Below are 111,275 nucleotides of genomic sequence, written 5' to 3'. Positions count from 1 at the left end.
GACATACATGCTGCGCAGGTACTTCACGGGGCGCCCTTGCTCCGTGGAGTCCTGACTCTTCTGGATGGCGGCCTGCTGTGCGCCGGCCAGCTGATCCATCGTGATTCCCGGAAGATTGCGGTCGGCCATGAACACTTTCATATGCCCTCCTTCTCGGGTCGGTCTCACCAGTGGCTCCATCCGCTTCAGGTGACCGTATGCAGAGTTGTGGTGTTGCGAGGCAAAGCGGACTTCAGCGCCTCCCGATTCAGCTTGAGAGTACCATTCCTCGTGCCCGACAGGTGTAGGGCGTGTTTCAGATCGTTGAGCGGCCACGAGGGGTCCTGACAATCTGAAACACGTCAAATTGTTTCGGGTAGACGTGTCGCTTTCTGCCGTGTCTTTCTTGCTAGGCTGGGGCACGGTGCCGCGCACCGTGCTTTTTTTTGACTTGGCCAAGCGCCCGGTCAAGGCACCGTTTCCAGGAGCCCGCAGGCTGGCTGGATCACCGCGCGGCGACGGAGGGACACACATGCCGGGAATCGCGATTATTGGCGCGCAGTGGGGCGATGAGGGAAAAGGGAAGATCACGGATTTTCTCGCGCCGAAAGCAGATTTCGTGGTGCGCTACCAGGGGGGTGCCAACGCCGGGCACACGGTCAACGCCCGCGGAAAGACCTTCAAGCTGAACCTGCTGCCCAGCGGTGTGCTGCACGAGGGCGTGGTGAGCGTGCTGGGTGACGGCATGGTCATCGATCCCTGGAAGTTTCTGGAAGAGCGTGACAGCCTGCTGGCCGCGGGCCTCAGTCCCGATCTGCGGATCAGCGACCGGGCGCACCTGGTGCTGCCACACCACAAGTACGTGGACGGACGCAAGGATTTCGTGGGCACCACGGGACGCGGTATCGGCCCGGCCTACGCGGACCGCGCCCGGCGTGTGGGCCTGCGCTTCGGTGACCTGCAGGACGAAGCGACACTCCTCGGGTGTCTGGAGCGCCTGATGGAAGCCAAGCCCAACAGCACCCGTGATGCCGGCTGGAGCGATCCGCAGGCAGCGCTCGCCAGCCTCGCCCAGATGCGTGAAAAGCTGCTGCCCTTTGTGGCCGACACCGGCGCGCAGCTGCGCGCTGCCATCAAGGAGGGCCGCAACGTGCTGTTCGAGGGCGCGCAGGCCACGCTGCTCGACCTGAACTACGGCACCTACCCCTTCGTGACTTCCAGTCATCCGACGGTGGGTGGAGTGCTCGTGGGTGCGGGTGTCAGCCACAAGGCGCTGGGCAAGGTCTACGGCGTCGCCAAGGCCTTCAACACCCGCGTCGGGCACGGCCCGTTTGCGACCGAAGTGTTCGGCGACATGGAGCTGCGTCTGCGCGGTGACGGTTCGCAGCCCTGGGACGAGTACGGCACGACCACCGGTCGGGCACGCCGGGTCGGCTGGCTGGACCTCGAACTGCTGCGCTACGCGGTCGACGTCAACGGTTTTGACGGTCTGGTCATCAACAAGATGGACGTGCTGGCCGGTTTGGAAACGGTCAAGGTCTGCGTGCGCTACAACGCGGCGGGCGAGCCCGAGTTCCGCGAGATGCCCGGCTGGAGCAGCACGGAGGGCGTGACCTCACGAGATGGCCTGCCGAAAGAAGCCCAGGCCTACCTTGACCTGATCGAGCAGGAGACCGGTTGCCCGGTGGTAATTTTCTCATGCGGTCCGGAGCGCGAGAAAACCTTCGGTGCGGTCGACTGGGCCTGAGACGACAGAGCTCGACGCGGAGGTCAGACTCGCGCTGTTCGCCGCGACGCGCCGACCTGCGCCAGCTGAGGTTCTCCCTCTGGCATAACGGTGACAGTTCCCCCTGCCGGGCCCGCCTAGACTTTCCCTTAATAAAGACGCCGCCCAACGCTGGGCGCCACGGGAGGGCGCATGCCAACGGACAACGCTCAGCTGATAGGACAAACCGAAGTGGACGACCTGGAACAGCTTCAAGACAGCGACACCTTGCCCGAGGAGCTCATCAAGACGCCCGGGCTGGCGCAGCTGACGCACGAGTGGCTGGGCCTCATCGGGGAAGACCCCCAGCGCGAGGGTCTGCTGAAAACACCGCAACGGGTCGAAAAGGCCTGGCATTACCTGACTGCCGGTTACCGCATGGAGCTGGCGGACGTCTCGAATGGGGCCGTCTTCGAGGCCGAAGGAAGTGAGATGGTCGTGGTGAAGGACATCGAGTTCTACTCGATGTGCGAGCACCACATGCTGCCCTTTTTCGGGCGGGCGCACATCGGCTACATCCCAGAGCGCAAGATTCTGGGCCTCAGCAAGTTCGCCCGCATCACCGACATGTTCGCCCGGCGCCTGCAGGTGCAAGAGCGCATCACCACCCAGATCGCCCAGGCAGTGCAGGAGCTGCTCGAACCGAAGGGGGTGGCCGTGGTGCTGGAAGGCGTTCACCTGTGCATGGCCATGCGTGGCGTCGAGAAGCAGCACTCTTCGACCACCACTTCTGCCATGCGCGGCGCATTCCGTGAAGACGCCCGTACGCGGGCCGAATTCATGCAGGCCATTCAGAAGCGGGCCGTGTCCCTGTAACGGCGACTTACGTAATTTGTCAAGCGGCGCAGCGGTATGCTGCGCCGCTTCGTTTGCCACGGAAATATGGATATCCCTATTTATGCAGGCGGCGCCGGGCTTTGGGAACATGCCTGTGCTGTGGGAGAGCTCGTTGGAGCCACGGCGCCCGGTACGCGATGGTGGTTGGTGGTTTGGTTAAGCCAACATCAATGGACACGACACGGCACGGCTGGGTACTGTTGGCCAAGTTCGAAAGAAAAGAAAATATAGAAAAAATCACAAGGGGGTCATCCGTCTGCCGAACGGGGGTGTGCTGCGCCCGTTGCTGATTCCGTGCGTCGCCTGACGCTGGTGTTGTACGTCGCCTGAGCGTGACCGAAGGAGAGTTATGAACGTACGTCAGTCTGTGCTGGGCCTGATTCTGGGCGCGACCTTTGTTTCCTGTGCGCAGGATCAACAGCTCGCGGTCACTCCACCACCGAGTCTGCTGGGCGGGCACGAACAGCTTTTGCGGCCTCTGGGACAGCTCAGCATCAAGAATGCCGATCCCAGCGTCATCCGCGTGGGCAGCACCTACGTGTCGACCGAGGTGAGTGGAGGACGACTCTACGTGCGTCAGGCCAGCTCGATCGGCGGTCTGGCGAGCGCCACGGCGAGGCAGGTCTGGGGCAACCCGAACGGGTGGGCCGAAGTGTGGGCTCCCGACATCGTCCTTGACCACGGGGTGTACTACATCTACTTCACGGCGGGGGCGGGCAGCGCACACCGCATGTATGTGATCAGCTCGGGCAGTGCCGATTCGGGCTACTCGTCGGCGCAGCTGCTTGCGTTGCCGGACAACAAGTGGGCCATCGACGGCGTCTCGTTTCTCTGGAACGGCGGGCGCTACTTCGTGTGGTCGGGCTGGCAGGGCGACACCAACGTCGAGCAGAACATCTACATGGCCCGGATGTCCAGCCCGACCTCGGTGAGCGGGGCGCGTTACATCATCTCGCAGCCGCGTGAATGGTGGGAGCGCAACGACTCGCCCTACATCAACGAGGGTCCGCAGCCCATCAAGGATCCGAACGGACAGCTGCATATCGTGTACTCCGCCAACGGCAGCTGGGGTGAGAACTACTGTCTGGCCGACCTGCGCCTGCGCGCCGGCGGTGACCTGACCTACGTCTGGGACTACTACAAGTCCAACGGCTGCCTGTTCGGCTTCAAGCAGAACCTGATGATGAATGGCTGGGACTCGACGCTGTACGCCAAGGGCGTCGGGCACCACTCGTTCGGGTTGCTCTATGGGGACATCGCCTACAGCCCGGCGGCGGGCACACGCGCACCCTTTGCCTATCACGGCGTGCCGAAAAACGATTACCCCAATCCTTTCTGGAACGGCCGCTACTGGTACGAGGGCAGCTACATGTGGTGGGGCAACACCACCTACACCCGCGGAACGGCCAGCAACACCGGCTACAGCCTCAAGTTCTTCGAGTGACCGTTCTTCCAGCAACAGTTTCCCAGTGATGGGCGCGCCGTCTGACGGATAGACTGCCGCATGGAAAACCGCACCCTTACCGCCATTTCCGGCTTTCAGGTGGGCCACTGGACCGACGGGGTTGGCAAGACCGGCTGCACCGTCATTCTCTGCCCACCGGAGGGCGCGGTCGCATCGGCGTCCTTTCTGGGACCGTCGCCGGGAACGCGTGAAGGGGTGCTGCTTTCGCCCGAAAAGAAAGTCGAGCGTATTCACGCGCTGCTGCTCACGGGCGGCAGCGCCTTTGGCCTGAGTGCCGCAAGCGGCGTCGTGCGCTTTCTGGAAGAGCGCGGCGTCGGTCATCCCACGCCCGCGGCCAACGTGCCGATCGTGCCCGCCGCGGTGATCTACGACCTTTTGGTGGGTGATCCCAGGGCCCGCCCGAATGACCAGAGCGGCTACGCCGCTGCCCAGCAGGCAAGCGGCGCTCCCGTGCCCGTCGGCGTGGTCGGTGCGGGCACGGGCGCTACTGCCGGCAAGTATCTGGGGCCGGCTGATCTGGCGCCCGGAGGTTTGGGCAGTTCCCTCGTTTCGCGCGCGGGCGTAGAGGTCGGCTGCATTGCCGTGGTGAACCCCATCGGCGACGTGGTCGGCCCGCAGGGCGAGCTGCTCGCCGGGCCGGGCGTCGGAATTGGGCCGCACTCAAGTGACCACACCCCTGAGGTCGCCAATACCACCCTGCTGGCCCTGGCCACGGCGCACACGGTCAGCAAGGCCGAAGCACGTCGTCTCGCGGACGCGGCCCAGGCGGCGCTGGCGCGGGTCATTCGCCCGTCGCACACGCCCTTCGACGGGGACAGCGCTTTTGTGATGTCTTCGTGCACACGCGCCGCGACCGACCCCCTTCTGCTCGCTTCACTGGTGCAGGACGCCGTGGCAGAGGCTGTCTGGAGCGCCGTGCGGGCCAGCCGGGCAGGCTGACTTACCCGTCGCGCGGAAGTTTCGGCAGGCGCTGCACCTCGGGGTACAGGATGTGATTGGCCGCCTGGGCGGCCTGCGCGCCCTCGTGCGCAGCCGAGATCACCTGGTGGGCATGGCGGTTGGTCACGTCCCCGGCCGCGAAGAACCCTGGCAGGTTGGTCTGGTTCTTGGCATTGATGCGGATGTGCCCGTTGCGGGCGAGCTCCAGATCGAGGTCGCCCAGGGCTTCGGTGTTGGGGGAACTGCCATACAGGCTGAACAGCAGGTCGGTTTCGAGCAGGCTGCCGTCGCGCAGCTGCACGCCCTCAACCGTTTCGCCCTGCAGCGTCACATGGTCGATCTTGCCGTGCACCAGCTTGACGCCGTCGTCGCGCAGACGTTTTCGGACGCGGCTGCTGAGGCGGTCCTGCTCGGGGTCGACCAGCACGGTGAGATCGCGCGAGTAGGTCAGGAACTGTAACACCGTGCTGGCAGCCTTGTCGTCGTCACCCAGCAGCAGCAGACGTTTGTCCAGGGTGCGCCAGCCGTCGCAGACAATGCACCAGAAGAGCTGCCGCCCGACCAGGCTGCGCACCCCCACGAAGGTCGGCCACTTGTCGCGCACGCCCGCGGCCCAGATGACGCTGCGGGCACGCAACTCGCCGGGGTTCTGCGTCAGCACGTACTCGTCGCCTTCCCGGTACACGCGGGTGACGCTGCCCGTCTGAAACTCGACGCCAAAGCGTTCGGCCTGTCGGTGACCCAGATCGTGCAGTTCCTGCGCGCCGACGCCTTCGGGAAAGCCCAGGTAATTTTCATTCCACTGTCCATAAGACCAGCGTCCCTCGCCGCTGTCGATGACGAGCGTCTTGCGCCGAAAACGGCCCATATACACGGCAGCCGACAGTCCGGCGGGCCCTGCACCGACAATCACACACTCCCAAACCATGCAGGAAGTACACCACTGCTTTCCCGAAACAACCGCAAAAAAGACCCTCTTCGAAGGTTTCGTCAAGGTGTCCTGGGGAAGCTTGCGAAGCAGATGCTGGCATATTTGGCTCAGGGTCCTCCTCGCCGGATGGCGGATGACGCCCTGACGATCGCGGTGCACACTGAAGAAGCAATCCGGCAGTGCCGGAAAAGAACGCCGGGCCCACCCCGGACGCTCTTCAGGAGGAACGAATGACGACGAATCTGTTGTGGCGCATTGAATCCGCCGATCCGAGCACCGCACCCGAAGCGGTGCTGCGCGCGGTGGCGGCACACCGCGAAGTCATTCGCGCCGAGCGCCTGCCGCAGGACCCCACGTGGCCGCTCGAAACGCTCATCACCGAAATGCGCCACGTGCAAAGCGATGAGCGCGTCACGCAGTTCAATGCCTGGGAAGGCGAGCGCGTCATCGGGCACGCCACGGTATTTTTGCCGCTGCGCGAAAACACCCACCTGGCCTTTGTGGACCTCAGCGTCGAGGCCGCCGCGCGCCGCCAGGGACTTGCTGCGGCCCTGCTGCGCGAGGTGGTGACGCACGCCGAAGCGCAAGGCCGCAGCAAACTGGTCGGCAAGACCAGCGACCGCATTGCGGCAGGTGAGGCGTTCACGCGGCGCCTGGGTGCGCAGGCGGCCTTGCCAATGCACACCAACCAGCTTGACCTGGCCGAGCTCCGTCCCGTATTGCTCGACGAGTGGAGTGAGCAGGGCGAAGCGCGCGCTCCCGAGTACCGGGTGTGGCTGAACGCCGGCGCTTATCCCGAAGAGCGCCTGAGCGAGATCGCCGACCTGTGGAACGTCATGAATACCGCGCCCATCGGTGACCTCGACATGGAAGACTGGCAGATGACGCCCGAACGCCTGCGCGAATGGCAGCTTCAGATGGGCGCCACGGGCGAACAGCGCCTGACGACCTTTGCCGAGCACCACACGAGCGGTCAGCTGGTGGGCTTCAGCGAACTGTTCTGGCAGCCTGGACGCGACATCCTGCTGTTTCAGGGCGCGACCGCGGTTCGCCCCGAGCATCGCCGGCACGGTCTGGGACGCTGGATCAAGGCGGCCAATCTGCGCGAGGCGCTCGCGCGCAATGCGCAGGCCCGCTTTGTCCGCACCGGCAACGCCGACAGCAACCAGGGCATGCTGGCCATCAACTACGCGCTGGGCTTCCGGCCCTTTATCGCCCAGACTGACTGGCAGGTCGAAACGGCGCGTGTGCGCGAATACCTGGGCGCCCGGCCCGGCTTGAGCTGAGCGTCGCAGGCCTCTCGCAAGAATGCCGAGCGCAGTAGGCTTGTGTCATGAACTCTCCTGACCGTTTCCCCGCTCTTCCCGAGCGGGGAAACGTGTATTCCTGCTCGCGCTGTAAACGCAGCTACCGTTTTCGGGCGCATCCGCAGGGTCATCTGGTCTACATCCACGAGAAAAGGCACTTTTGGAGCCGCACCCTCGAATGGCGCGCCCTGCCCACGTCTGGCCATCGACGCTCACCAAGTTTCGCTGCCGCTGTGGTGCGCCGCTGATGGTTCGCTGACTGCCTGGACGGTCAGGTAGGCTGACTTTGTGAGCCAGACCCTCCACCTCACTTCCCGAGTCGTCCACGAAGCAGCGCTGACCACGGCGCAGCATGAGGCAATCCGGCGGCTCTTGAACGCCGCCTTTCCGGAGTTTCGTGCGGCGTGGGCCAAGTCGACCTTCTGGGGCAGTTTGCCCGAGCAGCGCATCTGGCTTGAGGACAGTACAGGGCGCGTCCTGGCGCACCTGGTATTTTCGCGCCGCCGGATCGGGGTGGGCGAGCGCGAAGTGCATATTGCCGGGGTCGGGGGCGTGTGTACCGATCCTGAGCTTCAGGGCCAGGGGCTGGGCCGGCAGCTGATGCAGGAGCTGCGCCGGGTGCTGCAGGGCGCCTGCCCGGCGGACTTCGCCTTTCTGGGCTGCCGTATGGAGGTGGTCGGGTTTTACGAACGCTGCGGCTTTTCGCGGGTGCCGCAGGTGGTGCGCTACCTCGATCCCGACGACGTGGTCTGGGTGCACAACCGCGGTCCGGCCATGGTGCTGCCCGCACGGGCGGCGCTGTCGCACTGGCCGAAAAGCGGCCTGATCGATCTGCGCGGGCTGCCGTGGTAGCGCAGCATGCTACAGCGCGACTTCGATGACCCGGTACCCATAGGCGTTCACCACCCGGGTGCCGCGCTCGGTGTACTCGTGCTTTTTGCCCTCGTACTCGTGAATGTGACCGTGAACTACCAGGCGCGGTTTGTGCCTGTCGATAAAACGCGTGAGCCCTTTGCAGCCCCGGTGCGCGAAGTCGCTTCCGGCATGCGGTCCTTCGGGCGGAGCGTGCGTCAGCAGGATGTCGAGCGGCTTGCCCAGCAGGCGCCATCCGAGTTTGGTGAGGCCCCAGCTGCCCTCGAAATCACCATACTGTCCACTGCCCCCTTCGCGGTAGCGCGGCACGCCACCCCAGCCCGCGATGCGCAGCCCGGCCACTTCCATCACGCGCCCGTGCATGTTGACCACCCCACGGGGCGGCTGGGCGGGACCGTCACCGTCCTTGACGAGCTCGTTGGCGTGGTTGCCATGCACGTACAGCACCGGCACCGGCAGTTTGGTCGCGATGAATTCCAGGTAGTAGCCTGGAACGTCGCCGGCAACCAGCACCACATCCACCTCCGGCACGCCTTCAGGAAAGCTTTCCCGGTACACGAAAGGATGCGCGTAGTCGGCGAGCAGCAGCAGTTTACGGGTCCCCAGGCCCTGAGAGGAGGCCAGGACCGACCGGTTCTGCGCAGGTGGCGCGGGCCGCTGCTGGTCAGTGTGCGAGTTCAACGAAGGCACACTAGCAACAGGGCGCGGCGGCGTTGGAAAGTTAACCCACCTTTTTTCTCGATCTGTCTAAAGCGGCGCCGGGCAGTTCGAAAGCAGCCTCGGGCGAGGAGGCACGCTGGGCTGCATCGAGGCATCGCACTCTACCGGCGCGTCCGTTGACGTGCCGATGCACTGGTTCTTCGGCCCATTCACCGCCGTCGGCGTCGACTGCCCGTTCGCGCGCCCAGGCGCGCAGGGCCTGCAGGTCCTCGGCGCGGGTCAGGGCCAGCGGGCGTGTAGGGCGCAACTCGCGCCGCAGCAGTTCGGTGTTGAGCGGCGCTTGACCCGCAAAGGCCGTGTACAGGGCGGCGACCGCAGCCTCCAGTTCGGCGCCACTGAAGTGCTCATTCTCGCGGGCGAGCGCGTTCGCCTCTCGGCATACAGGCCGCGCGTCAGGCACCAGCTGAACGGGGGCAGCCCCTCCTCGGCAGCCAACGACGACAGCAGGCTGAAGGTTCGTTCGGCCTGCTGGGCGTCGAAAAAAATCATACCGTAGCGGGAGCGGACGAGCAGCTGGAGTTCACGAAGGGTTGAATGGAGCGGCCTGCGGTGTTTCAAGGGTTGCCGCGTCTCGGTGCCCGGCCCGGCAACCCTGTGCGTCGTTCTCATGCTGGCCGTTCATGAACGGCTGCCGCTTTCGTACCGTTGCTGATGCTCGGCTTTCAGGCGCTGGTATTGGGGGTGATCCCTGGCCTGAAACCACTTCTCCCTGAAGATGGCCGCCGAGGCCGCCTTGACCGGGTCCTCGATTTGGCGGGGCAGCTCTGATCGGCCGTGGGCGCCGCTTTGCCCTTTCTTGTCGGGTGGAACCGGACCGGCGTACTTTCTGCCACCCGCATGGTTGGCGTAGCGGCGGGCGCGTGTGTAGCCCATCTGCAAAAACTTGCGTGCCATGTCAGCGCCCACGAAGTCGCCCTGCTCCAGGTAGGCGAGAAACATGGCATAGATCATCTCGCTGCTTTCGCGGGCCAGGTCGGGGGTGGCAAAACGCCAGTGGGGGAGCAGCTCGCTTTTGTAAGGCTCGACCAGCAGCACGCCCTGCTCACTCACGCCGACGCGGTAAAGTTCGGGGTGTTCACGCAGGTTCAGCGTGCGGTAGTCCAGAGAATAATCAAAGCCTCCTGCCCGGCGCGGGGGCTTTGACTTCTCGGGGCTATCTGAGTGGGCCACCGTGCAGCTCGGTTCAGCGCAGGTCAGTTCAGGCGGTCGTCGTCCAGAATGGCCTGCAGCATCCAGCGGTGCTCATCGTGGGTGTGCAGCAGCCCGTTGTAGATGTCGGCAGTCGCCGGGTCGTCAGCCTCGTCGGCGCGCTTGGAATCATCGCGCAGGCTGCGGGTCAGCAGCGTGTGGTCATGCACCAGCTGCGACAGCTGTTCACGGGCGTCACGAACGGTTTCGGTGGGCACGCGGATGGTGGTGAAGCGGTCGATGTCCACGGGCGCCGCGACAGGAGAGCCGCCCAGCATTACCAGACGCTCGGCCAGCACGTCGATGCTGGCGAACACTTCCTCGGCCATCTCGTCGTAAGCGAGGTGCAGGTCGCGAAACATCCGCCCGCGAATGTCCCAGTGGAACTTCTTGAACTTCAGGTACAGCGAGATGCTGGTAGCGAGGTTGCGCTGCAAGGTTTCGGCGACCTGGCTGAACTCCTGCTCGCTCAGGTAGTTGTGGTCCACCAGCTGGTTGAACTCGTTGTCCTGCGCTCGGCCCAGGTCACCGTGCGCGGCGTCGGTGTGGTCTGCGACCAGCACCGGGGCGCTCAGGGTGGCCTGCTGGTCGTCGTGGTGTTCATCCTTGTTTTTTTTGTGTTTCTTCGACATGCCCCACGCTAAGCGCTCGCCTTCTCAGGGGCCGTGAGGTCCCTCTGAGCGTCCCTTTACCCTTGGGTGCGCGGGCCTTTTCATGGTGCGCGCCGCCACATCCAGCGGTTGCCCTCGACCGTCTGCTGGGCGCGGCCACCTTCGAGCAGCTCCACCAGGTGCGCGCTCACCACACTGCGGTTGAGGACCACCGCCGCCGGGATGGTCATGGTGACCTTCAGTGCGTCGCACACCCGCGCCAGCAGGTCGTCGATGCTGCCTTCCGGAGCCAGGGCCTGCCACACGGCCTCTGTCGTACGCTCGAAGGACGTCAGGTTGGCCGACACCAGTGCGTTCAGGTCGGTGGTGGGCTCTCCATGGCCGGGCAGCACGACCCGGATACCCTGCTGCTCTTGCAGCGTGCGGGCGCTCTGCTTCTGCCGGGTGCTGTCGACGCAGAAGGTGAGCGGGTGTTTTTCCAGCGTGTCGGGGCCAAACAGCGCGTCGGACGCAAACAGCACGTCACCGCAGCGCACTGCGAACATCGTGCAGGCGTGACCGCCGACCTCGATCAGCTCCAGCGCCACGCCCCCGACCGTCGCCCGCCCGGGCTGAAGAACGCCGTGAACCTCGCTGGCCTGGCCCATCAGAAATTTGCCCTGCAGGGAGGCCGGAGGGCGCGCACCGAACAGGTAGAGCCCTTCGAGCAGCGGATGCCGGATGATCGCTTCTTCCAGGGGGGGCGCGAATACTTCCAGACCGGGAACACGCGCCCGCAGCAGTGCGTTGCCGCCGTAATGGTCAGCATGGCTGTGCGTATTGAGTAGCGCCACCGGCTGCAGACCGCGCGCGGTGAGTGCGCGTAGCAGCTTTTTGGCACGGTCATCGTCGAGGCCGCTGTCAATGATCAGCGCGCCGCCTCGTCCATCCTCAAGCACCAGCTGATTGATTGGGCCGGGAAAATACAGCACGCCCGGCGCCAGTTCCGCGAGTTCTCCACGCGCCATAGCGAAGCTTAGCTCCGAATGACCGGAAGCGCTCACCCTAGCCGGGCCGTCACGGCGCGCCCCCTTTCATTTCCGCCGAGGAAGCAGGCGTAGACTCCTGATCGTGCCTGTCTCGCCCGCCCCCGCCGCTCCCCCGAACATCCGGGCCATCGCGGCCCTGATAGCCTCGAATTTCCTGATGTGGGGCGGATTTTTCCTGATCGTGCCGCTGCTCAGCGTGCACTACGTCGCCAACCTGGGCTGGGCGGCCGCCTTGATCGGCGCGGTGTTGGCCGTGCGGCAGATCATTCAGCAGGGCCTGACCGTTTTCGGAGGAGCGCTCGCCGACCGCATGGGCGCCCGCAACCTGATTCTGGCGGGCCTGGTGGTTCGCGCACTGGGGTTCGCGGCCATGGGCTGGGCGGACACCTTCTGGACCCTGATGGCCGCCTCGGTGCTGGCGGGCCTGGGCGGCGCGCTGTTCGACGCGCCCAAGAACGCCGCGGTGACAGCACTGACGAACAGCACCAACCGTTCACGGGTCTTTTCGCTGATGGGTGTATTCGGCAACCTGGGCATGGTGGTCGGTCCCCTGATCGGTGCGCTGCTGCTGAGCATCGACTTTCGGACGCTGGCGCTGGTGTCGGGGTCGGTATATCTGGTGGCCTTTGTGGTGGTTGCCCTGAGCCTGCCGCGGCTGGGGGCCGCTCCTGGCAAGGCCGCCGGACTTTCGGGCCTGGGGGTGGTGGCCCGCGACCGCCGCTTCGTGCTGTTCACGACGCTGGTGAGCGGTTACTTCCTGCTGTCCAGCCAGCTCAACGTGGCGGTGGCCCTGCGCGCGACGGCGCTGCACGGCGAGGGGGCGGTGGGCTGGGTGTACGGAGTCAGCGCCGGCCTGGCGGTGGCGCTGCAGTACCCGCTGCTGCGCCTCGCCGAGCGCCGCTTTTCGCCCCGGCGCATTCTGGTGGGCGGCGTGATGCTCAGTGCGCTCGGCCTGGGGGCCATGGCGACGACCCAGACGTTCGCGGGCCTGCTGGCCTGCGTGGCACTGTTCAGCCTCGGTGGGATGCTGGTCTTTCCGACCCAGCAGGCCCTGACGGCCAGCCTCGCGAAAAAAGGGCTGTATGGAGCCTATTTCGGCTTCGGCGCCCTGTCCCTTGGCGTGGGCGGCGGCGTCGGGAACGCCATCGGCGGCGCGCTGTACGACTGGGGACAGGCAACCGGCCTGCCCGCCCTGCCGTGGCTCAGTTTCGGGCTGATCGGCCTGGTCACGGCCCTGGGGCTCTACCGCACGCTGGGAGAGTCGGTCCGCACGGCGCAGGTCGGCGTGGCGGACTGAAGCAGTGGGACGTGGAAACCCTGTTTTATACCGTCTTGAAGGCCTCGAAGGGCTCCCGGCAGGCGCCACAGACGTGAATGGTCTTGCAGAGCGTGGGACCAAAGGTGTTTTTGATACGGGTATCAAACGAGCCGCACCGCGGGCAGCGCGTCGCGTCGCTTTGCAGCTGCAAAAGTGCCCCGTCGTCACTGGCGCCCGGCGGGGCAATGCCGTAGACCGACAGCTTGGTGCGCGCTTCCTCGGTGATCCAGTCGGTGGTCCAGGGCGGAAACATGACCGTGTCTACCTGCACTTGCAGTCCCAGCGACCGAACGGCACGGGCGATGTCCTCGCGGATGACGTGCAGCGCCGGACAGGCCGAGAAGGTCGGGGTCATGCGCACGGTGGCCCGCGCCCCGTCGAGCTGCACCTCGCGCACGATGCCCATCTCCACGATGTTCACGACCGGAATTTCCGGATCGGGAACCCTGGAGAGGGCCGCCCATACCTCGGCTTCCGAAGGGAGAACAGTGGGCCTCTCGATCATGTCCCCACTCACCACTCGCTGGCCGAGGGATCCCAGCGCGCGACTTCCTGCATCTCGGCCAGCATGGGCGCGAGGTGCTCGGTGTGCCGCTCTCTGGACCATTCACGCGCGCCCACCGTCGGCAGGGTCAGGCCGCAGCCCTCCAAGTGTGCGGCGACGAGCGGCTGCCACTGGCCGAACAGGGACTCGGGAGAGGGCAGCACGCCGGCCTTCACCAGCCCGTCCTCGCCAGGGAGGAGCGCAAACAGCTGTGGGCAGAGCGGCCACAGTTCGTTCAGCGCGTTCTGGGTCCGGCGCCGTGATTCCTCGGTCCCGAGCCCAAGGCGCTCAACCCAGAGCCGGGTGTGCTGGAGGTGAAAGCGTTCCTCGCGGATGATCTTCTGTACGGCCTGCGAAAGCGGCGTGTAGGTGCTTTCACGGGCCGCGCCAAGCCACACCAGCTCGTAGGCGTCGAACAGAAACTGCCGCAGCAGCGTGAAGGCCCAGTCGCCACGGGGCAATTCGACCAGCTGGGCGCAGCGGTATTCGCCTGCGCCGCGCCCGTAGGCCAGCGCGTCGGGGTCGCTGCCGTCGAGCTCTGCGCGCAGCGAGAGCCACACCTGGGCGTGGCCCAATTCGTCCTGCACGAGGTTTGCCAGGGCAATGTCCTCTTCCAGGATGGGCGCGTGGCCGACCCATTCGCTGTTGCGGTGCGAAAGGATCAGCTCGTCGTCGGCCAGGGCGGTGAGCTTCAGGATCAGCGCGGTGCGCAGTTCGCTGCCAAGCTGCAGGATGTCTGTCTGCGTCATTGCTCGCCTCCGGGCGTGCGGGGGGGCTTGTGCTTGCTGGCGTGCGAGCCGACGACCCCGTAAAAGGACTGCTGGCGGTACGTCTTGTCCCTGGCGGGGGCGAACCAGCTGTCGATGGTGTCCGGATCGTCACCACTGCGGCTGATGGCCTGTTCGGGAATAATCCACCAGACCAGTACGGGCAGCTCCTGAAACTGTTCGCGTGCCAGGCCGAGGGCCTGTGCGGGCGAGGTGGCCTGCAGTTCACCCGCATAATCCACGAAGGTCATGCTGCGCTTGTGACTGGTTTTGCGAAAGACCAGAAAGGTGCCCGCCTCGCCCGGCGTCTCTTCGGGCGCGCCGGTGTCCCGCGCCAACTCCTCGGCTGCCAGTTCCTCCGCGGTGCGCGAGAAAATGTCGTCGGCACGCACCACCCACAGTGAGACGGCGCTGGGGCGGCGCACGAAGACGGTCCGTGCGGTCACCAGCGCGTGCTGCGGATCCACGGCGTGAACGCTGCCGACCGCCTGGTGGGGTTTACCCGGGGTGTCCTGTTTGAAAACTTCCCAGCGGGGCCATTGGGTGTCCATGTCCGTCACCTCAGTCGGCGGCCTGCGCGAGCTGACGCTCGGCATACGCCTGCATGGCTTCGCGCACCCAGGCGCCCTCGTCGTGGGCCTTCTGGCGGGCACCCAGGCGCTCCTTGTTGAGGGGGCCGTTTCCCTTCACGACATTCCAGAACTCGTTCCAGTCGATGGGGCCGTGAATCCAGTTGCCGCTCTCATCCTGGTGCAGGTCGGGATCGGGAATGGTCAGGCCCGCTTCGAGCAGCTCCGGTACGTGCTCGTTGATAAACTCCTGGCGAACCTCGTCATTGCTCTTGAGCTTCACGCCCCAGCGGCTCAGCACACCGCTGTTGGGAGAGTCGGCGTCGTGCGGGCCGAGCATCATCAGGCTGGGCCACCACCAGCGGTTCAGGGCGTCCTGGGCCATCTGACGCTGTTTCTCGCTGCCGCGCGCGTACTGGATGACCATTTCCTTGCCCTGCTTGTGATGAAAGGTCTCCTCGCTGCAGATGCGGACCATGGCGCGCGAGTAGGGACCGTACGAGCAGCCTGCCAGCATGGTCTGGTTCTTGATGGCCGCGCCGTCGACCAGCCAGCCGATCATGCCGACGTCAGCCCAGGTGAGGCTGGGGTAGTTGAAGATGCTGGAATACTTGGCCCTGCCGCTCAGCAGGGCATCGTTCATTTCCTCGCGGGTGGCGCCGAGGGTTTCAGCGGCGTGATAGAGGTACTGGCCGTGCCCGGCCTCGTCCTGCACCTTGGCAATCAGGATCATCTTGCGCTTGAGGCTGGGCGCGCGGGTGATCCAGGCCCCTTCGGGCAGCATGCCGACGTACTCGCTGTGGGCGTGCTGCGAGATCATGCGGATCAGCTGGCGGCGGTACTCGTCTGGCATCCAGTCGCCGGCTTCGATCTTTTCGCCGCGCTGAATGCGGGCCTCGAAGGCTTCGAGGTGCTGCTGCTCGGTCAGGTCGGCCGTGGTCATGCGCGTTCTCCTTGCAGGTCGGGCAGGGCGTGGTAGGGTCTGCTTCCTAACATTAGTTAGGTTCAGTGTAACCCACCCGCACGTATAGCGTCAACGCGCCAGAATCACGCTGCAGCGCGTTTAGCTCACGGTTTTGTGGCGTCTTTCGAGGCGGCGCCTATTCCTCGCGCCGCTCCACCCCACGCAGCAGCAGGTCGGCAAAGGCGTCGGCCACCTCGGTGGGGCTCAGCGCGCCCTGAGGACGGTACCAGTTGGGCAGCCAGTTGGCACCTGAAAGGGCCAGCACTGTCGTCAGCTTGACGTTCAGGGAGGGGTCGAAGACCCCAGCCTGCACGCCCTGCGCCACGATCTCGCGAAAGACGCCCTCGACCGCGTCCCGCCGCAGGGCGATCGCCGCGCGGCGGTCGGCGGGCAGGTGCCGCCAGTCCTGAAACAGCACCGTCGCGAATTCCAGGTTGCGCGCCACCACCGCCGTGTAGGCCTCCAGTGCACGGCGAAGTTTGGCCGCCGGGGCGAGGGGCGCCCCGCGCACTTCGGCCAGGGCCGCGTCGAATTCGTCGGCCACGCGGCTCACGATTTCCCACAGCAGGTCTTCCTTGCCGCGAATGTGCGAGTACAGGCTGCCGGCCTTCATGTCGAGCGCGCCCGCGATGTCACGCATGGACGTCGCGCGGTAGCCTTCCTCGGAAAACAGGCGCGCGGCGGCCCGGTAGATCTGTTCTTTGCGGTCTGCAGGGACGCTCATGCGCGTTCATGCTAGCAAGCCCCAACCCTGGGCAGGTTGCCGCCCGTCCATATCCGCGCTGAAGGGAGGGGTGGCACGGCACAAGCAAACGGTTGTTATAGTGAGCCCCAAATGACTTCTCATGCCCTTTCGCGTTCAGAAGGTTCCGAAGGAACTTCTGAACGCCGAGCGAAGCGAGTGCAAAAGACGACGAGCTTGCGGGAATGGAGTTGTGGCTCGGTGCTGTTCCGAGGTGAAACGGAATGAACGCAGGCCCGTATGAAGCCGCCCTCGGTGGAGCGACGATTACTGCCGGCAAGCCCCGGGCCATCGGGGTGATCGGTGCGGGTACCATGGGCGCCGGCATCGCGGAACTGGCCCTGACGCGCGGATACCGTGTCGCCCTGTACGACCTGAACGCCGAGCAGCTCGCCCGCGCCCAGCACGCCATCGCCCGCAGCCTGGAAAAGCTGCAGGCCCGGGGCAAGCTGCAAGACAGCCCCGACACCCTGCTGGCCCACCTACTCGGGACCACCGACCTGGCCGGGCTGGGCGGCGCCGACGTGGTGATCGAGGCCGCCCCCGAACGCCTGGATCTCAAGCAGAAGCTTTTCGCCGAGCTCGAAACGCTCTGTCCGCAGGCCATCCTGGCCACGAATACCAGCACCCTGCTGGTGAGCGCCATTGCCTCCTCGGTGGGGGACCGCGCGCGGGTGGTCGGAATGCACTTTTTCAATCCGGCGCAGATTCTGCCGCTCGTGGAAGTCGTGCGGGGGCAGGACACCTCGGCCCGGACGGTCGAGGCCATCATGGAGCTCGCCCGTGACCTCGGCAAGACCCCGGTGCTGTGTGACGATACGCCCGGCTTCATCGTGAACCGCGTGGCGCGCCCGTTTTACGGCGAGGGCCTGCGGCTGGCCGCCGAGGGAGTGGCATCCTATGCAGAAATCGACGCGGTGATGCGCGGCGCGGGCTTCCGCATGGGGCCCTTCGAGCTGATGGACCTGATCGGCCTGGACATCAACTTCGCCTCGACCGTCAGCGTGTACGAGGCGTTCTTTCACGATCCGCGCTACCGCCCGCACCCGCTGCAGGCCCGCATGGTCGCCGGTGGCCGCCTGGGACGCAAGACCGGGCAGGGCTTCTATGACCACTCCGCGTCCCAGGCCGCGCCCCAGTCGGAACCGTCGTCCTCGTCTATCCCGCAGCGTCCCCAGGTCAGGCTGCACCTGAGCGGGGGAGGCCGCCTGCGTGAGGCGCTGGAGGAACTGCTCTCCGGCTACGAACGGGCTTTGGCCTCCGAAGCGGACTGGGTCATCGACTGCAGCGAGACGGTTTCTTCGGTCGCGGCCATTGTTGGCCTGACACCACGCTCCAGGGTGCTGTCGCTGGCCTACGCGGGCTCCGCCACGGCGCTGGCCGCCCGTTACCCGTTTCCCGAGCGGGTAGTGGGCTTTTCGTGCCTGTCGCCGCTGGGCGACAAAAGCGTGATCGAGATCATGCCTGCCCTGCAAAGCGAGCCGGGCCTTGCCCAGGACACCGAGACCCTCTTCGCCGCCGCCGGTCTGTCCGTTCAGATGGTGGGAGAGACGCCGGGAGGCATCGCGGCCAGAACGGTCGCGATGCTGGCGAACGAAGCATTCAGCGCCCTGGCCGAGGGCGTGGCCGACCAGACCACCATTGATACCGCCATGAAGCTTGGCACCAATTATCCACGCGGCCCCCTGGAATGGGCGCAGCTGATCGGTTTGCGCGCGGTGCTGAGCATTCTGGAAGCCCTGCAGCGCGAAACGGGCGACGACCGTTACCGTCCGCACCCCCTGCTGCGCCGCATGGTGCTGGCCGGGAAGGACACCTTCTGAACACTGTGTATCTTGTGCGGCACGGCGAGAACCGCGCCAACGTCACGCGCGAGCTGTCCTGCCGCCTGGTGGATTACCCCTTGACCGAGCGAGGTCGTCTGCAGGCCCGGCAGACGGCACAGCACTTTGCGGCCACGCCTGTGGACGCCCTGTTCGCCAGCCCGCTCAGGCGCGCGCAGGAGACTGCCCAGCCACTGGCCGAGCTGCTTGGCTTACCAGTGCAGACCCTGGAGGAGTTGCGAGAGATCGACGTTGGCGAGCTGGAAGACCCGAGCTCGCCCTACAGCTTGGAGGAGCGTCGGCGGCGTGACAACGAGGTCGTCACGGCCTGGCGGGCGGGCCGTTTTGAAACCCGCTACCCTGGCGGCGAGAATTACCTGGAGGCCGCCACGCGCTTCAAAACGGCGTTGCGGCGCGCCCTGACTGGCCGAAGCGGAGAGACCGTCATGCTGATCGGGCACAGCGGCCTTTATCAGTGTGCGCTGCCAATGCTGTGTCCGCAGGGCTACCTCCAGCACCTCTCCACCAACATTCCACTGGGCGGCTATAGCCACCTCAGCGTCCACGCCCTCTCGCCGCTGCGTGCGACCCTGCACACCTGGGCCGTGAACGACCACCTTGCGGGTGACGCACGTCTGCAGCCCGACCGTCCGGACCACCTGCGCAGTGCGCACACCATCCCACCCCTTTCCGAGGTTCCCCATGCATGAAGCCGTCATTCTCGCCGCCGCCCGCACGCCCGTCGGAAGGCACGGTGGCGCCCTTTCCAGCGTCCGTCCGGACGACCTGGCCGCTGCTGCCATCCGGGAGGCCGTTGCCCGCGCGGGTGTGAACGTTGCCGAGATCGAGGACGTGTATTTTGGCTGTGCCAACCAGGCCGGAGAGGACAACCGCAACGTGGCCCGCATGGGGCTGCTGCTGGCCGGTCTGCCCATCGAGGTGCCGGGCGCGACCATCAACCGGCTGTGCGGCTCGGGTCTGGACGCCGTGAACACCGCGGCCAAGAGCATTCTGGCCGGTGAGGGTCGCCTGTACGTCGCCGGAGGCGTCGAGAGCATGAGCCGTGCCCCCTACGCCATGCCCAAACCCGAAAAAGGCTACGCGACCGGCAACCAGACCGTGTACGACACCACCCTGGGCTGGCGCTTCGTCAATCCGCGCATGCGCGAGCTGTACGGCACCGACGCGATGGGGGAGACGGCCGAGAACCTCGCCGAGGAGTACGGCATCGGGCGCGAGGAACAGGACCGCTTTGCACTGCACTCGCACCAGAAGGCCCTGCGCGCGCAGGAAGCCGGGCATTTCGAGCGCGAGATCATTCCGATGGAGATTCAGGGCCGCAAGGGCAGCACGCTCGTGACGCGTGACGAGGGTCCGCGCAGTGACACCAGCCTGGAGACCCTCTCCGGCCTGCGCCCGGTCTTTCGCAAGGGCGGCAGCGTCACGGCGGGAAACAGCAGCTCCCTCAACGACGGCGCGAGCGCGGTGGTGCTCGCCTCGCGCGAGTACGCTCAGGCGCATGGCCTGACGCCGCGCGCGCGCGTCCGCAGCTTCGCGGTCGCCGGAGTGCCGCCGCGCATCATGGGCATCGGCCCGGTGCCCGCTTCCCGCAAGGCTTTGTCGCGGGTAGGGCTCCGTGTGGGTGATTTGCACGCCATCGAGCTCAACGAAGCTTTTGCCGCACAGAGCCTCGCGGTGCTGCGTGACCTGGAAATCGACGCGCAGGACCCTCGCCTGAACCCCAACGGCGGCGCCATCGCCCTGGGGCACGCGCTGGGCAGCTCGGGTTCGCGGCTCGTGACCAGCCTGCTGCACGAACTGGAGCGCACGAATGGGCAGTTCGGCCTCGTCACCATGTGCATCGGGGTGGGACAGGGCATCGCCACCGTCATCGAGCGCGTCTGAGGCAGGGGCGTGAAAGAGATTCCCGCGGGCTATACCCAGACCCTGACGATCACCGTCACACACGAGATGACCGTCAACTTCGACGAGCTCGGCCCCCTGCACCCGGTGTACGCCACCTACTGGATGGCCAAGCATTTCGAGGAGGCGGGCCGCAAGATCATCCTGCCCTTTCTGGAAGAAGGTGAGGGCGGGATCGGTTCCGAGGTGAGCGTGACGCACACGGCGAGCGCCTTGCCCGGCATGCAGGTCACCGTGACCGCGGTGTTCGAGCGCCGCGAAGGACGCCGCATCTACGCGCGCATGAGCGCCGTGAACGAACTGGGTGACCTCATCGGTCACGGTGCCACCACCCAGGTCGTGCTGCCGCAGTCACGTATCGACGAGAACTTCGCCCAGCTTGCCCAGCGCTTCGAGGAATACCGCGCGGGCCGCTGAACGAGGCTCATCCTCACCCTTGCCTACGCAAGTTTCGTTAAAAGGAAGCTGGTCACGCCCACCGCGGTGCCCGGCGTCCTAAGATCGTTGCTAGTCATGACGATCAACCGGGATAAGGGAAAGAAAATCAGCCGCTACTACGACGTCAAGCGTGACGCCGACGGTCAGCGCTACCTGGAAGTGGACGTGACGGGCTTTTCGATGCTGCGCCTGCCACTGCTCAACAAAAGCACGGCCTTCACGCGTGAGGAGCGGCGCCTGCTGGAACTCGACGGCCTGATTCCGCCGCACGTCAGCAGCATCGACGAGCAGAAGGAGCGCGCCTACCGCCGCTACCGCCTGCAAAGCGGTGATCTCGAGAAGCACATTTATCTGCGTAACCTGCAGGACCGCAACGAGGTGCTGTTCTTCGCCCTGCTCGAAGAGCACCTCGAAGAGATGCTGCCGATTCTCTACACGCCCACGGTGGGGGAGGCCGTGCGGGTCTTTTCGCATATCTACCGCTTTCCGCGCGGCCTGTGCGTCTCGACGGACACCATCGACACTGTCGAGGACGCCCTGGCCAACGTGCCGCTCGATGACGTGCGCATGATCGTGGCCACCGATTCGAGCGCCATTCTGGGCCTGGGTGACCAGGGCTTCGGTGGCATGGCCATCAGCATCGGCAAGCTCAGCATCTACACCGTCGCGGGCGGCGTGGGGCCCGACAAGACGCTGCCCGTCGAGCTCGATGTCGGCACCGACCGCGCCGACCTGCGTGAGGATCCCCTCTATCTGGGCGTGAACCACGCCCGGCTTTCAGGCGAGCAGTACGAGGACTTTCTCGACCGCTTCGTGGAGGCGGTCAGCCAGCGCTATCCCAAGGCGATCATTCAGTGGGAGGATTTTGCGCGTGGCACGGCCTTCCGGGTGCTGGAGCGCTACCGCAAGGTGATCCCGAGCTTCAACGATGATATTCAGGGCACAGGCGCCATGGCCCTGGCAGGGGTACTGAACGCCTGCAAGCTCAAGGGAGAACAGCTCGCCGACCAGCGCTTCGTGGTGGTCGGCGCGGGAGCGGGTGGCATCGGGGTGGCCTGGGCCATCAAGCAGGGCCTGCTGGGCGCTGGGCTGAGCGAGCACGAAGCGCACGCGCGCCTGTTCGTGGTGGACCGCCAGGGGCTCCTGGTGCACGGTCAGAACATCGAGCCCCACCAGGAGCCCTACGCGCAGTCCCCCGACGCGCTCATGGACTGGACTTTCTCGGGTGAGGCGCCCAGCCTGCTCGAAACCATCCAGAACGCCCGCGCCACCGCCCTGCTGGGCCTGTCCGGAGTAGGAGGCCTGTTTACCCAGCCCATCGTGCAGGCGGTCGCGCACAACGCCGGGCGGCCCATCGTGTTTCCGCTCTCGAACCCGACCAGCAACGTCGAGGCGCTGCCCGACGACGTGGTGCGCTGGACGGAGGGCCGGGCCATCGTGGCCACCGGCAGTCCTTTTGCGGACGTGGTCCACGACGGCGTGACCTACCCGGTGGGGCAGGGCAACAACGCCTTCATCTTTCCAGGGCTGGGGTTTGGCGCCGTCATCAGCCGGGCGCGCGAAATCACCGACGGTATGGTCCTCGAAGCCGCACGGACGCTTGCCGAGCACACCAGCACCGACACCGGGCGCGTCTATCCGCCCATCGACCGGTTGCGGGAGGTGAGCATCCAGGTCGCCACCCGCGTCGTGGCGCGCGCCATCAAAGACGGGGTGGCCGCCGAGTACCGAATTCGCAACCTCGGACACGAGGACCTCGAAGCCTTTGTGCGCCGCCGCTTCTGGTTGCCCAAGTACCTGCCCTTCCGCCAGAAAGGCGCCGCCGAGTAGCTGCAAGATCATTCAGGAGGGCGTCATTCAAGAGGGCGGCCTTCCAGGACCGCCTTTCTTCTTGAGGGAAGGGTGCGCCATTTTCACGCGCCGTTCTTTACGCTGAACGCATGAGCGACACCCCCTCACCTACCCGCTTTGCAGTGTACCTCGTGCCCAACGCCGAGGACGCTTTTTACCAGCTGGGCAGCTCCGCGCTGGGATACGACATGCGGGCCGGGCGGCGCGTGCCCCAGCTGCCCGAACTGCGCCCCGAATGGGTTGCCAAGGCCGGTCAGTACGGCTTTCACCTGACGGTGACGGAAGCCTTTGAGTGCGACCCGGCGAGCTTTGCGGCAATCGAGAAGGAAATCGTGGCGCTTTGTGCGTGTTTCTCGCCGCACTCATTGCTGCGTCTGTCAAACGGACGAATGGAAGTGTGGGACGAGGGTACCGTGATCGTGCGCCGCTTTGATCCCAACGAGGCGCTGCTGGTGCTGCACGCCCTGCTCACTGCCCGCCTCGCCCCTTTCGTGACGGGGTCGAGTTTCGAGCGAATGGTCCAGGAAAACCCGCACAAGTACCCCGCGCCTCACGAGCGTGCCCGCCTGAAGCTCTTTCACACGCCGCGCGGGTTGGATTCCTGGACACCGCACTTCACGCTGGTCGAACCGTACACGGGGCCGGACGCAGGGGCGCTGGCCGAAGATCTCGAAGCGCGCTTCGAGCCTTACCCCACATTGGAACTCGATCAGGTCACCTTGCTAAGTCAGAAAGGGGAGGCGCCGTTTGAGTTCGTGCGTGACTTCAGGATAGGGTTACGATAAAAGACGAGAGCCTTTTATACAGTCAGTTGACAGTCGTTGCGTGCATTTCGGGACATGAAATGTGAAGCGAATTGGTCAGCAAGTGCATGAAGTTGCTGGCGATTCTTTATTATCTGTTGGAAAAAAGGCCGTAATAAAGGGAACGCTGGCGTTCCCTTTATTACGGCCTTTTTGTTGACTACCGGTTACATACAAGCTTGATTGACGACGGCGTTCCAGTTAACCCAGTAGGTAACAGAAAGCAAATCGTTATTTTTTTGGCGGCTTGGGAGCCGGAGTCGGTGCCGGAGTGGGCTCAGGAGCCGGAGTCGGTTGTGGAGCCGGAGTTGGGGCCGGTTGTGGAGCCGGAGTGGGCTCAGGAGCCGGAGCAGGAGTCGGTTGTGGAGCCGGAGTTGGGGCCGGTTGTGGAGCCGGAGTGGGCTCAGGAGCCGGAGTCGGTTGTGGAGCCGGAGTGGGCTCAGGAGCAGGGGCCGGTTGTGGAGCCGGAGTGGGCTCAGGAGCAGGAGTCGGTTGTGGAGTCGGAGTGGGCTCAGGAGCAGGGGCCGGTTGTGGAGCCGGAGTGGGCTCAGGAGCAGGAGTCGGTTGTGGAGCCGGAGTGGGCTCAGGAGCAGGAGTCGGTTGTGGAGCCGGAGTTGGGGCCGGTTGTGGAGTCGGAGTGGGCTCAGGAGCAGGGGCCGGTTGTGGAGTCGGAGTGGGCTCAGGAGCAGGGGCCGGTTGTGGAGCCGGAGTTGGGGCCGGTTTGGTTGGTTTGTCCGGAGCCGGGGCCGGCTTGGTTGGTTTATCCGGAGCTGGGGTTGGAGCTGGTTTAGGTTTGACCGGTTCGGGCTTGACTGGTTTGACTGGCTCAGGTTTGACCGGTTCGGGCTTGCTTGGGGTGGAGGGTGGCTTATTCTCGTGACCACCGCCGTTATTGCCACCCTTTCCTGCTTGGCGATTCTCTGCTGCCGGTTCGGCGATACAAATTATTCTGCCGTTCGCGTTTTTAACTGCAACTTTTGTCTGCCCATTGCCCATCTCGGCACCGGTGTTCTTGCATGTTGTTGTACCGGTGGCAGATACGGTGGAAGCGCCAAGGGCCAACGCCGAGAAAACGAGGAGCGTGTGGATTCTTCTCATGATAGGCCAACACTTTCTCCAGACGTCTCACCTGCGCGCCAGCCTTTGCCGCATCGCTTCTCTGGACTCCCACTGATCTGGCGTCTGGACTTCTACTATCTCGGCCTCTCATGGGACCTTTTTCAATCCATGAAGGCGAGTGTGGACTATTGGAGTAATGGATTAGTAACCGCGAGAAGAGGGTCATTAAAAGCTGTCCTGGAGTGAAAAATTGTAATTCATTTAAACTTAATTGTATAGAAAATGTGAGAAATATCATAAAATGACGATACACCTTCATTTTGTACTGGTTCCTCGAAATCGTTGGCGCAAAAGGATGACGAGCAGAATTTTATGGGGGTATAAAGAAAAACCCTCCAGTTCAGGCGGATTCCTGAACTGGATGCGCTCAGCTGACGACGCTACTCCCACCTTCAAATCCGCCAGGAAAGAAAGGCACTACACTAAACGGAGCATGAATCTTTCCCGCGTCGTTCCCATCAAACGCGCCGCCCATGTGTACCTCGTTCAGGACGGCAAACTGCTGCTGGTGACCGAGCGTATGGATGACGGCAGCATCTTCTGGGGTCTCCCGGGCGGCAAGGCCGACGGTGGCGAGTCCCTGGCCGACGCCGCCGTTCGTCAGGTCAAGCTGGAAACCGGCCTGGATGTCAACGACCTCGAATTCGTCAGCCTGCTCGAAGGCGAGATGCTCTCCGGCAGCAAGCATCATCACTACGCCAACTTCGCGCGCTTCACCGCCCGCTGCAGTGGCGAGATCGCGCCCACCGACCCCGAGGTGCTGGGCGCTCACTGGATTGAGGTTGCTGACGTTATGAACCTGGTGCGCTACGGCCCCCCGCCCGAAGTCGAGGAGCGTCACCCCCTCATCTGGATTCCCACCCGTGACTTTCTCGAGGGGAAGGCCCGCGCCTACTATCCCATCTGAAGCGCGAAAAGCAGAGCAAAAGAGAAGGGCGGCACCACGCCGCCCTTCTTGTTTCTTCCCTTGCGGTTTTCAGGCGTTCATGGCCTGAACGTTGATCTTCTCGGCGATCTGCGTGAGTTGCTGATCGGTCATCTTCTCTTCTTCGAGGGTCTGCTCGAGCAGGCGCACGGCCTCGTCGTTCTTGAGCAGCTGCGCGTAGGTGCGCGCGGTGCCGTAGCCGGCGATCTCGTAATGCTCCATGGCCTGCTGGGCGGCAATGATGCCCGCTTCAAGCACTTCGGGGCTGGCGTCTTCCTTCAGGAGCTTCTGACCTTCCTGAATCAGGCCCTGCATGCCCTTGCACTGCTCGCCGCCGGGCTGCTGGCCCAGTTTCTGCATGATCTGCTCGAGGCGCTGCACCTGTTGCTGTGACTGCTCGATGTGCATCTGGAGGCCCTGTTTCAGTTCAGGCGTCTGGACGCGCTGAGAGAGTTGCTGCATGGCTTGCAGGCCTTGTTGCTCGGCGTCGTACAGGTCGTTGAGTTTGTGGACGAACAGATCTTGCAGGTCTTGCATTTGCATCGGCATATCGTTCTCCTCCTTCCTTATCCTTTTCGCGCTTCATGGACGAAGGTTAATAAGGCGCCCAAAAACTTCAAGAGCAAAGGTTTACGTGACCTTTTCGCTGCTGTCATGCACCCTGAATGACTTCGAACTGACGGTGCCGCCGGGAGGAGCGCAGCTCATCCGAACTCGCGTTCCAGTTCGGCGAGGCGGCGGCGTTCGTGTGCCGCCGCTTCGTTTTCGCCGCGCAGTTCGTGCACCCTGATGAGGGTCGCGCGGGCGTCAAGGTCGTACGGGTCGTCGGCCAGCAAGGCACGCAGCGCGTCACGCCGGACTTCGCTTTCCCCAGGGCTCAGGCGGGCGAGCGTCCAGCGTAATTCGCGCAGGGTGGCTTCGGCATGTGCGCGCTCGTCTTCGAACTCGTCAGGAAGTTCAGGCAGAAACGACCCTGCCGTGCGCAGCGACTCTCGCAGCAACGCAGCTCCGGCGTCCTCATGGAGCAGCAGTGCCTGCTGCCCGCTGGCTTGCAGCGCCTGCAGGTCGGTTTGCACCGGAAAGGCCAGACTGAGCAGCCCGCGTTCACTGCGCACCACCGGGACACCCAGTGCACCACGCAAATGGTAGACCGCCGTCTGCAGGCTGCCCAGCGGATTCTTGGCCCCAGGCCAGAAGCGCTCGGCCAGTTCCTCGCGGCCGTAAGGCCGACCGGCGAACGCCAGCGCGAGCAGCAGCGCTGCACTTTTGCGCGTCGGGAAGTCGGCCAGGCTCAGGGTGCGCCCCGCAAAGCGTACTTTCAGCGGCCCCAGGAGGGTCAGGTGCAGTGGAAAAAGTTCGCGCAGGCTTTCGTCCTCCTCGACGTGCGCGGCCAGTTTCACGGCGTCAGGACCTTCGAGCAGGGCCGCGTAGCCGTGCGTGCGAGTCAGCCGCAACGCTTCACGGGCGTCGTCGGCGCTGCCGCGGGCGACGAGCGCCGACGCCAGTTCCAGGCGGAATTCCTGTGCTCGGGCGTGCTCGATGACCGCGTCGAGGCCCTCTCCGGACAGCAGTGCTGCCTCGAGTTCCGCCCGCACGCCCAGCGGCAGTGCGCCCTCCAGGTGTACGCGCGCTTCGTCACGCTTACCCTTCTCCCGCAGCGTGCGGGTCAGCAGCAGGTGAATCTCGGCGAGCAGCTGACGGTCGGTGGGTTCGCTGGTCAGCAGCGCTTCCAGGGCACCCTGCGCGGCGTCCAGACGCCCGCGTTGCAGATCGATCAACGCGGCGCAGCGGGTAAGCCAGCCCTGCGCGCGCGTGTCCGGGGCACTCGCGCGCGCCTGATCGAGATAACTTTGCGCCTCGTCCGGATGGCCCAGCAGGGCGTGCACTTCGGCGAGGTTCAGGAACGCAAACGCGTCCAGGGCGGCGCCACTGTTTCTGAGCAGTTTGAGGGCTTCGCGGTAAGCGTTCTGCGCTTCGTGCAGCAAACCCCGTTCGGTATAGAGCAGACCGAGCAGTTTGAAGCTGCGCGCTTCACGCGCCTCGTCGCCCACCGCGCGAAACGCCGCGACCGCCTCTTTCAGGCTCTGCTCTGCTTCGCCGTGCCGGCCCAGCTGCGCGAGCAAGCCGGCGTGGTTGTGCCACGCTTCCCCGGCAGTCACGCCCGCCCCACCGGTCGCTTGCTCAAAAGCACTCAAAGCCTCGTCGGTGCGGTGCTGCAGCGCCAGAATCACGCCACGCGCATTGTGCACCAGCGGTGCCAGTGAAGCAGGGGCCTCGTGCAGAGCCTGATCGTACAGCGCCTCGGCGTGGGCGAGTTCTCCGTGTGTTCGCGCCAGCAGGCCCGCCAGGTATCGGTACTCTGCCTTTTCCCGCAGAACGGGCGGCACTGGACGCAGGCGGTCGCGCAGGACATCTTCGCCTGTGCTGGCCTTGGCCACGCGCACCAGCACGTCAAGATACCCGTGCCAAGCGCCAGCCTCCGCGAGCACGTCCAAGGCGGCGCCGTCCTGGCCAGCCTCACTCAGCACAAGCGCGATTTCCTGCGCCTGCTGTGGCCCACCCCGAGGTGCCAGGGCGCGCCGAAGCAACCGGGGTGCAGCCAGCCCGCCTGGAACCTCGGACAGCCAGCCACCGTCATGAAGCGCTTCGATGTCGTCGGGCGACACCTGCAGCAAAGCGTAGAGGGCCGGAAGCACGAGCGGCGTCACGGCCAGACGTTGGTACACATCCCGCAACGTGGGGGGAGGCAGCAGCGGCGTCAGGTAGGCGGTGGCCAGCGGATGACGGTGAAGCTCGCCTGCATTGTCTGCAAGCTGCAACGCAAACTTGAGGGCCTCGGGCCAGCCGTCACTTTGCTCATAAGAAGCGCGCTGCCACGACACCGGGTGATGGGCGAGCGCCGCCGACCACGACTGGAAATCCCAGCGTGCCTGGGTTTCGTCGAGGACCAGCACCTCACCGATCGGCGCATACCTGGGCAAAGCGTGCAATTCACGCCTGCGCCTGGGGCACCACAAGGCACGCCCTTCCTGGGTCTCGGCAGCGCTGTGCACGACGCGGTAACCGTGCTTCTCGGCCCAGTTGGTGAGTGCTTCTTGTCCAAAGCCGCGACCGACAGGCGCCACCACCACCCTTGGTGCCTGCCGCAGAAGTGCTCGCAGTGCGGAGGGCAGCATGACCATACATCAGTTTAGAATCTTTTTGCCGGATGGGAGGCTCCTGAGATCCAGATGCGCCCGTTTTCCGTATCCCCTGTCAGATGAAAGTGGTCAGGCTCCTTCATGAGTGGATCTCTCAACAAACCGACAAGTTCTTTTGTGCTTTTTTTGAGGGTCGGGCGCTATACAGAAAGGAAGCCATGAAAAAGTACGCGACTCTTGGGACCAGCCTTGCCCTCGTGCTGGCGGCATGCGGAACGAACACGCCGAGCAACACGTCCCTGCACGATTCCGCCCGATCGGCGGGGAGCCAGCCCATTCAGGCGCAGGCGGTTTCGACCCTGACCGAGTGCCAGGCGCTGTACGGCAACCAGACGAGCGGTGTGCGTGTCGATTCGGGCCTGCGCTACGGCTCGGTCGTGACCCTGATTCTTTCGTTCGCCGACGACGCCTCCAAAGGACGCGCGGTGGACTGGATGGACGCCAACCTCGATGTCGACCCGGGCGAGGGCCTGGGGGCATTCGATCACCTGCCCATGGTAGCCGTGAAGACGCTGGTCACCCCCGAACTTGTCGAGCGCCTCCAGGCCAACCTGCCCGGCCTTGTCTCGGTGTACCAGGACGCGCCCCTGCGCTACCTGCTGGCCGAGAGCGTCGCTTACATCAAGGCCGACGCGGCGCGTGCCACCTACGGTGTGAGCGGCAAGGGCGTCGGCGTGGCCGTGATCGACTCGGGCATCGACGCTTCCCACCCGGATCTGCAGGTCGGTCAGAACGTGGGCCGTAACGTCAAGATCGTCGGTCCCATCACCGACGTCGGGGTGGGCGGTTACCTGTATGCCGACCTGCCCAACACCGATACCACCAGCGGTCACGGCACGCACGTCGCGAGCACCATCGCAGGAAGCGGCGCGGCGTCCAGAGGCAGCGCGCGGGTGCGCACCGGCGTGGCCCCCGGCGCGACCCTCATCGGCATTGGTGCCGGGGACGGAATCTCGATCCTCTATGCGCTGCAGGGATTTGACTTTGCGCTGAATCCGGACAACCGTGAAAAGTACAACATCCGGGTGATCAGCAACTCCTGGGGCTCCAGCGGTGACTTCGCGCCGTACAACCCCATCAACCTGGCGTCCAAGCGTGCATACGACCAGGGCGTCGTGGTCGCCTTCGCGGCGGGCAATGAAGGCCCGGGGGCCAACACCCTCAATCCATACTCGGCGAGTCCCTGCGTGATCAGCGTGGCCGCCGGTGACAAGCAGGGCAACCTCGCGAACTTCTCCAGCCGCGGAATTTCCGGGGACGCGCTCGTGCACCCGGACATCACCGCGCCGGGTGTGCGCATCAGTGCCGCGCGGGCCAGCACCGGCGCCATCGTGTTGCCCGACACCGACAACCCGCTGTATTCCACCATCAGCGGGACCAGCATGGCCACCCCGCATATCTCGGGCGTCGTGGCGCTGATGCTGGAGGCCAACCCGGCCCTCAAGCTCGACTCCATCCTGAGCATCTTCAAGAAAACTGCCAGCCCGATGTACTACACCAGTGGCGGCGTGACCAAGCAGCGCGAGCTGTGGGAAGTCGGCTACGGGTACGTGAACGCGAACGCCGCCGTACGCGAGGCGGTCAAGTCCAACACCAGCAAGTACACCCTGAGTACCAGTGACCTGCCCTCGTGGAGCGGAACCGTCGAACCCGCTCTCTGCGCGCCATTGCTCGACTGCGCCGTGAATGCGCGCGACACGCACACCCTCAGTGTGCCCTCGGGCACTTCAGCCCTGCGTGTCAACACCGACTGGGGCAACCCCGCCTACGACCTCGATCTCTACGTCTATGACCCCAGTGGCAAGCTGGTGGCTTCCAGCACGCAGGGCGCCAGCGTCAGCGAGGAAGTCAGCATCCCCAGCCCCGTCGCGGGCGAGTGGAAGGTGGTGCTGGAAGGCTACCTGAACGCCTCGACAAGCTACACCGGCACGGCAGCCGTCGATCAGGTCGTGCGCAAGTAGGAATTTGCCCGCGGGTATACCCGCCCAAGAAAAGCGGTTGGCGCATGTACGCGCCAACCGCTTTTCTCTGTTTCGCCCGGCTTCAGCGTTCCTGGGGCAGCATCACGGGCTTGATGGCCTCGCCAGCCCGCACTGCCTCGAAAACTTCCTCGAAGTGCGACAGGGGCACGTGGTGGCTGATGACCGCTCCCAGATCCACCTTGCCGCTCGTGACGAGTTCGCGCACCTGATACCACGTCTCGAACATCTTGCGTCCCGAGATGCCGATCACGGTGGCGGCCTTGAAGACGATGTCGTTGGCAAGGTCGAATTCGATGGCCCCCGCCGGGATGCCCAGCATGCTGGCGTGCCCGCCGTAGGTGAGCGCCCCAAAACCCTGGCGGATGGCCGTCTGGTTGCCGCTGAATTCCAGCAAGGCGTCCACGCCGTTGCCGCGCGTGGCGTCGCGCACCGTGCGGACCACGTCCTGAGCCAGCGGATTGATCGTCAGGTCGGCGCCCATGCTGCGGGCAAGTGCCAGACGCCTTTCGTTTACGTCAGTGGCGATGATCAGGCTGGCGCCGCTCGCACGCGCGACCTGAATGGCCATCAGGCCGATGGGTCCGCAGCCCGTGACCAGCACGGTCCTGCTGCTCACGCCCGGCCCGGCCAGCACCGTCTGGACGGCGTTGCCAAAAGGCTCTTGCAGACTGGCGATTTCCCAGGGCATCTCGGGATCGTTGACCCAGGCGTTCTCAGCTGGAATCACGGCGTACTCGGCGAAGATGCCGGGTGCGTCGACGCCCAGAATGCGCAGATTCTGGCAGATGTGCTTGCGGCCCGTGCGGCACTGGTAACAATGCCCGCAGGCGAGGTGCGTCTCGGCGCTGACATGATCGCCGACCTTCACCATGTCGGGATTGACGCCCTGACCTACCGCGACGACTTCGCCGGTCATTTCGTGTCCGAAGACCATCGGAGCCGGAAAGCGGCTCTGGGCCCAACCGTCCCAGTTGTAGATGTGCATGTCGGTGCCGCAGATCGAGGTCGCCATGACCTTGACCAGCACTTCGCCCGGACCGGGCGTGGGTTCCGGCGCGTCGATCATGAGTGCGCCGGGCCTTGCTTCTTTGGAGAGGGCTCGCATAAAACCGTTTCATACTACCTCAAACGAGCGTTAGGTAGCGCGGCGCGCTCAATTCACAAAAGCCTGCGGCGGCGGTTCGATGCCCACTGCGTACAGCGTTCCCGCGCGCGCTTCGAGTTGTACCCGCGGCAGCGGCAGCACCGCCCGGCCAAAGACGCTTTCACCCTGCCTCAGTGGATCAAACACGCTGAAGTGACATGGGCAGCCCAGCACAGGATGCGTCGGGCGGTAATTGTAGGTCAGCGCGGTGGCTTCCAGGTCCTGCAGCGGATTGACACTGCACCCCAGGTGGGTGCAGACCCGCGACCACGCCGCAAAGTGCGCACTTTCCACCTTCAGACTGCTGGGAGTCGCCTCGGGAAGCCGCATGACGATACACGGCGTGCCCTGGTAGGTGAATTCACGCGCGGCAAAAGCGCCGGACAAGTCTGCCAGGCGTGCAATTGGCACCCTCGGACCACCTTGGTACTTTGTGGGCCCTGCCCGCTGGTTGCCCAGCACGATGCGCGCGGCATAGTGCAGCATCGTGCCCAGGGTGCCCAGCGTGGCAGTGACCGGCAGGACCCACCACAGTTCCAGCAATTGTCGGCGTGTCAGCTTGGGCATGGCAGAAAAGAGACGCGCGAACGAATCGTCTTCACGGCAGGCGCTCGGCCTGCCAGCGGGAAAGCAGATCCAGCAGGGTCCTGAGCTGAGCTTCGGAGAGTTTTGCCTCACCATACGCGGGCATCGAGGCCGCGCCGCGCCGGATGACCTGCGCGCTGGTTTCGCGGTCCAGCTGGGAGTTGCGCAGGCTGGGGCCTACGCCTCCACGTCCTTCAGCGCCGTGACAGGAGGCGCAGCCAAGCTGCCGGTAAGTGGCTTCGCCCTCATCGCCGCTTCCGCGCCGGGCGCGAATGGCCGCCACCAGATCGTCGGCGTCACGACCCTGCGGATTGAGGCTGCGGTAGCGCTCCAGGGCTTTGAGGGCCTCCTCGTCCTGTCCCAGCCGGGACAGCACGAAGCCCAGAAACAGCTGGCCCTCATCGTTTTTGGGATCGAGCGCGGCCCCGGCGTTTACGAAGGCGACGCCTTCCTCGACTTTGTCGCCTCCCTGCACGAGCAACATCCCCAGGCGACGCAGCGCTTCAGCCTGCCGGGGATTTTGTCGCAACACCGCCGCGTAGGCCTGAGCGGCTTCATCGTACCGGGCCGCATTGAACGCCGCCTGTCCCCACGCGAGGTAAGCGGCGGGTTTACCAGTGCGCTGGGCTTCACGTGCCAGGTCTGGAATCCGCAAGGCACTTCTCAGCGCGAAGGCTTCGTTTGGTGCCAGTCCTGCCAGCTGCCAACGAGGCAGAAAAGTGAACGAACCCAGGGCCAGCAGTACCGTGACACCCAGCAAGACCAGCAGGGCCGGGCCCAGCGGTGAGCATGAAGGGGCGAGCGGGGCGGGCGGAAGTTGTTCCAGCGCACTCAGCGTGCGGGCCGCACGGTGGCTGAGTCGGCGCCGCTCACGCTCGGCGGCAGCGCTCTCCACTTCACCGCGCGCGCAGGCTTCGTCGAGCTCGCGCAGCGCGCCCAGCGACGCGCGGTAGTCTTCCTCCAGGGCTTCGCGGGCGCTGTCCTCGGGAAGCGTAACCAGGGGACGGCGCAGCGGCGCCAGCAACACGGCCAGGGCTGCCAGGATCAGGACGGTGAGCAGCGCGCCCAGCATCATCGCCCTGCCTCCACGTCCCGCTCGACGCGTGAGAGGAGGTCATCGTCCGGCGTGTCGATGGGCGCGCGGCCTGCCGCGCGCAGGTAACGGATCAGGGCAACAGCGCCGAACGCCAGCGCCAGCGCAGGCAAGGCCCACAAGGTCAGGTTCAGGCCCTGCTTCGGTGGGTCGAGCAGGACATTCTCTCCGAACCGCACGGCGAAGTAAGCGTAGATCTGCGCGTCGCTCTGGCCCGCCGCAACCTGTTCGCGTACGCTTCGCAACATCTGGGCCGAAAGTTCGTTGGGACTCTCGGTGATGGGCACACCCCGGCAGACCGGGCAGCGCAGGGTGTCACCCAGCCGTAAGGCACGCGCTTCCTGAGCGGCGCTCAACTGAACACTTCCCGTCTCCTGCGAGAACGCCACCGTGACCAGCAGCGCGACCATCACGGCCAGACAGCCGGCCCACCACGTGCTCACAACCGCACCCCGATCTTGGGCAGTTCGTCGCGCAAAAGTTCGCGGGTGAGCGGCTGGCGCAGGTGGCGCTGCACGACGCCGTCACGGTCGATCAGAAAGGTTTCCGGCACGGCGCCCACGCCGTAATCGATGGCGGTACTGAGGTCCTTGTCGATCAGGCTGGGAAACGTCAGGCCGTAATCCTCGATGAATTTGCGCGCGTCGGCTTCGCGGTCCTGGTACATGATGCCCACGATCACCAGGCCGCCTTCTGCCTGTTGCTCGGCAATTTCGCGCAGCAGGGGAGCTTCTTCCCGGCAGGGAATGCACCACGACGCCCAGAAGTTCACGATGACCGGGCGGCCACGCAGGTCGGACAGCCGCACGTCACCGCCGTCAAGAGTCTGCAAATGAAAATCGGGGGCAGTCTTGCCCACCAGCGGACCGGTCGCGTCACCACTCCCGCGCAGCAACGCGGCCGCGAGGACGATCACCAGCAGACCGGCAAGAATAGGAGGTATCCAGCGTTTCACATCAACTCCAGGGGATTCATCAATCGGTCGCGCTCAGGGAACGGGTGGCGCGGCGCGCCGCTCGGGCCGGGGCGGGCGAGACGAGCGTCAGGGCGGCGCCCAGCACGATCACGACGGTGCCGGCCCAGATCCACGACACCAGGGGAGACTCGATCAGGCGCAGCGCGACCCACTGGCCGCCTTGCGCGTCGAACGAGGTCATGACGAGGTAGGTGTCGCTCAGCAGCCGGTAACGTACGGCCGGAGTAGGCAGCGAATCGCGCGAGGTCGGGTAGATGTTGAGGCGCGGACGGTACTCCACCCCGTCGACCAGCACGCGGGCGTAGACGCTGCGGCGTTCGGGAAATTCCTGCTGCGCGACTCCCAGAAACTGCAGGCGTTCGTTCAGGGCCTGCCTTTCTTGACCCAGGTTGAGCGTGACGTTGGCTTCACGCTTGTAGCCGCCACTGAAGGCCAGGCCGAGCGCGACGATCACCAGCCCCAGGTGGGCCAGGTGAGCGCCGTGCCGACGGGGTTGTTCACGCACCACGGCCACAAAGCTGCCGCGCTGACGTGCGGCGCGCACGCTGAGGAGCGCCAGGCCCGCGACGTTGTAGGCGCACAATGCCACGGTCAGCACGACGGCCACCGAGTGCACCCCGAAGACCACGGCCAGCGTGGCCGCCATCAGCGCCGCCGCTGCGGGCAGGCGCAACGCGGCGAGCAGCTTCTCACCTGGCGCACGTCGCCAGGGCAGCAAGGGACCGACCCCCATCAGGAACAGCAGCCCCAGCCCCATCGGCACCGCGAAGGTATTGAAAAAGGGTGGCCCTACGCTGACCCGCACGCCCCGCACCGCCTCGACCAGCGCCGGAAAGAGCGTGCCGATCACGACCATGACCGCGAAGACCAGAAAAAGGACGTTGCCGGCGAGGTAAGCACCCTCGCGCGAAACGGGTGTGTCAATGGCGTGCTCGTCGCGCAGCAGGGGCGTCCGCCAGGCAGCCAGCGCGGCACCCCCGAGCATCAGCACGGCGAAAAAGCCCAGAAATACCGGCCCGACCGGCCCGCTGCCAAAGGCGTGCACGCTCTCGACCACCCCGGAGCGGTTGATGAAGGTGCCCAGAATGGTCGCACCGTACGCGGCGACGATCAGCCAGACGTTCCAGGCGGCCAGCATGCGGCGGCGTTCCTGAATCTGAATCGAGTGCAAAAAGGCCGTTGCGAGCAGCCATGGGACCAGGCTGGCGTTTTCCACCGCGTCCCAGGCCCAGTACCCGCCCCAGCCGAGCACCTCGTAACTCCACCAGCCGCCCGCCACGATGGCCGCCGACAGAAAGGACCACGCCACCACCGTCCAGCGGCGGGTCTGGGTGATCCACGCGCTTCCGCTGCGCCCGGTAACCAGGGCCGCCACGGCGTACGCGAACGGCACCGCGAGCCCCACGAAGCCGAAGTACAGCAGCACCGGGTGAACGGCCATCATCCAGTGGTTCTGCAGCAGCGGATTAGGGCCTCCGCCTTCGGCGGGTGGGCTGGCAACCGGAGTGAAAGGGCTGGCGATGGTGGCGTTGACGCCCACAAAGAACACCAGTGACACGAACATGCTGGCCAGCACCCAGGGCCGTAGCGCGTCACGCCGCACGGTGAGCGACAGCAGGAAAGTGTACAGTGCCAGCAGCCACGCCCACAGCAGAATCGAGCCTTCCAGCGCCGCCCACAACGTCACGACCTTTACCCACAGCGGTGAGACCGTCATGGAGTGCTGCGCGACGTAACGCACGCTGAAGTCGTCACGCAGCAGCGCCACTTCCAGCGTGAACAGTGCGAGCGTGGAAAAGCCGAAGACCACCCACGCACCGCGCCGCGCGCCCTCGGTCAGACGCTCGTCACGCCGCAGGCCACCCAGCACGGCCAGACCCAGACCCAGCAGCGTGAAGGCCAGCGCCAGCAACAGTGAGAGCTGCCCGAAGGCGCCGAGCGTGGAGAGTTCAAAGGAAATCAAGTTCAAGGCAGCGAACCTCAGCAGGGAGAACGAGGTGAACGAGGTGAATCACGGGACTCACGAGAATGAACGCTTCTCCCTCAAACTAGCGCCGGGCAGAAGAGCAACATGTCCCATCCCGGAGGTGTCAGCGGGTATCCTGCAGCAGCTTTTTCAGGTCTGCCTGATCGACCGGACCATCGGGGGCGCGGTATTCCTCGGAGTGTTTGACGAGCAGGGAGCGGGCCTGAAAGGTGTCGCCCGTGAACCTGCCCTCGACCACCACCCCCTGATTGGCCTTGAAGAGTTCCGGCACGGCGCCCTGGTACTGCACCGGGTAATGCACGCTGCCGTCGGTGATGGTAAAGCGCAGCAGCTGCGTCTGCGGGTCGTACTGCTCACCCTGCACCAGGCCGCCCAGCCGCAGGGTTTTTCCTTGGTACTGCGCCAGCGCGCTGCGGTACTCGGTGGGCGTCACGAAGTACACCAGGCTTTTGCTGAGGTTGCCGTACAGCATCGCCCCCACCACGCCCAGCAGGGCGATCAGCGCCACCAGGTAACCCGCCTTGCCGCGCTTGCGGCGTCTGGCCGGCGGCAGTTCGCCCAGCTCGGGACGGCTCATGATTCCCCGTCTCCCGCTTTATCGCGCCCTTCACGCCGCAGGCCCGTGTACAGGTAGCCGAGGTACCCCACCAGCACCACCGCGGTGGTGCCGTACACCCACAACACAAACGGAGCAAAGTTATCCACGCCATCCCTCCTGAAGTGCCTTGGTCGGGGTCTCGCCGTGCATGCGTGCAAAACTGTGTTCTTCGCGCGCCTCGACTTTCGCGGCCAGCTTGCCCCGCAGCCGCAGCAGCAGCAGGTACAGCAGCGTGAAGGCGCCCAGCATCACGAACAGCGCGCTGAGCATGCGTGGATCGGCGGCCAGGTGGGTTTTGCCGAGCAGCTGCACGGTGGGGGTCTGGTGAATCGAGCGCCACCAGTACACGCTCATGTAGTTGACCGGAATGTAGAGCGTTCCCATCACCCCGATGACCGAAGCGACCCGTGCCCGCCGGTCGGGTTCGTCGATCAGGCCGCGCACGATAAAGTACCCGCCGTAAATGACCAGCGACAGCGCGGTGGTGGTGAGGCGCGGATCCCAGGTCCAGTAGGCGCCCCAGGTGGGACGCGCCCACAGACTGCCGCCCAGCAGGGTGAGGGCCGTGAAGAGCAACCCGATCTCGGCCGACGCGGCCGCGAGACGGTCGAGGTGGCGCCGGCGGGTGAGCAGGTAACCCAGGCCGAACACGAAGGTACCGCCGTAAGCGAGGTAGGAGAGCCAGGCGCTGGGTACGTGCAGGTACATGATGCGCACCAGGTCCCCCTGGTTCACGTCGGGCGGTGAGGTAAAAGCAAAGTACAGGCCGATCACGAACGCAGCCAGCGTCAGCAGGCCGAGAACAGGAGTGAGGCGGTCACGCATGATCGTATTGTCTCCTGAAGGCACGAAGCCAAGGGTAATGTGCGAAGGACTTGAAGCGCCAGGAGTTCCCTCCGGGCAGCACGGTTGGACAACACCGGGTGCCGATCTCGTCACAGCATGCCGCAAAAGCGCACCCCAACCAAGTGCGAATATCCCGCACCCGGGAGCGGCTACGGACGCGATGATTGCTCAGCCTTCGAGCGCGTAGGGAAACAGCAGCGACGCCACGACAATCGACGCGAGGTCGTACAGCGCCAGGAACTGCAGCCACGCTCCCCATTCGCTTGCCAGCCCGTTTTCCAGAATGAGCTGTGTCGCGCGCACTGACGCCAGTACCACCGGCACCATCACCGGAAAAGCCAGCACGGGCAACAGCGCTTCGCGGGCCCGTAGATTCACGGTGATCGCCGAGTAAAAGCAGCTGGTGGCGGCAAAACCGATCAGGCCCAGCAGCACCGTCAGGGCCAGGAGCGGCCAGGCTGCGGCGTGGGCGCCCTCCATGGGCCGCAGCCCCAGCATCACGACTGCCACGGGCACAATCACCAGCGCCAGCAGCAGCAGCTGCGCCAGGGTGCCCAGCAGCTTTCCCAGGTACAGCGCTTCGTGCGCTGCCGGGTAAAGCGTCAGGGTTTCGAGCGCCCCGGCTTCCTGCTCGGCGGCGAATGCACGGCCTGCCGCGATGGCTGCCGAGAGTGCCAGGGCGCTCCACAGCACGCCAGGAGCTGCCCCGCTCAGTCTCTCCGGACCCAGCGCGAAGGCGAGGATCAGCATCAGGAGGCCCGCGAAGAACACCGTCGACGTCAGCACGTCACGCGTCCGGCCGGCCAGCTGCCAGTCTTTGAGGGCGATGTTCCAGGCAGCTTTCACCGCTGCGTCTCGCTCAGTTTCCCCTGAGCCAGATGCAGGGTGCGGTTGGTGACGCGCGCGGTCAGCTCGGGTTCGTGCGCGGCGACGATCAGGGTCGACCCGGCGGCGCGCACCTCACCCAGCACCTCCAGGGCCAGTTCGCGTCCGGCGGCGTCCAGGTTGGCAAAGGGCTCGTCGATGAGGAGCAGCGGACGCCTGAGCATCAGCAGACGGGCGAGCGCCAGCCGTTTGCGCATGCCCGCACTGAGGTGACGTACACGTTTGTGCGCGGCGCCCGACAGGTGGAGCCGCCCCAGTACCCCAGGGACATCCCCCTCCTGGCGGTGCATACGCAGGGCGAAACGCAGATTCTCGCTTGGGGTCAGGTCGGGGTAGAGGCCACTTTCGTGCGACAGGAGGTGCACGTGCTCGCGCACGGCACGCCGATCCCGCAGGTCGTATCCGAAGATCCGCCCGTCACCGCGCGTCGGTCCGATGGCCGAAGCCAGCAGGCGCAGCAGGGTTGTTTTCCCAGCGCCGTTCTCGCCGAGCAGCGCGACCCCTTCGCCCTGGCCCACGTCGAGGTCGAGGTCACGCAGCACGAGATCGCGGCCGAGACGCAACCACAGGCCGCGCAGCTGCACTGCCGGTTGGGGCGTCCAAGGTGCGGGCGTCACAGGTGCGGGCATCACAGGTATTGGCGCAGCCACGCCGGGGTGATTTCGAAAAAGAAGCCCGCCAGGCGTGTGAACTCGCCTGAGAAGATCAGCAGACCGACTACCACCAGAATGGCGCCCCCGATCTTCTCGAAGACCGGACTCAGGCGGGACAGGGCGCGCAGATTGAGCCGGCGCCACAGCAGGGCGGCCAGCAGAAACGGCACGGCGAGCCCCACGGTGTAGGCGCCCAGCAAACTCACGCCGCGCGGCAGGTTGGCGCTGCTGGCTGCCAGGCTGAGAATGCTGCCGAGAATCGGGCCGAGGCAGGGACTCCAGCCGAAAGCAAAGGCGGCGCCCAGCACCACGGCTCCGTAGCGTTCAGCTCCCCGCATGCGGCGTGAATCGAGCATCAGGCCACGCGGACGCAGACCCAGCATAAAGAGACCGAAGGCGATGATGAGAATGGCTCCGGCGCGGCCCAGCACGATCTTGTGCGGTGCCAGCAGCGCCCCGAGGTAACTGGCCGTGGCGCCCAGCGCGATGAACACCAGGCCGAACCCCATCACGAAGCCAAGTGCCCGCACGAGCGGCGAGCGCCCGCCCCCCAATACTCCCAGGTAAGACGGCACCAGCGGCAGCACGCACGGCGACAGAAACGACAGCAGCCCGGCGGCAAAAGCAATGCCGAGCGCCGGAAGGACCTCCGCCTGCGCGGGATTCATGAAGGCAGTTTAGAGCAGCTCGCGCAAGGCCTTCAGGTCGATTGTCCCCTCCCAAAGACTGAGGATGCGGCCTTCGCGTACGAGCAGAATGCTGGGATACACGCGCACCCGGAGTTCCCGGGAAAAGCGTGTGGCGTCTTCGCCGCGCCAGACGTTCACCCCGCCAGGCGCGGGCGCGGTCACGCCCTCGGCGTTCACCGCGCGCACGGGCACGCCTGCCTGCAGCACGTCCTTCCAAAGGGCGCCCAGGTCTCCGCAGTCGTGGCTGTACACGACGACCAGTTCGAGTGGGGCGCGCTGGGTCTGCCAGGGATGAGGGGGCAGCGCTTCACCCAGGCGGGGCACCGCCAGGGCCGGGCTGGCCATGAGAAGCAGGCCCAGGGCCAGCCCGCCGGACGGGCACTTCACGAGTTTCCCCCGGCCTGCGCCGGCAGCTGTGGAGCACGCGGAATCCCGTCCGGGCTGTCCGTCGGTGGCTTGGGAGCCGCTGCCGGGAGTGAAGCGGGAAGGTCGTCCGGCAGGGGTTGCGGATTGGGATCGGGAGCGTAGCCGGGCAGCTCCTCGGGGCGCACGCGGCGTTCGATGACGAACTCGGGCGGCGTGAATTCGGTGGCGAGGCGCCCGGTACGGCGGTCGAGGTTGACCTTGACGGTGGCGTCGCTTGGCGGGGGGCTGGCTTCGCGCAGCTGTGGCAGCTCGTTGTCCCGCTCGATCACGGTGGTTTTGCCCTGATAATTCGGGTCGACCAGGGCGATCTGCACGTCGCGCTTGAACGGAGCGGTTTCGTACATGATGCCGTCCGGTACCGTGAACTGGCGAGGTGGCTTGCCCGCCAGCGCGCCCATCACCATGGTGCGCCAGATGGGCGGGTTCACCTCGCCGCTGTAATCCTTGTCGCCCATCGTGCCGCCTGCCTGCTTGCCGACCCACACCGCGCCGACGTAAGTGGGCGTCGCGCCGACGAACCACAGATCGCGCACATCGTTCGTGGTGCCGGTCTTGCCGCCCACTTCCCAGCCGGGAATGCGGGCTTTCCAGCCGAAGCCACCCTCGGTGGGCCTGAAGTCGTTGACGTACCCCAGCAGCATGTCGAGCCCCAGGTAAGCGACCTGCGGGCTCCAGACGCGCCGCTGTGCCTGGCGTTCGTTGGCAGCGTCATACAGTACCTGTCCGGACACCGTGGTGACGCGCGAGATATAACGTGGTTGTCTCCAGATGCCGCCGTTCACGAAGGGCGCGTAGGCGGCAGCCATCATCAGCGGCGTGGTCTCGAGCGTGCCAATGGCCAGCGACAACCCAGAGTCACGCGAGGGGGTAAAACCCAGTTCGGTCAGCTTGCCCCGAAAGGTCGGCAGCCCGATGCGGTCGGCCAGGCGCAGGGTGGGAATGTTGAGCGAACGGTTGAGCGCTTCGCGCAGGGTCATGTCGCGGTGGTAAAACTTTCCGCCGAAGTTCTGCGGTTTGTACTCACCGTCCGGGCAGCCCGAGCACGGAAAACTCACCGGGCGGTCCTCCTCGGTGTGCAGCTGTGTCAGGCCCGTGGAGAGGGCAGTGGTGTAGAGCAGCGGCTTGATCGAGGAGCCCACCTGGCGCTTGCCCTGCACGGCGTTGTTCCACTCGGGCGGCGGGCGACCTGCTTCGATCTTCTGACCGACCATGGCCAGCACCTCGGCGGTGTAGGGATCGAGCAGCACCGCGCCCAGCGTCGCGCCCTGTGGTACGACGGCCTGCCGGGAGGCCAGTTCCGCTGCCGACTGCGCCTGCGGATCGAGGGTGGTGTACACGTTCAGTCCGCCGGAGCCGAACACGCGCTCGGCTCCGAAACGCGCGATCAATTCCTTTTCGACCTGCTGCATGAAGTGCGGCGCGCGTGTCGTCGTCACGGCGCGCAGGTAAGTGGCACTGCGGTTGACGAGCTCGGCACTCTTGACGTTACCGGTAGCGTCGTAAGTCACCTTCCAGCCTCGGGGCTGCAGTTTTTCACGCCAGGCGGCGTCGGCCTGCGCCCGCGTCACCCAGCCGTCCTCCACCATCCGCTCCAGCAGGCTGCGCATGTACCCGCGCTGGATTTTGTAGTCGAGATAGCGCCGGGGTGAGGGCACCAGCGTGGCGAGGTAGGTGCTCTGTGCGAGGTTCAGGTCGCGGGGAAGCTTGCCAAAGTAAGCGCGCGCGGCAGCGTGCACACCGAACAGCTCGACTGCCCCACCATCGCCCCAGTAAATGGCGTTGAGATAGTTGTTGAGAATTTCCTCTTTGGTAAACGAGCGTTCCACCTGCAGCGAGAGCAGCCACTCCTTGACCTTGCGCTCGGGAGTGCGCGCGCCGCCCAGATCGTCGAGCAGCGTCAGCTTCACGAGCTGGTTGGTGAGGGTCGAGCCGCCCTCGACGCGTTCGTTGTTGAGGGTCTTTTTCAGGCCACGCGAGATACCGATCGGGTCGAGGCCGTAATGCTCGAAGAAGCGGCGGTCCTCGTTCGTGACCACCGACGCGATCATGTACGGGCTGATTTCTTCCAGGGTGACGAGCGTGCGGTTGATGCGCGCTCCACCGGCGAGTGCGGGCGTGAGGCTGCCCAAGGGGCTCAGGTCACGTGCGTAGACGCGGGTGGTGGTGCCCAGCGTCAATGAATCGAGGCGGCGGTAGTCGGGAATGTCGCTGGCCCATTTCGATACGAAAGTGGCGGCGACGCCCGCAGCAACCACCACGGCGGCCACGGCCAGGGCCAGCAGCAGCAGCACAAGACGCAAAAACAGGTTCATTTCGTATGAATCCTCAAGTCGGGAGCGCGAAAAAGCGCAGCGGACGCGGCATCCGGGCCGCTGGTGCCGAAGTGCGCTGTCATGATGTCAGCCGACCCGGCGCCTTTTTCGACTCGATCAGCTGCGCGACGCGTCCACGCAGGTTCTTGCCGCTCAGGGGCTTGTAGATGAGATCGTCCGCGCCGACCAGCTTGGCGTGGTCACGCGTCTGATCGTCGTCGAAGGCGGTGAGCAGCACGACCGGGACGTGTGCCAGGCGCTTGACCCGCTTGACCCGGCTGCAGATCTCGTAGCCGTCCACGAACGGCATCTTGACGTCGAGCAGCATGGCGTCGGGCGTGTAGTCCTTCAGGTACTCCAGTACGGCCTTTCCATCCCCGAGCGGCACGACATCGTGCCCATCCGCCGACAGAATCACCTCAAGCATCGTGCGGATGGCGCTTTCGTCGTCGGCAACCAGAATGGTGTACGGCATGGTAGACAACATTCTAGCCGTTTGTGGGTGAAAAGCGTGGTTCAAAAAGCCATGCACCGCTTTGCGGCCGCATGACCAACGAAGGAGCTGAGGGCTCGATGTGGGCATGGCACGTCGCAGCGTGGGTTTTCGGCCACGCTGCGACGTGCAGAACGAGATGCCTCCAGGTGGGCAGAAGCAGGCAACAGCTATCGAAGCGCGCTCGGGCCCTGCTGGTCGAGGTGACTCACGCCGTTTGCTCGAACACAATGACCAAACGAGGGTCACGTCTTTGACTCCCGCTTCAGGCCTGGACGGCTTCTTCCTGCAGCGCCCGTCGAAGAACCTTCCCGACGGCGCTTTTGGGCAGTTCGCCGCGCGCTTCCCAGCTGCGGGGCACTTTGTAGGGAGACAGACCGGCGCGGCAGTGCGCGGTGAGCTCTTCCCAGGACGCCTGCGTGCCTTCCTTGAACACCACAAACGCCTTGACGCTCTCGCCGCGGTACTCGTCGTGCACGCCGATCACTGCCGCTTCGAGCACGGCCGGGTGCGCGTAGAGGACTTCTTCCACTTCGCGGGGGTAGACGTTGTGGCCTCCGGTGATGATCAAGTCTTTTTTGCGGTCAACAATGCGGAAGTAGCCGTCCTCGTCCATGACGGCCATGTCCCCTGTGGCGAGCCAGGTGCGCCCGCCACGCTGCTGCAGCACTTTGGCGCTTTCCGTTTCCTTTTGCCAGTAGCCCTGCATGATGTTCGGCCCCGCGACCCACAGCTCGCCGATCTCGCCCGGCGGCACGGGTGAGCCGCCCTCGCCGGCCACCATGGCGGATACGCCGGGAACGGGCAGGCCGATGCCGACGCGCTGTTCGCCCCGCACCGGATTGCAGTGCGTGACCGGGCTGGCTTCGGTGAGACCGTAGCCCTCGACGAGGTTGGCGCCTCCGGTGATTTCGCGGAACTTGCGGGCCGTCTCCAGCGGCAGGGCCGCGCTGCCCGAGATGCAGGCGCGGATGCAGGTCAGGTCAAAGCTGGGGGTGTCAGGGTGGTTGTTGACGGCGTTATACAGGGTTGGCACCCCGGGAAAGATGCTGGGTCGGTGCTTGCGGATGGCCACGAGCAGCATGCGGATGTCGCGGGGATTGGGAATCAAGATCAGCTTGGCGCCGATGAGCATGCCGAAGTTCATGGCGCTCGTCATGCCGTAGACGTGAAAAAACGGAATGGCGGCCAGTATGATTTCCTGTCCATCGCGCAATTCGGGCATCCAGGCGCGGCACTGTCGGGTGTTGGAGACCAGATTGCGGTGACTGAGCATCGCGCCCTTGGGCGTGCCGGTCGTGCCGCCGGTGTATTGCAGCAGGGCCAGGTCGTCGGGATGGACGTGTACAGGCAGCACTTCGGGCGCAGTGCGCTTCAGCAGCGACTTCCAGGCCAGGACTTTTTTGCCTTTCATCTGCACCCAGTTGCCATCCCGTTTCGCCTTGATCGGATAAAGGACATTCTTGGGAAACGGCAGGGCGTCCTGAATTCCGGTGACGATAACGCGTTTGACCGGTACACGGGCCTGAATTTCTTCGTAGCGGGGATAGAAGGCGTCGAGCATCACGAGGGTTTCGGAGCCTGAGTCGTTAAGCTGCTGCTCCAGCTCGCGTGCCACGTAAAGCGGTGAGGTGTTGACCACCACTGCCCCGACGAGCGAGGCGCCGTAAAAGGCAATCAGAAACTGGGGGGTGTTGGGCAGCATGATCGAGACGCGCGATCCGCTGCGGACGCCGAGTGCTTGCAGGGCGTGCGCGAACTTGCGCGCTTCTCGCCAGAGTTCGCGGTAGGTGAGCGTGGAGCCCAGGAATTCCACGGCGACCTGCTCGGGGAAACGCCCGGCGGCTTGTTCCAGCAGATGATGAACGCAGTCGTCGACATGCTCGATATCGTGCGGTACGCCGCTTTCGTAATGCTCTAACCAGGGATGCCCCATACACGCGCTCCTTTGGGCCAACACGGCCAAACTTGAACTTGGTTCAGTTATGAACCGAGTGTAACAAATATCGGCTCTGCTGGGCGCAGGCTCGCCTGCGCTTTCATGATTGACACCGCTGGACACAGAACAGGAAACGAACGTGCCAAGCGAACGTTCGCTAGCATAAACCATGCCCAACGCCACCATGCGCGCCGTCGTGATGACCGGACGCGGAGAGCCGCACGTGCTGCAACTTCAAGACCTACCCATTCCACAACCCCAGGCAGGAGAAGTGCGTGTGCGGGTGCGCGCCGTGGCCCTCAACCACCTCGACACCTGGGTACGCCGGGGACTGGCCAGTCCCCGGCTTCCCCTGCCGCACGTGCTGGGCAGTGACGCCGCCGGCGAAATCGATGCCGTTGGCCCCGGAGTGCACGACCTCGACCTCGGCGCGCGCGTGATGGTCAACCCGGGGATCAGCTGCGGGCACTGCGAGCAGTGCCTGAGTGGTCAGGACAACCTCTGCCGCGCCTACCAAATTCTCGGCGAGCACCGCACAGGTGCTTACGCGCCCTTTGTGGTCGTGCCGCGCGCCAACATCGTGCCGATGCCTGCCGCGCTGACCTTTGTCGAGGCCGCCACGGTGCCACTTGCCAGCCTGACCGCGTGGCAGATGGTCTTCGACAAGGCCGACCTGCGGCCCTGGCAGACCGTTCTGGTGATGGCGGCGGGCAGCGGCGTGAGCAGCTGGGCGATTCAGTTCGCCAAGCTGGCCGGTGCCCGCGTCATTGCCACGGCCGGAGACGACAGCAAGCTGAGCCTCGCTCGGACGCTTGGTGCGGATGAAGTCATCAACTACCGCCAAGAGGACTACGGCGCGCGCATCAAGGCCCTGACGGGTGGCGTGGGCGTCGACGCTGCCCTCGACCACACCGGCGCCGATAACTGGCAGACCAGCCTGCGCGCCTTGAAATGGGGAGGCACCCTGGTCACCTGCGGCGCCACCAGCGGCTACGAGGCCGTCACGCCCCTGGGCGCCGTCTTTTACAAGCAACTGCGCATTCTGGGTTCCACCATGGGTCCGAAAGGTCACCTGTTCAGAATCGCCCACCTTCTCGAACAGGAGAGGCTGCGTCCGGTGGTGGCGGACGTGATGCCGCTGGAGCAGGCCGCGCAGGCCCATGAACGGATGGCCTCGCGGGACTTTTTTGGCAAGATCGTGCTGGAAGTCGGTGAAAAGGCGTAACCCCAGCCTCGTTATGGCCTGGGAGCGGGTGGCCCCTTGAACGTCGCAAGGTCGCGGCCACCAAAGGTCAGCCGGACGCTCGGCCTCTCCTGTTCGGGCAGGGGCGTGAAGAACTCACTGTCCTGAGCTTGCAGGGCCGTCAGGAAAGCGTGCAGCGCCTGTGCTTCTTGAAGTCCGCGTTCCCGGTAACGCTGCTCACGCAGGTAAACGGCCCAGACCAACCCCCGGAGCGGATACGCCTGTGCGTCCTTCACCGGGGCCAGGCTGGTATACACAGAAGCGGGAACCGCGTCCACACCCTGCGCCACCGAGGCCTCAACGAAGAGGCCGCCTGGACTGCGCAGTCGGGCGACTTGCAGGTCCGGTGCCTGCTCCAGGGGCCCCAGCAGACCCAACGAGCCGGTCACCCGCAAGTCGGCCAGCTGCTCGCGCTGCCGGGTCCGTATGTTGACGGCGCCCGCCGACCAGCTGCTCTTGCGCCACGTCGAAGGCCACCAGCCACCCGTCACGCACGCCTCCGCAAACACCTGGCTGGCGGCGTTCGGGACGCTGCGGGCCGTCGTCAGAATTGGCAGCGAGGGCAAGCGCACTTCCGGGTTGAGGGCGGCAATTTCGCGGTGGTCCCAGGTCAGGACCCGACCGGCAAAAATCCGACAGGCGGTCTTGAGGTCAAGCTGCAAATCCACGCCAGGCAGGCGGTAAGCAAGCCGGACCGGATAGACAGCCACGGGCAGAAACACGACCGGCCCAATTCCCCTGGGGGGCAGAGGACCAGGCCGGCTCACGAGTGCCACGTCCGCCCGGCCTGCATACAGCTCGCGCAAGGCGTCCGGCGCCGAGGTCTGACGGTAGTGGGTTTCCAGCCCACCCAGTTCACGCAGCCAGGGAGGAGCCGTGCCGACGACGCTCACGGCGCCAGAGGTGCATCCCAGCACCATCAGCAGCCATGCGAACGTTCGCGGCACGCCAATGCTCAAGTGCGCTGACCGGTGACCCAGTAATTCACGCGCTCGGCGACGTTCTCGATGTGGTCGCCCACGCGCTCCAGACTGCGCCCCACCCGCATCAGGGTGATGGCCTTGCCGATGGTGCGCGGATCTTCGAGCATGTACGTCACCAGCTCACGTTGAATCTGCTCGTACAGATCGTCGACCTCATCGTCCATTTCCAGCGTGGCACGCGCCAGCTCCACGTTGCGCTCGCGGATGGTCCGCTTGAGGCTGTCGATCATCTCACCCAGCCGCTCGAGCATGCGCGCCAGGTTGATGTACTTTTTCAAAGCCGTTTCCTGCGCCAGCTCCACGCCGTCCTCAGCCACGTGCACGACGTAATCGCCCATCCGCTCGATGTCGGTGAGGCTCTTGAGGATCAGCGCGATCAGACGCAGGTCGCGCGCGACCGGCTGGTGAAGCGCAATGACGCGCAGACACTCGGCTTCGATGCGGGTCTCCATGGCGTCGACTTCCTTGTCGAGGGCGCGGGCATTCGCCAGCGCGCCCGTGTCTCGTTCGATCAGGGAGGCGCGGGCGAAGTCGAGTTGACGGGCGACCACGTCCAGCATTTCGAGGGCGCCTTCCAGAATGCTGCGCAGATCGTGTTCCAGGGCTTCACGCATGGCGGTTTCCTTCGTGCGCGCCTGAGCGCGCGGTATCGGGACTGAGCAGGCGGTTTTACCGCCGCACGGGTGGAATCTACCACGACCGGCAGGCAGTCATGTCAGCTGCCCGGAACCGTGAAACAAAAGGCATTGGCGCCCGTCGGCCACTCGCTGCTGGGCGCGAGCCGTTGCGTCCAGGCCTGTCCGCCCCATCCTTCGACAATCGAGCGCACGATGTACAGTCCCATGCCGCTGCCGTTGCCCTGCGCTCCTTCTCCGCGCACGTGGGCGCGCCAGAGGTTGTGCGTGTCACGCAGCGGAGCACCACCGTCGATGACGGCTATTTCGACCAGCTCACCCGGAACGTGGGGTTCTCCCGTGCGGGAGTGGACCTGTACCTTGCCGGGGCGTGGACCATAACGGAGGGCGTTTTCGAGCAGGTTGATCAGGACCTGTAACAGCTTGTCCGGATCGGCACGAATGAGCCGGTCTTCGCCGCGATCGATGCAGACGCCGGAGCTGGCCAGTTCCGGTGCAATCAGACGCTCAGCGCGAGCGAGCACTTCGGACAGGGGCAACGTCCGTGCGCGCGTGGGGCGAAAGCCCACCGCGAGGTCCTCGACCAGCCGGGCGAGACGCTCGACTTCGGCAATGCCCTGATTGACAAAGCTCTGCTGCATGTCGTAGGGCAGCTCGTACTGCAAGGCTTCGAGCAGCCCCTTGAGCGCCGTGACGGGCGTGCGGAATTCATGTGACAGCACGGCTGCCGCTTCGCGCAATTCCGCTTCGCGGCGGCGCAGGTCGGTCACGTCCTCGACGATCAGCGCGCCGGGAACCGCGCGACAGTGCAGGGCGCGCCCGCTGATTTCCAGATCGAGTTCACCGCCGCGTTCGGCCAGGGTCTCCAGGGTGTGTCGCCGCACGACTTCCAGCAGCCGCCGTCCGCGTGCGCGCTCACTGCTCACGCTCCACAGCCGCACGGCGGCGGCATTCAGACGCGTGACGATGCCGTGCTCGTGCAACACGACAGCCTGCGCCAGCGCATCTATCCAGGAGACGTCCTGCGGCTCTCCGGGGCCAGGCGTCACGTTCTTCTCCCTGCGGGCCACACCTGCTTGCGTGGACGCCGTGCGCCCTGGGGCCCTTGCGTGCGCCGCGGAGTCACCGCAGCTTCGCTGGCTCCTGAACCGGGCCCGGACAGGTACGCTTCAACCCTGCTCATGGTTCCAGTTGCGCATGCGGTAGCCTTTGCCCCGCACGGTTTCCAGAAAGCGCGGCGAGGTTGGGTCTTCGCGCAGGTGGGCGCGCAGCTGCGTGATGTGCTGATCGACCGTACGCTCGCCGCCCAGAAAGTCCGCGCCCCACACCCGGTCGAGCAGTTCGGTCCGTCCATACACCCGCGACAGGTTGTGCGTCAGGAACGCCAGCAGGTCGAACTCGCGCCGGGTCAGCAGCAGCCGCTCGCCCGAAAGGCGCGCTTCCGCTCCAGCGAGATCGATGGTAAGAGGACCGTTAGTGAGCACCTGCAGCGTCTCGGGAGCGGCGCGGCGCAGCAGTGCCCGCACCCGGGCCACCAGTTCGGCGGCCGAGAAGGGCTTGGTGAGGTAGTCATCCGCGCCGCTCTCGAGTCCCTCGACACGTTCGGCTTCAGCGGCGCGCGCCGTCAGCATCAGCACTGGCAGGCGGCGGTGCTCCGGGTCGCCACGCAGACGGCGCAGGAAACTCAGGCCACTTTCGGTGGGCAGCATCCAGTCGAGCACCAGCGCGTCGGCGCTGCCCAATGCGTCCAGCGACTGGTGGGTGGTCTCGAACGCCGATACCCGCAGCCCGGCACGCTCCAGGTGAAAGCGCACCACGTCACGCACGGTCGGTTCGTCTTCCACGACCACCACGTGGTTCACGGCTGCCTCCCGGCCTGCATGGCCGTGCAGGCCCACCGGGCAATCTGACCCTGACGCGCCGCGGGTGCTGGCACGTCCCACCGGTGCAGGACCCCGCGCCACCGTGCTACATGAAAGGAGACAATCACGCCTTCATTGTTCAGCGGCGCGTCAGGGAAGTGTCAGGGCAAACTTACGGTTTGACTTCACCCGGTGTTGCGGCACGTGTCAGTCAGCCCTTGGTACCCGACAGTTTTGAGTGCAAGGTTCTCAGGAGCGAGTGAGGCATAAAGAAACGCGTCCCAGCCTGCCTTCGATGCCTTCCAATCCCGCCTGCGGGCATACTTCCCCGCTTACCGCAAGAACCAGCTCGACCTGCTCGTCCTGATACTCTTCGCCCTGATCACCGCGCAGGACACCCGGCATGCCAAGCTCGCCACGCGTTTCCCCGGCCAAGCCAAAACCTCCTCGGTGATCCGGCGGATTGAACGGTTCTTCCAGCAGCACCCGCTGTGCCCACTCGATGTTGCCCGCTTCGTCCTCCAAGCCCTCCCGGACGGCAAGCGCATCTTCATTCTCGACCGAACGAACTGGAAACTTGGGATGCAGGACGTCAACCTGCTGGTGCTCGCCGTTCGCTGGCGCGGCGTCGCGATCCCACTCTTGTGGGAGACGCTCGACCATGGTGGAAGCAGCAACCAGAGCATCCGCGCGGAGTTGCTCAGGCAGGCACTCGAACTCCTGAAACCCCACCAGATTCGCTTGTTGATCGCTGACCGTGAATTCATCGGTGCAGACTGGTTGGCGTTCCTGACCGGGCACCGCGTGCCGTTCTGCTTGCGCATCCGAGCAGATACCAACGTCGATGGTTTGCCGGCGTGCGAGTGGTTGCCTGACCTGAAGGCGCACGAGCGCGGGGTGATTGCGCACGAGGTGGAGGTGATGGGTACCTTCGTGAACGTCGCCGTGGCCGTGAGCGCTGAGGGTGAGCGGGTGGTGGTGATCGGGACGTTACGAGCCGAGCGGCTGCTGGACTGCTATGCCGCAAGGTGGGCAGTGGAGTCACTTTTTGCTTCGATGAAGTCCAGGGGTTTCCGGCTGGAATCGTCGCACATGACGCGGGCGGCGCACGTGTCACGGCTGATCGGGTTGCTGACGTTGGCATTGGTGTGGTGTGCGTTGCTGGGCGCCGGGGAGGCACGGCGGGTGCTGGTCCATGGCCGCGCGGCGGTGGGGATGCTGGCAGCTGGCTGGTCGAGGTTGATACGGGCGTTCACGCGGGCCGTGTGGGGCGAGGCTGCCACGCTCCTGGAGCTGGTGGACCAGCTTTTCTCACCGGCTGGCACTTGAAGTCACAAAACTGTCGGGTACCAAGCAGTCAGCCTCAAAGAAACGGGTTGTGCAGCCGCTCGCGCCCGACGGTGGTGGCCCCACCGTGCCCGGGATACACCACCGTGTCGTCAGGCAGGGAGAGCAGCTCACGCGTGATGCCCTGAATCAGCTGGACGTGGTCCCCGCCCGGCAGGTCTGTCCGTCCGATCGAGCCGCGAAAGAGCGTGTCACCGGCCAGCACGAAATCCGTACCTTTCAGGATCACGTGTCCGGGCGCGTGACCGGGCAGCTCGCGCACTGTCAGGTGGACGTCACCGGCTTGCAGCACCTCGCCTGGCGTCAGGAACGCGTCGGGGTCGGCGGGCTGGATGACGTTCATACCCCAGCGCGCCGCACTCTGCGAGGCCGAGCGGTAAATCTCGAGATCAGCGGGGTGCAGCAACACCGGAATGCCCAGCGTGGTGCGCAACTGCTCGACGGCCCCCAGATGATCGAAGTGAGCGTGGGTCAGCACGATGGCCTGCGGACGCAATCCAAACGCTTCGATTTCACGCAGGAGCCGCTCTCCCTCGTCGCCGGGGTCCACCACGAAGCCCTGACCGGCTGCGTCCCGAACGAGCAGCGCGTTTTCCTGCAGAGGCCCGGTCACCAGCGTGCGGACGCTGAGATGGGCATGTTGTTGCGTTTGCGTCATGCGGCTCATTATGCCCCTCACCCGAACGCTCCGGCATGTTGCGGGACTGTGGTGCCTGCCAGAATCGACCTGACGCTGACCGTTCGTGGCCCGTTTCCGGCCGGTCCGTGCTCGCGGCTCTGCCGGTCCCGGTCACACACTACCCGCGAACAGCACGGCCGCATCCCGGCTTCCGGGGCACGCCTTGCTTTAGGCTCAGGTCATGAGCGACGCAGAACTGAACTTCGCCAAGACCCTCCTCGAGGGCCGGTCATACCGGGACCTGACCGACGACGAGATCATCGAGCGCTCGCGCCTGCTGCTGGAGGGCTGGCTGGGAGGAGAGCACCGCATGGAGCGGCCAAAACTCTACGACCACTACGCGCTGGTGCTGGTGGCCCTGCTGCGCCGCGTGCAGGCCCTGGAGACACGGCTGGAGGCTCTGGAGCCAAACTCCGACATAAACCGCGAAAACCTGTAGAGACAGCCCTGAAACCGACCTGACACGCAGCATCTACCATCGGCGTGGGAATCGACAACTGATGCAGCACCATATTTGACAGGCAATGAAGCCGCCCACCGGGCGGTTTATTGTTGGGACCTCAGCGATCGGACGGTTTCGGCGGCCGATCGACCAGCAGCGGAAGCGGGTCGATGGCCCGGTAGTCGCACCGGGCCTGCGAGCCTTCGTTGACCTCAAAGTGCAGGTGCGCCGGCGTGTCACGTGCGTTGCCCGTCGTACCGACGTAGCCCAGCAGGGTGCTGGTGGTGACCCGCTGCCCTTCGCGCAGCCCGGCAGCGAAGCGCTCAAGGTGCGCGTAGTAATACCGCCGACCGCCCGCACCGACGGTAAACACCCATTTGCCTCCCAGTGGTGTTTCGGAGATTCTCCACACGAAGCCGGCAGCGGCACTGTATACGGGCGTGTTCCGTGGAGCGAAGATATCCTGCCCTTCGTGCAGCCGTCCACCGCCGCGCGGACGGGCGAAGGTGTCACGCACCTGCCGGACACGCACGCCACTCACCGGCATGACGAGCTGCCGGTCCGGCTTGCCGGGAAGGCGCGCCTCGTACAGCGGGAGTTGGCGCTGGTACGGGACCCACTCGGCTCGCCGACGGTGTTCGGCTGGCGTGCGTGGTTCCGCGCCAAATTCCGAAGGACAGCGAGGTGACGCCGTCCCGGGCGTGACTGCCTGACTTGCCGGCCATGACAGACTCGCACCCAGCACCAGGACGAAGCGGGCCAAACCTGTAGCCGTCATGCTGCTCTTGTACACGCTCAGGCGGCCGAACACCGGGTGCCAGGATGCACAAAGGCGGGCCTGTTCGGATTTGCCTCTTCTGCCTCCGCCAATCGGCGCTGTTCTTCGGACGACCGGATCTGTAGCTTGGACAAATGAACAGCCGCCAGGTCAAGCTCAGCAAAATCCTGTCACGCTTCCTGCGGCATGCACCCCACGAATTGGGGATGTCGCTGCTGCCAGGAGGCTGGGTGAAAACGGACGCGCTGTTGTCTGCCCTGTCGGCCCGTGGCGTGCGCATCACCTTGGACGAACTGCGTGCCCTGGTGGCGTCGAGCGACAAACAACGTTTCGCGCTCGACGAGGTTCGTGGCCTGATTCGCGCCAACCAGGGACACAGTGTAGAAGTCGATTTGCTCCTGGAGCCTGCGATCCCGCCCGAAATCCTGTATCACGGTACGGCCGAAAGGTACCTCGCGGCTATTTTGGTGGATGGTCTGCAACGCATGAAGCGGCATCACGTGCACCTGTCCAGGGATGAAGAGACAGCCCACCGGGTGGGATCACGGTGTGGCCGGGCGGTGGTACTGCGCGTGAACGCCCGGCATATGCATCACGATGGATTCGTGTTTCTGCTTTCAGACAATGGTGTCTGGCTGACCGATCAGGTGCCGCCCCACTATCTCGGTGTGTCAGACCGGCGGTCTGACTGAAATGGACCGTCACAGGCCTGGAGTGAACCCCTGGGAGCGGACAGTGGAGCAAGACACTTCGCCTTGGCAGCCAGTAGGCTGACCAGCAGACGAAGGAGTTCACCATGCCCGGACGGCAGCACACCCGCGAGTTCAAGATTGAGATCGTCCTGTCCATCGAACACGGAGAGAAATTATCGCCCAGCTCTGTCGTGAGCACCAGCTCTCTCCCAGCGTGGTGCACCGCTGGCCCTACATGAACAGGACACTGTGCGGAGAGACACGAAGTCGCCTAATGCCCGCACCCGAGAGCTGTCCCTGCGAGGGAAGACCCCGGAAAGCGTTCTGCTCTCAAGCTCTTACGGATCTCCGGAGATCTGAACAAGGCACGACGCATGTGGCTCAAGATGGACGGATAGGACGTCGCGCTCTACGTTCATGGGCTGACCGACCCACAAATCTGAGGCGTGCAGCGTTCCATGCAGCCCGAGCTCCGCAAGGGGAAACACAATTGTTTCGGCACGATCATAGAGGTTGAATAACCCGAGGTTGACCTGGCCGTCCGGCATGTCTGACGTCCACACCACCAAGTCTCCCTCCCGGCAAAGTTGCCGTGGTCGCTCCCCATGACGATGTACAGCCAAGACGTCCATGTTGGTGAGCAGCGCCAGAGTCGCTTCGTCGTTGTCCCGAAGCTCTCCACCGAACATCAAGGGCGACCGGAAGAGGCACCAAAGCGTCATCATTGTGCGCTGCTCGTCAGGCGTGAAGCGCGTCAACCGGTCTCGGCCGCCGCCATCGACGGAACGCAGGCCGATACGGCCTAAGGGGAGCATGTCACAGTCCGGCCAGTGACCCGAGCCGACGTACGCGCTCCATGCGTCACACCGCTCAAACATGGCGTAGAGCATGTCCCAGTGGTCCCAGTAATCGTCGGTGAGCCGCCACATGTTGGCGTGGTCGACCAGAAACTGGGCGTGCTCGACAGGTGCCGGACCGGGGGAGAGGCTGAGCACCATCTCGCGTCCACACCGGTCGATGGCTCGGCGGATGAGCTCGATTTCCGCTGGATGGAAATGGTAGAGCCGGGACGCCGCGATGTCATCCACCTTCACGAAATCGACGCCCCAACTTGCGTACAGCTGAAAGAGCGGAAAGAGCGAATCATAGTACGCCTGCGCGCCTTCCTTGGTGGCGTCCACACCGTACATGTCGGTGTTCCAGGGGCAGATGGAGTTTGGATGGGCAATGTCACGTGCACGTGCATTCGTGCCGAGGATGGGCGTGTTCGCGTGAACTGCCTGCCGCGGGATGCCCCGCATGATGTGAATTCCGAATTTAAGGCCCAGGCGATGCAATTCATCCGCGAGCGGCTTGAAGCCCGCGCCGTCCGCCGCCGATGGAAAACGTCGGGTGGAGGGCATCAACCGAGAGTAGGCGTCCATCTCGAGGGGCACGAAGGGGCGGTACACGCTGGAGTTCGCTTCGGGTTCGTACCACTGGATGTCCACCACCACGTATTCCCAGCCGAAGGGCTTGAGGTGCTCCGCGAGGTACTGCGCGTTGCCGAGGACTTCCAGCTCGGTGACGCTTGCGCCGTAGCAGTCCCAGCTGTTCCAGCCCATGGGCGGGGTGACCGCGACTCGGTGATGTGCTTGTGGTTGAGGTCGAGCTGAGGAGATCAAGGTGGTCATGGTGTCCTTCGAGCAGCGTCGCGACACGCGAAGCGACCGACGCGGGAGGTTCAATCAGGCTGATCGTGGAACTGTGATGGACGTGAGGCAATTGATGGCTGCATCGGGCCCAGCCCACGAGATGGAAACGAGAGGAGCGATCCCAGCCTTGGGCAGTGCGTCCAGCAAGCCTTTGAGGTCCTTTGCACCGCGACGTCACTCACTTCATTTCAGTCGGCCGATGCAGTACTTGGCCGAAGTATCTGGTGGAGCTTCGCCTCGACGTCCTGACGAAGCTTCAGGTAATCCTGGTGAAAGGCGCGAATGCCTTCAATGAGCTTCTCGCCCGCCATCTGGTTTTCCACCAGCGCCCACCGGAACGCCGCTTCACTGAGGTGCGGCTCCCGCTCGGCCGCCACCTCACCCGGCGTGAGCTGCCGAACCAGCGTTCCCTGGTCCGCGTCGAGCTCCCCAGCAACGCCGGACTGACCGTCAGTCGGTCGCAGCCGGCCAACGCTTCCACCTGCGCGGCGCTGCGGAACGACGCGCCCATCACGACCGTGGGGTACCCCTGCTGTTTGAAATGCGCGTAGATGCGCGGCACGCTCTGCACACCCGGGTCCTCATCGACAGGGTAGCTGTCTTTGCCTTCGTGCTTCTTGTACCAGTCGGTGATGCGACCCACGAACGGTGAGATCAGGAGTGCCCCGGCCTGCGCGCACGCCACGGCCTGTTCGAGGCCGAACACCAGCGTCAGGTTGCAGTGTATTCCTTCGCGTTCGAGCACTTCCGCCGCGCGAATGCCTTCCCACGTCGCGGCCAGCTTGATCAGGATCCGCTCGCGGATCACGCCCTGCTCCTCATACAGCGCGATGAGACTTCGGGCTTTGTCGATCATGGCGTCACGATCGAACGACAGCATCGCGTCCACTTCGGTGCTGACGAAACCGGGGACGAGCCTGGTGAGTTCCACGCCGAAACGCACCGCGAGCCGGTCGAGAATGCGCTCGACGCTCTCCTCTGCTCGGCTTGCCTGTTCGATGACGTCGCTTACGAGGTCAGCGGAGGCGGAGTGCTGGGCGGCCTTGAGAATCAGGGAGGGGTTGGTGGTGCAGTCCTGCGGGCGGAACTGCTCGATGGCCGTCAGGTCGCCGGTGTCCGCGACCACTACGGAGAATTCGCGGAGTTGCTCCAGTGTGCTCGCCATGCTCATTTCCCTTCCGCACGCACCATCACGCGTTTGGCTGCTGAAACGATGTTCTCCACGGTGACGCCGAACTCCTGAAAGAGACGCGCGGCCGGCGCGGACTCCCCGAAGGTCGTGAGGCCAATGACTTCCCCGTCGAGGCCGACGTACTTCCACCAGCCGTCCGCGTGCGCCGCTTCGACGGCGACGCGAGGCAGGACGCGTGGCAGCACAGTGCTGCGGTACGTGTCGTCCTGCGCGTCGAACGTCGTCGTGGACGGCATGGACACGACACGCGCCCCGATGCCTTCGGCAGCGAGCTGTTCGGCGGCCAGCACGGCAAGGTGCACTTCGGATCCCGTGGCGATCAGGATGACGCGCGCGTCCTCGGCGTCAGAGAGGACGTACCCGCCGCGCGCCACGTCCGGTCGTGCCTGTGGCTCGCGCGCGAGCTGCGGGAGGTTCTGCCGGGACAGCAGCAGCGCCGTGGGCCCCTGGTACTCGACGGCGTGCGTCCATGCGACGGCCGTCTCGAACAGATCCGCGGGACGCCAAACGTTCAAGTTCGGGATCAGGCGCAAGCTCGCGGCCTGCTCGATCGGCTGGTGGGTCGGGCCGTCCTCCCCGACGCCGATGCTGTCGTGCGTCAGGACGTACACAACTTTGATCTTCATCAGGGCGGCCATGCGTAGCGCGTTGCGGGCGTAGTCACTGAAGATCGCGAACGTTCCGCCGTACGGCAGGAAGCCGCCGTGCGCGGCGAGACCGTTCATGATGGCAGTCATGCCGAACTCCCGCACCCCGTACTGCACGTAGTTCCCTGATGCCCCGCCTTGGGTGAACTCGAGAGGTTTGGAGGCGCGGACGCGGGTGAGGTTGGACGGCGTGAGGTCCGCGCTGCCACCGATCACTTCCGGCAGTGCGGGCACGAGCGTCTCGAGGACGTTCTGCGAGGTTTTGCGTGTCGCGAGACTCGTCGTTTCAGTGCTCGCGCCCGCGAGGAGATCATCACGAGTTTCCGTCCAGTTGGTGGGCAATTCGCCAGCCAAGCGACGGCGGAACTCGGCCGCCTTCTCCGGGTACTCCAGTTCGTACCGGGCGAAGCGGTCATTCCAGTCCTGCTCGAGGGTCGCGCCGCGTTCACGCGCGTCCCAGGCGCCCTGGAGGTTCTGTGGGATTACGAAGGGTTCGTGCGTCCAGCCGAGCGCTTTGCGTGCCGCTCGAATTTCGTTCTGGCCGAGAGGAGCGCCGTGCACGTCGTGCGTGCCGGCTTTGGTGGGTGCGCCGTAGCCGATGGTGGTGCGGCAGCAGATGAGGGTGGGGCGTTCGTGCTGTGCTTTGGCGTCCTCGATGGCGTGCAGGACGCTCTGGTGGTCGTGCCCGTCGATGTTCTCGATGACGTTCCAGCCGTACGCGCGGTACTGCGCGGGGACGTCATGCGAAAACCAAGGCTCGATGTGCCCGTCGATGCTGATGCCGTTGTCATCCCAGAAGGCGATAAGCTTGTTCAGGCCCCAGGTGCCCGCGAGGGTGCACGCTTCGTGCGAGAGGCCTTCCATCAGGCAGCCGTCGCCGAGAAAGACGTACGTGTGATGATCGACGATGGTGTGCTCGCTGGTGTTGAACTCGCTCGCGAGGAGCGTTTCGGCGAGGGCCATGCCGACGGCGTTCGCGAGACCCTGCCCGAGCGGGCCCGTCGTGGTTTCCACGCCAGGGGTGTAACCACGCTCCGGATGCCCGGGGGTTTTGGAGTGCCACTGCCGGAAGTTCCGGAGCTCCTCGAGCTCGAGGTTATACCCGGTGAGGTGCAGCAGGGCGTAGTGCAGCATGCTGCCGTGACCGTTGCTGAGGATAAAGCGGTCACGGTCAGGCCACAGCGGACTCGTGGGGTTGTGTCGCAGGTGGTGCTGCCAAAGGGCGGTTGCGATGTCTGCCATGCCCATGGGCATGCCTGGATGACCGGAGTTCGCGGCTTCGACGGCGTCCATCGCGAGGACGCGCAGGGCGTTGGCGAGGTCACGAGGGGTCGTTCCTGGAATGGTAGTCGTCATGAGGAGCTTGACCTCTTGAAGGTTGTCGTGGAGTTCGGTCACCAGGGCGCTCTGGCCGAGCGCTGCGTTAGAGGACAGCCTGGGCTGGGTCGGGCAAGGGGGCGGTGGCGTACCGGATTTCGTTCACGCCGTTGCCTAAGTCGGATGAGGCGAGGTGCAGCACGTGTCGTCCTTCAGGTGAGGCGAGGACCGCTTGGCTCCAGCCGGCTTGGAGGTGCCCGCCCGGCCGGAACTGCACAGGGGAGGGGAGAGCCTCCCAGGGGCCGCGGCCGTCGTCACGGTTGATCATCAGGACATGCGGTCGTTTCGTTCCAGCGTGATCGTAGGTGTGCATGGCAGTCGCGATGAGCGTGCCGTTCGGGCCGCCGGCGGGGCTCCAGCCGAGGTACGGGGTGGAGTCGAGCCAGAGGCCGTCGGCGGTGTGAACGGGTAGGCCGGGTTCTGCAGGGTCGTCCCAGTTCAGTCCGTCGTTCGAGAACTTCACGCGCATCGGGGCGTAGGTCGAGCCGTCGTCCTGCACGATGAGCGCTTCGTATCCCATCACGTACGTCCCGTCAGGCAATGGGACGACCACGGGCATTCCGGGCCGCTGTGTGAAGGTGGGGTGCGCGATGTCGTACACTTGCGCTTCCCACGTGAGGCCGCCATCGCGGGAGACCTTGTGTCCGATGAGCTGGTTGAAGCCTTCGGCTTTGTGCGTCTCGTCGGCGTAGTACGCGACGAGTTCGCCACCGGGGAGCAGCAGCAGGTTCGGTTCCCACACGGGTGCGTCGGCGGCCGGACCATTCGCGAGGGCGCTCCGGAACGTCCAGCTACGTCCCGCATCGAAGCTGACGTAGAGTTGCAGTTCGAAGGCACTGAGGTCGTCGGGAAAGCTGTTGCCGGCCAGCAAGAGCGTCCCGGCGGGTAGGTCGCCGGCGTCGGCGGGCAGCTCGTACAGGTGAGGCTGGTAGCGCAGCCCCCACTCGGGGCGCTGGGTGTCGCGAACCACAGCGATCGGTTCGGGTGACCAGGTGCGGCCGTCGTCGAGGCTCTCGTAGATGGGCAGGGCGCGTGATGGGAAGTACTCGAAGCTGGCGAGTAGCCGGCCCTGCGCGGGTCCAGGGTGTTGCAGGCGGACGACGCGGGTGTAGGACGTGCCTTTGCTGCCCTCGCCGGAGGGTGGGGTGAACAGTACGTGCTCGGCGACCGTGGGGTGGGTGGTCATCGGGAAGCTCCTGGGAGTGTGGTTGCGCCACAGGCCGCTTCAGAGTGCGCGGCGAGCGGCCCGTGGCGAGGGGGAGAGGTGATGCGGGTCAGCGCCGCGTGGTGAGCACCGTGAACGACAGCGGCGGCAGCGTCAGCTTTACACGCGCACCTTCGACGGGAAGTCCGGGCAGGTGCCGCGGCGCGATCAGGTCGGGTTGCGTGAAGCTGTTGGTGAGTTTGGGGGCGCTGCCGGTAAGCTGGATGACGCTGGTGACCTCGGTCGGCGGAGCGTCCTGCCAGACGACTTCGGTGTCGAGTGGCTCGGTCATGCTGCGGTTGACGAGGAACACGGCGCCGTGGCCCGTGGCAGGGTCGTCGCTGGCGGAGACGTCCAGGAGGGGCATCTCTCCGTACTTCTTCGTGACGTGGGTGGGCGCTTGGACAGCGGGGTCGAGGGCGCGTCCGGTGGCGTAGCGGCTGAAGAGCATCAGAGGGTAGAAGGTGGTCTGGCGCAGCAGTTGCGTTCGAGTGGTGAGGAGGGGGCCGGCGACGTTGAGGAGCATGGAGACGCAAGCGATCTTGAGGACGTCGCAGCGTCGCAGGAAAACGCTTAGCCACTGCGCGACGACCAGGGCGTCCTCGAGGTTGAAGACTTCCTCGACGATCGGGGGCGCGACGCGCCACGCGCCGTCCTCGGGCGGGACCTTGTAGGAGACGTTCCACTCGTCCCAGCACAGGTACACGTCCTTCTTGGAGCGCTGCTTGGCCTTGACGTACCGCACGGTCGCGGCGAGCGTGTCGAGCTGATCCTCGAACTGCGTAGTGAGCGCGAGGTAGCTGTCGGTGTCGTCGTCCTTGTTGTCGGCGTAGTAGTGCAGCGAGAGGTAGTCGACCTCGTCCCAGCAGGTTTCCAGGGCGAGCCGGTCCCACTCGGGGTAAGTGGGCATGACGGGCGTGGAGGAGCCGCACAGGATCAGCTTGAGGTCCGGATCCTGGCGGCGCATCAGGCGGGCGGCGGCCTGCGCCTTGAGGGCGTACTCCAGCGCCCCGAGCGCGCCGAGCTGCCAGGGGCCGTCCATTTCGTTCCCCAAGCACCACCCAAGCACCAGTAGCGCACGTCGTGGGGCTCCGGGTAGCCATGCGAGGCGCGCAGGTCGGCATACAGTGACCCGACGGGAGCGTTGCAGTACTCCACGAGGTTGGCGGCGTCGGCGATACTGCCGGTACCGAGGTTCACGGCGAGCATCGGCTGGGTGGCGATGACGCGGCAGAAGTCGATGAATTCGTTGGTTCCGAGCTGGTTGGTTTCCAGGGAGCGCCAAGCCATCTCGCGCCGCACGGGGCGCTGGTCTCTGGGGCCGACGCCGTCACGCCAGTCGTAGCCGGAGACGAAGTTCCCGCCGGGGTAGCGGATGATGCTGCAGTTCAGTTCGCGCAGGGCGTCCAGGGTGTCGATGCGCAGGCCGTTCTCGTCGGCGGCGGGGGAGCCTGGGTCGTAGATGCCTTCGTAGATGCAGCGGCCCATGTGCTCCGCGAAGCCGCCGAACAGGAGGGGGGAGATGTCACCGATCACGCGGTGTGGGTCGAGCCGAACGGTGGCTGCATTAGGTGCGGTCATCGAGGCTCCTTCAGTCCTTCATGCCGGTAAGGGTGAGGCCCTGAACGATGTAACGCTGCGCGAGCAGGTAGGCGATCAGGACGGGCACGGCAGCGATGGCGGCGCCCGCCATGAGCTTGCCGTACTCGATGCCGTAGCGGGTGTTGAAGTTCCCGATGCCGACGGGAAGGGTCTGCATGTCGCCGTGCGCGACGAACAGCGGCCAGACGTACTGGTTCCAGCAGCCGAGAAACGAGAAGATGCCGAGTGTGACGAGCGCCGGGATGGAGAGGGGCAGGATGACGTGCCGCAGGATCTGCAGGCTGTTGGCGCCGTCGAGGCGGGCGGCCTCCTCGAGCTCGCGGGGGATGCCGCTGAAGAACTGGCGCAGCAGGAATACGCCGAATACGCCGGCGATGCCGGGCCAGATCATGGCGTGGTAGGTGTCGATCCAGTTGAGCTGGATCATCATCACGTAGGTGGGGATCAGCGTGACGATGCCAGGCACCATCAGCGAGGTGAGGATGAACCAGAACCACGCGTCGCGCCCTTTGAATCTCAAGCGGGCGAGGGGGTAGGCGGTGATGGCGCAGAGGATGACGTGGCCGATGGCGAACACGCTCGAGGTGAAGAAGGAGTTCCAGGCCCAACGCAGGATGTTCGCGTCGGGGGCGTTGAGCACCTCGATGTAGTTCTCCAGGGTGGGCTTGAGGGGAATCCACTGGACGGGGGAGGCGATGGTGTCCGGTTCGGACTTCAGGGACGTCGAGATCATCCAATAGAAGGGCGCAAGGAAGATGATCGCCTCGACGCACAGCAGCAGGAAGCGCGGCAGGTCGCGGGGAAGACGGCGGCGTTTGGTCTTGGTGGCCCCTGTGGGAACGGTGGGCGCGGCCATCAGCGATCCTCCCGACTCTGGGTAAGGTCCTTGGCCATCAGCTTGAACTGGAAGGCCGTGAACACCAGCATCAGCAGGCCGAAGGCGAAGGACATGGCGGTGGCTGAGGCGAACTGGTTGTTGGTGAATGCTTCCTCGGTGATGTACTGGATGACGCTCTGGGTGTTGCGGAGGGGGCCGCCGCCGGTGATTAGCAGGGACTGCCCGAACAGCTGGAACGAAGTGAGGACGGTCGTGACTGCCACGAACAACGTGGTGGGCTGCAGCAGCGGCAGGGTGATGAAGCGAAACTTCGCCCAGGGGCCGGCACCGTCGATCTCGGCGGCCTCGTAGTAGCTCTGGGAGATGCCCGAGAGGGCGGCGAGGTACAGGGTCATGTTGAAGCCGACGGTCCACCAGATGGTCGCGATGACGATCGGAATCCAGGCGAGGCCCTCGGTGGTGAGCCAATTGATGGGGTCGAGCCCGAACCCCTCGGCGCGGACGTTGTTCACGAGACCGCCGGTGTTGTTGAACACCCAGCGCCACAGCACGCCGATGACGGGGACAGACAGGATGCCGGGCGCGAAGAACAGTGTGCGGAAGAACGCGCGTCCGAAGATGGGGCGGTGCAGTTGCAGCGCTAGGGCGAGCGACGCGCCGACCAAGGCGGGAACGCTGATCACCACGAACAGGCAGGTGTTGAGCAGCGTCTTCCAGAAGAACTCGTACTGCGGGGAGGCGGGGTCGAAGAGGTTGCGGTAGTACTGCAGGCCGACGAAGGGTTGCGTGGTGTTGAGTGGGTCGTACTGGTGCATGCTGACCCACAGCCCGAATCCGACGGGGTACAGCACGAAGACGAAGAAGAGAATGGCGTGCGGAAAGAGAAACAGGTATGGAATGAGTGGGTTGGATTCGTTGAGGGCCAGCAGGCTGCGTGCGCGACCACGTGGGGTCCGGTGAGGGGCGGCGATACTCATGTCGGCCTTGCCGGTCGGGCGGCGGGCGGCGCTGCTCGATGTGCATCAAGATGTGGATTCATGTGGCTCACTCCCTGAACAGCAATGGCCGGGAGTTAATCCCGGCCATGTGAACTTGGTTTACCTGATGGTCTGACGGGCCTGCTGTACCTGCTTGCGAGCCTCGGTGACTCCGGCGTTGAGGGCGTCCTTGACGTTCTTCTTGCCGAGGAGGATGCTGTCGATGCTCTGGTACCAGGGCGTCATGACCTGTGGGAGCCACGGCACGCCGGTGGGGATGTAGCCGTGCTCGAGTTCAGCCGCGACCCCGGCGAACTGTGACTTCTCGTATTCGGTGCTCTTGGAGACGTCCGCGCGAATCGGCAGCGCACCGGACGTGGCGGTCCAGTACAGGCTCTGCGCTGGCTCGGTCATCCAACGGGCGAACTCAAGGGCGGCGAGACGCTTGTTGTTGTCGTAGTTCGGCTTTTGGCGGGGCAGCATGAGCGACTGGAAGGCCGTCCAGAAGGCGGGGCGTTTGGTGCCGAGCTGCGGCACGGGCGCGACGCCGTACTCGAAGTCCTTGATGCCCTGGTACTGGGTGTTGAGCCACGCGCCCTCGATGTTGAAGCAGGCCTTGCCGGCGCGGAAGTCGGCAATGCCGCTTTCGGCGGTCATGTTCGGCTTGGAGACGTTGTACTTCTGCACCAGGTCGACCATGAACTGCAGAGCTTCTTGCGCTTCGGGCGAGTCAAAGGCCGGGTCTTGACTGGCGTTCACGAGGTCGCCGCCGTTGCCGCGCAGGATGCCGTAGGCCATGAGATTGCCCTGTCCGACGGCAACGTTCACGCCGTAGGTGTTGAGGCTTTTGGCGTTGAAGCCAGCATCGCCGGGGCGTTTGCCGGTCTTGTCGGTGGTGCACTTCTGCGCTGCCTGGATGAACTGCTGGCGGTTGGTGGGGAGGCTCGTGACGCCGGATTTCTTCAGCAGGTCCTTGTTGTAGAACATCACGAAGGAGATCTGGCTGAATGGAACGCCGTACAGCTTGCCTTTGTAGGTGCTGCTGGTCCAGAGGTTCTTGTAAAAGTCGCTGCTTTTGATCTTCGCCTTGCTGAGATCGGAAGGGGTAATTTCGACGAACATGCCGCGGGCCATGAAGTTGCCCATGACGTCCTCGGTGACGGCGACGACGTCGGGGGCGCGGCCAGCCGAAACCAGCGAGGGAAGCTGCTGCCAAGTGGTGGGCCACGGCACGGCCTGGCCTTTCACGACGATGTTCGGGTGGGAGGCGTTGAAGCGTTTGATGAGCTCTTCCTTGATCGTGCGGTCGGAGGCGGTGAAGCCGTGAACGTAGGTCAGCTCGACCTTCGGGCCGGTGTAGGTAGAGGCGGACTGTGCGAGGGCGAGGGGAGCGGTGAGCGCGGCAATGGTGGTGATGGTGAGCGTGAGGCGTGGCTTGTTCATGGGTCCTCCGTGGGTGGTGGGGTGCGGGATGTGGGGTTTGCCGGTGGCATTCTGGCGCGTGAGGCCAAGTGGAGCGCCCAAGTCGGCGCGGCAGTAGGGGAGGTTGCCGTGCGTCGGGCTGGCGTCGGGTGGTGCGCCACGGAGGGGAGCTCCAGCAGCGTCAGGCTGTGGTGTTATCGATCACAACGTTACGCGCTTGGCTCTCCGCCTGTCAAGTACTTTGATTCATAATGCTCCAACTGATCCATACTGCTCCAGCTGCCCTTCTTGACTTCGGCAATTCAGGATCGTTACGCTGTGAACGGTAACAAGATAATGTCACGACCTCTCACAGGTCACTTCCCTCCAGGCACGCCGCCAGTGCCACGACCTCCGTGCCGACCCACCTACCGGAAACAGACCTTATGACCCAACACGCGCCTCCATCCGACCCCACCGCGTCACCCCCCCCGCCCGCCCTGGTCCTCACCGGCGACCTCGGCACCCACGACCCCACGCTGTTCAAGGCCGGCGACACCTACTACGTGTTCTCCACCGGCTGCCTCCAGCACGAGGATGACCCGGGCGGCATCCTCATCCACCGCTCCAAGGGCGGACTCGCTGGCCCCTGGGAAACCGTTGGGGCGATTCCCGTTCCCGGATGGGCTCGCTCGCAGTACCGCCCGCGGCACCTCTGGGCACCCAACGTCGTGCGCGATGGCGACACCTACCACCTGTACTACGCCGTGTCCGAATTCGGACGCAACCACTCTGCGATCGGCCTGGCGACCAGTACCACCCCCGGCGACACGTCGAGCTGGCAGGACCACGGCCCCATCCTCACTTCGACCGACACGCCAGACTTCGATTACAACGCGATCGACCCAATGGTCCTCCAGGATGGCGAGAAGTGGTGGATTACCTGGGGCTCCTTCTGGTCCGGCCTCAAACTCCAGCAACTGCGCGAGCTCCGCTACCCCACGGGACCCGTCGTCTCGCTCGCGTCACGCCCCGGAGTCCCGCACAACCCCGTCGAGGCGCCCGCCATCACCCGACGTGGCCAGTACTACTACCTGTTCATGTCCTGGGACCTGTGCTGCCGCGCAGAGCAGAGCACCTACAAAATCGCCGTCGGCCGCTCGACCCACATCACTGGCCCCTACGTTGACCGTGACGGGACGCGCCTCGACCAGGGCGGCGGCACGGTCCTTCTCACTGGCCGGGGTCACCTGCACGCTGCAGGCGGACAGGACGTCTATCATGAGAACGGCGAGTACTACTTGATTTACCATTCCTACGACGCCCTGCAGAACTTCAAGCCGGTCATGTGCATTGAGCAGCTCACCTGGCGAGACGAGTGGCCCGAACTCACCTGAATCGTCACGGCGGCCCTCAGAGCGTCACCCGCGCCACTCTTCCTTGCCGTCGGCAAGCCCATTCTCGAGGTCAGAGATGTCAGCAACTCGTGCAAAAATCACCGACGTCGCGGCGCGGGCCGGCGTGTCCCACCAGACTGTCTCGCGGGTGATGAACGAACACCCGAATGTCGCGTCCAGCACCCGTGAGAAGGTCCTCCGCGTCATCCGCGAGCTCGACTACCAACCAAACCGCGCGGCTCGCAGCCTCTCGAGCCAACGTTCAGCCACGATTGGCGTCGTCAGCTTCGGCCTGAGCTTCTACGGCCCAGCGCAGATGCTCGCCAACATCGAGCAGGCTGCCCGCGCCCGCGGGTACAGCATTGCGTTCGCCAGTGCGCCAGAACTCAACGAACGCGAAATCGAACGCGCCATCGCGGAACTGCGCAAACATTTCGTCGACGGGATCCTGCTGATCGTGCCCATGCAGGGCCTTGAGATAGGCCGGGTGCGCGAGTTCTGCCGCGGCGTGCCCTTCGCCCTGATCGATACGCCTGCCGTGAGCGCCGCGCCCGGCGCCAGCATCGACCAGCTCGAAGGCGGCCGACTCGGCGCCGAGCACCTCCTGACGCTCGGCCACCAGCGCATCGCGTGGATCAGTGGGCCTCGCCGCTGGCACGATGCGCGCTTGCGCGCCGAAGGCTGGCAGGCCACGTTCGCCGACGCCGGCCTCACCCCCGTCGCCGCGATGGAAGGTGACTGGACGCCCGCCAGCGGTTTCGCCCTCACTCAGGAACTCCTCGCCAGCCGCGTGTCCTTCACCGGGCTGCTCGTCGGCAACGACCAGATGGCGCTCGGCGCCCTGTGGGCCCTGCACGAGCGGGGCGTTTCCGTGCCCGGCCAGGTATCGGTCGTCGGCTTCGACGACATTCCCGAAAGCCGCTTCTTCCACCCGCCCCTCACCACCATCCGCCAAGACTTCGCCGCCCTGGGTGTCGAGAGTCTCACTGCCCTTCTGGAAGTCATCGAGGCGCCCACCGCCGACAGCCGGTCACCTCGCGTGCTCAAACCACAACTGATCGTTCGCGCCAGCACCACCGCACTTTCCGGCACGGACCGCCCCGACCGCTGACTGTGGTCCGCCTGTCCTGACGCCACCCGCGAGCCCGCATCCGGCCGCGCTGCCCACCTCGACCCTATCTCCTGACTACCGCAACGACGACGGCACCTGACGTGCCGTCGCGGCCCCGCCTGTCCCCGCTCGCGCCCCGAATCGCCGCCTGCGCGGAGAGGGCGGACGGCCCGGCCTGGAGGACCAGCATGAATCAGCACGTTATCGTCAACGCCGACATCACCCGCGGAACGATCAACCGCAACATCTACGGGCATTTCGCTGAGCACCTGGGTCGCTGCATCTACGAGGGCCTCTGGGTGGGGGAGGATTCCCCCATTCCCAACACGCAGGGCATCCGCAACGACGTCCTAGAAGCCCTGCGGGAACTGCGTATCCCCGTGCTGCGGTGGCCCGGCGGCTGCTTCGCCGACGAGTACCACTGGAAGGACGGCATCGGCCCGCGCGAGCAGCGCAAACGCATGGTGAACACCCATTGGGGCGGGATCGTCGAGAGCAACCACTTCGGGACACACGAATTCCTGCTGTTGTGCGAACTGCTCGGCTGCGAGCCCTACATCGCCGGTAATGTCGGCAGCGGCACCGTCCAGGAAATGTCGGAGTGGGTGGAGTACCTGACGTTCGAAGGGGAGTCCCCGATGGCGGAACTGCGCCGCCAGAACGGCCGGGACACGCCATGGACGGTCAAGTACTTCGGAATCGGCAATGAGAACTGGGGCTGCGGCGGCCACATGCGCCCTGAATACTACGCCGACCTGTTCCGGCAGTACCGGACGTACGTGCGCAACTATGGCAGCAACCGAATGTACAAGATCGCGTGCGGCCCGAACATCGACGATTACCTCTGGATGGAAACCGTCATGAAGAACGCTCACCGCTTCATGGACGCAATCAGCATCCACTACTACACCATCCCAGGGGACTTCTGGCTCGGCAAGGGCGCCGCGACCGGCTTTCCCGACGAGGAGTGGGGCATCACGATCCGCAAGGCCTGGTTCATGGACGAGCTCATCACCAAGCATGGCGCGATCATGGATCGCTACGACCCCGAGCGGCGCATCGGCATGATCGTCGACGAGTGGGGCACCTGGTTTGACGTGGAGCCCGGCACCAACCCTGGCTTCCTGTATCAGCAGAACACCATTCGTGACGCGCTCGTGGCGGGCATCACCCTCAACATCTTCCACACACACTGCGACCGCGTCGTAATGGCCAACATCGCCCAGCTGGTGAACGTCCTGCAGGCTGTCATCCTCACGGAAGGCGAGAGGATGATCCTCACCCCCACGTACCACGTGTTCAACATGTACAAGGTCCATCAGGACGCCCGACTGGTCGACACGCACACCCTGCCCGAAGGGTCAGACGACGAAACGAAGGAACACCCGACGTTCTCCGTCTCCACCAGCACCAAGGCGCCGGGCCGCCTGAACATCAGCCTGTGCAACGCCGACCCGCAGGCCTCCACGGAAGTCCGCTTGGAGGTGCGTGGCCTCAACGCCAGCGCGCTACGCGTCACGGGAACCGTCCTGAGCGCGGATGTCAAGGACGCACACAACACCTTCGACGCGCCGGACACGGTCGAGCCGCGCGTCTTCGACGACTTCACCATCGAAGGCTCCATGATCCGCGCGACACTGCCGCGGATGTCCGTCACGGTGCTTGAAGTGAGTGCGAACACATGACCTCATCCCCGTCGCGCCATGACTGCCGTGGTTGTTGTGGCGCGCACGCCGTCACCGAGGATCTCGTCACACGACTCCTGTCCGCACCGACCTTGAACGCTCCTGCCGTGGTGGTTCCCGACGCCGTGTACAGCGCGCGGCTCGAGGCGTGCGCCCGTTGTCCGAGCTTGCAGCCCGACCGATTCACCTGCGGAGTGTGCGGCTGCATCGTCCGCGTGATGGCCAAGTACCGCGACCGCGCCTGCCGACGTCCCGGCGACCCCAGGTGGGACAGGTACCCCAGGCCGGCAACCACCTGACATCGCCACGGTCCCGGACTGACCGTGACCAACTCCACCGCGCGACGCGGAACGAACCTTCACTCAGGGAGACCCACCATGACGAAGACGCACGGGCATCAACCGGACCACGGCAACCAGACGCGAGACAGCGCCACGAGCGGGGCGCCGCTCACACCGCCTCACGCGGTCATCGCCGATCCATTCTGGGAGCGGTACACGGAACTCGTACGTACAACCGTCATCCCATACCAGTGGGAGGCGCTCAACGATCGGGTCGAGGGCGCCGAACCCAGTCACGCCGTACGCAACTTCCGGATTGCTGCGGGGCTCGAGGACGGCTCGTTCCACGGGTTCGTGTTTCAGGACAGCGACTTGGCCAAGTGGCTGGAGGCCGTCGGGCACTCGCTCGCGCAGCATCCGGACCCGGAGCTCGAACGAACAGCGGACGCCGCGATCGACCTGATCGCGGCGGCGCAGCACCCCAGCGGCTACCTGAACACGTATTTCACCATCCAGGAGCCAGGCCAGCAGTGGACGAACCTGCTTGACTGCCACGAACTGTACTGCGCGGGGCACCTGATCGAGGCGGCCGTCGCGTACCATCGCGCGACCGGCAAGCGCGTCCTGCTCGACGTCGTGATTCGCCTCGTGGATCACATCGACGAGGTGTTCGGTCCTCGCGAAGGGCAACTGCGCGGCTACGACGGTCACCAGGAAATCGAGCTGGCGCTGGTGAAGCTGTTCGAGGCCACCGGCGAGCGGCGGTACTTGGAGCTAAGCCGGTTCTTCATCGACGAGCGCGGCCGAGCACCGAACTTCCTGCGTGAAGAGTGGGAACGGCGCGGGCGCGTCAGTCACTTCGTCGGAAAGATGGCCGCCCTCGACCTCAGCTACAACCAGGCGCATGTCCCGGTGCGCGAACAGAACGTCGCGGTGGGGCACGCCGTGCGCGCAGTGTACATGTACACTGCCATGGCCGACCTCGCCCGGCTGACAGGAGACGCGTCGTTGCACGACGCGTGCCGCGTGTTGTGGAGCAACATGACTGGCAGGCAGATGTACATCACCGGCGCCATCGGAGCTACGCACCATGGCGAGGCGTTCACCTTCGACTACGACCTGCCGAACGACACGGTGTACGCCGAGACGTGCGCGTCGATCGGGCTGATCTTCTTCGCAAGGCGCATGTTGCAGCTCGAGCCGCGCGGCGAGTACGCCGACGTGATGGAACGCGCCCTGTACAACACCGTACTAGGCAGCATGTCGATGGATGGACGGCACTACTTCTACGTGAATCCGCTTGAGGTGTGGCCCGCAGCAAGCGCGGGCAATCCCGGACGGCGGCACGTGAAGGCCACGCGGCAGCCCTGGTTCGGCTGCTCGTGCTGCCCACCGAACGTCGCGCGTCTGCTGAGCTCGCTTGGCGAGTACCTCTATCAAGTGTCCGACGACGATCGCACCGTGTACGCCCACCTATTCGTCGGCAGTATCGTCACGTTGAGCGTGGCCGGACACGACGTCACGCTGCGCCAAGAGTCGTCGCTCCCCTGGTCGGGCCGGGCCACCTTCACCATCGGGAGCCTCGCGGCGCGCGAGCCGCGAGGCCAGCACGGTCCGGGTGAGGCGGCATTCCAGCTGGCGCTGCGCGTCCCTGCCTGGAGGGCCGGTGAGCCGCAACTGCGGGTCAATGGCGAGGACGCCGCATACAACGTGAACGACGGGTACGCACTCGTGGACCGCGCCTGGCGTGAAGGAGACACAGTGGAGTGGATCCTGCCGATGGCGGCGCAACTGATGACCGCGCACCCGAACGTCCGCGCGAACGCGGGTCGTGTCGCCATTCAGCGCGGTCCGCTCGTCTACTGCCTCGAGGAAATCGACAACGGCGGTCCGCTCGCGTCGCTCGTTCTGCCCGCGGATGCAACGCTCGAGGAGCGCGTCAGCGACATCCTGCTGCCTGGCATGGTGATGCTCGACGGCCGGGCGATGCGAGAGGAGACCTTCGACTCGTTGGGCGAGACGAACAGGGGAGAGGCGGGCACGCTGTACCGGCCGTTCATGCCTGCGTTCACGGAAGTGCCGGTGCGGGCCGTGCCTTACTTCCTGTGGGGCAACCGCGAGCTGGGCGAAATGAATGTGTGGCTCCGGACTCACGCGGGCCTGTAACAACCACGAACGAGGGGGCCGGAGTCATCACCCCGGCCCCCTCGTCTTTTGGCTTCTAAAGCGGTTGTCATAGACATTGATCGGTTTTTGATCAATGTCTATGACCGAGTGGAGCGAGTGGACCCTGTGCTGGAGCGGATGGAAGTGGAATTGATGGAGTGTTGTTCTCCATCAATGGAACGGACAAACGCTCTAGAGCTGCACCATCACCTTGACGACGCCCTCCTCGTACCGGGCGTGACGTTCGAAGGCGCGTTGCACCTGATCAAGGGGGAATACGTCGCTGACCAGCTTGTCGACGTCCACCATGCCGCGCTCAACCAGCGCGATGCACTCAGGGTAGGTGTGCGCCATGCGCCGTGAGAAGATCAGCGACAGGCCCTTGCGGCGGGCGAGGGAGTGCTGCACAGTGCAGCGGTCGTCTCCGGGAATGCCGACCAGAACGACTTTCGCGCCGGGCCGCGCCAGAAGCGCCGAGGTCTGCACGGAGTCGTCCGCCCACCCAGCCTCGAACACCACGTCGTAGCGCGAGTCCTCGGTGGTGTCGAACGCGGCGGCCACCGACGTCGCGCCAGTGGTGGCGGCGAGCTCGCGGCGCCACGCGAGTGGCTCGATGACATGCAGCGCCGTGACCCCGGCGAGCCGAAGCAACTGAACGAGCAGCAGGCCGATCGGTCCGGCGCCGACCACGGCGGCGCGATCCCCGACCGTGACGTGGCCGAGCCGCAAGGCGTGCAGCGCGACCCCGAGCGGTTCGAGCATCGCGCCGCCAATGTCACTGATGCCGTCCGGAAGGACGAAGCAGTTGTGTGCGGGCACAATCAGCTTCTGCTGCAGCGCGCCGTCACGCGGGAACACGCCCATGAAGGTGTGATCCGTACACAGGTTCGGGTGGCCCTCGCGGCACTCGCGGCAGTGACCACACGCGACGTGCGGTTCCACCGCCACGCGGTTCCCGGGTCGCAACGGCTGGCCGTCACCGTCACGCGCCCCGTCGGGAGCGTGCGTGACGACGCCCATGAACTCATGGCCGAGCACCAGCGGCTCGCTGATGCTGATGTTCCCGATGCGGCCGTCGTGGAACATGTGGATGTCCGAGCCGCACACGCCGACAGTGCGGATCTCGATCACGACCTCACCCGTGCTCGGCGTGGATAGGGTGCGCTCGGTCAGGGCGAAGCGTTCCTTGCCGGTCAGGACTGCGGCGGCGTGCGTCACGTCACTCACCTCCGTTGGGGAGTGGGTCCAGGCTGGGCCAGCCGTCGGCGCTCCAGCGGATGGTCGACACCTGGAGTTTGGGGACTCCAGCGTCGTCCCCGTCGTAGTAGTGATAGGCGAGCATGTCACGGTCACCGTCACGGTACACTTCCTGCCCGCCGGGGCCGATGAAGCGGCCCTTCATTGCCTGGAGTTCCGTGCCGCCACCCGCCAGGAGCGGTGTGCCGCGTTTGTCCACATACGGCCCCGTGACGCTCTTGGAACGGCCGACCATGATGCGGTACGTGCTGAACAGGCCGCTGCAGCACTTGTCGAACGACGTGAACAGGTAGTAGTACCCCCCGCGCCGCAGGAGCGACGGTGCCTCGATCGGGCCCCCGCCGCGTGAGGCAAGGGAGTACAGCGTCGGGTTGCTGCTCTTGAGCTTTCCGCTCACTGGGTCGAGCTCGCGCATCTTGATGCCATCCCAGAAGGAGCCGAACGCCAGCCACGCGCGACCGTCCGGCGTGTCGAGGCGTGCCGCGTCGATGGCGTTGAAGTTATCCCCCTCGCGGCTGGCGACGACCAAGCCCTTGTCTTCCCAGTTCGCGCCCGGATTGCGCGGATCAAAGTGGCGGTTGACGGCCAAGCCGATGGCGCTGGTGTTCTTCCCGAACAGCGACGCGGAGTAGTAGAGGTAGTAGGTGCCTTGACGCTCGAAGACGTGCGGGGCCCATAAGTTGGGCGGGTAGGTGTCCAAGTGCTGCGCGATCCAGCGCGGACGGTCACCCTGGAGGGTGCCGGCGTCGGTCCAGGTACGGCCGTCGCGTGACGTCTTGATTCTCGGGGCGCCGTCGCCAACGTGCTCGTCCCCCGTCCAGAACGCCACGTAGTGCTGCCCGACACGCGCGACGCTTGGGTCGTGAATCACGAGGTGACCGCGCAGGATGGACTGGGAGGGGCGATCGCCACCGCCAAGCGCGAGAGAGCCCAGGGTGAACAGTCCCATAGCGAGCCGGGAAGCGGGACGCACGAGGAGCGCCACGTCAGGCCCTCAGTCCTTGCGCGAGCACGTAGTACAGGTCGCTCAGGCGAAGATTCTGCCGGAAGTCGCGCAAGATGGTGCCCGAGTCGATCACGGCAAGTTCCACCCCTGCAATCACGGCGAAATCCTCGAGGTGTTCGGTGGTGAGGGCAGAGCTGTACCCAGTGTGGTGCGCGCCACCCGCGTGAATCCACGCGGCGCTGGCCGTCTTGAAGTCTGGTTTTGTTTCCCACACGGCGCGCGCGACGGGCAGCTTGGGTAGGTCCGGGTGCGGCATGGCAGTCACTTCGTTCACGATCAGCCGGAAGCGGTTGCCGAGATCCACCAGCGACGCGTTGACGGCGGGTCCGTGTTGCGCGTCAAAGACCAGCCGCACCGGGTCTTCCTTGCCGCCGATACCCAGCGGATGCACCTCGACACGAGGAGTGCCTGCAGCGATGGTCGGGCAGACTTCGAGCATGTGCGCGCCGAGCACCTGATGATTGCCGGGCTCGAGGTGGTAGGTGTAGTCCTCCATGAAGGACGTGCCGCCCGGCAGGCCGTACGCCATGACCTTCATCGCGCGGACGAGCGCCGCAGTCTTCCAGTCGCCCTCGCCGCCGAAGCCGTATCCCTCGGCCATCAGGCGCTGCGTGGCGATGCCGGGCAGTTGCTTGAGGCCGTGCAGATCCTGGAAGTTGTCGGTGAAGCCCTTGAACCCGCCATCCTCCAGAAAGCCGCGCAGGCCCGCCTCGATGCGCGCTGCATCTCGCAGTGAGGCGTGCTGCGCTCCGTCCGGCTGCAGTTCGGGCGTGACGGCGTACTCGCGGAGGTACGTATCGATGAGCGCGTCGATCTGCGCCTCGGTCACGGCGTTCACCCGCGCGGCGAGATCCCCGACTGGGAAGGCATTCACGGCGAAGCCGAAGCGCATCTCCGCGGAGACCTTGTCACCCTCGGTGACGGCGACGTCACGCATGTTGTCACCGAACCGGGCGAAGTTGGCGCCCTGAAGGTCATGCCAGGCCCACGCAGCGCGCGCCCAGGTGCCGAGTCGCGCCTGGACCTCCGGGTCCGACCAGTGCCCGACGACCACCTTGCGTTCGAGGCGTAGCCTCGTGTGCAGGAAGCCGGCTTCGCGGTCGCCGTGCGCGGACTGGTTGAGGTTCATGTAGTCCATGTCGAGCGTCGCCCACGGCAGTTCGCGGTCGAACTGGGTGTGCAGGTGCGCGAAGGGCTTCTTGAGGGTGCTGAGCCCGCCGATCCACATCTTCGATGGGGAGAAGGTGTGCATCCAGAGGATCAGGCCGGCGCAGCGTGGGTCGCTGTCCGCCTCACGGCACAAGCGGCGGATGTCCTCGGGGGTGGTGAGCACGCCCTTGGTCACGATGTCAAGCGGGATGAGTGGGCTGTCTCTGAGGGCCTGCCCGATGACGCGGGCATGCTCGGCGACCTGCTCGAGCGCTTCAGGGCCGTAGAGGTGCTGTGAGCCGCACACGAACCACACCTCGGCAGGAGCGAGGTTCGCGGGGCGCGCAGTCTGAGGGGCGGGCTCGGTTTGGGGGATGAGGGTGGTCATGCTGTTCCTTTCCCGTCCGTGGCAGTGTCGGACCGCTGCCCGTAGACACCTTGGTACCGGTCGTAGAGCTTGTCGATGTGTTCCTGCGCGAGGCTCTGGACGTTGCCGAGCTGGTAGGCCAGGAACACGGTGCGCGCGACGTCCTCACACATCACGGCGGCCTTGAGAGCGGCGCGTGGCGTGGAGCCGATGGTGAACACCCCGTGGTTCTGGAGGATGATGGCGGGCGAGCGGTGGCCATGCAGGACACGCACGACTTCCGCGCCGATCTCCTCACCGCCGATCAGTGCGAAGTCACCGCAGGGAATCGGGCCGCCGAACTCGTCCGCCATGGCGGTCAGGACACAGGGAATGTCGCGGGCGTTCGCGGCCCAGGCGGTGGCGTAAGGGCTGTGGGTGTGAACGATGCCGCCCACGTGGGGCAGGTGACGGTAGATGTACGCGTGCGTCGCGGTGTCCGACGAGGGACTGTAGCGGCCCTCAATGACGCGCGCGTCGAGGTCGGTGACGACCATGCTTTCGGGTGTGAGGTCCTCGAAGGTCACGCCGCTGGGTTTGATGATCATGTGCTCACCGCAGCGCGCACTGATGTTGCCGCTGGTCCACGTGACCAGGCCGTTGCGTGGAAGTTCCGCGTGCAGGTACGTGAGGTCCTCACGGACGCCTTGATACAGCAGTGAACGGTGATCTCCGGTGGCTGGCGTGCTCATTCAGGTCTCCTCAGCGCCTTGAGGCGGTGCATCACGTCGTTGGCGCCGCGCCCGAAGTAGTCGTGCAGCGTGCGGTACTCGGCGTACAGCTTGTCGTACGTCGCTCGCGCGGCGGGATCGGGACGGTAGGCGTCGCGCCGCACCTGCCCCATACGCTCGGCCGCAGCGAAGATGTCCGGGTAGGCGCCCGCGGCGACCGCGGCGTGCATGGCACTCCCCAACGCGGGGCCCTGCTCGACGTCGAGGATGCTGAGGGAACGGCCGGTGACGTCGGCGTAGACCTGCATCAACAGGCGGTTCTTCTTCAGGCCGCCGGCAATGACGACTTCATTGACGGGCACGCCGCTCGCTTCGAACGTCTCGATGATCAGGCGCGTGCCATAAGCGGTAGCCTCGATCAGCGCGCGGTAGATGTCGGGGGCGCGAGTCCCGATGGAGAGGCCCAAGATCACGCCGCTGAGGTTCGCATCGACCAGCACGCTGCGGTTGCCGTTCAGCCAGTCGAGGGCGACAAGGCCGTGCTCACCTGGGGCCTGCAGTGCCGCTTCGCGTTCAAGGACGTCGTGGACGCTGACGCCTTCCCGTTCGGCTTGACGGTGGTACTCCGGGGGCACGCCGTGCTTCACGAACCACGCGAAGATGTCTCCCACGCCGCTCTGTCCGGCTTCGTAACCGTACAGGCCGGGAACGACACCGTCGGGCACGACGCCGCACATGCCGGGCACTTCTCGTAGCTCGTCGCCGAGCAGCACGTGGCAGGTGGAGGTGCCCATGATGGCGACCAGACGGCCGGGCTGCGTGACGCCAGCAGCGGGCAGGGTGACGTGCGCGTCGACGTTTGCAACTGCGACGGCCGTGCCGGGATTGAGCCCCGTCCAGGCGGCCGCCTGCTCCGACAGTTCGCCGGCTTTGCCGCCGAGCGGCGCGAGGTCGGTCTTCATGCGGGTCTGCACGACATCCGCGAAGTCCGGATGGAGCGCCGCGAAGAAGCTGGCGTCCGGGAAACGGCCGTCCTGGTGGATGGCTTTGTAGCCGGCGGTGCACGCGCTGCGGGTCTCGACGCCGGTGAGTTGCCACACGACCCAGTCGGCGGCTTCGATGAAGCGTTCGGTGGCGGCGTAAAGTTTCGGGTCCTCCTCGAGGATCTGCAGGGCCTTGGCGAAGAACCACTCGCTGGACTGCTTGCCGCCGTAGCGCGCGAGCCAGGGCTCGCCGCGAGCCAGGGCGACAGCGTTGATGCGGTCGGCCTGGGGTTGTGCAGCGTGGTGTTTCCAGAGCTTGATCCAGGCGTGAGGGTTGGAAGCGTGTTCGGACAGCAGGCACAGTGGGGTGCCGTCAGCGAGGGTGGGCATCGGTGTGCACGCAGTGAAGTCGATGCCGATGCCGATCACGTCGTCAGAATGGACGCCAGACGAGGCGAGGGCGGCAGGTACGGCCTGCTGGAACACGTCAAGGTAGTCCTGCGGGTGCTGCAGCGCCCATTCCTTGCCAAGGGGTGTGCCGCAGGGAAGGGCGCGGTCCATGACGGCGTGGACGTAGGGAGTGACGGCCTCGCCGAGGGCGGCGCCGTCCGAAAGGCGGACGACGACAGCCCGACCGGATTCGCTGCCGAAGTCCACGCCGACGGCGTACTGCTCAGCCATGGCAGACCTCGCGCGAGTGTGGATGTGACGTGCAGGGGTTGGGCATTGGCGGCTCCTGGGCAGTTCACTGTTCGCTAGTGTGAACGCCATGACTGAGAAGGGGTTTTTGCTCGTGGTACTTGACTGTGATCGTTAACATCGTATGCTGGGGAGATCAAGCTGTCAACGCTCGCCACGGTGACCCCCGCGCTCACCCGCCTGGCCAGCAAAATCACATCAGTTTGACGAGGACATCCGTGGACAAGCCCACCATGAATCCCCAACGCGCGACGGTTTCCCTCAACACCCACCGCACCATCAGCGAAATCTCCCCCCTGATCTTCGGCGGCTTCGCGGAGCACATGGGCCGCTGCATCTACGAAGGCATCTACGACCCGGGCTCCCCCCTCGCCGACGAGAACGGCATTCGCCAGGACGTCGTCGCTGCCCTGAAAGAAACCAACTACCGCATCATGCGCTACCCCGGAGGGAACTTCGTCTCCGGTTACCGCTGGACCGACGGCATCGGCCCCAGAGACCAGCGCCCCCGCCGCCGCGCCCTCGCCTGGCGCTCCATTGAGACCAATCAGTTCGGCCCCCACGAATTCATGGACTTTGCCCGCCAGATCGGGACCGAGCCGATGTGGGCCGTGAACCTCGGCACCGGCAGCATCCAGGATGCCGCCGACCTCGTCGAGTACATGAACCTCCCCACTGGCACGGTGTACAGCGACATGCGCGCGAAAAACGGTCACGCCGAGCCCTTCGGTGTGAAGTACTGGTGCTTGGGCAACGAAATGGACGGCCCCTGGCAAATCGGCCAGATGGACGCCGTGAGCTACGCCGACAAGGCCGTGCAGGCCGCCAAGCTCATGCGCTGGACCGACCCCACCATCAAAACCATCGCCTGCGGCTCCTCCGCCACCGCGATGGCGTCCTACCCCGAGTGGGACATGACCGTCCTCGACCGCACCTACGGCCACATCGACTACTTTTCAATGCACCACTACGCCGCCAACCCCTACCCGACCATTTCCAACAACGAGGGACTGCCGCTCGACACCGACTCCTACCTGGCCAGCAGTCTGCACTTCGTGGAGCACGCCGACACCCTCGCCGCCGCCATCCGCCTCGCCAAAGCCAAGAACCGGTCCAAACGCGACGTCTACCTGTGCTGGGACGAATGGAACGTCTGGTACCGCGCCAAGGGTGGCGACGGCGAGTGGTCCGAGGCGCCGCACATCCTCGAGGAGGAGTACAACCTCGAGGACGCCTTGGTAGTCGCCACGTGGCTCAACACCTTTCTGAACAAGTCCGACGTCGTCAAGATCGCCTGCATCGCGCAGATCGTCAACGTCATCGCGCCGATCATGACTCGGAAAGACGCGATGTTCAAACAGACCATCTTCTACCCACTCACCATCTTCAGCAACACCGCCAGCGGCTACGCCCTCGACCCGCTCGTTCGCTCCCCACTTCGCGACACCAAACGCTATGGTGCCGTGCCGCAGCTCGACGTGTCCGCCAGCTTCGATCCTCAGAACGGGCAGGGCGCGGTCTTCCTGGTCAACCGCTCACAAACTGAACCGCTGACCGTGCAGGTGTGCTGGGAGGACGAGGGACCCCAGAGCCTCACGCGAGGCTGGCAGATGAGCGGGAACGACCCGTTCGCCAGCAACTCCTTCGAAAAGCCTGACAATGTCATCGCCCACGAGATCACCCTGCCGCAGTTGGAAGGGCGGGCACTGACCGTGCAACTCCCACCCCTCTCATTCACCGCATTCACCACCCAGCACGCCCAACCTTGACCGGCTCAGCGTACATCGAGCTCTGGCAGAGAACCTTACCCTTGTGCAACGCGTGTGCAAAGGCGAAGGGTGGGGCTGAGAAGCCGGGGCGCAAGTCCCCAAGGAGCGCGGCAACAGCCAGGGGACCGTATGGGAGGTTCGTAAGGGCGTCTGGCGCTGGCAGGTGACGCTCGGGTATCGCGCGGATGGCAGCCGCATCACCCGTTCAGGCACCTCGTCGGGCCAGACGGCAGCCCATGACGCCATGACCAAGGTGCTGGCGGACCATTCCCGCAAGCTGATCGGCGCCCCTGACAAAGTTACGGTGGCCGAGTACGCTGAACGCTGGCTCAGGCGGCAGGTCGAGGTGCGTCCCCGGACGGCCAAGCGGTACGGGGAAGAGCTGGCCTATGCCCTGGAGCACATCGGGAAGATGCGGCTTCAGGACGTGCGCCCGAAACACCTCAAGGATTTGATGGTGACGCTTTCGCGGCGCACCATGCGGCGCGGTGGCCCGATGTCCGCGCGGACCCCCAGCCCCACGTGCTCACGCGGCTCCGCTCGCTGTTCCGTGAAGCGGTCAGTGACCGGATCATCTATGCCAACCATATGGAAGGGGTCAGGCGGGTGCGGGCGCCCCGTTCGGAATCAGCCGGGACTGCGCTGGACTTCGAACAGGCCGCCCGTCTGCACGCCGTCGGTTGGGCACTTCATTCGGCGGGGTTGTGCCGCTTGTGGCCCGCCCTGTTCACAGCAATGAGCATCGGCCTGAGGCGCGGCGAGGTCATGGGCCTGACCTGGGCTGATCTCGACCTCGACGGTGGAGTGCTCAAGGTCCGGCAGGCCCGCGTGATGGGCGTTGAAGGCTTTGAGACGAATGATCCCAAGACGGCGAACTCACGGCGGGATATTCACCTGCCCACCAGCCTGGTGGCCGTGCTGCGGGCTCACCGTGGGTGCAAGAGGCTGAGCGTCTCCTGGTGGGCAAGGAATGGGAGAATACCGGCGCGGTCTTCGCGACCGCCCTGGGCGACCAGACACACCCGGACAACCTGAAGCGTGCGCTTTCGAGCCTGCTGGAATGGTCCGACCCCGCGCGATTCAAGAAGCGGGCGGGTGGCGTGACGAAGATGGCTACCCGTGAGGCGCTCGCCCAGCTGGAGAGCGTCGTGATGGCCGGGGAGAGTCTGCCGGGTATCTCGCCCCTCGCCCCACGATTTGCGTCATACCTACGCCACGTTGGCCCTGCGGCGCGGAATGCCGGTTGAAGTGGTGTCGAAGGTGCTGGGGCACGCACGGGTCAGTATCACCCTCGATGTTTATCGGCAGGTGCTGGACAACGAACGGCGCGCGGCGGTGGTGGACCTCTTCGAGCAAGCCCCGGTCGTTCCACCCGCCCCGGCGGTGTCCCTCAATTGAGGCTATTACACCGCTACTACACGCGGTTGCCAAAAAAGGCAGAATCGCGCCTCGCTGTAAAAGGAAGAAACCCCGTTCTGGAACGGGGTTTCTACGTGGCGGGCCCTGAAGGATTCGAACCTACGACCTGCGGTTTTGGAGACCGACGCTCTACCAGGCTGAGCTAAGGACCCACGCTGCGCACGAAGGGTACACTTCGATTGCCCGCGAATTCTAGCAAAGGCTCCAGCAAGATGCAACGTCTGGCGTCGACTGGCCCTTACCCCTGACGGTCTCCCTTGAGCGGGGTGATTTCATCCGGGCGAATGCCGGCCATCAGGCCTGCGTCGGTGTAGAGGTCCACGGTGCCCTGCAGGGGATTGAGCTTCACGACCTTGCCGCAGGCACCGCTTTCGGTGTGACACACTTTGGCGTTCTTGCGTGGCAGCCCCTTGAGGAGTTCCTGGTACATGCTGTGCTCGTATTGCAGGCAGCACAGCAGCCGCCCACAAGGTCCGGACAGCTTTTCGGGGTTGAGCGGAAGTTGCTGGTCGCGCGCCATGCGGATCGAGACGGGGGCAAAGTCCTGCAAATGCGTGCTGGAGCAGTTTTCGCGTCCACAACTGCCCAGCGCGCCGAGGGTCATGGCCTGCTCGCGGGGTCCGACTGCCGTGAAGTTGATTTTGGCTTTGGTGGATCCCCTCAGATCCTGCACGAGGCTGCCAAGCTCGATGCGCTCGTCGGCACTGTAGCTGACGCTGAGCAGCGCGCCGTCCAGCGTGAACTCGCAAAGGACAATCTTTACGTGCAGGCCACGCGAACGGGCACGGGCGCGCAGCATCCATTTGAGGTCCTCGGCTTCGCGGCCGAGTTCCTCCCAGCGCTCCAGATCTTCAGAGGTGGCCTGACGCACGATGGTGCCCACCTGCTGCGCACCCGGAGAAAGTTCGGCTTCGGTACGGACCCGGGCAATCTCCGGACCGCGGCGGCTGTGCACCACGACGCGCGTATCCACGCAAAACGGGGTGTCCGTTCGCATGGAATGCAGCTTCGGGGAATGATCAAAACGAACAGACTGAAGGTACATGAATAGCTCAGGATGCCACGTGGCGCAGGGCGGTGGGGGAAGTTAAGTCACAAGCGCCCGACTGCCGCGTTCAGCGAAAGCAACAGAAAACCGCGCCCGAGAAGAGCGCGGTGAGGCTGGCTCGCCCTTGGGCAGGCGTTCAGGCTTCGACAGCGCTCAGGTCGGCGTTCGAGTACACGTTCTGCACGTCGTCGAGGTCCTCGAGTGCTTCGAGCAGCGTCATCACCTTGTCAGCGTCCGCCCCCGACACTTCGACGGTGTTGCTGGGCAACATGGCCAGCTGCGCCGAGACCACCGTGAAACCGCGCTCGACCAGCCCTTCAGAAACGGCGTACAGGTCACTGCTGGCCGTGCTGATCTCGAGGCCGTCCTCGCCTTCCTGAAGGTCCTCGGCGCCCAGTTCGATGGCCGCCTCCTGGGCCGCCTCGTCGACTTCCTGCAGCACGATCACGCCCTTGCTCTCGAACTGCCAGGCGACCGAGCCGCTGTTGCCCATGCTGCCACCGCGTTTGTTGAACACCGAGCGGATCTCGCCTACGGTACGGTTGACATTGTCGGTCAGCGCCTCGATCAGGATGGCCGTACCGCCGGGACCGTAGCCTTCATAGGTAGCTTCCTTGTAGACCGCCGTGCCTTCGCCTTCACCAAGCGCACGTTTGATGGCGTTCTCGATGTTGTCAGCAGGCACCGTGTCGGTCTTGGCGGCGGCAATCGCGTTCTTGAGGGACAGGTTTCCGGCCGGATCGCCGCTTCCTCCGCTGCGCACTGCGGCCATGATGGCGCGAATGTGCTTGCTGATGGTGGCGGAGCGCTTGCGGTCGTTGGCGCCCTTCTTGCGTTTGATTTGAGACCATTTGCTGTGACCTGCCATGAAAACCTCGCTGCACTGAAATGACTGCTGCCCGCTGAGCACGCCGAACGAATCATGATAAAGGCCCCGCTATTTCCGCCCTGCTTTGACGGAGCGCTAATTGCCCGTTTCGCGGGCAGAGGCAAAGCATCCGGGCTCGGCGTGTTCCTCCAGCAGCCCGCGGGCGCCCAGTTCACGCAGCACCACGTTGCAAAAGTCCCGGAGGGTGTCTGCGTCCGACTCGTTCACCGTGTCCGCTGAAAGGCCAAGCGCGCGGGCCTGACGCGCCAGAAACCGGTCGAGCGGGTCGGGCATACGGGAAGAATATCAAGGTTGTGTGCCCGCTGCACTTCGCAGGTCGCTGCCGAAGCGCGATCGCACGAACGCCGCGAGTGCCCGCGCCAGGCGTTCATGGGCGGCGCTCGACGGGTGAATGCCGTCCAGCGAATAATCCGGGCCGAAGGGCGCGCCGCTGCCCGGATCGTAGGTGGCATCTTGAGCCAGCTGCACCGTGCTGACCTCGAAGACTTCAGCGCCCTCGCGTGCAGCCAGGCGGCGGATACTGTCGTTGTAGGCAGCGATGGTGCCTTGCAAGCTACGCGTTTCGGAGGCTGTGAGGGCCTCCGGGGTGGTGCAGGAGAGTGGCAGGCTTCCCGTGAACAGACGCGTGATGGAGATGCGGCTGGTGCTGCCCCGGCAACTTGCGTCACCCAGCCCGAAGGCGGCCAGCTGCGTGCCCGGCACCAAGGCTGGAACGGCCGTCACGTCGGGCACGGTCAGCAGCACCAGTTTGGCACCCGAGGGCCGCAGGGCGCTGAGCAGCGACCCGTACGCCTGCTCAAACGCCTGAGGCGTGGTGGCCGCGCCGGGATTGCCGTTCAGCGCCGCACCCAGTACGTTGTTGGCCCCGACCCATAAGGTGACCAGCTGAGGGCGCGCTTTCAGTGCGGCGCTCACCTGGGTATCTTCCTCGCCCACAATCAATTGGTACAGCGCGCGGGCGTTGGACGGAACGGTGCGGGCACTCGCCCGCGCGAGGTCTTCGACCCGGGCCTCCGGTACCGCGAAATTCGTTACGCTTGCCCCGGGGTTTTGGCGCTGGCATGACGTCGCGCTGACTCGGGCACCCAGCGGAGGTGGGCAACCAGGGTCCTGGCCAAGAGGGGGCGAAAACGAAAGGCCCAACGACTGGGCCAGTACGACCGGGTAGGCGCGGCGCTGCCCGTCAGCCCGCAGCCCTGCCGACTGGTAGCCCGCCGTAAGCGAGTCGCCCAGCGATACGTAGCGTGCCGGTTCCGCTGCGGGAGGTGCCCCGGCAGGCTGATTCTGAGCGACAGGGGCGGCCCCGCCCGTCACCAGACAGGTCAGGGAAAACAGGGCGAGGCGTTTCATGCCCTGCAGGCTAGCGGGTCTCCTTCACATCCCCCTGAGTTCAGGGTGATAACTCCTTGCCTGCTTCGGCGAGCGCCACGTTGGGCAGGCGTTCGGGCAACTCGATCGTCGTGCCGAACTGCTTGTTGATGAACTCGGCCAGACCCCGCGCGATGCGGGCCTGACCCAGACTGGACGGATGAACTCCGTCATTGGAGAAATCCACTCCGAAGGGCATCGGGGCCTTGGGATCGTACTCGAACGGCGTGACCTCGCGCAGCAACTCGGTGGCGTTGAACACCGGGTAGCCTCGTGCCTTTCCCAAGGCTCGGATGCTGGTGTTGTAGGCGTTGACAGTGTTCTGCGCGGCTTCCCGTTCTACCGGAGTGAGCGCGTAGGGCGCCGTGCATGACACCGGCTTGGCAATTCGGCGGTCGTACAGCACCGTGAACGACACCCTGTTGGGACTGCGTTCGCAGTCAGCGCCGCCCAGTCCCAACACGTGCAGCCGGGAACCGGGAATCAGCGATGGGGCCGTGGTGATGTCCGGCACCTCGATCAGCACGATTCGGGCTCCGGTGGGTGCGAGATTGTCGAGCAGCTCACCGTACCACTTTTCGAAGTTGGCGGGGGTCGTGGCGCGTTCGGGTCGTCCTCGCAGCGTTACGCCCAGGACGTCGTTGGAACCGGCCCATAAGGTGATGAAGCGTGGTCTGGCCCGCAGCGCAGCGCTGAGCTGGGTGTCCTCGGGGCCGAGGATCAGGCCGTACAGGGGTTTGTAAAGGTCAGGAGCCGTCTGGTAGCTGGTGTGGCCCACGTCGTACAGGGAGGCGCCGGGAACACCAAAATTGCTGGCCGGTGTGAGCGGATTGGCGCGCACACAGGTTGTGATGGTGATGCCCTGCGCGAATGGGGGAGGGCACCCCGGCGGCAGGCTTTCGGGCGCGTGAATGGGGCTGCCCGCCAGGCGGGAGAGAACCAGCGGAAACGAGTCACGCTGGTTCTGCGCTGTCAGGCCGACCGACTGCATACCGGCCGTGAGCGAGTCGCCCAGGGCCACGTAGCCGGAAAAGCCCGAAGGACTGGGTGTGAGGGTCCGGCAGCCCGTCAACGTGCCGCTCAGCAAAAGACTTGCGAGCAGCATAAACCGGGAGAGTTTGGTCCTGAACCAGGGCACGCTTTGATGCTAGCGCCAATGAAGACCGGGTGGGCCACAGGCTCACCCGCTCTGTAGAAACGGTAAAAGGTCTTCAGTCGTCGGCAGCCGAAGCGCGCTGCTGATCGCGTTCGTCGGCAGTGCGCAGGGCGCGGATGCCCCGCACGATGCCCAGGGTCGCGAAGTAGCTGAGCGCCGGGATGATCAGTGACGCGATCCAGAAGAACGGGTTGGCGTTCTCGTTGGTCAGCAGGCCCGCGCCCACGATTTCGGGTTTGTACCCGGCCACCGACCAGACGATCAGCAGGGCCAGCATGGCCACGCCGGCGGCCAGGCGCACCGGATGGTCCGTGGGGTTCTCGGAGTAATAGTGCATCTCCTTGCCCGCGCTGCGGTCAAGCAAGGGCACTGCCAGGAACAGCATCACGATGAGGCCGGCGCCCACCACACCGCCCAGAAACTCGCTGTTGAACGTGCCACCGAGCACATGGAACTCGAGGGTGCTGGGCAGGATCGCCAGGATGCCGAAGATCCACAGGAAGTACCAGTCGGGCTTGATGGACGGCGTCTGGTTGCTGGGGGGGCCGTAGTGTTCGACGGGGTGCACCGGGATAAAGGCGCTGAAGAGCATCACGATGCCGATCAGCAGCACGCCCAGCATGACCATCAGGTAGCTTTGCTGCGTCAGCAGCGGCACACCCACGATTTTCTTGTAAGCGAGGCGCTTGGCGTAGCCGGGCTGCGTGTGCTTCTGCTTGATCATGATCAACATGTGCGCGGCGGTGAGTCCCAGCAGCACGGCAGGCAGCAGCATGATGTGGTAGCCGTACATGCGCGGAATCAGGCCCTCACCGGGGAACACGCCCGCGAAGGCGAGTTCCGAGATGTAGCCACCGACCCAGGGGATGCTACCGGCGATGCCCACGATGACCTTGAGGGTCGTGAAGGCGTAGTTGTCGTAGGGCAGGCTGTAGCCGGTCAGCGCGGTGAGGGCCGTAAAGACCAGCAGCAGCACGCCGAGCCACCAGTTGATTTCGCGGGGTTTCTTGTACGAGCCCGTGAAGTACACGCGCATCATGTGCAGCACCGCGGCGCCCATCATGATGTTGGCCATCCAGTGGTGGATGCGCCTGAGCATGTCGCCGTAAGGCAGCGCGTTGATCTTCAGCACCGAGGCGTAGGCGGCGGGCACTTCGGTTCCGCCCGGATCAAGGGGATTGGCGACCAGACGCTGGCTCGGCTCGTAAAAGAGCGCCAGGAGCGCGCCAGTGAGCAGCAGCACGATCAGGCTGAACAGCGTGATCTCGCCCAGGAAGTACGAATGGTGCACCGGGAACGCCTTGCGCAGGAACTTATCGTTCAGGCGCGAGATGTTCAGGCGTTCGTCAAGCCATTGACTCATCCTTTGTTCCCCTCCTCTGCACGCTCTTTGTATTCTTCGAAGTCGGTTTCCGAAATCCCGTACGGTGGAATCAAAAAGGTTCCGGTCGCTATGATCTGGTCACCCTCGACCTTGATGGGCAGCTGTGGCAGTGGGCGGGGGGGTGGACCACCGATGACCTTACAGCCCTGCTTGGGGTCATAGACGCCCGAGTGGCAGGGACACAGGTAAGTCTGGTCTACGTTGCGCCAGTTCACCGGGCAACCCAGATGCTGACAGATCGCGCTGTACACCACGATGCCTTGCGCGGTGCTTTCGAGGTCGGTCGGTTCCTTGAGCTGCGCTTCGGGAAACTTGGAGACCAGCAGCAAATTGTTGGTGTCGCCGCTTTTTACCAGCGGCTGTCCGTCGCCGCTCTTGGCCTGGGGATAGGCACGGGTGGGCTGCGGCTCCAGGTTTTTGGGGTCGATGGGTTTGCCGACCTGCGCGCCGTCGGCGTACACCAGAATGTCGCCTTCCGCGGGAGGAAGTTTGTCGGGGGTTTCTCGGTTGACCGGCTTGGCACTGCCCACGATGGTGACAAAGCTCAGGCCGGTGATGCCGGCGGCCACACCAAGCGCCCAGTTCACGAACTTGCGGCGGGTAATTTCAGGGTCGATTCGTCTGTATCTCGTCATGTGGTGGCTCCGTGGCAAAAACGGCGGTGTTGACGGAAGGTGTCCCCGTATCGGGGATTACCAGGGAAACTCGCCGCTGGCGTCTTCGATCAGCGCTTCGCCGTCCATGAAGTACTTCTTGTAGATGCCCAGCACCGCCGCGAGGCTCAAAAAGGCCATCGCCGAGTAGAAGCCTTCCAGGGTAACGGTGGGAGGCACGGGCGGATCAGAGGCAATGCCCTGCAGGCCGCGCAGAATCTGCATGGCGAAGAGCAGCGCGAAGATGACGGTACTGCCCAGGGCGATGACCATGGCGAACACGGCCATCGGGGTCGAGCGGACCTTGTGAATGCCGGGCTTGAGCTCGACGCCTTCTGCCCACACCGAGTAAAGGCCGATGATGCCATAGGTGAGCAGCAGCATCACGAAGGTGGCCAGGAAAATCTGGGGCAGCCCGATGTCCTCGGGCACGAAGCGCGAGCGGACACGCAGCACTTCCGGGGTGATGTTGCTGACGGCGGCCTGGAGCACTTCGGGACCGAGCACCTCGGCCTTGTTGCCCCAGCTGTTGCGGATGTAGTTGGTGACGGCCAGCACTTCCTCGTCACTGAGGTTGGGGTAGGCAGGCATGATGCCGCGTCCCTTGCGGATGTTGGTGATCACGAGGTTCGGGTCGACCAGGATTTTTTCGTCTCCCGCCAGCGCGGGACCCCCACCGGCACTCTCGCCGTTGGCACCGTGACACCCGGCGCAACTGGGCTCAGTCTGGGTGTAGACCTGCTTACCCAGGGTCGGCCAGGCCTTGGCGGCGCTGGCTTTCAGTTCCGGGCTGATCTCGACGGCCGGGACGTGGGTATCCTTGGCGAAGATAAAGAGCAACAGCACCCACATGATCGCCGCGACCACGATGGAGACCATCGGCATGACAGCGTCGTTTCGTTCCATATTTCTCCTCAACGTAAGGGATAGCGACGATTCCTGTCGCGTGTGGTTGGCAGCATAGCATGCGCCAGCACGCGCTTTTTTGCGCCTCGCGACAGCCTGTCCACAACACTTACTCTAGTCCTGCGGGCTCAGGAGGAATGTCCCCCAGCACTGCAATCAAATGCCCTGCCAGACGGGCGAGCAGGGCCACCTCCCGGTTGTCGGGATGCTCCCGGAGGTCGCTCCCGCCTTCACTCAGCAGGGCCAGAATCAGGGGGCGGGGTGTCCAGACGATGCCCGCGTCATGCCGCACTCCGGACAGCTCACCGCCCTTGCTTGCCACCCGGTAAAGCAGCTCGCCGTCGGCGCCGCGCGGGACATGGCGGGCGATAATGTCGCGCACCTGCTGACGCGACAGGATGTCCAGGGCCAGGTCTGTCAGGGCGGGCGAGAGCAGCTCACCCCGCACGAGCCTCAGCAGCAGACGGCTGATGTCATGCGCCGAGGTGCGGTTGCGTTCTCCAGCACGTTGGCGTTCGTTCTGGCGCCCGGGTGGAAGCTGCAGCTGGCCGATCAGTTCGGAGTTGTTCATGCCCGCTTCACGCAAAAACACGTTGACGTCGTGCAGACCGAAGCGGTCGATGACCAGGTTGGTGGCGGTGTTGTCGCTGACCACGGTCATCAGCGTGAGCACGTCGCGCAGGGTCAGCGCCAGCCCGGCGTCGAGCTGCGACAGCACGCCCGACCCGGGAACCCGCTCATAGGCGCGTAGGGTCAGGCGTTCTTCGAGCCGCGCCTGACCCTGCTGCACGTGCCAGAGCGCCCGGACGAGCAGGGGGACCTTGATCAGTGAGGCCGACGGGAAAGGGCGTTCGGACTGGTGGTCGAAGAGCACCTCACCCTGCAGCGACAGCACCCGGACGCTGACGGTGCCCGGGTGAGAGGCGAGCAGAAATTGAAGATCAGGGTGCTGGTGCGGGCGTGCGTGTCCGGCCATGCAGCACTCTAAAGCGGTTGTCAGAAGAACTGGCGGATTTTTGCCAGTCCTTCTGGGCGAGTGGAAGAGGGAAATCCCTTGCCGGAGCGTTTGTCTGCTCCGGAGTGCGGGCGCTCAGTCGGGCAGGTCCAGACCCGCCAGCACAGCGAAAGGGTGCTGGCCGTGCTCGGGGCGCAAGGTACAGAAGGAGCCACCACCATCAGAGTCGACCCGGTGCGGACAGGTGACACACGCCGGGAACTCCAGCGCCGTGTACGCAAGGTCGGGCGCGCTGCTGGCCAGACGCCACGAGTGCCCGCAGCCAGCCCGGAAGGTGACTTCGGCGCTGAGGGCTGCCGTGCTGCCCGCCGGCCGCTTCCTAGCCATGCTGGCGCCCTCCGGAAGCAGCTTGTGTGGACTTCACGTCCGGGTGCGCCGAACGGTCACTCAAGGTTGGCGATGCCTTCGCGGATGGCATACAGGGCAGCCTGCGTGCGGTTGTTGAGCTGCAGCTTCGTGAAAATCTCGGACAGGCGGTTGCGCACGGTCTTTTCGGAGATGTCGAGCCGCAGGGCGATGTCCTGGTTGCTGTATCCCTGAGCCAGCAGTTTGAGGATGGTCGTTTCGCGTTCGTTGAGGTCGCTGTGCTTCTCGGAGGGCAAAATTTCCTTCTTGTCACGGAAATCGTCCAGTACACTTTGCGCCAGCGCGTCGTCGAGCAGCGCCTCGCCGGCGGCGACTCGTTTGATGGCGTCGATGAGGGTGGTGGCGTCGGCGTCCTTGAGGATATAGCCACGGGCACCTGCCTTGACAGCCTCGAAGACGTAGCGGTCCTGACGGTACATGGTGATCATGATGACCCGGGCGTTCGGATCGATTTCCAGAATGCTCTGGGTGGCTTTTACGCCATCGAGCTCGGGCATCTGGATGTCCATCAGGATGACGTCGGGGTGGGTTTCGGCGGCGTAGCGAACCGCTTCCCGGCCGCTCACCGCTTCGCCGATCACCCGAAAGCCTTCGCTTTCCAGCAAACTGCGCAGTCCTTGGCGGAACAGGGCGTGATCGTCGGCCAGCAGCACACGAATCATGTTCGTATCTTAGGCGCTTGTAGGACCGGTGACCCCGGCAAGTGTGACACTTGGGCTGATGGGCCCACCCGGCACCAAGCTGCCGCCCGCCTGCGCTCATGAAAGGCGGCTGGTGGCCTGCGCGCCATGAGCGTACAATGATGAACAGATGATCACCTGGTTGGACGCGCTTTTGGTCACGGTGTGGGCCGCTGTGACGGTACTGGGCCTGCGGCGGGGCCTGGGGGGCGCGCTGTGGGCGGTGCTGACGGTGGTGGGCGTTTTGCTCGCCGGCTTCTCACCCTGGCCGGGACTGGCGGTCTTGTTGTCGGTCGTGGTCGGTCTGGGCGCGTCGTGGCTGGCCTCGCAGGTATTCCGGCATGTGGTGACCCAGACCTGGCATCTGGGCGTGGGCGCGGTGAGCGGCTTTGTGGTGGGTTTTTTCGTGGTAGGGGCGCTCGCGCTGTCCTTTCCGGTCAAGGTCATCGGTAGCCAGGGAAGCTATCCATCGAGCGATCTGCCAGCTCCGGTGTACTATGCGTCGTTCAACTCTTTTTTCGTGCAGCACCTCAGCGGTGCCTGGTCGGGCAACGTCTGGGTAAAAAGGTTGTGGTTGCCCGATCAGACGCGGTCTGCGCGGTAGTAGCCCGTAGGGGGGCAGGTGCACTTCGTCTGCCGGGGGCCAGGTCCGGGCGTGGGAATTGACAATTCCGAGCAGCTTACTTAGGATTGGCGCAGTATGAAACAGATTTTGCTTGCAACCACCTCCCTGCTGCTGATTGGCAGCGCCCTCGCGCAGACCAAGACCCTCACCGTGTACTCGGGGCGCGGCAAGGGCCTGGTGGACCCCATTGTCCAACAATTCGAAATAGACACCGGCATCAAGGTCAACGTGCGCTACGGTACCGACGCCGCGCTGCTCGCGGCCCTGCAGGAAGAAGGGGCGCGTACGCCCGCCGACCTGTTCTGGTCGAACACTTCCGGTGCACTGGGCACCGCCGTGCAAAGCAAGCTGCTGCTGACGCTCCCGGAAAACATCACCAGCAAGGTTCCTGCGACCTTCACCCCCGAAGCGCGCGGCTGGGCGCCCCTGACCATTCGCTTTCGCACCCTGGCCTACAACACGGGCAAGCTGAAACCCGAGCAGCTGCCGGCCAGCGTCATGGACCTGCCCAAGATGACGCAGCTGAAGGGGCGCATCGGCTGGACACCCACCTACTCCAGCTTTCAGGACTTCATCGGCGCGATGATCGCCCTCAAGGGTGAGCAGGCCACCCGCGAGTGGATTGCCGGTATGAAGGCCCTGGAACCCAAATCCTACGCGGCGTCCAACGTTGCCATGATGGAAGCCATTCGCGGAGGCGAAATCGACCTCGGCCTGACCAACCACTACTACATCCAGCGTTTTGTGAAGTCCGGTGCACCCATCGGGACGCACTACTTCGCGGCGGGCGATCCCGGAAGCCTCTCGCTTGTCACCGGCGTCGGCGTGCTGAAAAACACCAGGAACATGCCCGACGCGCTGAAGCTGGTACGTTACCTGCTGGACAGCAAGGCGCAGCAGTTCTTCACGGGTGAGCTCTTCGAGTACCCGGTGAGCGGCAACACCATTCTGCCCACCACCCTCCTGCCATTTCAGGACGCCATGAACCGCAGCCCCAGGATCGACCAGGAGAAGCTGGGAGTCCGTCTGGAGCCTGCCCTCAAGCTGCTGCGCGAGGCAGGCCTGCTGTAATGCCCTTCATGAGGACGCTGCCGGAATGAGGCAGGAATGCTGAACAAAGCCCGGCGGTCATCCGCCGGGCCAGGGCAAGCCGCGCGACCTGTGCGGCATGCCCGTTTTCCACGTTTCCTGCTCTTCGTTGCTGCCTGTGTGGCCGCCTTCGTGCTGGTACCGCTGGCTTATCTGGTGGTGCGCGCGTTCGAAGTCGAACCCGCGGAGCTGCGTGCCATCGTGCTCCGCGAGCGCAATGTCTGGTTGCTCGGCAACACCGTGCTGCTGACCGGAAGTGTGCTGCTGGCCACCACGCTGCTGGCGCTGCCGCTCGCCTGGCTGACCACGCGCAGCGATCTGCGCCCGCGCGGCCTGCTGGTCCTGATCGGGGTGCTGCCACTGGCGATTCCAGGCTACGTCGGAGCGTACGCCATGATCGCGGCGAGCGGAACGGGAGGCCTGATCGACGCGCTCACCGGCTTCGCGTGGCCCCGTCCCAGCGGCTACTGGGGCGCATTGGGCATCCTGACGCTGTTCACCTTTCCCTACCTGTTCCTGAATTTCTGGACGTCCTTGCGCGGGCTTGACCCCAGCCTCGAAGAAGCGGCCCGCGCACTCGGTCATGGACCGCTGGCCACCTTCTGGCGCGTGACCCTGCCGCAGCTGCGTCCGGCAGCACTGGCAGGCGCGCTGCTGGTGGTGCTGCATGTGCTGGGTGACTTTGGTGTCGTCAGCCTGATGCGTTTCGAAACCTTCAGTTACGCCATTTACCAGCAGTACAACGGCTCCTTTGACCGGACGGGCGCCGCGTGGCTTTCGCTGATGCTGCTGTTGCTCACCGGAGCCACCTTGATGTTCGAGGCGCGGTTGTTGCGTCACCTGCGTTTCGCGCGTGTCGGCAGCGGAACCGCGCGCCGCGTGGCGCCCGTGCACCTGGGAATGTGGCGCTGGCCGGCGCTGCTCTTTTGTGCGCTGGTGGCCGGTGCGGCGCTGCTGGTGCCGATGGCTTCGCTGCTGTACTGGCTGGGGCGGGGCCTGGCCAGCGGAGCACTGCGCGGTCTGTGGCCTGCGCTGCTCAACTCCCTGCAGGTGGCCGCGCCTGCCGCGGTCATCGCGGCGCTGCTCGCCTTGCCGCTGGCTTATCTGGGCGTGCGATTTCCTTCGGCCCTGACGCGGCTGATGGAGCGCGCGGCGTACGTCGGTTATGCCACACCTCCGCTCGCTTACGCGCTGGCGCTGATTTTCTTCACTCTCCGCACTGTGCCCCCGCTATACCAGACGTTGACGCTGCTGGTGCTGGCCTACGCGCTGCACTTTCTGGCAGAGGCCATCGGCCCGGTGCGCAGCGCGCTGTATCAGGCCACCGAGCGTCTGGAGGACGCTGCGCGCATGCTGGGCCATACGGGGTTCGGGGCCTTCCGGCTGGTGACCCTGCCGCTGCTGCGTCCTGGCCTGCTGGCAGCGACAGCGCTGGTGTTGCTTTCTGCCCTCAAGGAACTACCGCTCACCTTTCTGCTTTCTCCAAGCGGCTTCAACACCCTGGCCACCGATGTTTGGAGCTACACTTCCGAAGCGATGTTCGCTGAAGCTGCTCCTTACGCCCTGATGCTGGTCGCGGTGTCCACCGTGGCTTCCGCCCTGATTCTCCGCCAGGCGCGTGGAGGCCGCGGAGGCGCGTCATGACGGCGGTGCTGGAGCTGCGCGGCGTCAGCAAGAGTTTCGGGCGTGGCCTGCCATGCGTGCTGACCGACGTGAACCTCAGCGTGCAGGAAGGGGAGCTGCTGACGCTGCTGGGCCCATCAGGCTGTGGCAAGACCACGCTGCTGCGCCTGGTGGCGGGGTTCGAGCAGCCGGACGTGGGTGAGGTGCGCGTGGCCGGCGAGCGGGTCGCGGGCGAGGGTGCTTATGTGGCCCCGGAGCAGCGTGGCGTGGGCATGGTGTTTCAGGAATACGCGCTCTTCCCGCATCTCAGCGTGTTGCAGAACGTGATGTTCGGTCTGCGGGGCCGTGACCGGCGCGAGCGTGCCCGCGAGGTGCTCGCCATGGTAGGGCTCACGGTCTTTGAGCAACGTTTTCCACATCAGCTGTCCGGTGGGCAGCAGCAGCGCGTGGCGCTGGCGCGCGCCTTGGCGCCAAAACCCCGGCTGTTGCTGCTCGACGAGCCGTTCTCGAACCTCGACGCGGCCCTGCGGCACGCCACGCGCGCCGAGATGCACTCCATCTTGCGCGAAGCGAACATGACGGCGGTGCTGGTCACCCACGATCAGGAAGAGGCGCTGGCGTTCAGTGACCGGCTGGCGGTGCTGCGCGGCGGTATCATCGAGCAGCTCGGCGCTCCCGATGATGTGTACCGCACGCCGCGCAGCGCTTTCGTCGCCAGCTTTCTGGGCCGCAGCAACCTGCTCAGCGGCACCGCACACGGCGCGCACGCCGAGACGGCACTCGGTGAGGTGCCTTTGCCCGAACCGCTGCGTGGTCCGGTGATGCTGAGTCTGCGTCCCGAAGATTTCCGCCTGGGTGAGGGCGGTGTACCCGTCAGCATCGTTTCCCGCGAGTACAAGGGACACGACGTGACCTACACGGTCCAGTTGAGCGGGCTTCCACGCTCGGCAGGCAGCTTGCATCCGCTGGAGTTGCTGGTGCAGGGCCCCTCGTTTCCGCTGCTCACGCACGGTGAGCATACGACCCTGCGTCTGGTCGGACCGGCACAGGTGGTGCGGCAGTAACGCGGGCAGCCGACTGGAGAGACTTCAGCCGGGCGTGTATGCTGCCTGCATGACCGATTCGACGGGCGAGCTGCAAGTAGAGAAACTGCAAGAAGGCCAGGGCGCGCAAGCCCAGAAGGGCCAGATGGCCAGTGTGCACTACACCGGCTGGTTGACCGATGGCACCAAGTTCGATTCCAGCGTCGACCGGGGCACACCCTTCGAGTTTCCGCTGGGTCAGGGTCACGTCATTCAGGGCTGGGACGAGGGCGTGAGTCAGATGCGCGTGGGTGACAAGGTCCGCCTGACCATTCCCCCGCACCTGGGTTACGGCGCACGCGGCGCGGGCGGCGTCATTCCCGCCAACGCCACCCTGATCTTCGAAGTCGAGCTGCTGGGCCTTCGCTGAACGCCTTCCTTTCGGTCCCGCGGGTTTTGGACGGACCGGTGCGCTTGCTCGATTGGTGGGCAAGCGCACCCGCAAACTGGCTCGCGGCAACACCGAGCCACTGACGATTCAGAGAAGGCAGTCCCCAGCGGTTGCCTTCTCTGAATCGCCGCAGCGTTTTTCTTCTTACCGCCGCAGCGTGAAGAGCGCGCCCAGGGCCAGTGCGCCCAGGGCGATTCCAACTTTCATGCCGCTGTTCGGATCGGCGGCGGGCAGGGGAGGCACGGACTGCACGCCCCGCTCGTCGGCGGTGGCACCTTCCAGCGTGTAGCGGCCGTTACGCGGGCGCGCGAGCGTGTCGAAATTGCGGGCCAGGACCCGCAGCTCCTGACGCAGCAGTTCGTTCCACATGGGTGTTCCGTGTCCTGTGGCCGCCAGGTCGGGCTGCAACGCCTCAAGCTGCACCACCGATTCACGCGCAGCGTTCCAGTCAGGCGTGAAGTAGGCAGGTGGACGGCGCACCTCGGTGGGAAACTGGGTCAAGGCCGAGAACACCGACTCCTGCGCTGTCGTGACGAACGCGTCTCCCACGATGAGGGTGCGGTCTGCTTCGCGCCACAAACTGACGTGACCAGGCGAGTGACCGGGGGTAGGCAGCCAGCGCCAGCCGGGCGCGCCTGGCAGGTGACCGTCTTCGGGCAGGGGGTGCACGTGCGGACGGAAATCGAACGGACCTGCCGGATACAGGGGAGACGACAGGGCCATGGCGCCCATCGAGACCCCCGGGTCGGGTGGCGGGTAAGCCGAGAGACCGGTCAGGTAAGGCAGTTCCAGCGGGTGTGCGTAGATCGGCACCTGCCAGCGCTCAATCAGTTCTTTCAGGGCGCCCACATGGTCGAAGTGCCCGTGAGTCAGGATGATCGCCTCGGGCGGACGGCCCTGGCGCTCCTCGGCAACACGCGCGATGGTACCGGCAGTGCCGTGCAGACCAGCATCGACCAGCACCCATGGCCCCTGGCGCTGGCCGATGATGTAGACGTTGACCATGACCAGCAGCAGCCGGGCGACGTCCGGACGCAGTTCCTGCAGACCGCCGACCGGAGAGAGGCGCTTCATCTTCATGAACGTGTGAGGCCTGCTTGATGGTGGAGCATTCCGTTCCTCCTTTCTCTCATCCTCGGGGTGGGTGTCGTGGTCCAGGTGAGCGCGTTCTCAAGGTGTGTTATTGGCCAAGATGACCGACATTTGATGAGAGATAGATGAGGTTTTGCTCGCTGGTCGCCGTTCGCGGCGCATCTTACGATGAGCGCGACCGGGTGTTGGTATCAATCTGGCTTAATGACGTTCACCCGGCAGATGCTTTGGTTCTCAGGGCCCAAGGAGGCAAAGATGGTCAAGACATTTGCGTTGGTTGTTGGTGTGGTGTACCTGTTGGTCGGCCTGATGGGCTTTATTCCTGGGCTGCTGAGTCCGCCCGCTGGTCCAGATCTGGCGGTCGATACGCTGCACGGCCGCCTGTTGGGAATTTTCCCCGTGAATATCATTCACAACGTTGTTCACCTGGCCATTGGCGCCTGGGGAATCGCGTCTTACCGCACGCTGGGCAGCGCAGTGGGTTTCGCGCGTGGTCTGACCGTGCTGTACGCCCTGCTGGCCGTGATGGGACTGATTCCTGGCCTCAACACCATGTTCGGTCTGGTGCCGCTGCACGGCAACGACGTCTGGCTGCACGCGGTGACGGCTGCTGTTGCTGCCTACTTCGGCTGGGGATCTGACCGCTCGGCAACCACGGCCCGCTGAGCAGTCGTGGTCTGCTGACCGACCAAGAGAAACCGCTTGCTGCAAGGCTGGTCTGAGCGTCGCTGGTAGGGCCCTGGGAGCAGTGACCCGGGGCCCTCTGCCTGCTGATGGGTCCGGTCTGGGCAGAGGCTGAAGGTAGCCGGTGGAGCAAGAACACGAGTGGCGCTCGGGGAACAGGGACTTCATGAAGCTGGGTCACGCCATCGGTTTTGACGACGCGCCGTTTTCCCGGACGCACCGGGGCAACGTGCGGGTGATCGGAACGGTATACGCTGGTACGACCTTGCACGGAGTGCTCAGCGGTGTCGTGCGGCGTGACGGGGCCAACAGTGCCCGGGTGCTTTCCGAGCTGCTGATGGGCAGCACCTTCCACAAACACGTGCAGCTGGTCTTTTTGCAGGGTGTGGCGCTCGCGGGCTTCAACGTGGTGGATGCGTTCTGGTTGCATCGGCAGACCGGCCTGCCCGTGTTGATCGTGGCCCGCCGTCAGCCGGACTACGGCGCGGTCCGCCGGGCACTGCTTGAACGCGTTCCGGGGGGTGCCCGCAAATGGCGCCTGATCCAGCGTCTCGGCGCCATGCAGCCGGTGAGGGGCGTCTGGGTGCAACGCGTAGGGCTCTCGCTTGACGAGGCTGACATGGCGCTGCAACGCTTCACCGTGACCGGCCTTATTCCCGAGCCTTTGCGGGCAGCCCACCTGATCGCCGGCGGTGTCTCAACGGGTCACAGCCACGGCAGAACGTGAAGAATGTCTCATTAAATTGTGAAGAGCTTTTGGCGTGTATTTCAAGAATAATGAGAAAACGCTGAGTTGCGCTGTGAGATCCCCCCTGTTGGCCCGGAGGACCATGATTCGTCAATTTGCCTTATGTATGGGTGGAAGCTGGCTGGCATTCGCAATACTGGGGTACCTTTCCCTGGTACTGTCTTCAGGTGACACCTCGGCCGGAAGACTGTTGCTGGGCATACTGCCAGTTGGTCCCTGGCTCAATCTGCTGTATCTGCTGCTGGGCGTGGTGGGGCTGGCCGGTTCGGGACAGTACCGCACCTCGATTTTTTATGCGCGTCTGGCAGCCATCACGGGTGCGGCCCTGGCCGTGCTGGGGTTTGTGCCGGGCGCGACTCAGTTGCCTGCCCTGCTGCCACTCACACAGGATGTGATGGGGCTGCACCTGCTGTTCGCAGTCATTGCCGCTTACTTCGGCTGGGGCGAGCCGAGCCGGTCCTACATCGCGCTCTTGTAACGCCGCGCCTTTCGTCCCGGCCGACTGCGGCGCGCCACGGGCCCGTGCAAGTGTGGTGGGTTCCCAGTATGGCCAAGGGGCCTGCCGCAGCTGCGGCAGGCCCCTGGTGGTGTGGCCCGGCTCAGGGATACAGGTCGAAACCGGCATCGGTCAGGAGCTTTTCTAGGCGGGTTTTGGCTTTGCGCAAATCCTGAATGTCGTCCGCTTCGAACAGCACTTTGGTGGGGCGGGGAGGCTTGCTCTTCGATGCTTTCCACCCGACTTCGCTCAGCTCGTTGTCAAGCCGGAGCGCTTCCAGGGCCGAGCGGATGGCTTTTTCAGGAATGCGTCCGTGTATCACCAGATCATCTTTCGGCACACGCCACCCTAGCAGGATTCGTCCGTCGCCGCTGTGCGCAGATTCCCGCCTGCCCGGAAAATGAGGTTGGAGACGCTGTAAAGCGCACCGAACCAAAGCCTTCCCTGGGACGACGCCCGTTCGGACGAATGGGTAAAACTGCTGGTAAAGCCGCGTCGTGGTCATCTCATCTGGCTGCTGTACCAGGAGGACACACTCCCGCAGTCGCCCCGCAGTCATTCAGGTTTCCACTGGCAGTCAAGGTCTATCCGGCAATGTGGAACGCCACGACGTCACCCTCATCACATACAAAAAAGAGAGGACCCGATCGGGTCCTCTCTGGAGTAAGTGAGATTACCAGCGGCTGTCGCGGCGCGGGCGGTCGTTGTACTCGCTCACCGGGGCGGCTTTCGTCACCACGATGTTCTTGGCTTGCGGACCTTTGCCACGCTGGCCTTCTTCAATTTCGAACTCGACTTCGTCGCCTTCGTTCAGTTTCTTGAAGCCGCTGCCCTGAATCGCGCTGAAGTGCGCGAACACATCGGGGCTACCGGGGGTTTCAATAAAACCAAAGCCTTTTTCCGCGTTAAACCATTTTACTTTTCCAACAGCCATGCTGAGCTCCTCTTGCTTCCAGACCGTACGAGCACGCACGAAATCCCATGCGCGCCTTGACAGAGTGCGTACTTGGAAGCGACTCAGTATCCCCTGAGGCTGTGTCATAAAAGGCGACTCATCTTACATATGGGTCGGTGCCGCCTGTACGACACGTCTCTTTTCCGGTCCAGGGTCAGCGGCCCTGCCGTTTGCCTCGGTAATTGGCATAGATGCCGATGCCGTAGGAAAGCTGGCGGCTGGGTGCATAGAGCACGTTGCCCTGCCAGGCGATCCCAGTGCTGGAGCCTCCGTCGAGCAGAATCGCTTCGCGCGCTCCGGCCCGCTGCATGATCTTGGCGACCTCGCTGGTTGTCAGCAGCGTCTTGCTGCTCATAAAGATCAGCTGCTGATCACCGCGAACGCCCAGGGCGCTGCGGGCAGCGCGACCGAACACGGCCGGATCACGGTATCCCTGCGAGACGTGCCGCGCGACCACCCCCCGCCTCAGGACATGCGGGCCGCTGGCAATTACCGTCTCGAAGCCGCGCCAGGACGCGAACTGTACGGCCTGCACCGGGTGAATGGCTACCCGGTTGTCGGGCGTGATGGCCACTGCAGTGGGCACCCGGCCCGTCGAGATGTAACGTCCGTGAACCACCAGATCGCCCGCGGGAATGAATGACCGTGGATGAAAGTATCCACCGTTGATCAGGGCTTTCGCACCCGATTGCAGCGTCAGGGCCTTCAGGCTGGCACCATTGCCCAGGCCGTGTCGGGGCAGGACCGGTGTGATAAAGACGTTGGGATTACGCATGTCCACCTCGATCAGCACCACGGGTACGCCCAGCACCTTGCCACGAACCAGATTGACGTCGGGTTTGCGGGGCGCGGGCGCTTTGATGCGGAGTCGCTGTCCCACCGTGATGGTGCTCGACTTGAGCTTGTTCAGGCGTTGCAGTTGGGCCACCGTGGTCTTGTGGCGCAGGGCGAGAGTGCTCAGGGTATCACCGGGCCTGACGGTGACCTGAGCAGGCGCCACGGTTCGCGCAGCCGTGACCGTGGCGGTGATTTTTCCAGGCTTTGCAAGCCGGGTGGGCCGAGTGGCTTTCCGGAGAGGAGTGTGAGCTTTGACCACCGCTGGTTTTGCCACCGTTCTGGCGTGGGCAGCCTGCCTGCGCAGGCGCAACGGCTGGCCGACCCGAATGGTCGAACTTTTCAGGTGATTAAGCTGCATCAGCCGTGGCACGCTCACACCGTATTTTTTGGACAGCAGGGTCAGGGTGTCTCCTGGTTGGACCTGCACGACCGTTGGCGATGCCAGACCGGGAGCGGAAGCGCTTAGCATGAGAAAAATGGTAAAGGAGTAAACAAAGCGGCGCCGCATGCGCCTATGGGAGCACAGGTTAATGCAGCATTTGGTGATAAAATGTCTTTACTCTTTTCTCACTGCTTTTAATGGATGAGGTGGTCGTGACTGTTGCGCGAAATTTCGGCTGTTTTGCGTGAGGCGTTCAGCAAGGCGGGGGCCACTTGTAGACGGGAAAATGTCTCATGCTTGAAAATCGCATAGCGCAGGATTTCGCCCGACTTGTGCGTTCCACTGACAGAAAAATTCACTCCCGAACACGGGTGCGGTGCTGCTTGGTCGAGTGTGGAAAGGTTTCACATGCGATTTGAGCGCCCACGCCTGCTTGACCGGCGTGGGCATGCCCGCGTGGACTACCTGACGTTTCCACTGCTGCTGCTGATCAGCGAGGGGCTGAGCGGTCCCGCACGCACCGCTTCACGCAGCTTCGGCGTGTTGATCGCGCTGGCCGTCACGACCACCCGCACACCCCTCGGCCTGCTCAGGATCGTCCCATTTCGCTGGCACGGACGCCTGGAACTGTCGAGCGTGTTCGTTCAGCTGGCCTTGCCCTGGCTGGCCGGTTTTGCCCACAAAAAACGCGAGCGCAACTTCTGGCTCGCGTTCAGTGCCTATAACTTTCTGGTGTGGCTCAGGACCGACTGGGCGGCGCCTGAGTAAAGCTCAGCGCGAGGTCTCCTGGTGTTCGCCTGCTTTCTTGGCGGCGCTGTGCGCCACCGCGAAGGCCCGGTGCTCATCACCGTCGTATTGTTCCAGGGCGTTGTTGAACGCTTTCAAAAACGCTTCTTTCTGATGTGCTGAATATTGATCCACCTGAGCTTCGGGCAAATCCGAAACATTTTTGTAGGGCATGCGCGCCTCCTTGACTGTTATTGTTCGCAAACACGTTGAGCGTCGCCGCAAGCTTCGCTCAACACCCCTTGAGGGCGCCTGCCGGTGATTCACTCCTCAAGGTCTGCCTACCTCCTGCCTGCCTCAGGCACCGGCCACCGCGAACGCAGCATTGACCACCTCACGCGCTTCACGCATCACGCGTTCTAGGTGTTCTTGCCCCAGAAAGCTCTCGGCGTAGATTTTATAGACGTCCTCGGTGCCGCTTGGTCGTGCGGCGAACCAGGCATTTTCGGTGGTGACTTTCAAACCGCCGATGGCTTCACCATTGCCTGGTGCGCGCGTGAGTTTGGCAGTGATCACTTCACCGGCCAGTTCCTGGGCGTTTACCAGCTCGGGAGAGAGGTTCGCGAGCGTCTTTTTCTGTGTGGCGTTGGCGGGCGCGTCCATGCGGTTGTAGGCACTTTCGCCGTACTGCCGGGCCAGCTCACGGTAATGCACGTCGGGCGTCTGGCCCGTGACTGCCGTGATTTCGGCGGCCAGCAGACCAAGAATGATGCCGTCCTTGTCCGTGCTCCACGCGCTTCCATCCAGGCGCAGAAACGACGCGCCCGCACTTTCCTCGCCACCAAAGCCCAAAGAGCCGTCCACCAGACCGGGCACGAAGTACTTGAAGCCCACCGGGACCTCCACCAGACGCCGGCCCAGGCCCGCGGCGACCCGGTCGATGATGGAGCTGCTCACCAGGGTTTTGCCGATGCCCGTCTCGCGGGACCACTGGGGGCGATGCTGGAACAGGTAATTGATGCTCACGGCGAGGTAGTGATTGGGGTTCATCAGGCCGCTGGGCGTGATGATGCCATGCCGGTCCGCGTCGGGATCGTTTCCGATGGCCACATCGAAGGATTCGCGCAACCCCAGCAGGTTCGCCATGGCGTAGGGGCTGGAGCAGTCCATGCGGATCTTGCCGTCCTTGTCGACGGACATGAACGAGAAGGTGGGATCGACGCGGTCGTTCACGATCGTGAGGTCAAAGCCGTAGGTTTCCCGGATAGCCTGCCACACCGCGAGGCTCGCGCCGCCCATCGGGTCCACCGCGAGGCGCACGCCGCTCGTCTTGATGGCGTCCATGTTCACGACGTTCACCAGATCGAGCACATACGGCTGCACGAAATCATGCTCCTGCACGTTTGGCATCGAGAGTGCTTCTTGCAGGTGAACGCGTTTGACACCGGTAAGTTGCGCGGCCAGCAGGTCGTTTGCACGGTCCTCGATCCACTTGGTGGTGGCAGTGTCTGCCGGGCCACCGCTGGGCGGGTTGTATTTGAAGCCGCCGTCCTGCGGTGGATTGTGGCTGGGTGTGATGACGATGCCGTCGGCCAGCTGCCCTCCACCCGCGTTGTGCGTGAGGATGGCGTGTGACACCAGCGGCGTCGGCGTGTATCCCAGGCCACTCTGGTAGCGCACCTCCACCCCGTTGGCGGCCAGTACTTCCAGTGCGGTGCCCCAGGCGGCTTCGCTGAGCGCGTGGGTGTCCATGCCCAGAAAGAGCGGCCCGGTAACGCCGTCGCGCCGCCGGTACTCGGCGACTGCCTGCGTGATGGCAGCAATGTGTGCGTCGGTAAAGGAAGCGTTGAAGCTGTTCCCCCGGTGGCCGCTGGTACCGAAGGTGGCCCGCTGGGCCGGGTCGTCCAGATTTGGACGCAGGGCGTAGTAGTGGCTGATCAGCCGCGGAATGTTGGTCAGCAGTGCATGTGGGGCCGTTTTGCCGGCCAGCTCGGAAATGGTCATGAAATCCCTCCGTCCATTGCCCTCCTCAAAGTGAGAAGAGACTGCGCTCATCATTACCACGACCGGGGAAACTTTCGTGATGGGCGGCTCAAGTGCCCCTTACGCCCGAGTGCGCGTTCGCCACTACGGTAGAAGCATGCAGCGCGGCAAAGTGTACATCGGCACGTCGGGATGGACTTATCCGCACTGGCGCGGCACGTTCTACCCGAAAGGGCTGGCCCAGCGCCTGGAACTCACGCACGCCGCACAGACCTTTGACAGCCTGGAACTCAACGGGTCCTTTTACAGCCTGCAGCGGCCCGGCAGTTATGGGCGCTGGTTTCGGGAAACGCCCGATGATTTCGTGTTCGCGGTGAAAGGCGGGCGTTTTATCACCCACCTCAAACGGCTGCGCGGCGTGGAGAGCGCCCTGGCGAACTTTTACGCTTCCGGGGTGCTGCTGCTCGCGCACAAGCTGGGACCATTCCTGTGGCAGCTTCCTGCGCACGTGCCCTACGATCCACAGGTGCTGGAGTCGTTCCTGACGCAGCTGCCCCGGGATACCACCCAGGCGGCGGCCCTGGCAGCCGGGCACGACGAGCGCCTCCACGGGCGGGCCTGGACCCGGGCCGAGCATGACGCGCCGCTGCGTCACGCGCTGGAAGTGCGTCATGACAGTTTTCTGACGCCCGACTTCACGGCGCAGCTGCGTCGCCACGGCGTAGCGCTGGTGGTGGCGGACGCCGCCGGGCATTTTCCCCTGATCGAGGACGTGACCGCCGATTTTGTCTATGTCCGGCTGCACGGCTCGCGTGAGCTGTATGCGAGCGCTTACACCGAAGAAGAACTTCGGTATTGGGCGGCCCGCGTGCGCTGCTGGCAGGAAGGCAGCGAGCCGACCGACGCCAGGCGGATCGCGGCTTGCACGGCGAGCCTGAGGCCGCGCGACGTGTACGTGTATTTCGACAACGACATTCACGCGCACGCGCCACACGACGCACGGGCCCTGGTTCGCTTCCTGGCTCCCTGAAACCTGCTGTCCGGGCGCCGCAGCACGAACAGAATCAGGCGGGTTTAGACGGTTTGCCTTCCGGCGGATGCGTTTTGTCGGCGTGCTCGGTCACGGCGTCTTCGCCGGGCGTGAACTCCAGTTCGGCCATTTCCCTGCTGGCCTGCTCGGAACGTTGGGGTGTCCAGTCGCGGGCATGCTTGCCGGTGAAGCCTCCCGTGCCGCTTGGTTGCTGTTCGTCTGCTGCGGGGTCATGCTCGTGGGAATCGCTCACGTCGTGCCTCCTGAGCGCAGTGTAGGCAGCCGGGCGGCTTCACCGGATGATGAAGCGCCGACCCGGACGTTCACGTTGGGCACGTTCACATTGGGCACTGGCGCTGGCACACCTCAGCGGACGTACGAAGCGCCGTTGATGTCGAGCGTCGCGCCCGTCATGTGCCGCGCCAGCCCCGAGGCCAGAAAGGCCACGACGTTGCCCACTTCCTGCGGCGGTGCCACGTCGCCGAGCGGAATGTCGCGGGCGATGTCGGCGGCATGTTCGCGCAGGTAGGCTTCGGCCATCTCGGTGCGCACCCAGCCGGGCGCGACGGCGTAGGCCAGCACTCCCTCCCGGGCATACCCCCGCGCGATCGAGCGGGTGAGGGCCACCACGGCGCCTTTGGAGGCGGCGTAGTGCATCGCGTCGGGATTGTCACCCCGAAACGCGGCGCGGCTGGCAATGTTGATGATGGTGCCGCCGCCGCGCGTGCGGTAGTGCAGCGTGGCTTCACGGCAGAGATCGGCCAGCGCGACGAGGTTCACCTGCAAAGTCTGCGCCCAGGTGGCCGACCAGTGTTCGAAAGGATCGTCGATGGTGGCGGTCGGCGCGATGCCGGCATTGTTGACCAGCACGTCGACGCGTCCCTGCCAGGCCAGCGCATCGTGAAAGAGCGTCTGAGCGGCACCAGGACGCGAGAGGTCAGCTCCGACCGTGTGGGCACGCTCCGCACCGATTTCCCGAGCGAGCGCTTCCGCTTCGGCAGCACCACGCCCGTGATGCAGAATCACGCTCGCGCCGGCTGAACCAAGGGCGCGCGCGATTTCCGAGCCGATGCCTCGCGAAGCGCCGGTGATGAGAATGACCTTGTTCGTCAAGTCGACCATACGGGCTTGATATCAAAAAGCAGACCGTGAAGTCGGGTGTGTTGTAAACAACTGCGCCCACTGCCCATACCGGTGTTCAGGTGAGCTGAACAACGAAGACGGTGTGTCTGTAAGAAATTCGTGAGGAAACCCTTCGTAAAGTGAATACAGGACTTCCATTTCAGCTTAACCCTCACCCCAAAGGACTCATGCGCCCACTCCTGCCCACCACTGAAGCTCAGCGCCTGCAGGCGCTCGCGTGGTATGACCTGTCAGATCCCTCCGACACGGCGGTTTTCGATCAGTTCACGCGCGTCGCTCAGCAGCTCTTTGCAACACCCATAGCGCTGCTTTCCCTCGTTGATCAGGACCGTCAATGGTTCAAGTCCTGCCAAGGGCTGGATTTCCGTGAAGGACCACGGGAGGACGCCTTCTGTGCTCATACCATCCTGTCGGGTGAGCCACTGGTGGTGCTGGACGCCACGCGCGCTCCGGACTTCGTGCACAACACCTTTGTCACACAGCACGGTGTCCGCTTCTATGCCGGGGTACCCCTGATTACGCCCGATGGGTGCGCATTGGGAAGTCTCTGCGTGCTCGACACCACACCCCGCCAGGAGGTGAGCCCGGCGCTGCTCGCGGCCTTGCAGGATCTGGCACGGCTCGCCGTCGAGCAGCTGGGCTACCGTATTCGGGAGCGTGCGCGCCGAGAAGCTTCCGGAAAGCTGCACCTGCTGGAAACCATCGTGGCCAAGGCGAGTGACGCGGTGATGGTCATGAAGGCCAACCCCGACTGCCCTCACGTCCCTGAAATTCACTATGTCAACGAGGCCTTCACGAAGCTGACCGGCTACGAGGCCGAAGAGGTTCTGGGCCGCTCACCCGAGCTGCTGTATGGCGAGCAGACGGGCAGCGAGGTTCTGGAACGGCTCGATCAGGCCCTCGCCCGAGGCGAAGCGGTCCGTACCGAAATTCTGACGTACCGCAAGGACGGCAGCGAACACTGGGTCGAGGTCAACTTGAGTCCGGTGCGAGGTGAGCACGACCAGATCGAGTTCTGGCTGTCGATCCGCCGTGACATCACCGAGCGCAAGCGTCAGGAACTGCGGCTCTCGGAGGAGCACGCGGACCTCGAACAGCGGGTCAGCGAGCGCACGCAGGCGCTGCATGCGCTGAACGTGCAGCTGGAACACGACTCACTGCACGACTCGCTGACCGGCCTCGCCAACCGGGCGCTCTTCACCAAAAGGCTGGAACAGGCGGTCCAGCAGGCCATACCGGATGATCCACGCAAGTTCGCGGTGCTGTTTTTGGATTGTGACCGCTTCAAGGTCATCAACGACACCCTGGGGCACTCGGTCGGAGACGAGCTGCTGATCGGTGTGTCCAAGCGGTTGCAGGCACTGGTCCGCCCCTCGGATCTGGTGGCCCGGTTGGGCGGCGACGAGTTCACCGTCCTGCTCGAGGATCTCGACAACCTCGACGCGGTGCTGCACATCACCGAGCGCCTGTTGCGCGCTTTCGGAACACCGTTCTACGTAGGCCCCCACGCCCTGTACATCGGTGCCAGCGTCGGCATCGTGAGCGGTGAAGGCTACACCAACGTGGACGACGTGATGCGCGACGCCGACATTGCCATGTACCGCGCCAAGAGTGAAGGCCGTGGTCGATTTGTGCAGTTCGACCTCAGCATGCGCGAAAGCACCGTCAAGCAGATGCGCATGGAAAACGATCTGCGCCGGGCCCTCTTGCACGACGAACTCGACGTCTATTACCAGCCGATCGTGGACGCCCGGAGTGGCACCATCCACGGCCTGGAGGCCCTCGCGCGCTGGCCGCAACCTGACGGCAGCATGATCAGCCCAGCGGAATTCATTCCGCTGGCCGAGGAAACCGGGCTGATCATCGAGCTCGACCGCTGGGTTTTGTTCGAGGCCTGTAGGGCCATGCAGGATCTGCAGGCCCGCTTTGGTCAGGCCAGCGATTTTACCCTCAGCGTCAACATGAGCACGCAGCAGTTCGCACGCACCGATTTCCTGGAAACCATTGAACTGGTCCTGCACGCCAGTGACTTCCCGGCCCCACGATTGATGATCGAAATCACCGAGTCGCTGCTGATGCAGCGCTCCGATCTGGTGAACAGCAATATTCAGGGCCTCAAGGACCTCGGGGTCCAGATTCACATTGACGACTTCGGCAGCGGGTACTCCAGCTTAAGCTACCTGCAGCAGTTCGCCGCGAACACCCTGAAAATCGACCGGGCTTTCATCATCCAGATGATGGAGCGCCCCGAAAGCGCCGAGCTTGTTCGCACCATCATCATGATGGCGCACAACCTGGGCATGACGGTGGTCGCCGAAGGCGTCGAGACCTCGGCACAACTTGAGGTACTGCGCGCCAGCCAGTGCGAATTCGTTCAGGGCTTTCTCTTCTCGCGTCCGCTGTCGCTGGCCGTCCTGAGCGCGCACCTGGAGCAACAGGTCGCGGCCGTCTGACGGACTTTCAGCCCGAGAAGGCCTCCTGAGGGCTCTGAACTGACCGCGTGCGTCCCTGACGGTAAAAGTCAAGGACGGTGTTCAAGAAGTCCTCGGGATTGTAGGCAGCGCCCTCGGTTTCGGTATAGGTTTCCTCGACGGTTTCGACCAAAAAGCAGCCTTGCGGGCCTTCGACCACCGCCCGGGTGAGGTGACGAGGGTCGTCGGAGGTGTGAATGACGAGGCCGTCGCGCTCGGTTTTGTTCAACATGGCGTTCTCCCGCCACAGTCTGAAAACAGCAGCTGAAAAGCGTTTGAGCCGAAGCGCCCAATTTTAAGGCTTGCTGGCCAAAGCCTTAACCTCGCCTGCCGGGCGCTCTGATCTGTCTTTAGCCTTTTTGGGACAGCACTTCAGGCAGCAGAACTATCCTGAGACATGCGGCTGAGTTTCTGTAGGTATCCAGGCGCACGACCTGGGTGCAGTGAGCCCGGCCGTGTATCAGCGACCCTGGGGCGGTCGTGAACGTGCTGCGCGAAAAGCCAATGCCCGGTGCGTGGCAGGGTATTCCCGCCGACCGAGCGGCTCATGGCGTGATCATCGTGCTGGGCGTGCCACCTGAAATCGCCCGTGCACTCGAAGTGCCAGGGGGTGTCTCCGGTGAGCAGTTGCACCTGACGCTCGTGTCGCTGGGTTCCGCGCACGAATTGGGAGAAGGACGCCTGGAAGCCGTGCGTGAAACACTGCGTACCTTCGCCGCCCGGACGTCCGCACTGCGGGCGCGTGTCACGGGGGTCGGACGCTTCAGCGTTTCACAAGGCAACGACGTCGCTTATGTCAGCGTGGACGCCCCCGAGCTGTCCGCCCTCCGCGAGTCGCTGCTGTGTGATCTGGCGCAGGATGCGGGCCTGGAAGCCGAATATCGGCACGGTTTCACGCCCCACATCACCGTGGCTTTCATTGCGCCCGGCCAGGCCCATCCCTACGAACGCGTGGAGCCGCTCGAGCTGCACTTTTCGACTCTGGAACTGTGGACGGGCCCGCGCCACGACGTGTTCTCGTTGGGCAACTCCGCCAGTGCTGCTGCTCCCTGTGAAGCCGCGCAGGCGGCAGAAGACTCGATTGGGGCGGCGGCGTCCATCGCACTTGAAGCGGTGGCGCGCGACTGGATCGGCCTGGTGGCGACACGCTTGCACCGCTCACCTCCACGCGAACGGGTGCGGATCGTGCAAGAAGCGTTCGATCATCTGCACACCCGTGTGCTGGCCGCGCACCTCGCTGCTCCCGCCCGGGCGTGGGCGGGCATGACGCCGGAAGCGACCCTTGAGGCCCGTGCGGCCCGCTTGAGATCGGTGGAAACGGACCTGACATTGATCTTCGAGACGGCCGCAAAACAGGTGCTTCGCGACTTGCCCACGACGGAAGCGGTTCTTCCTGTAGAGGAGTGGCAAGAACGGCTACGTGCATCGCTAACTCCACTTTTCGCGTGGGCGTCCACCGACGAGGTCTCCTTCGGGTGAGCTGGTAGAGGCCTGCTCAAGGAACGGTCAAGATCTGTGTCCGGCGGATTCTGCGCTCGCCGGAAGCCAGGCGTATGATGTGCCGTCATGGCCACTGCATCCGCGCTTCCTGACGCGCACAAACGTTTGGCGACCGTCGGCCTGATTCTGGGGGTCTTTCTGGCGGCGCTCGAAAGTACCGTGGTGGCGACGGCCATGCCCAGCGTCATCCGGGATCTGGGCGGCGAGCGGCTCTATGCGTTGCCGTTTGCGCTTTACCTGCTCACCAGCACCATCAGCAGCCCGCTATGGGGACGTGCCAGCGACTTCCTGGGACGCCGACGCCTCTACCTGACGGGGGTGGCGCTCTTTTTGCTGGGGTCGGGTCTGGCAGGCGCGGCCCAATCGATGCCTTTTCTGGTCGCGGCGCGCGCTTTGCAGGGACTCGGGGCGGGCGCGGTGCTGCCACTGACCCTGACCGTGGTCGGTGAGTTGTACACCCTGGAGACGCGTGGCAAGGTGCAGGGATTCATCAGCGGGGTGTGGGGACTTTCGGGTCTGCTGGGCCCGCTGGTGGGCGGTCTGATTGCTGATCACGCGTCCTGGCGGCTGGTGTTTTACCTCAATCTTCCGTTTGGCCTGCCGGCTGCCCTGCTGGTATGGCGCTTTTTGCGCGAGCAGGTCGAGGTGCGCCCGGTGCGGCTTGACCTGCTCGGCGCCTCGCTGTTCACGCTGGGCAGCGGCGCCCTGATCTGGGGCCTGCAGCTTGAGGCCTGGACGTGGTGCGCCTTGGGCGGAATCTGCCTGGCACTCGCGGCGTGGGCCGAGGCACGCCATCCGGCGCCGCTGCTGCCGGTGGCCAGCCTGCGTCAGCGGCTGCCACGTGTTGGGCTGCTGGGAAACCTGCTGGCGGGCGCGGCGTACTTCGGCACCATCGCTTACCTGCCGCTGTACGCTCAGGGCGTGACGGGCCGGGGCGCGACCGAGGCGGGCGTGCTGCTCACGCCGATGCTGGTGGGCTGGACCATCACCAGCATCATCGCTTCGCGCGTGATGGTCCGCTTCGGCGTGCAGCGCCTGGTCAAGCTGGGTTTCATGCTGTTGGTGGTGGCATTCGCAGCGTTCGCGCTGCTGGTGTCCGCGCCCTTGTGGACCATGGCCGCCGCCGGCTTTCTGGCAGGCAGCGGGATGGGGCTCAGCATGTTCAGCCTGCTGATCGCGGTGCAGCAGGCCAGTCCGCGCGCCGAACTGGGCGCGGTCACCTCGGCCATTTTGTTCTCCCGGACCATGGGCGGCGCACTGGGCGTGGCGCTGATGGGCTTGCTGATCGGCCCAGGGCTCACGACGCTGGGCGCCGATCTGGCCGAGGGACTGCGCCGGGCGTTTCTGCTGGGCCTGCTGCTGGTTTCGCTGGCCTGGCTGCTGTCCTGGCGTCTGGACCCACCGCCGCCTCGCGCACCGTGACGTGAGACGGCGCTCTTGAGAGCGTCTTCAGCAAGCCTCAACCGAAAGGGAGATTCTGAAGATTTTTTGCCTGCCTCACAGGAACTTCGTAGAACCAGGGCGAAACAATAACTACATTCCAGCCGCTTGGCCGGAGACGCAATGCCGCAACGAGGCGGGCCTCCTCCGAGGAGCGCCAAAGAAAGGAGGGTGCGTGCCACAGCTCGAACGGCTTTCAACCCTGATTCGTGAGCACAACGACATCCTGCAGGACACGGTCTACAATCCGCTGGGTGCTGAAGCCTACGGCGGGCAGGGCGAGACGCTCGGCAAGGTAGACGACGCCATGGTCGAGCCAGGCAGCGGCCAGATCCGCTTTCTGGTCCTGAAAGTGGGCAGCTGGTTCACGAACAAGCTGGTTGTGGTTCCGGTGAACCTCGCGCGCATCGAGGAAGGCGGAATTCATTTCGACAGCCTGACCAAAGAGCAGCTTCGTGACATGCCCGAATTTCAGGACGACGAACCGCTCTGGGTCGAGGACGCGGCGCCCCAGGTTCCACGCCCGGCGGTCACGTCGCAAGACGAAGGCAGTCTCGGCAGCGACACCCACCGCACCGGTGCGGCGGGTTATGCGGCGACTGTTGGGGGTGACTCGAACGTACCGCAGCGACTGCAACTTCTGCAGGAGCGTCTGATCGTGCACAAGGAGCGTCAGCGGGCAGG

The 111,275-nt window shown here is 64.7% G+C and carries 113 protein-coding genes, 1 tRNA gene and 1 pseudogene (2 of these 115 cut by a window edge); 43 read left to right on the top strand and 72 right to left on the bottom strand.

Features of this window, described 5'->3' with window-relative positions; translation table 11 throughout:
* Nucleotides 1–141, bottom strand: the 5' portion of a protein-coding gene (locus tag DEIPE_RS04095) for a DUF4242 domain-containing protein (RefSeq protein ID WP_015234719.1). The gene continues 129 nt to the left of window position 1, outside the view; only the first 141 of its 270 coding nucleotides appear in the window; the start codon lies at nt 139–141; the stop codon falls past the left edge of the window.
* A 370-nt stretch (nt 142–511) separates the two neighbouring features.
* On the opposite strand from DEIPE_RS04095, the gene DEIPE_RS04090 reads away from it, so the two are divergent.
* From DEIPE_RS04090 to DEIPE_RS04075, 4 genes are all read left to right on the top strand, one after another.
* Nucleotides 512–1,726, top strand: coding sequence for an adenylosuccinate synthase (locus DEIPE_RS04090; RefSeq protein ID WP_015234718.1), 1,215 nt, complete (start codon nt 512–514; stop codon nt 1,724–1,726).
* Between the two features lie 171 nt (nt 1,727–1,897).
* Nucleotides 1,898–2,560 carry a GTP cyclohydrolase I FolE gene (gene folE, locus DEIPE_RS04085; RefSeq protein ID WP_015234717.1) on the top strand — a complete coding sequence of 221 codons (663 nt, stop codon included), beginning with the start codon at nt 1,898–1,900 and terminating at the stop codon, nt 2,558–2,560.
* Nucleotides 2,561–2,930: 370 nt separating this feature from the next.
* Entirely contained in the window at nt 2,931–4,025 is a 1,095-nt protein-coding gene (locus tag DEIPE_RS04080) for a glycoside hydrolase family 43 protein (protein WP_015234716.1), read from the top strand.
* Between the two features lie 60 nt (nt 4,026–4,085).
* On the top strand, nt 4,086–4,985 hold the full coding sequence (locus tag DEIPE_RS04075; RefSeq protein WP_015234715.1) for a P1 family peptidase: 900 nt from the start codon (nt 4,086–4,088) through the stop codon (nt 4,983–4,985).
* 1 nt (nt 4,986) lies between these two features.
* On the opposite strand, the gene DEIPE_RS04070 is transcribed toward DEIPE_RS04075, so the two are convergent.
* Nucleotides 4,987–5,898 carry an NAD(P)/FAD-dependent oxidoreductase gene (locus DEIPE_RS04070; protein ID WP_245557589.1) on the bottom strand — a complete coding sequence of 304 codons (912 nt, stop codon included), beginning with the start codon at nt 5,896–5,898 and terminating at the stop codon, nt 4,987–4,989.
* Nucleotides 5,899–6,146: 248 nt separating this feature from the next.
* On the opposite strand from DEIPE_RS04070, the gene DEIPE_RS04065 reads away from it, so the two are divergent.
* Together DEIPE_RS04065 and DEIPE_RS04060 are read left to right on the top strand one after the other, a co-directional pair.
* Entirely contained in the window at nt 6,147–7,202 is a 1,056-nt protein-coding gene (locus DEIPE_RS04065; protein ID WP_015234713.1) for a GNAT family N-acetyltransferase, read from the top strand.
* A gap of 309 nt (nt 7,203–7,511) precedes the next feature.
* Nucleotides 7,512–8,075, top strand: a complete 564-nt coding sequence (locus DEIPE_RS04060; RefSeq protein WP_015234712.1) for a GNAT family N-acetyltransferase — start codon at nt 7,512–7,514, stop codon at nt 8,073–8,075.
* Nucleotides 8,076–8,084: 9 nt separating this feature from the next.
* Here DEIPE_RS04060 and DEIPE_RS04055 read toward each other — a convergent pair whose 3' ends face one another.
* The 5 genes from DEIPE_RS04055 to DEIPE_RS04035 form a co-directional block, all read right to left on the bottom strand.
* Nucleotides 8,085–8,786: a metallophosphoesterase family protein gene (locus DEIPE_RS04055; RefSeq protein WP_015234711.1), complete on the bottom strand. Its 702-nt coding sequence runs from the start codon at nt 8,784–8,786 to the stop codon at nt 8,085–8,087.
* A gap of 31 nt (nt 8,787–8,817) precedes the next feature.
* Nucleotides 8,818–9,216, bottom strand: coding sequence for a hypothetical protein (locus DEIPE_RS04050; protein ID WP_041230688.1), 399 nt, complete (start codon nt 9,214–9,216; stop codon nt 8,818–8,820).
* 218 nt (nt 9,217–9,434) lie between these two features.
* The gene (locus DEIPE_RS04045) at nt 9,435–9,986 is read right to left on the bottom strand and encodes a DUF4385 domain-containing protein (protein ID WP_015234710.1); all 552 of its coding nucleotides are present in this window, start codon (nt 9,984–9,986) and stop codon (nt 9,435–9,437) included.
* 23 nt (nt 9,987–10,009) lie between these two features.
* Entirely contained in the window at nt 10,010–10,636 is a 627-nt protein-coding gene (locus DEIPE_RS04040; RefSeq protein WP_015234709.1) for a Dps family protein, read from the bottom strand.
* A gap of 80 nt (nt 10,637–10,716) precedes the next feature.
* A complete protein-coding gene (locus tag DEIPE_RS04035; RefSeq protein WP_015234708.1) occupies nt 10,717–11,622 on the bottom strand; it encodes an MBL fold metallo-hydrolase in 906 nt (301 codons plus the stop codon).
* Between the two features lie 103 nt (nt 11,623–11,725).
* Here DEIPE_RS04035 and DEIPE_RS04030 point away from each other — a divergent pair, with 103 nt between their 5' ends.
* Nucleotides 11,726–12,940, top strand: a complete 1,215-nt coding sequence (locus DEIPE_RS04030) for an MFS transporter (RefSeq protein WP_015234707.1) — start codon at nt 11,726–11,728, stop codon at nt 12,938–12,940.
* 25 nt (nt 12,941–12,965) lie between these two features.
* Here the strand turns inward: DEIPE_RS04030 and paaD are convergent, their stop codons facing one another.
* From paaD to DEIPE_RS04005, 5 genes are all read right to left on the bottom strand, one after another.
* Complete coding sequence (gene paaD, locus DEIPE_RS04025) at nt 12,966–13,466, bottom strand: 1,2-phenylacetyl-CoA epoxidase subunit PaaD (RefSeq protein WP_015234706.1); 501 nt, start codon at nt 13,464–13,466, stop codon at nt 12,966–12,968.
* A gap of 8 nt (nt 13,467–13,474) precedes the next feature.
* Nucleotides 13,475–14,254 carry a 1,2-phenylacetyl-CoA epoxidase subunit PaaC gene (gene paaC, locus DEIPE_RS04020; protein ID WP_015234705.1) on the bottom strand — a complete coding sequence of 260 codons (780 nt, stop codon included), beginning with the start codon at nt 14,252–14,254 and terminating at the stop codon, nt 13,475–13,477.
* Nucleotides 14,251–14,823, bottom strand: a complete 573-nt coding sequence (locus DEIPE_RS04015; protein WP_015234704.1) for a phenylacetate metabolism protein — start codon at nt 14,821–14,823, stop codon at nt 14,251–14,253. Before DEIPE_RS04015 ends, paaC begins: the two co-directional genes overlap by 4 nt.
* 10 nt (nt 14,824–14,833) lie before the next feature.
* Nucleotides 14,834–15,784, bottom strand: coding sequence for a 1,2-phenylacetyl-CoA epoxidase subunit PaaA (paaA, locus tag DEIPE_RS04010; RefSeq protein WP_015234703.1), 951 nt, complete (start codon nt 15,782–15,784; stop codon nt 14,834–14,836).
* Between the two features lie 157 nt (nt 15,785–15,941).
* Nucleotides 15,942–16,529 (bottom strand): TetR/AcrR family transcriptional regulator, encoded by a 588-nt coding sequence (locus DEIPE_RS04005; protein ID WP_015234702.1) that lies wholly within the window; start codon nt 16,527–16,529, stop codon nt 15,942–15,944.
* A gap of 242 nt (nt 16,530–16,771) precedes the next feature.
* On the opposite strand from DEIPE_RS04005, the gene DEIPE_RS04000 reads away from it, so the two are divergent.
* The 9 genes from DEIPE_RS04000 to DEIPE_RS03965 all read left to right on the top strand — a co-directional run bounded on the left by DEIPE_RS04000 (nt 16,772) and on the right by DEIPE_RS03965 (nt 25,411).
* Nucleotides 16,772–18,370 (top strand): 3-hydroxyacyl-CoA dehydrogenase, encoded by a 1,599-nt coding sequence (locus DEIPE_RS04000; RefSeq protein ID WP_015234701.1) that lies wholly within the window; start codon nt 16,772–16,774, stop codon nt 18,368–18,370.
* A gap of 14 nt (nt 18,371–18,384) precedes the next feature.
* Nucleotides 18,385–19,080 (top strand): histidine phosphatase family protein, encoded by a 696-nt coding sequence (locus DEIPE_RS21970; protein ID WP_052326624.1) that lies wholly within the window; start codon nt 18,385–18,387, stop codon nt 19,078–19,080.
* Nucleotides 19,073–20,275 (top strand): acetyl-CoA C-acyltransferase, encoded by a 1,203-nt coding sequence (locus tag DEIPE_RS03990; RefSeq protein WP_015234699.1) that lies wholly within the window; start codon nt 19,073–19,075, stop codon nt 20,273–20,275. Before DEIPE_RS21970 ends, DEIPE_RS03990 begins: the two co-directional genes overlap by 8 nt.
* 9 nt (nt 20,276–20,284) lie before the next feature.
* The gene (locus DEIPE_RS03985) at nt 20,285–20,710 is read left to right on the top strand and encodes a thioesterase family protein (RefSeq protein WP_015234698.1); all 426 of its coding nucleotides are present in this window, start codon (nt 20,285–20,287) and stop codon (nt 20,708–20,710) included.
* A gap of 96 nt (nt 20,711–20,806) precedes the next feature.
* The gene (locus tag DEIPE_RS03980; protein ID WP_015234697.1) at nt 20,807–22,561 is read left to right on the top strand and encodes an NAD-dependent malic enzyme; all 1,755 of its coding nucleotides are present in this window, start codon (nt 20,807–20,809) and stop codon (nt 22,559–22,561) included.
* Nucleotides 22,562–22,671: 110 nt separating this feature from the next.
* Entirely contained in the window at nt 22,672–23,367 is a 696-nt protein-coding gene (locus DEIPE_RS03975; protein WP_015234696.1) for a hypothetical protein, read from the top strand.
* A gap of 197 nt (nt 23,368–23,564) precedes the next feature.
* Entirely contained in the window at nt 23,565–24,176 is a 612-nt protein-coding gene (locus DEIPE_RS24450; protein WP_169316593.1) for a hypothetical protein, read from the top strand.
* Between the two features lie 85 nt (nt 24,177–24,261).
* Nucleotides 24,262–24,690, top strand: a complete 429-nt coding sequence (locus tag DEIPE_RS24445) for a hypothetical protein (protein WP_169316592.1) — start codon at nt 24,262–24,264, stop codon at nt 24,688–24,690.
* Between the two features lie 247 nt (nt 24,691–24,937).
* Complete coding sequence (locus DEIPE_RS03965) at nt 24,938–25,411, top strand: NUDIX domain-containing protein (RefSeq protein WP_041230687.1); 474 nt, start codon at nt 24,938–24,940, stop codon at nt 25,409–25,411.
* Between the two features lie 69 nt (nt 25,412–25,480).
* Here the strand turns inward: DEIPE_RS03965 and DEIPE_RS03960 are convergent, their stop codons facing one another.
* Both DEIPE_RS03960 and DEIPE_RS03955 read right to left on the bottom strand, forming a co-directional pair.
* Nucleotides 25,481–25,978 (bottom strand): ferritin-like domain-containing protein, encoded by a 498-nt coding sequence (locus tag DEIPE_RS03960; protein ID WP_015234693.1) that lies wholly within the window; start codon nt 25,976–25,978, stop codon nt 25,481–25,483.
* A gap of 155 nt (nt 25,979–26,133) precedes the next feature.
* The gene (locus DEIPE_RS03955; RefSeq protein WP_083865858.1) at nt 26,134–28,605 is read right to left on the bottom strand and encodes a tetratricopeptide repeat protein; all 2,472 of its coding nucleotides are present in this window, start codon (nt 28,603–28,605) and stop codon (nt 26,134–26,136) included.
* 182 nt (nt 28,606–28,787) lie between these two features.
* Here DEIPE_RS03955 and DEIPE_RS03950 point away from each other — a divergent pair, with 182 nt between their 5' ends.
* Nucleotides 28,788–30,590, top strand: coding sequence for a S8 family serine peptidase (locus DEIPE_RS03950; RefSeq protein WP_015234691.1), 1,803 nt, complete (start codon nt 28,788–28,790; stop codon nt 30,588–30,590).
* A gap of 82 nt (nt 30,591–30,672) precedes the next feature.
* Here the strand turns inward: DEIPE_RS03950 and tdh are convergent, their stop codons facing one another.
* From tdh to DEIPE_RS03875, 16 genes are all read right to left on the bottom strand, one after another.
* Nucleotides 30,673–31,677, bottom strand: a complete 1,005-nt coding sequence (gene tdh, locus DEIPE_RS03945) for an L-threonine 3-dehydrogenase (RefSeq protein WP_217218461.1) — start codon at nt 31,675–31,677, stop codon at nt 30,673–30,675.
* A gap of 87 nt (nt 31,678–31,764) precedes the next feature.
* The gene (locus DEIPE_RS03940) at nt 31,765–32,322 is read right to left on the bottom strand and encodes a Rieske 2Fe-2S domain-containing protein (protein ID WP_015234689.1); all 558 of its coding nucleotides are present in this window, start codon (nt 32,320–32,322) and stop codon (nt 31,765–31,767) included.
* 31 nt (nt 32,323–32,353) lie between these two features.
* On the bottom strand, nt 32,354–33,415 hold the full coding sequence (locus tag DEIPE_RS03935) for a c-type cytochrome (RefSeq protein WP_015234688.1): 1,062 nt from the start codon (nt 33,413–33,415) through the stop codon (nt 32,354–32,356).
* Nucleotides 33,412–33,876, bottom strand: a complete 465-nt coding sequence (locus DEIPE_RS03930; RefSeq protein ID WP_015234687.1) for a cytochrome c-type biogenesis protein — start codon at nt 33,874–33,876, stop codon at nt 33,412–33,414. Before DEIPE_RS03930 ends, DEIPE_RS03935 begins: the two co-directional genes overlap by 4 nt.
* Nucleotides 33,873–34,388 carry a TlpA family protein disulfide reductase gene (locus tag DEIPE_RS03925; protein WP_015234686.1) on the bottom strand — a complete coding sequence of 172 codons (516 nt, stop codon included), beginning with the start codon at nt 34,386–34,388 and terminating at the stop codon, nt 33,873–33,875. The genes DEIPE_RS03930 and DEIPE_RS03925 overlap by 4 nt, the downstream gene beginning before the upstream one ends.
* A 19-nt stretch (nt 34,389–34,407) precedes the next feature.
* Entirely contained in the window at nt 34,408–36,378 is a 1,971-nt protein-coding gene (locus tag DEIPE_RS03920; protein WP_015234685.1) for a heme lyase CcmF/NrfE family subunit, read from the bottom strand.
* Nucleotides 36,379–36,499: 121 nt separating this feature from the next.
* The gene (gene ccmE / locus DEIPE_RS03915) at nt 36,500–36,973 is read right to left on the bottom strand and encodes a cytochrome c maturation protein CcmE (protein WP_015234684.1); all 474 of its coding nucleotides are present in this window, start codon (nt 36,971–36,973) and stop codon (nt 36,500–36,502) included.
* Complete coding sequence (locus DEIPE_RS25240) at nt 36,970–37,101, bottom strand: hypothetical protein (protein ID WP_015234683.1); 132 nt, start codon at nt 37,099–37,101, stop codon at nt 36,970–36,972. Before DEIPE_RS25240 ends, ccmE begins: the two co-directional genes overlap by 4 nt.
* Entirely contained in the window at nt 37,094–37,819 is a 726-nt protein-coding gene (ccsA, locus tag DEIPE_RS03910; protein WP_015234682.1) for a cytochrome c biogenesis protein CcsA, read from the bottom strand. Before ccsA ends, DEIPE_RS25240 begins: the two co-directional genes overlap by 8 nt.
* Before the next feature lie 189 nt (nt 37,820–38,008).
* The gene (locus DEIPE_RS03905) at nt 38,009–38,686 is read right to left on the bottom strand and encodes a heme exporter protein CcmB (RefSeq protein WP_015234681.1); all 678 of its coding nucleotides are present in this window, start codon (nt 38,684–38,686) and stop codon (nt 38,009–38,011) included.
* Nucleotides 38,683–39,354 (bottom strand): heme ABC exporter ATP-binding protein CcmA, encoded by a 672-nt coding sequence (gene ccmA, locus DEIPE_RS03900; protein ID WP_015234680.1) that lies wholly within the window; start codon nt 39,352–39,354, stop codon nt 38,683–38,685. Before ccmA ends, DEIPE_RS03905 begins: the two co-directional genes overlap by 4 nt.
* A complete protein-coding gene (locus DEIPE_RS03895) occupies nt 39,354–40,046 on the bottom strand; it encodes a cytochrome c biogenesis CcdA family protein (protein WP_015234679.1) in 693 nt (230 codons plus the stop codon). Before DEIPE_RS03895 ends, ccmA begins: the two co-directional genes overlap by 1 nt.
* Before the next feature lie 9 nt (nt 40,047–40,055).
* Nucleotides 40,056–40,454 (bottom strand): hypothetical protein, encoded by a 399-nt coding sequence (locus DEIPE_RS24440; RefSeq protein WP_015234678.1) that lies wholly within the window; start codon nt 40,452–40,454, stop codon nt 40,056–40,058.
* Nucleotides 40,451–42,805 (bottom strand): transglycosylase domain-containing protein, encoded by a 2,355-nt coding sequence (locus tag DEIPE_RS03885; protein WP_015234677.1) that lies wholly within the window; start codon nt 42,803–42,805, stop codon nt 40,451–40,453. The genes DEIPE_RS24440 and DEIPE_RS03885 overlap by 4 nt, the downstream gene beginning before the upstream one ends.
* Nucleotides 42,806–42,884: 79 nt before the next feature.
* A complete protein-coding gene (locus DEIPE_RS03880; RefSeq protein ID WP_015234676.1) occupies nt 42,885–43,280 on the bottom strand; it encodes a response regulator in 396 nt (131 codons plus the stop codon).
* Between the two features lie 283 nt (nt 43,281–43,563).
* Nucleotides 43,564–45,234 carry a long-chain-fatty-acid--CoA ligase gene (locus DEIPE_RS03875; protein ID WP_015234675.1) on the bottom strand — a complete coding sequence of 557 codons (1,671 nt, stop codon included), beginning with the start codon at nt 45,232–45,234 and terminating at the stop codon, nt 43,564–43,566.
* 172 nt (nt 45,235–45,406) lie between these two features.
* Here DEIPE_RS03875 and DEIPE_RS03870 point away from each other — a divergent pair, with 172 nt between their 5' ends.
* Nucleotides 45,407–46,462, top strand: a complete 1,056-nt coding sequence (locus tag DEIPE_RS03870; RefSeq protein ID WP_015234674.1) for a zinc-binding dehydrogenase — start codon at nt 45,407–45,409, stop codon at nt 46,460–46,462.
* An 11-nt stretch (nt 46,463–46,473) separates the two neighbouring features.
* Here the strand turns inward: DEIPE_RS03870 and DEIPE_RS03865 are convergent, their stop codons facing one another.
* The 5 genes from DEIPE_RS03865 to DEIPE_RS24820 all read right to left on the bottom strand — a co-directional run bounded on the left by DEIPE_RS03865 (nt 46,474) and on the right by DEIPE_RS24820 (nt 50,485).
* Entirely contained in the window at nt 46,474–47,427 is a 954-nt protein-coding gene (locus DEIPE_RS03865) for a type 2 periplasmic-binding domain-containing protein (protein ID WP_041230685.1), read from the bottom strand.
* Nucleotides 47,428–47,435: 8 nt separating this feature from the next.
* Nucleotides 47,436–48,077 (bottom strand): phosphate signaling complex protein PhoU, encoded by a 642-nt coding sequence (phoU, locus tag DEIPE_RS03860; RefSeq protein WP_015234672.1) that lies wholly within the window; start codon nt 48,075–48,077, stop codon nt 47,436–47,438.
* A 101-nt stretch (nt 48,078–48,178) separates the two neighbouring features.
* Nucleotides 48,179–49,147: a sensor histidine kinase gene (locus DEIPE_RS03855; protein WP_015234671.1), complete on the bottom strand. Its 969-nt coding sequence runs from the start codon at nt 49,145–49,147 to the stop codon at nt 48,179–48,181.
* Nucleotides 49,148–49,267: 120 nt separating this feature from the next.
* A complete protein-coding gene (locus DEIPE_RS03850) occupies nt 49,268–49,960 on the bottom strand; it encodes a response regulator transcription factor (RefSeq protein ID WP_015234670.1) in 693 nt (230 codons plus the stop codon).
* Between the two features lie 249 nt (nt 49,961–50,209).
* Entirely contained in the window at nt 50,210–50,485 is a 276-nt protein-coding gene (locus DEIPE_RS24820; protein WP_245557655.1) for a hypothetical protein, read from the bottom strand.
* Here DEIPE_RS24820 and DEIPE_RS03840 point away from each other — a divergent pair.
* Nucleotides 50,411–51,289: an IS4 family transposase gene (locus DEIPE_RS03840; RefSeq protein ID WP_015234669.1), complete on the top strand. Its 879-nt coding sequence runs from the start codon at nt 50,411–50,413 to the stop codon at nt 51,287–51,289. The two genes, DEIPE_RS24820 and DEIPE_RS03840, sit on opposite strands and share 75 nt — an antisense overlap.
* Nucleotides 51,290–51,323: 34 nt before the next feature.
* Here DEIPE_RS03840 and DEIPE_RS03835 read toward each other — a convergent pair whose 3' ends face one another.
* Nucleotides 51,324–51,965, bottom strand: coding sequence for an MBL fold metallo-hydrolase (locus tag DEIPE_RS03835; RefSeq protein WP_041230684.1), 642 nt, complete (start codon nt 51,963–51,965; stop codon nt 51,324–51,326).
* 202 nt (nt 51,966–52,167) lie between these two features.
* On the opposite strand from DEIPE_RS03835, the gene DEIPE_RS03830 reads away from it, so the two are divergent.
* Nucleotides 52,168–52,425, top strand: coding sequence for a hypothetical protein (locus tag DEIPE_RS03830; protein ID WP_015234667.1), 258 nt, complete (start codon nt 52,168–52,170; stop codon nt 52,423–52,425).
* A 121-nt stretch (nt 52,426–52,546) separates the two neighbouring features.
* Here DEIPE_RS03830 and DEIPE_RS03825 read toward each other — a convergent pair whose 3' ends face one another.
* Nucleotides 52,547–53,206, bottom strand: a complete 660-nt coding sequence (locus DEIPE_RS03825) for a M23 family metallopeptidase (protein WP_083865857.1) — start codon at nt 53,204–53,206, stop codon at nt 52,547–52,549.
* Nucleotides 53,207–53,340: 134 nt separating this feature from the next.
* Here DEIPE_RS03825 and DEIPE_RS03820 point away from each other — a divergent pair, with 134 nt between their 5' ends.
* Nucleotides 53,341–53,898, top strand: coding sequence for an RNA 2'-phosphotransferase (locus tag DEIPE_RS03820; protein WP_015234665.1), 558 nt, complete (start codon nt 53,341–53,343; stop codon nt 53,896–53,898).
* A gap of 338 nt (nt 53,899–54,236) precedes the next feature.
* On the opposite strand, the gene DEIPE_RS03815 is transcribed toward DEIPE_RS03820, so the two are convergent.
* From DEIPE_RS03815 to DEIPE_RS03780, 9 genes are all read right to left on the bottom strand, one after another.
* The gene (locus DEIPE_RS03815) at nt 54,237–55,571 is read right to left on the bottom strand and encodes a glycoside hydrolase family 27 protein (RefSeq protein WP_052326622.1); all 1,335 of its coding nucleotides are present in this window, start codon (nt 55,569–55,571) and stop codon (nt 54,237–54,239) included.
* A gap of 277 nt (nt 55,572–55,848) precedes the next feature.
* On the bottom strand, nt 55,849–56,757 hold the full coding sequence (locus DEIPE_RS03810; RefSeq protein ID WP_245557588.1) for a transaldolase: 909 nt from the start codon (nt 56,755–56,757) through the stop codon (nt 55,849–55,851).
* Between the two features lie 2 nt (nt 56,758–56,759).
* Nucleotides 56,760–58,787, bottom strand: a complete 2,028-nt coding sequence (tkt, locus tag DEIPE_RS03805) for a transketolase (RefSeq protein ID WP_041231146.1) — start codon at nt 58,785–58,787, stop codon at nt 56,760–56,762.
* A gap of 67 nt (nt 58,788–58,854) precedes the next feature.
* Complete coding sequence (locus DEIPE_RS03800; RefSeq protein WP_015234661.1) at nt 58,855–59,994, bottom strand: sialidase family protein; 1,140 nt, start codon at nt 59,992–59,994, stop codon at nt 58,855–58,857.
* An 88-nt stretch (nt 59,995–60,082) separates the two neighbouring features.
* Entirely contained in the window at nt 60,083–61,054 is a 972-nt protein-coding gene (locus DEIPE_RS24815) for an alpha-L-arabinofuranosidase C-terminal domain-containing protein (RefSeq protein WP_245557587.1), read from the bottom strand.
* On the bottom strand, nt 60,979–61,593 hold the full coding sequence (locus tag DEIPE_RS24810) for a hypothetical protein (protein WP_245557586.1): 615 nt from the start codon (nt 61,591–61,593) through the stop codon (nt 60,979–60,981). Before DEIPE_RS24810 ends, DEIPE_RS24815 begins: the two co-directional genes overlap by 76 nt.
* Before the next feature lie 10 nt (nt 61,594–61,603).
* Nucleotides 61,604–62,470, bottom strand: coding sequence for a carbohydrate ABC transporter permease (locus DEIPE_RS03790; protein WP_015234660.1), 867 nt, complete (start codon nt 62,468–62,470; stop codon nt 61,604–61,606).
* Nucleotides 62,470–63,429, bottom strand: coding sequence for a carbohydrate ABC transporter permease (locus DEIPE_RS03785; protein ID WP_015234659.1), 960 nt, complete (start codon nt 63,427–63,429; stop codon nt 62,470–62,472). Before DEIPE_RS03785 ends, DEIPE_RS03790 begins: the two co-directional genes overlap by 1 nt.
* A gap of 120 nt (nt 63,430–63,549) precedes the next feature.
* Nucleotides 63,550–64,872 carry an ABC transporter substrate-binding protein gene (locus DEIPE_RS03780; protein WP_015234658.1) on the bottom strand — a complete coding sequence of 441 codons (1,323 nt, stop codon included), beginning with the start codon at nt 64,870–64,872 and terminating at the stop codon, nt 63,550–63,552.
* A gap of 404 nt (nt 64,873–65,276) precedes the next feature.
* Here DEIPE_RS03780 and DEIPE_RS03775 point away from each other — a divergent pair, with 404 nt between their 5' ends.
* From DEIPE_RS03775 to DEIPE_RS03755, 4 genes are all read left to right on the top strand, one after another.
* Nucleotides 65,277–66,227: an arabinan endo-1,5-alpha-L-arabinosidase gene (locus DEIPE_RS03775; protein WP_015234657.1), complete on the top strand. Its 951-nt coding sequence runs from the start codon at nt 65,277–65,279 to the stop codon at nt 66,225–66,227.
* A gap of 76 nt (nt 66,228–66,303) precedes the next feature.
* A complete protein-coding gene (locus DEIPE_RS03770; protein ID WP_015234656.1) occupies nt 66,304–67,338 on the top strand; it encodes a substrate-binding domain-containing protein in 1,035 nt (344 codons plus the stop codon).
* Between the two features lie 188 nt (nt 67,339–67,526).
* A complete protein-coding gene (locus DEIPE_RS03765) occupies nt 67,527–69,023 on the top strand; it encodes an alpha-N-arabinofuranosidase (RefSeq protein ID WP_015234655.1) in 1,497 nt (498 codons plus the stop codon).
* Between the two features lie 377 nt (nt 69,024–69,400).
* Nucleotides 69,401–71,470 (top strand): glycoside hydrolase family 127 protein, encoded by a 2,070-nt coding sequence (locus DEIPE_RS03755; RefSeq protein WP_015234653.1) that lies wholly within the window; start codon nt 69,401–69,403, stop codon nt 71,468–71,470.
* A 192-nt stretch (nt 71,471–71,662) separates the two neighbouring features.
* On the opposite strand, the gene DEIPE_RS03750 is transcribed toward DEIPE_RS03755, so the two are convergent.
* From DEIPE_RS03750 to DEIPE_RS03730, 5 genes are read right to left on the bottom strand one after another with little or no spacing between them, the layout of a single operon-like run.
* Nucleotides 71,663–72,688, bottom strand: coding sequence for a zinc-dependent alcohol dehydrogenase (locus tag DEIPE_RS03750; RefSeq protein WP_015234652.1), 1,026 nt, complete (start codon nt 72,686–72,688; stop codon nt 71,663–71,665).
* A 1-nt stretch (nt 72,689) separates the two neighbouring features.
* The gene (locus DEIPE_RS03745) at nt 72,690–73,712 is read right to left on the bottom strand and encodes an arabinan endo-1,5-alpha-L-arabinosidase (protein WP_015234651.1); all 1,023 of its coding nucleotides are present in this window, start codon (nt 73,710–73,712) and stop codon (nt 72,690–72,692) included.
* Between the two features lies 1 nt (nt 73,713).
* Entirely contained in the window at nt 73,714–75,270 is a 1,557-nt protein-coding gene (gene araA, locus DEIPE_RS03740; protein ID WP_015234650.1) for an L-arabinose isomerase, read from the bottom strand.
* Complete coding sequence (locus tag DEIPE_RS03735) at nt 75,267–75,980, bottom strand: L-ribulose-5-phosphate 4-epimerase (RefSeq protein ID WP_015234649.1); 714 nt, start codon at nt 75,978–75,980, stop codon at nt 75,267–75,269. The genes araA and DEIPE_RS03735 overlap by 4 nt, the downstream gene beginning before the upstream one ends.
* On the bottom strand, nt 75,977–77,623 hold the full coding sequence (locus DEIPE_RS03730; protein WP_015234648.1) for a ribulokinase: 1,647 nt from the start codon (nt 77,621–77,623) through the stop codon (nt 75,977–75,979). The genes DEIPE_RS03735 and DEIPE_RS03730 overlap by 4 nt, the downstream gene beginning before the upstream one ends.
* 236 nt (nt 77,624–77,859) lie before the next feature.
* Here DEIPE_RS03730 and DEIPE_RS03725 point away from each other — a divergent pair, with 236 nt between their 5' ends.
* The 4 genes and pseudogenes from DEIPE_RS03725 (at nt 77,860) to DEIPE_RS22915 (ending at nt 80,808) form a co-directional block, all read left to right on the top strand.
* Complete coding sequence (locus DEIPE_RS03725) at nt 77,860–79,410, top strand: alpha-N-arabinofuranosidase (protein WP_245557585.1); 1,551 nt, start codon at nt 77,860–77,862, stop codon at nt 79,408–79,410.
* 244 nt (nt 79,411–79,654) lie between these two features.
* Nucleotides 79,655–79,804, top strand: a pseudogene (locus DEIPE_RS25455) (hypothetical protein); the annotation flags it as partial.
* A 128-nt stretch (nt 79,805–79,932) separates the two neighbouring features.
* Nucleotides 79,933–80,445 carry a site-specific integrase gene (locus DEIPE_RS24805; protein WP_083865722.1) on the top strand — a complete coding sequence of 171 codons (513 nt, stop codon included), beginning with the start codon at nt 79,933–79,935 and terminating at the stop codon, nt 80,443–80,445.
* Between the two features lie 162 nt (nt 80,446–80,607).
* Nucleotides 80,608–80,808: a tyrosine-type recombinase/integrase gene (locus DEIPE_RS22915; RefSeq protein WP_083865720.1), complete on the top strand. Its 201-nt coding sequence runs from the start codon at nt 80,608–80,610 to the stop codon at nt 80,806–80,808.
* A gap of 96 nt (nt 80,809–80,904) precedes the next feature.
* On the opposite strand, the gene DEIPE_RS03715 is transcribed toward DEIPE_RS22915, so the two are convergent.
* From DEIPE_RS03715 to DEIPE_RS03660, 12 genes are all read right to left on the bottom strand, one after another.
* Nucleotides 80,905–80,981: transfer RNA gene (locus DEIPE_RS03715), tRNA-Trp, on the bottom strand.
* A gap of 86 nt (nt 80,982–81,067) precedes the next feature.
* Complete coding sequence (locus tag DEIPE_RS03710; RefSeq protein WP_015234646.1) at nt 81,068–81,874, bottom strand: PSP1 domain-containing protein; 807 nt, start codon at nt 81,872–81,874, stop codon at nt 81,068–81,070.
* 139 nt (nt 81,875–82,013) lie between these two features.
* Nucleotides 82,014–82,745, bottom strand: a complete 732-nt coding sequence (locus DEIPE_RS03705) for a YebC/PmpR family DNA-binding transcriptional regulator (RefSeq protein WP_015234645.1) — start codon at nt 82,743–82,745, stop codon at nt 82,014–82,016.
* A gap of 96 nt (nt 82,746–82,841) precedes the next feature.
* Nucleotides 82,842–83,039, bottom strand: a complete 198-nt coding sequence (locus DEIPE_RS03700) for a hypothetical protein (protein WP_015234644.1) — start codon at nt 83,037–83,039, stop codon at nt 82,842–82,844.
* Between the two features lie 12 nt (nt 83,040–83,051).
* Complete coding sequence (locus DEIPE_RS03695; RefSeq protein WP_015234643.1) at nt 83,052–84,116, bottom strand: SGNH/GDSL hydrolase family protein; 1,065 nt, start codon at nt 84,114–84,116, stop codon at nt 83,052–83,054.
* A gap of 40 nt (nt 84,117–84,156) precedes the next feature.
* Nucleotides 84,157–85,239 (bottom strand): SGNH/GDSL hydrolase family protein, encoded by a 1,083-nt coding sequence (locus tag DEIPE_RS03690; protein ID WP_015234642.1) that lies wholly within the window; start codon nt 85,237–85,239, stop codon nt 84,157–84,159.
* Nucleotides 85,240–85,345: 106 nt separating this feature from the next.
* Nucleotides 85,346–86,653 carry a cytochrome b gene (locus DEIPE_RS03685; protein WP_015234641.1) on the bottom strand — a complete coding sequence of 436 codons (1,308 nt, stop codon included), beginning with the start codon at nt 86,651–86,653 and terminating at the stop codon, nt 85,346–85,348.
* Nucleotides 86,650–87,309 (bottom strand): Rieske (2Fe-2S) protein, encoded by a 660-nt coding sequence (locus tag DEIPE_RS03680; protein WP_015234640.1) that lies wholly within the window; start codon nt 87,307–87,309, stop codon nt 86,650–86,652. Before DEIPE_RS03680 ends, DEIPE_RS03685 begins: the two co-directional genes overlap by 4 nt.
* A 57-nt stretch (nt 87,310–87,366) precedes the next feature.
* The gene (locus tag DEIPE_RS03675) at nt 87,367–88,233 is read right to left on the bottom strand and encodes a c-type cytochrome (protein WP_015234639.1); all 867 of its coding nucleotides are present in this window, start codon (nt 88,231–88,233) and stop codon (nt 87,367–87,369) included.
* 109 nt (nt 88,234–88,342) lie between these two features.
* The gene (locus DEIPE_RS03670; RefSeq protein ID WP_015234638.1) at nt 88,343–89,209 is read right to left on the bottom strand and encodes a serine hydrolase; all 867 of its coding nucleotides are present in this window, start codon (nt 89,207–89,209) and stop codon (nt 88,343–88,345) included.
* Between the two features lie 114 nt (nt 89,210–89,323).
* Nucleotides 89,324–89,575, bottom strand: coding sequence for a hypothetical protein (locus DEIPE_RS03665; RefSeq protein WP_015234637.1), 252 nt, complete (start codon nt 89,573–89,575; stop codon nt 89,324–89,326).
* Nucleotides 89,576–89,631: 56 nt separating this feature from the next.
* A complete protein-coding gene (locus tag DEIPE_RS03660) occupies nt 89,632–90,276 on the bottom strand; it encodes a response regulator (RefSeq protein ID WP_015234636.1) in 645 nt (214 codons plus the stop codon).
* A 148-nt stretch (nt 90,277–90,424) separates the two neighbouring features.
* Between DEIPE_RS03660 and DEIPE_RS03655 the strand changes: the two genes are divergently transcribed.
* From DEIPE_RS03655 to DEIPE_RS03635, 5 genes are all read left to right on the top strand, one after another.
* Nucleotides 90,425–90,898 (top strand): hypothetical protein, encoded by a 474-nt coding sequence (locus tag DEIPE_RS03655; protein WP_015234635.1) that lies wholly within the window; start codon nt 90,425–90,427, stop codon nt 90,896–90,898.
* 96 nt (nt 90,899–90,994) lie between these two features.
* Nucleotides 90,995–91,990 (top strand): iron ABC transporter substrate-binding protein, encoded by a 996-nt coding sequence (locus DEIPE_RS03650; protein WP_015234634.1) that lies wholly within the window; start codon nt 90,995–90,997, stop codon nt 91,988–91,990.
* 36 nt (nt 91,991–92,026) lie between these two features.
* Nucleotides 92,027–93,652: an ABC transporter permease gene (locus DEIPE_RS03645; RefSeq protein WP_015234633.1), complete on the top strand. Its 1,626-nt coding sequence runs from the start codon at nt 92,027–92,029 to the stop codon at nt 93,650–93,652.
* A complete protein-coding gene (locus tag DEIPE_RS03640; RefSeq protein ID WP_015234632.1) occupies nt 93,649–94,695 on the top strand; it encodes an ABC transporter ATP-binding protein in 1,047 nt (348 codons plus the stop codon). Before DEIPE_RS03645 ends, DEIPE_RS03640 begins: the two co-directional genes overlap by 4 nt.
* Nucleotides 94,696–94,744: 49 nt before the next feature.
* Complete coding sequence (locus DEIPE_RS03635) at nt 94,745–95,083, top strand: FKBP-type peptidyl-prolyl cis-trans isomerase (RefSeq protein WP_015234631.1); 339 nt, start codon at nt 94,745–94,747, stop codon at nt 95,081–95,083.
* 165 nt (nt 95,084–95,248) lie between these two features.
* On the opposite strand, the gene DEIPE_RS03630 is transcribed toward DEIPE_RS03635, so the two are convergent.
* A complete protein-coding gene (locus tag DEIPE_RS03630) occupies nt 95,249–96,184 on the bottom strand; it encodes an MBL fold metallo-hydrolase (RefSeq protein ID WP_015234630.1) in 936 nt (311 codons plus the stop codon).
* A gap of 267 nt (nt 96,185–96,451) precedes the next feature.
* On the opposite strand from DEIPE_RS03630, the gene DEIPE_RS03625 reads away from it, so the two are divergent.
* The 3 genes from DEIPE_RS03625 to DEIPE_RS03615 all read left to right on the top strand — a co-directional run bounded on the left by DEIPE_RS03625 (nt 96,452) and on the right by DEIPE_RS03615 (nt 98,106).
* Entirely contained in the window at nt 96,452–96,862 is a 411-nt protein-coding gene (locus tag DEIPE_RS03625) for a DUF4383 domain-containing protein (RefSeq protein ID WP_015234629.1), read from the top strand.
* Between the two features lie 184 nt (nt 96,863–97,046).
* Nucleotides 97,047–97,607, top strand: coding sequence for an endonuclease dU (locus tag DEIPE_RS03620; RefSeq protein WP_015234628.1), 561 nt, complete (start codon nt 97,047–97,049; stop codon nt 97,605–97,607).
* A 103-nt stretch (nt 97,608–97,710) separates the two neighbouring features.
* The gene (locus DEIPE_RS03615) at nt 97,711–98,106 is read left to right on the top strand and encodes a DUF4383 domain-containing protein (protein ID WP_083865717.1); all 396 of its coding nucleotides are present in this window, start codon (nt 97,711–97,713) and stop codon (nt 98,104–98,106) included.
* 121 nt (nt 98,107–98,227) lie between these two features.
* Here the strand turns inward: DEIPE_RS03615 and DEIPE_RS03610 are convergent, their stop codons facing one another.
* The 3 genes from DEIPE_RS03610 to DEIPE_RS03600 all read right to left on the bottom strand — a co-directional run bounded on the left by DEIPE_RS03610 (nt 98,228) and on the right by DEIPE_RS03600 (nt 100,385).
* Nucleotides 98,228–98,464, bottom strand: coding sequence for a hypothetical protein (locus tag DEIPE_RS03610; RefSeq protein WP_015234626.1), 237 nt, complete (start codon nt 98,462–98,464; stop codon nt 98,228–98,230).
* Between the two features lie 333 nt (nt 98,465–98,797).
* Nucleotides 98,798–99,058 (bottom strand): cold-shock protein, encoded by a 261-nt coding sequence (locus DEIPE_RS03605; RefSeq protein WP_015234625.1) that lies wholly within the window; start codon nt 99,056–99,058, stop codon nt 98,798–98,800.
* A gap of 175 nt (nt 99,059–99,233) precedes the next feature.
* Nucleotides 99,234–100,385 (bottom strand): phosphodiester glycosidase family protein, encoded by a 1,152-nt coding sequence (locus DEIPE_RS03600; RefSeq protein ID WP_169316591.1) that lies wholly within the window; start codon nt 100,383–100,385, stop codon nt 99,234–99,236.
* A 321-nt stretch (nt 100,386–100,706) separates the two neighbouring features.
* Here DEIPE_RS03600 and DEIPE_RS03595 point away from each other — a divergent pair, with 321 nt between their 5' ends.
* Nucleotides 100,707–101,066 (top strand): hypothetical protein, encoded by a 360-nt coding sequence (locus tag DEIPE_RS03595; RefSeq protein ID WP_015234623.1) that lies wholly within the window; start codon nt 100,707–100,709, stop codon nt 101,064–101,066.
* 3 nt (nt 101,067–101,069) lie between these two features.
* Here the strand turns inward: DEIPE_RS03595 and DEIPE_RS03590 are convergent, their stop codons facing one another.
* Together DEIPE_RS03590 and pgm are read right to left on the bottom strand one after the other, a co-directional pair.
* Nucleotides 101,070–101,258, bottom strand: a complete 189-nt coding sequence (locus DEIPE_RS03590; RefSeq protein ID WP_015234622.1) for a ChaB family protein — start codon at nt 101,256–101,258, stop codon at nt 101,070–101,072.
* 123 nt (nt 101,259–101,381) lie between these two features.
* A complete protein-coding gene (gene pgm, locus DEIPE_RS03585) occupies nt 101,382–103,028 on the bottom strand; it encodes a phosphoglucomutase (alpha-D-glucose-1,6-bisphosphate-dependent) (RefSeq protein ID WP_015234621.1) in 1,647 nt (548 codons plus the stop codon).
* Nucleotides 103,029–103,164: 136 nt separating this feature from the next.
* On the opposite strand from pgm, the gene DEIPE_RS03580 reads away from it, so the two are divergent.
* A complete protein-coding gene (locus DEIPE_RS03580) occupies nt 103,165–104,037 on the top strand; it encodes a DUF72 domain-containing protein (protein ID WP_041230680.1) in 873 nt (290 codons plus the stop codon).
* 34 nt (nt 104,038–104,071) lie between these two features.
* On the opposite strand, the gene DEIPE_RS03575 is transcribed toward DEIPE_RS03580, so the two are convergent.
* The gene (locus tag DEIPE_RS03575; RefSeq protein WP_015234619.1) at nt 104,072–104,290 is read right to left on the bottom strand and encodes a hypothetical protein; all 219 of its coding nucleotides are present in this window, start codon (nt 104,288–104,290) and stop codon (nt 104,072–104,074) included.
* Between the two features lie 113 nt (nt 104,291–104,403).
* On the bottom strand, nt 104,404–105,159 hold the full coding sequence (locus DEIPE_RS03570; RefSeq protein WP_015234618.1) for an SDR family NAD(P)-dependent oxidoreductase: 756 nt from the start codon (nt 105,157–105,159) through the stop codon (nt 104,404–104,406).
* 188 nt (nt 105,160–105,347) lie between these two features.
* Between DEIPE_RS03570 and DEIPE_RS03565 the strand changes: the two genes are divergently transcribed.
* A complete protein-coding gene (locus tag DEIPE_RS03565) occupies nt 105,348–107,633 on the top strand; it encodes a sensor domain-containing phosphodiesterase (RefSeq protein WP_015234617.1) in 2,286 nt (761 codons plus the stop codon).
* Between the two features lie 7 nt (nt 107,634–107,640).
* Here DEIPE_RS03565 and DEIPE_RS03560 read toward each other — a convergent pair whose 3' ends face one another.
* Nucleotides 107,641–107,883, bottom strand: coding sequence for a hypothetical protein (locus DEIPE_RS03560; protein ID WP_015234616.1), 243 nt, complete (start codon nt 107,881–107,883; stop codon nt 107,641–107,643).
* A 248-nt stretch (nt 107,884–108,131) separates the two neighbouring features.
* Here DEIPE_RS03560 and DEIPE_RS03555 point away from each other — a divergent pair, with 248 nt between their 5' ends.
* The 3 genes from DEIPE_RS03555 to DEIPE_RS21960 all read left to right on the top strand — a co-directional run.
* Nucleotides 108,132–109,130, top strand: a complete 999-nt coding sequence (locus DEIPE_RS03555) for a 2'-5' RNA ligase family protein (protein WP_041230679.1) — start codon at nt 108,132–108,134, stop codon at nt 109,128–109,130.
* Between the two features lie 87 nt (nt 109,131–109,217).
* Entirely contained in the window at nt 109,218–110,573 is a 1,356-nt protein-coding gene (locus tag DEIPE_RS03550) for an MDR family MFS transporter (RefSeq protein ID WP_015234614.1), read from the top strand.
* 193 nt (nt 110,574–110,766) lie between these two features.
* Nucleotides 110,767–111,275 carry the beginning of a PRC and DUF2382 domain-containing protein gene (locus DEIPE_RS21960; protein WP_015234613.1) on the top strand. Its footprint extends 1,663 nt past the window's final position, so the window shows 509 of its 2,172 coding nt (coding positions 1–509); its start codon is at nt 110,767–110,769; its stop codon lies beyond the right edge, outside the window.

The sequence above is a fragment of the Deinococcus peraridilitoris DSM 19664 genome (genome assembly GCF_000317835.1).
Taxonomy (GTDB): domain Bacteria; phylum Deinococcota; class Deinococci; order Deinococcales; family Deinococcaceae; genus Deinococcus_A; species Deinococcus_A peraridilitoris.
Note: the sequence above shows the minus strand (reverse complement) of the source record. Positions and strands in the feature narration are given on the sequence as shown.

What these genes read in the sequence shown, in the direction of transcription:
- DEIPE_RS04090 (WP_015234718.1), top strand. Translation starts at nt 512, where the DNA reads ATGCCGGGAATCGCGATTATTGGCGCGCAGTGGGGCGATGAGGGAAAA.
- folE (WP_015234717.1), top strand. Translation starts at nt 1,898, where the DNA reads ATGCCAACGGACAACGCTCAGCTGATAGGACAAACCGAAGTGGACGAC.
- DEIPE_RS04080 (WP_015234716.1), top strand. Translation starts at nt 2,931, where the DNA reads ATGAACGTACGTCAGTCTGTGCTGGGCCTGATTCTGGGCGCGACCTTT.
- DEIPE_RS04075 (WP_015234715.1), top strand. Translation starts at nt 4,086, where the DNA reads ATGGAAAACCGCACCCTTACCGCCATTTCCGGCTTTCAGGTGGGCCAC.
- DEIPE_RS04065 (WP_015234713.1), top strand. Translation starts at nt 6,147, where the DNA reads ATGACGACGAATCTGTTGTGGCGCATTGAATCCGCCGATCCGAGCACC.
- DEIPE_RS04040 (WP_015234709.1), bottom strand. Translation starts at nt 10,636, where the DNA reads ATGTCGAAGAAACACAAAAAAAACAAGGATGAACACCACGACGACCAG.
- DEIPE_RS04035 (WP_015234708.1), bottom strand. Translation starts at nt 11,622, where the DNA reads ATGGCGCGTGGAGAACTCGCGGAACTGGCGCCGGGCGTGCTGTATTTT.
- paaD (WP_015234706.1), bottom strand. Translation starts at nt 13,466, where the DNA reads ATGATCGAGAGGCCCACTGTTCTCCCTTCGGAAGCCGAGGTATGGGCG.
- paaC (WP_015234705.1), bottom strand. Translation starts at nt 14,254, where the DNA reads ATGACGCAGACAGACATCCTGCAGCTTGGCAGCGAACTGCGCACCGCG.
- DEIPE_RS04015 (WP_015234704.1), bottom strand. Translation starts at nt 14,823, where the DNA reads ATGGACACCCAATGGCCCCGCTGGGAAGTTTTCAAACAGGACACCCCG.
- paaA (WP_015234703.1), bottom strand. Translation starts at nt 15,784, where the DNA reads ATGACCACGGCCGACCTGACCGAGCAGCAGCACCTCGAAGCCTTCGAG.
- DEIPE_RS04005 (WP_015234702.1), bottom strand. Translation starts at nt 16,529, where the DNA reads ATGAGCGTCCCTGCAGACCGCAAAGAACAGATCTACCGGGCCGCCGCG.
- DEIPE_RS04000 (WP_015234701.1), top strand. Translation starts at nt 16,772, where the DNA reads ATGAACGCAGGCCCGTATGAAGCCGCCCTCGGTGGAGCGACGATTACT.
- DEIPE_RS03990 (WP_015234699.1), top strand. Translation starts at nt 19,073, where the DNA reads ATGCATGAAGCCGTCATTCTCGCCGCCGCCCGCACGCCCGTCGGAAGG.
- DEIPE_RS03980 (WP_015234697.1), top strand. Translation starts at nt 20,807, where the DNA reads ATGACGATCAACCGGGATAAGGGAAAGAAAATCAGCCGCTACTACGAC.
- DEIPE_RS03975 (WP_015234696.1), top strand. Translation starts at nt 22,672, where the DNA reads ATGAGCGACACCCCCTCACCTACCCGCTTTGCAGTGTACCTCGTGCCC.
- DEIPE_RS03965 (WP_041230687.1), top strand. Translation starts at nt 24,938, where the DNA reads ATGAATCTTTCCCGCGTCGTTCCCATCAAACGCGCCGCCCATGTGTAC.
- DEIPE_RS03960 (WP_015234693.1), bottom strand. Translation starts at nt 25,978, where the DNA reads ATGCCGATGCAAATGCAAGACCTGCAAGATCTGTTCGTCCACAAACTC.
- DEIPE_RS03955 (WP_083865858.1), bottom strand. Translation starts at nt 28,605, where the DNA reads ATGCTGCCCTCCGCACTGCGAGCACTTCTGCGGCAGGCACCAAGGGTG.
- DEIPE_RS03950 (WP_015234691.1), top strand. Translation starts at nt 28,788, where the DNA reads ATGAAAAAGTACGCGACTCTTGGGACCAGCCTTGCCCTCGTGCTGGCG.
- tdh (WP_217218461.1), bottom strand. Translation starts at nt 31,677, where the DNA reads ATGATCGACGCGCCGGAACCCACGCCCGGTCCGGGCGAAGTGCTGGTC.
- DEIPE_RS03940 (WP_015234689.1), bottom strand. Translation starts at nt 32,322, where the DNA reads ATGCCCAAGCTGACACGCCGACAATTGCTGGAACTGTGGTGGGTCCTG.
- DEIPE_RS03935 (WP_015234688.1), bottom strand. Translation starts at nt 33,415, where the DNA reads ATGATGCTGGGCGCGCTGCTCACCGTCCTGATCCTGGCAGCCCTGGCC.
- ccmE (WP_015234684.1), bottom strand. Translation starts at nt 36,973, where the DNA reads ATGAGCCGTCCCGAGCTGGGCGAACTGCCGCCGGCCAGACGCCGCAAG.
- ccsA (WP_015234682.1), bottom strand. Translation starts at nt 37,819, where the DNA reads ATGCGTGACCGCCTCACTCCTGTTCTCGGCCTGCTGACGCTGGCTGCG.
- ccmA (WP_015234680.1), bottom strand. Translation starts at nt 39,354, where the DNA reads ATGCCCGCACCTGTGACGCCCGCACCTTGGACGCCCCAACCGGCAGTG.
- DEIPE_RS03895 (WP_015234679.1), bottom strand. Translation starts at nt 40,046, where the DNA reads ATGAATCCCGCGCAGGCGGAGGTCCTTCCGGCGCTCGGCATTGCTTTT.
- DEIPE_RS03885 (WP_015234677.1), bottom strand. Translation starts at nt 42,805, where the DNA reads ATGAACCTGTTTTTGCGTCTTGTGCTGCTGCTGCTGGCCCTGGCCGTG.
- DEIPE_RS03880 (WP_015234676.1), bottom strand. Translation starts at nt 43,280, where the DNA reads ATGCCGTACACCATTCTGGTTGCCGACGACGAAAGCGCCATCCGCACG.
- DEIPE_RS03875 (WP_015234675.1), bottom strand. Translation starts at nt 45,234, where the DNA reads ATGGGGCATCCCTGGTTAGAGCATTACGAAAGCGGCGTACCGCACGAT.
- DEIPE_RS03870 (WP_015234674.1), top strand. Translation starts at nt 45,407, where the DNA reads ATGCCCAACGCCACCATGCGCGCCGTCGTGATGACCGGACGCGGAGAG.
- phoU (WP_015234672.1), bottom strand. Translation starts at nt 48,077, where the DNA reads ATGCGTGAAGCCCTGGAACACGATCTGCGCAGCATTCTGGAAGGCGCC.
- DEIPE_RS03835 (WP_041230684.1), bottom strand. Translation starts at nt 51,965, where the DNA reads ATGACGCAAACGCAACAACATGCCCATCTCAGCGTCCGCACGCTGGTG.
- DEIPE_RS03830 (WP_015234667.1), top strand. Translation starts at nt 52,168, where the DNA reads ATGAGCGACGCAGAACTGAACTTCGCCAAGACCCTCCTCGAGGGCCGG.
- DEIPE_RS03825 (WP_083865857.1), bottom strand. Translation starts at nt 53,206, where the DNA reads ATGACGGCTACAGGTTTGGCCCGCTTCGTCCTGGTGCTGGGTGCGAGT.
- DEIPE_RS03820 (WP_015234665.1), top strand. Translation starts at nt 53,341, where the DNA reads ATGAACAGCCGCCAGGTCAAGCTCAGCAAAATCCTGTCACGCTTCCTG.
- DEIPE_RS03815 (WP_052326622.1), bottom strand. Translation starts at nt 55,571, where the DNA reads ATGACCACCTTGATCTCCTCAGCTCGACCTCAACCACAAGCACATCAC.
- DEIPE_RS03810 (WP_245557588.1), bottom strand. Translation starts at nt 56,757, where the DNA reads ATGGCGAGCACACTGGAGCAACTCCGCGAATTCTCCGTAGTGGTCGCG.
- tkt (WP_041231146.1), bottom strand. Translation starts at nt 58,787, where the DNA reads ATGACGACTACCATTCCAGGAACGACCCCTCGTGACCTCGCCAACGCC.
- DEIPE_RS03800 (WP_015234661.1), bottom strand. Translation starts at nt 59,994, where the DNA reads ATGACCACCCACCCCACGGTCGCCGAGCACGTACTGTTCACCCCACCC.
- DEIPE_RS24815 (WP_245557587.1), bottom strand. Translation starts at nt 61,054, where the DNA reads ATGGACGGCCCCTGGCAGCTCGGCGCGCTCGGGGCGCTGGAGTACGCC.
- DEIPE_RS24810 (WP_245557586.1), bottom strand. Translation starts at nt 61,593, where the DNA reads ATGACCGCACCTAATGCAGCCACCGTTCGGCTCGACCCACACCGCGTG.
- DEIPE_RS03790 (WP_015234660.1), bottom strand. Translation starts at nt 62,470, where the DNA reads ATGGCCGCGCCCACCGTTCCCACAGGGGCCACCAAGACCAAACGCCGC.
- DEIPE_RS03785 (WP_015234659.1), bottom strand. Translation starts at nt 63,429, where the DNA reads ATGAGTATCGCCGCCCCTCACCGGACCCCACGTGGTCGCGCACGCAGC.
- DEIPE_RS03780 (WP_015234658.1), bottom strand. Translation starts at nt 64,872, where the DNA reads ATGAACAAGCCACGCCTCACGCTCACCATCACCACCATTGCCGCGCTC.
- DEIPE_RS03775 (WP_015234657.1), top strand. Translation starts at nt 65,277, where the DNA reads ATGACCCAACACGCGCCTCCATCCGACCCCACCGCGTCACCCCCCCCG.
- DEIPE_RS03770 (WP_015234656.1), top strand. Translation starts at nt 66,304, where the DNA reads ATGTCAGCAACTCGTGCAAAAATCACCGACGTCGCGGCGCGGGCCGGC.
- DEIPE_RS03765 (WP_015234655.1), top strand. Translation starts at nt 67,527, where the DNA reads ATGAATCAGCACGTTATCGTCAACGCCGACATCACCCGCGGAACGATC.
- DEIPE_RS03755 (WP_015234653.1), top strand. Translation starts at nt 69,401, where the DNA reads ATGACGAAGACGCACGGGCATCAACCGGACCACGGCAACCAGACGCGA.
- araA (WP_015234650.1), bottom strand. Translation starts at nt 75,270, where the DNA reads ATGACCACCCTCATCCCCCAAACCGAGCCCGCCCCTCAGACTGCGCGC.
- DEIPE_RS03735 (WP_015234649.1), bottom strand. Translation starts at nt 75,980, where the DNA reads ATGAGCACGCCAGCCACCGGAGATCACCGTTCACTGCTGTATCAAGGC.
- DEIPE_RS03730 (WP_015234648.1), bottom strand. Translation starts at nt 77,623, where the DNA reads ATGGCTGAGCAGTACGCCGTCGGCGTGGACTTCGGCAGCGAATCCGGT.
- DEIPE_RS03710 (WP_015234646.1), bottom strand. Translation starts at nt 81,874, where the DNA reads ATGTACCTTCAGTCTGTTCGTTTTGATCATTCCCCGAAGCTGCATTCC.
- DEIPE_RS03705 (WP_015234645.1), bottom strand. Translation starts at nt 82,745, where the DNA reads ATGGCAGGTCACAGCAAATGGTCTCAAATCAAACGCAAGAAGGGCGCC.
- DEIPE_RS03700 (WP_015234644.1), bottom strand. Translation starts at nt 83,039, where the DNA reads ATGCCCGACCCGCTCGACCGGTTTCTGGCGCGTCAGGCCCGCGCGCTT.
- DEIPE_RS03695 (WP_015234643.1), bottom strand. Translation starts at nt 84,116, where the DNA reads ATGAAACGCCTCGCCCTGTTTTCCCTGACCTGTCTGGTGACGGGCGGG.
- DEIPE_RS03690 (WP_015234642.1), bottom strand. Translation starts at nt 85,239, where the DNA reads ATGCTGCTCGCAAGTCTTTTGCTGAGCGGCACGTTGACGGGCTGCCGG.
- DEIPE_RS03685 (WP_015234641.1), bottom strand. Translation starts at nt 86,653, where the DNA reads ATGAGTCAATGGCTTGACGAACGCCTGAACATCTCGCGCCTGAACGAT.
- DEIPE_RS03680 (WP_015234640.1), bottom strand. Translation starts at nt 87,309, where the DNA reads ATGACGAGATACAGACGAATCGACCCTGAAATTACCCGCCGCAAGTTC.
- DEIPE_RS03675 (WP_015234639.1), bottom strand. Translation starts at nt 88,233, where the DNA reads ATGGAACGAAACGACGCTGTCATGCCGATGGTCTCCATCGTGGTCGCG.
- DEIPE_RS03670 (WP_015234638.1), bottom strand. Translation starts at nt 89,209, where the DNA reads ATGGCCGGACACGCACGCCCGCACCAGCACCCTGATCTTCAATTTCTG.
- DEIPE_RS03665 (WP_015234637.1), bottom strand. Translation starts at nt 89,575, where the DNA reads ATGGCTAGGAAGCGGCCGGCGGGCAGCACGGCAGCCCTCAGCGCCGAA.
- DEIPE_RS03660 (WP_015234636.1), bottom strand. Translation starts at nt 90,276, where the DNA reads ATGATTCGTGTGCTGCTGGCCGACGATCACGCCCTGTTCCGCCAAGGA.
- DEIPE_RS03655 (WP_015234635.1), top strand. Translation starts at nt 90,425, where the DNA reads ATGATCACCTGGTTGGACGCGCTTTTGGTCACGGTGTGGGCCGCTGTG.
- DEIPE_RS03650 (WP_015234634.1), top strand. Translation starts at nt 90,995, where the DNA reads ATGAAACAGATTTTGCTTGCAACCACCTCCCTGCTGCTGATTGGCAGC.
- DEIPE_RS03645 (WP_015234633.1), top strand. Translation starts at nt 92,027, where the DNA reads ATGCTGAACAAAGCCCGGCGGTCATCCGCCGGGCCAGGGCAAGCCGCG.
- DEIPE_RS03640 (WP_015234632.1), top strand. Translation starts at nt 93,649, where the DNA reads ATGACGGCGGTGCTGGAGCTGCGCGGCGTCAGCAAGAGTTTCGGGCGT.
- DEIPE_RS03635 (WP_015234631.1), top strand. Translation starts at nt 94,745, where the DNA reads ATGACCGATTCGACGGGCGAGCTGCAAGTAGAGAAACTGCAAGAAGGC.
- DEIPE_RS03630 (WP_015234630.1), bottom strand. Translation starts at nt 96,184, where the DNA reads ATGAAGATGAAGCGCCTCTCTCCGGTCGGCGGTCTGCAGGAACTGCGT.
- DEIPE_RS03625 (WP_015234629.1), top strand. Translation starts at nt 96,452, where the DNA reads ATGGTCAAGACATTTGCGTTGGTTGTTGGTGTGGTGTACCTGTTGGTC.
- DEIPE_RS03620 (WP_015234628.1), top strand. Translation starts at nt 97,047, where the DNA reads ATGAAGCTGGGTCACGCCATCGGTTTTGACGACGCGCCGTTTTCCCGG.
- DEIPE_RS03615 (WP_083865717.1), top strand. Translation starts at nt 97,711, where the DNA reads ATGATTCGTCAATTTGCCTTATGTATGGGTGGAAGCTGGCTGGCATTC.
- DEIPE_RS03605 (WP_015234625.1), bottom strand. Translation starts at nt 99,058, where the DNA reads ATGGCTGTTGGAAAAGTAAAATGGTTTAACGCGGAAAAAGGCTTTGGT.
- DEIPE_RS03600 (WP_169316591.1), bottom strand. Translation starts at nt 100,385, where the DNA reads ATGCTAAGCGCTTCCGCTCCCGGTCTGGCATCGCCAACGGTCGTGCAG.
- DEIPE_RS03595 (WP_015234623.1), top strand. Translation starts at nt 100,707, where the DNA reads ATGCGATTTGAGCGCCCACGCCTGCTTGACCGGCGTGGGCATGCCCGC.
- DEIPE_RS03590 (WP_015234622.1), bottom strand. Translation starts at nt 101,258, where the DNA reads ATGCCCTACAAAAATGTTTCGGATTTGCCCGAAGCTCAGGTGGATCAA.
- pgm (WP_015234621.1), bottom strand. Translation starts at nt 103,028, where the DNA reads ATGACCATTTCCGAGCTGGCCGGCAAAACGGCCCCACATGCACTGCTG.
- DEIPE_RS03580 (WP_041230680.1), top strand. Translation starts at nt 103,165, where the DNA reads ATGCAGCGCGGCAAAGTGTACATCGGCACGTCGGGATGGACTTATCCG.
- DEIPE_RS03570 (WP_015234618.1), bottom strand. Translation starts at nt 105,159, where the DNA reads ATGGTCGACTTGACGAACAAGGTCATTCTCATCACCGGCGCTTCGCGA.
- DEIPE_RS03565 (WP_015234617.1), top strand. Translation starts at nt 105,348, where the DNA reads ATGCGCCCACTCCTGCCCACCACTGAAGCTCAGCGCCTGCAGGCGCTC.
- DEIPE_RS03560 (WP_015234616.1), bottom strand. Translation starts at nt 107,883, where the DNA reads ATGTTGAACAAAACCGAGCGCGACGGCCTCGTCATTCACACCTCCGAC.
- DEIPE_RS03550 (WP_015234614.1), top strand. Translation starts at nt 109,218, where the DNA reads ATGGCCACTGCATCCGCGCTTCCTGACGCGCACAAACGTTTGGCGACC.